This window comes from Haloarcula nitratireducens (assembly GCF_019599505.1).
The window spans coordinates 331,910-440,415 of sequence record NZ_RKLT01000003.1; the positions used below are offsets into that span (position 1 = coordinate 331,910).

124 protein-coding genes, 1 tRNA gene and 1 pseudogene (2 of these 126 running past the window's edge) are annotated in these 108,506 nt (G+C 68.2%); 58 read left to right on the top strand and 68 right to left on the bottom strand.

The window, feature by feature from the left end; translation table 11 throughout:
- The 5 genes from EGH23_RS11665 to EGH23_RS11685 form a co-directional block, all read left to right on the top strand.
- Positions 1-170, top strand: partial view of a DUF5809 family protein gene (locus EGH23_RS11665; RefSeq protein WP_220580165.1) — the 3' end only. The gene continues 244 nt to the left of window position 1, outside the view; the window shows 170 of its 414 coding nt (coding positions 245-414); the start codon falls outside the window, past its left edge; its stop codon occupies positions 168-170.
- On the top strand, positions 170-583 hold the full coding sequence (locus EGH23_RS11670) for a hypothetical protein (protein ID WP_220580166.1): 414 nt from the start codon (positions 170-172) through the stop codon (positions 581-583). The genes EGH23_RS11665 and EGH23_RS11670 overlap by 1 nt, the downstream gene beginning before the upstream one ends.
- Entirely contained in the window at positions 580-1,122 is a 543-nt protein-coding gene (locus tag EGH23_RS11675) for an NUDIX hydrolase (protein ID WP_220580167.1), read from the top strand. The genes EGH23_RS11670 and EGH23_RS11675 overlap by 4 nt, the downstream gene beginning before the upstream one ends.
- A gap of 38 nt (positions 1,123-1,160) precedes the next feature.
- Positions 1,161-1,517, top strand: a complete 357-nt coding sequence (locus tag EGH23_RS11680) for a rhodanese-like domain-containing protein (protein ID WP_220580168.1) — start codon at positions 1,161-1,163, stop codon at positions 1,515-1,517.
- 433 nt (positions 1,518-1,950) lie between these two features.
- Complete coding sequence (locus EGH23_RS11685; protein WP_220580169.1) at positions 1,951-2,838, top strand: DMT family transporter; 888 nt, start codon at positions 1,951-1,953, stop codon at positions 2,836-2,838.
- Positions 2,839-2,996: 158 nt separating this feature from the next.
- On the opposite strand, the pseudogene EGH23_RS11690 reads toward EGH23_RS11685, so the two are convergent.
- Both EGH23_RS11690 and EGH23_RS11695 read right to left on the bottom strand, forming a co-directional pair.
- Positions 2,997-3,125, bottom strand: a pseudogene (locus EGH23_RS11690) (thiol-disulfide oxidoreductase DCC family protein); the annotation flags it as partial.
- Between the two features lie 129 nt (positions 3,126-3,254).
- On the bottom strand, positions 3,255-3,965 hold the full coding sequence (locus EGH23_RS11695) for a YqjF family protein (RefSeq protein ID WP_220580171.1): 711 nt from the start codon (positions 3,963-3,965) through the stop codon (positions 3,255-3,257).
- Positions 3,966-4,163: 198 nt separating this feature from the next.
- Between EGH23_RS11695 and EGH23_RS11700 the strand changes: the two genes are divergently transcribed.
- The 8 genes from EGH23_RS11700 to EGH23_RS11735 all read left to right on the top strand — a co-directional run bounded on the left by EGH23_RS11700 (position 4,164) and on the right by EGH23_RS11735 (position 14,061).
- Positions 4,164-5,309, top strand: a complete 1,146-nt coding sequence (locus tag EGH23_RS11700) for a PstS family phosphate ABC transporter substrate-binding protein (RefSeq protein ID WP_220580172.1) — start codon at positions 4,164-4,166, stop codon at positions 5,307-5,309.
- Positions 5,310-5,458: 149 nt separating this feature from the next.
- Entirely contained in the window at positions 5,459-6,598 is a 1,140-nt protein-coding gene (locus EGH23_RS11705; protein WP_220580173.1) for a PstS family phosphate ABC transporter substrate-binding protein, read from the top strand.
- A 77-nt stretch (positions 6,599-6,675) separates the two neighbouring features.
- Entirely contained in the window at positions 6,676-7,797 is a 1,122-nt protein-coding gene (gene pstC / locus EGH23_RS11710) for a phosphate ABC transporter permease subunit PstC (RefSeq protein ID WP_220580174.1), read from the top strand.
- A complete protein-coding gene (gene pstA, locus EGH23_RS11715; RefSeq protein WP_220580175.1) occupies positions 7,794-10,445 on the top strand; it encodes a phosphate ABC transporter permease PstA in 2,652 nt (883 codons plus the stop codon). Before pstC ends, pstA begins: the two co-directional genes overlap by 4 nt.
- Positions 10,438-11,349, top strand: a complete 912-nt coding sequence (pstB, locus tag EGH23_RS11720; protein WP_220580176.1) for a phosphate ABC transporter ATP-binding protein PstB — start codon at positions 10,438-10,440, stop codon at positions 11,347-11,349. The genes pstA and pstB overlap by 8 nt, the downstream gene beginning before the upstream one ends.
- Positions 11,350-11,476: 127 nt before the next feature.
- On the top strand, positions 11,477-12,523 hold the full coding sequence (locus tag EGH23_RS11725) for a phosphate signaling complex PhoU family protein (protein ID WP_220580177.1): 1,047 nt from the start codon (positions 11,477-11,479) through the stop codon (positions 12,521-12,523).
- Between the two features lie 75 nt (positions 12,524-12,598).
- Positions 12,599-13,345, top strand: a complete 747-nt coding sequence (locus tag EGH23_RS11730; RefSeq protein WP_220580178.1) for an MBL fold metallo-hydrolase — start codon at positions 12,599-12,601, stop codon at positions 13,343-13,345.
- A 74-nt stretch (positions 13,346-13,419) separates the two neighbouring features.
- Entirely contained in the window at positions 13,420-14,061 is a 642-nt protein-coding gene (locus tag EGH23_RS11735) for a cyclase family protein (RefSeq protein WP_220580179.1), read from the top strand.
- Position 14,062: 1 nt separating this feature from the next.
- Here EGH23_RS11735 and EGH23_RS11740 read toward each other — a convergent pair whose 3' ends face one another.
- From EGH23_RS11740 to EGH23_RS11765, 6 genes are all read right to left on the bottom strand, one after another.
- A complete protein-coding gene (locus tag EGH23_RS11740; RefSeq protein WP_220580180.1) occupies positions 14,063-15,361 on the bottom strand; it encodes an eIF2B alpha/beta/delta subunit family protein in 1,299 nt (432 codons plus the stop codon).
- A 37-nt stretch (positions 15,362-15,398) separates the two neighbouring features.
- Entirely contained in the window at positions 15,399-16,505 is a 1,107-nt protein-coding gene (locus tag EGH23_RS11745; protein WP_220580181.1) for an aminotransferase class V-fold PLP-dependent enzyme, read from the bottom strand.
- Positions 16,506-16,566: 61 nt separating this feature from the next.
- Entirely contained in the window at positions 16,567-16,911 is a 345-nt protein-coding gene (locus tag EGH23_RS11750) for a fluoride efflux transporter FluC (protein ID WP_220580182.1), read from the bottom strand.
- The gene (locus tag EGH23_RS11755; RefSeq protein ID WP_220580183.1) at positions 16,908-17,303 is read right to left on the bottom strand and encodes a CrcB family protein; all 396 of its coding nucleotides are present in this window, start codon (positions 17,301-17,303) and stop codon (positions 16,908-16,910) included. The genes EGH23_RS11750 and EGH23_RS11755 overlap by 4 nt, the downstream gene beginning before the upstream one ends.
- A gap of 81 nt (positions 17,304-17,384) precedes the next feature.
- A complete protein-coding gene (locus EGH23_RS11760) occupies positions 17,385-17,798 on the bottom strand; it encodes a DUF302 domain-containing protein (protein ID WP_220580184.1) in 414 nt (137 codons plus the stop codon).
- 48 nt (positions 17,799-17,846) lie between these two features.
- Positions 17,847-18,878, bottom strand: coding sequence for an ATP-binding protein (locus tag EGH23_RS11765; RefSeq protein WP_220580185.1), 1,032 nt, complete (start codon positions 18,876-18,878; stop codon positions 17,847-17,849).
- Positions 18,879-18,953: 75 nt separating this feature from the next.
- Between EGH23_RS11765 and EGH23_RS11770 the strand changes: the two genes are divergently transcribed.
- A complete protein-coding gene (locus EGH23_RS11770) occupies positions 18,954-19,400 on the top strand; it encodes a DUF7382 domain-containing protein (RefSeq protein WP_220580186.1) in 447 nt (148 codons plus the stop codon).
- On the opposite strand, the gene EGH23_RS11775 is transcribed toward EGH23_RS11770, so the two are convergent.
- The 3 genes from EGH23_RS11775 to EGH23_RS11785 all read right to left on the bottom strand — a co-directional run bounded on the left by EGH23_RS11775 (position 19,397) and on the right by EGH23_RS11785 (position 21,474).
- Positions 19,397-20,128 carry a protein-L-isoaspartate O-methyltransferase family protein gene (locus EGH23_RS11775; protein ID WP_220580187.1) on the bottom strand — a complete coding sequence of 244 codons (732 nt, stop codon included), beginning with the start codon at positions 20,126-20,128 and terminating at the stop codon, positions 19,397-19,399. The genes EGH23_RS11770 and EGH23_RS11775 overlap by 4 nt on opposite strands.
- A 61-nt stretch (positions 20,129-20,189) precedes the next feature.
- Positions 20,190-20,819: a protein-L-isoaspartate(D-aspartate) O-methyltransferase gene (locus tag EGH23_RS11780; RefSeq protein WP_220580188.1), complete on the bottom strand. Its 630-nt coding sequence runs from the start codon at positions 20,817-20,819 to the stop codon at positions 20,190-20,192.
- Position 20,820: 1 nt separating this feature from the next.
- Positions 20,821-21,474, bottom strand: a complete 654-nt coding sequence (locus EGH23_RS11785; protein ID WP_220580189.1) for an HVO_0476 family zinc finger protein — start codon at positions 21,472-21,474, stop codon at positions 20,821-20,823.
- A gap of 146 nt (positions 21,475-21,620) precedes the next feature.
- On the opposite strand from EGH23_RS11785, the gene EGH23_RS11790 reads away from it, so the two are divergent.
- Positions 21,621-21,989, top strand: coding sequence for a DUF1648 domain-containing protein (locus tag EGH23_RS11790; RefSeq protein ID WP_268899441.1), 369 nt, complete (start codon positions 21,621-21,623; stop codon positions 21,987-21,989).
- Positions 21,990-21,992: 3 nt separating this feature from the next.
- On the opposite strand, the gene EGH23_RS11795 is transcribed toward EGH23_RS11790, so the two are convergent.
- On the bottom strand, positions 21,993-22,946 hold the full coding sequence (locus tag EGH23_RS11795; RefSeq protein WP_220580190.1) for an aminopeptidase: 954 nt from the start codon (positions 22,944-22,946) through the stop codon (positions 21,993-21,995).
- A gap of 165 nt (positions 22,947-23,111) precedes the next feature.
- Between EGH23_RS11795 and EGH23_RS11800 the strand changes: the two genes are divergently transcribed.
- Positions 23,112-24,176 carry a type II glyceraldehyde-3-phosphate dehydrogenase gene (locus EGH23_RS11800; RefSeq protein ID WP_220580191.1) on the top strand — a complete coding sequence of 355 codons (1,065 nt, stop codon included), beginning with the start codon at positions 23,112-23,114 and terminating at the stop codon, positions 24,174-24,176.
- Between the two features lie 42 nt (positions 24,177-24,218).
- Here the strand turns inward: EGH23_RS11800 and EGH23_RS11805 are convergent, their stop codons facing one another.
- The 5 genes from EGH23_RS11805 to EGH23_RS11825 are packed head-to-tail and all read right to left on the bottom strand — an operon-like array spanning position 24,219 to position 27,310.
- Entirely contained in the window at positions 24,219-24,710 is a 492-nt protein-coding gene (locus EGH23_RS11805) for a metallophosphoesterase (protein WP_220580192.1), read from the bottom strand.
- A 60-nt stretch (positions 24,711-24,770) separates the two neighbouring features.
- Entirely contained in the window at positions 24,771-25,490 is a 720-nt protein-coding gene (locus tag EGH23_RS11810) for a type 1 glutamine amidotransferase (protein ID WP_220580193.1), read from the bottom strand.
- Positions 25,491-25,548: 58 nt separating this feature from the next.
- The gene (locus EGH23_RS11815) at positions 25,549-25,986 is read right to left on the bottom strand and encodes a DUF2085 domain-containing protein (RefSeq protein ID WP_220580194.1); all 438 of its coding nucleotides are present in this window, start codon (positions 25,984-25,986) and stop codon (positions 25,549-25,551) included.
- A 1-nt stretch (position 25,987) separates the two neighbouring features.
- Positions 25,988-26,506, bottom strand: coding sequence for an NINE protein (locus EGH23_RS11820; RefSeq protein WP_220580195.1), 519 nt, complete (start codon positions 26,504-26,506; stop codon positions 25,988-25,990).
- Between the two features lie 27 nt (positions 26,507-26,533).
- A complete protein-coding gene (locus EGH23_RS11825; protein WP_220580196.1) occupies positions 26,534-27,310 on the bottom strand; it encodes an alpha/beta fold hydrolase in 777 nt (258 codons plus the stop codon).
- A gap of 83 nt (positions 27,311-27,393) precedes the next feature.
- On the opposite strand from EGH23_RS11825, the gene EGH23_RS11830 reads away from it, so the two are divergent.
- Positions 27,394-29,253: a cation:proton antiporter domain-containing protein gene (locus tag EGH23_RS11830; RefSeq protein ID WP_220580197.1), complete on the top strand. Its 1,860-nt coding sequence runs from the start codon at positions 27,394-27,396 to the stop codon at positions 29,251-29,253.
- 54 nt (positions 29,254-29,307) lie between these two features.
- On the opposite strand, the gene alaS is transcribed toward EGH23_RS11830, so the two are convergent.
- Both alaS and EGH23_RS11840 read right to left on the bottom strand, forming a co-directional pair.
- Positions 29,308-32,091 (bottom strand): alanine--tRNA ligase, encoded by a 2,784-nt coding sequence (gene alaS, locus EGH23_RS11835; RefSeq protein WP_220580198.1) that lies wholly within the window; start codon positions 32,089-32,091, stop codon positions 29,308-29,310.
- A 66-nt stretch (positions 32,092-32,157) separates the two neighbouring features.
- A complete protein-coding gene (locus EGH23_RS11840; protein WP_220580199.1) occupies positions 32,158-32,778 on the bottom strand; it encodes an archaellin/type IV pilin N-terminal domain-containing protein in 621 nt (206 codons plus the stop codon).
- Positions 32,779-33,080: 302 nt separating this feature from the next.
- On the opposite strand from EGH23_RS11840, the gene EGH23_RS11845 reads away from it, so the two are divergent.
- A complete protein-coding gene (locus tag EGH23_RS11845; protein WP_220580200.1) occupies positions 33,081-33,947 on the top strand; it encodes a hypothetical protein in 867 nt (288 codons plus the stop codon).
- A gap of 25 nt (positions 33,948-33,972) precedes the next feature.
- Here the strand turns inward: EGH23_RS11845 and EGH23_RS11850 are convergent, their stop codons facing one another.
- Entirely contained in the window at positions 33,973-34,950 is a 978-nt protein-coding gene (locus EGH23_RS11850) for a replication factor C small subunit (RefSeq protein WP_220580201.1), read from the bottom strand.
- Positions 34,951-35,039: 89 nt separating this feature from the next.
- Between EGH23_RS11850 and samp2 the strand changes: the two genes are divergently transcribed.
- Both samp2 and EGH23_RS11860 read left to right on the top strand, forming a co-directional pair.
- The gene (gene samp2 / locus EGH23_RS11855; protein WP_220580202.1) at positions 35,040-35,240 is read left to right on the top strand and encodes a ubiquitin-like small modifier protein SAMP2; all 201 of its coding nucleotides are present in this window, start codon (positions 35,040-35,042) and stop codon (positions 35,238-35,240) included.
- 2 nt (positions 35,241-35,242) lie between these two features.
- Complete coding sequence (locus EGH23_RS11860; protein ID WP_220580203.1) at positions 35,243-35,611, top strand: GNAT family N-acetyltransferase; 369 nt, start codon at positions 35,243-35,245, stop codon at positions 35,609-35,611.
- 83 nt (positions 35,612-35,694) lie between these two features.
- Here the strand turns inward: EGH23_RS11860 and EGH23_RS11865 are convergent, their stop codons facing one another.
- From EGH23_RS11865 to larB, 5 genes are all read right to left on the bottom strand, one after another.
- Positions 35,695-36,147 (bottom strand): pyridoxamine 5'-phosphate oxidase family protein, encoded by a 453-nt coding sequence (locus EGH23_RS11865; RefSeq protein ID WP_220580204.1) that lies wholly within the window; start codon positions 36,145-36,147, stop codon positions 35,695-35,697.
- A 24-nt stretch (positions 36,148-36,171) separates the two neighbouring features.
- On the bottom strand, positions 36,172-37,560 hold the full coding sequence (locus EGH23_RS11870; RefSeq protein WP_220580205.1) for a phosphoglucomutase/phosphomannomutase family protein: 1,389 nt from the start codon (positions 37,558-37,560) through the stop codon (positions 36,172-36,174).
- Between the two features lie 31 nt (positions 37,561-37,591).
- Entirely contained in the window at positions 37,592-37,891 is a 300-nt protein-coding gene (locus tag EGH23_RS11875) for a GIY-YIG nuclease family protein (protein ID WP_220580206.1), read from the bottom strand.
- Positions 37,892-37,918: 27 nt separating this feature from the next.
- Positions 37,919-38,071, bottom strand: a complete 153-nt coding sequence (locus tag EGH23_RS11880; protein WP_220580207.1) for a DUF7563 family protein — start codon at positions 38,069-38,071, stop codon at positions 37,919-37,921.
- Positions 38,072-38,173: 102 nt separating this feature from the next.
- Positions 38,174-38,947 (bottom strand): nickel pincer cofactor biosynthesis protein LarB, encoded by a 774-nt coding sequence (gene larB, locus EGH23_RS11885; protein ID WP_220580208.1) that lies wholly within the window; start codon positions 38,945-38,947, stop codon positions 38,174-38,176.
- A gap of 255 nt (positions 38,948-39,202) precedes the next feature.
- Between larB and EGH23_RS11890 the strand changes: the two genes are divergently transcribed.
- Positions 39,203-39,370 (top strand): DUF1931 domain-containing protein, encoded by a 168-nt coding sequence (locus EGH23_RS11890; RefSeq protein ID WP_162317410.1) that lies wholly within the window; start codon positions 39,203-39,205, stop codon positions 39,368-39,370.
- 123 nt (positions 39,371-39,493) lie between these two features.
- Here EGH23_RS11890 and rpiA read toward each other — a convergent pair whose 3' ends face one another.
- Positions 39,494-40,174: a ribose-5-phosphate isomerase RpiA gene (gene rpiA / locus EGH23_RS11895; protein ID WP_220580209.1), complete on the bottom strand. Its 681-nt coding sequence runs from the start codon at positions 40,172-40,174 to the stop codon at positions 39,494-39,496.
- Positions 40,175-40,313: 139 nt separating this feature from the next.
- Between rpiA and glmM the strand changes: the two genes are divergently transcribed.
- Positions 40,314-41,630, top strand: a complete 1,317-nt coding sequence (gene glmM / locus EGH23_RS11900; RefSeq protein ID WP_220580210.1) for a phosphoglucosamine mutase — start codon at positions 40,314-40,316, stop codon at positions 41,628-41,630.
- Positions 41,631-41,736: 106 nt separating this feature from the next.
- Here glmM and EGH23_RS27190 read toward each other — a convergent pair whose 3' ends face one another.
- The 6 genes from EGH23_RS27190 to EGH23_RS11925 form a co-directional block, all read right to left on the bottom strand.
- Positions 41,737-41,895 carry a DUF7563 family protein gene (locus EGH23_RS27190; RefSeq protein ID WP_044952319.1) on the bottom strand — a complete coding sequence of 53 codons (159 nt, stop codon included), beginning with the start codon at positions 41,893-41,895 and terminating at the stop codon, positions 41,737-41,739.
- Between the two features lie 236 nt (positions 41,896-42,131).
- Entirely contained in the window at positions 42,132-43,148 is a 1,017-nt protein-coding gene (locus tag EGH23_RS11905) for a DUF7972 family membrane protein (protein ID WP_483867111.1), read from the bottom strand.
- 35 nt (positions 43,149-43,183) lie between these two features.
- Entirely contained in the window at positions 43,184-43,405 is a 222-nt protein-coding gene (locus EGH23_RS11910) for a DUF4177 domain-containing protein (protein ID WP_220580212.1), read from the bottom strand.
- 170 nt (positions 43,406-43,575) lie between these two features.
- Positions 43,576-44,154: a DUF7090 family protein gene (locus EGH23_RS11915; RefSeq protein WP_220580213.1), complete on the bottom strand. Its 579-nt coding sequence runs from the start codon at positions 44,152-44,154 to the stop codon at positions 43,576-43,578.
- A 264-nt stretch (positions 44,155-44,418) separates the two neighbouring features.
- On the bottom strand, positions 44,419-44,796 hold the full coding sequence (locus tag EGH23_RS11920) for a CBS domain-containing protein (protein ID WP_220580214.1): 378 nt from the start codon (positions 44,794-44,796) through the stop codon (positions 44,419-44,421).
- A 369-nt stretch (positions 44,797-45,165) separates the two neighbouring features.
- The gene (locus EGH23_RS11925) at positions 45,166-45,609 is read right to left on the bottom strand and encodes a DUF2391 family protein (protein ID WP_220580215.1); all 444 of its coding nucleotides are present in this window, start codon (positions 45,607-45,609) and stop codon (positions 45,166-45,168) included.
- Positions 45,610-45,705: 96 nt separating this feature from the next.
- On the opposite strand from EGH23_RS11925, the gene EGH23_RS11930 reads away from it, so the two are divergent.
- Both EGH23_RS11930 and EGH23_RS11935 read left to right on the top strand, forming a co-directional pair.
- Entirely contained in the window at positions 45,706-46,389 is a 684-nt protein-coding gene (locus tag EGH23_RS11930; protein WP_220580216.1) for a class I SAM-dependent methyltransferase, read from the top strand.
- 79 nt (positions 46,390-46,468) lie between these two features.
- Positions 46,469-47,473 (top strand): AI-2E family transporter, encoded by a 1,005-nt coding sequence (locus EGH23_RS11935; RefSeq protein ID WP_220580217.1) that lies wholly within the window; start codon positions 46,469-46,471, stop codon positions 47,471-47,473.
- Positions 47,474-47,486: 13 nt separating this feature from the next.
- Here the strand turns inward: EGH23_RS11935 and EGH23_RS11940 are convergent, their stop codons facing one another.
- Entirely contained in the window at positions 47,487-48,272 is a 786-nt protein-coding gene (locus EGH23_RS11940; RefSeq protein WP_220580218.1) for a sulfurtransferase, read from the bottom strand.
- A gap of 266 nt (positions 48,273-48,538) precedes the next feature.
- On the opposite strand from EGH23_RS11940, the gene EGH23_RS11945 reads away from it, so the two are divergent.
- Entirely contained in the window at positions 48,539-49,393 is an 855-nt protein-coding gene (locus EGH23_RS11945) for a sulfurtransferase (protein ID WP_220580219.1), read from the top strand.
- 269 nt (positions 49,394-49,662) lie between these two features.
- Here the strand turns inward: EGH23_RS11945 and EGH23_RS11950 are convergent, their stop codons facing one another.
- Positions 49,663-49,932, bottom strand: coding sequence for a DUF7571 family protein (locus EGH23_RS11950; RefSeq protein ID WP_220580220.1), 270 nt, complete (start codon positions 49,930-49,932; stop codon positions 49,663-49,665).
- Positions 49,933-50,144: 212 nt separating this feature from the next.
- On the opposite strand from EGH23_RS11950, the gene EGH23_RS11955 reads away from it, so the two are divergent.
- The 3 genes from EGH23_RS11955 (at position 50,145) to EGH23_RS11965 (ending at position 53,536) form a co-directional block, all read left to right on the top strand.
- On the top strand, positions 50,145-50,429 hold the full coding sequence (locus EGH23_RS11955; protein WP_220580221.1) for a WNWW family protein: 285 nt from the start codon (positions 50,145-50,147) through the stop codon (positions 50,427-50,429).
- A 361-nt stretch (positions 50,430-50,790) separates the two neighbouring features.
- The gene (locus EGH23_RS11960; protein WP_220580222.1) at positions 50,791-51,477 is read left to right on the top strand and encodes an SOUL family heme-binding protein; all 687 of its coding nucleotides are present in this window, start codon (positions 50,791-50,793) and stop codon (positions 51,475-51,477) included.
- Positions 51,478-51,580: 103 nt separating this feature from the next.
- Positions 51,581-53,536, top strand: a complete 1,956-nt coding sequence (locus tag EGH23_RS11965; RefSeq protein ID WP_220580223.1) for a PAS domain S-box protein — start codon at positions 51,581-51,583, stop codon at positions 53,534-53,536.
- A 52-nt stretch (positions 53,537-53,588) separates the two neighbouring features.
- Here EGH23_RS11965 and EGH23_RS11970 read toward each other — a convergent pair whose 3' ends face one another.
- From EGH23_RS11970 to EGH23_RS11985, 4 genes are all read right to left on the bottom strand, one after another.
- Positions 53,589-54,833 (bottom strand): hypothetical protein, encoded by a 1,245-nt coding sequence (locus EGH23_RS11970; RefSeq protein WP_220580224.1) that lies wholly within the window; start codon positions 54,831-54,833, stop codon positions 53,589-53,591.
- Between the two features lie 52 nt (positions 54,834-54,885).
- Positions 54,886-56,118: an MBL fold metallo-hydrolase gene (locus EGH23_RS11975; RefSeq protein ID WP_220580225.1), complete on the bottom strand. Its 1,233-nt coding sequence runs from the start codon at positions 56,116-56,118 to the stop codon at positions 54,886-54,888.
- 135 nt (positions 56,119-56,253) lie between these two features.
- A complete protein-coding gene (locus EGH23_RS11980) occupies positions 56,254-56,421 on the bottom strand; it encodes a ribbon-helix-helix protein, CopG family (RefSeq protein ID WP_220580226.1) in 168 nt (55 codons plus the stop codon).
- A 96-nt stretch (positions 56,422-56,517) separates the two neighbouring features.
- Entirely contained in the window at positions 56,518-57,906 is a 1,389-nt protein-coding gene (locus EGH23_RS11985; RefSeq protein WP_220580227.1) for a sugar porter family MFS transporter, read from the bottom strand.
- Positions 57,907-58,145: 239 nt separating this feature from the next.
- Between EGH23_RS11985 and EGH23_RS11990 the strand changes: the two genes are divergently transcribed.
- Complete coding sequence (locus EGH23_RS11990; protein WP_220580228.1) at positions 58,146-58,448, top strand: cupin domain-containing protein; 303 nt, start codon at positions 58,146-58,148, stop codon at positions 58,446-58,448.
- A 30-nt stretch (positions 58,449-58,478) separates the two neighbouring features.
- Here the strand turns inward: EGH23_RS11990 and EGH23_RS11995 are convergent, their stop codons facing one another.
- A complete protein-coding gene (locus tag EGH23_RS11995; RefSeq protein ID WP_220580229.1) occupies positions 58,479-59,567 on the bottom strand; it encodes a CNNM domain-containing protein in 1,089 nt (362 codons plus the stop codon).
- A gap of 47 nt (positions 59,568-59,614) precedes the next feature.
- On the bottom strand, positions 59,615-60,556 hold the full coding sequence (locus EGH23_RS12000) for an oxidoreductase (protein ID WP_220580230.1): 942 nt from the start codon (positions 60,554-60,556) through the stop codon (positions 59,615-59,617).
- An 83-nt stretch (positions 60,557-60,639) separates the two neighbouring features.
- Here EGH23_RS12000 and EGH23_RS12005 point away from each other — a divergent pair, with 83 nt between their 5' ends.
- Positions 60,640-60,888 (top strand): glutaredoxin family protein, encoded by a 249-nt coding sequence (locus tag EGH23_RS12005; protein ID WP_220580231.1) that lies wholly within the window; start codon positions 60,640-60,642, stop codon positions 60,886-60,888.
- A 16-nt stretch (positions 60,889-60,904) separates the two neighbouring features.
- Here EGH23_RS12005 and thiE read toward each other — a convergent pair whose 3' ends face one another.
- Positions 60,905-61,573 (bottom strand): thiamine phosphate synthase, encoded by a 669-nt coding sequence (thiE, locus tag EGH23_RS12010; protein ID WP_220580232.1) that lies wholly within the window; start codon positions 61,571-61,573, stop codon positions 60,905-60,907.
- Positions 61,574-61,717: 144 nt separating this feature from the next.
- Here thiE and EGH23_RS12015 point away from each other — a divergent pair, with 144 nt between their 5' ends.
- Together EGH23_RS12015 and EGH23_RS12020 are read left to right on the top strand one after the other, a co-directional pair.
- On the top strand, positions 61,718-64,045 hold the full coding sequence (locus EGH23_RS12015) for an Hvo_1808 family surface protein (RefSeq protein WP_220580233.1): 2,328 nt from the start codon (positions 61,718-61,720) through the stop codon (positions 64,043-64,045).
- An 89-nt stretch (positions 64,046-64,134) separates the two neighbouring features.
- Entirely contained in the window at positions 64,135-65,271 is a 1,137-nt protein-coding gene (locus EGH23_RS12020; protein WP_220580234.1) for a site-2 protease family protein, read from the top strand.
- 4 nt (positions 65,272-65,275) lie between these two features.
- Here EGH23_RS12020 and EGH23_RS12025 read toward each other — a convergent pair whose 3' ends face one another.
- Complete coding sequence (locus EGH23_RS12025; protein WP_220580235.1) at positions 65,276-65,881, bottom strand: methyltransferase family protein; 606 nt, start codon at positions 65,879-65,881, stop codon at positions 65,276-65,278.
- Positions 65,882-65,964: 83 nt separating this feature from the next.
- Between EGH23_RS12025 and EGH23_RS12030 the strand changes: the two genes are divergently transcribed.
- Entirely contained in the window at positions 65,965-66,648 is a 684-nt protein-coding gene (locus EGH23_RS12030; RefSeq protein WP_328765956.1) for a helix-turn-helix domain-containing protein, read from the top strand.
- On the opposite strand, the gene EGH23_RS12035 is transcribed toward EGH23_RS12030, so the two are convergent.
- Entirely contained in the window at positions 66,649-68,019 is a 1,371-nt protein-coding gene (locus EGH23_RS12035; protein WP_220580236.1) for a hypothetical protein, read from the bottom strand.
- A gap of 217 nt (positions 68,020-68,236) precedes the next feature.
- Between EGH23_RS12035 and EGH23_RS12040 the strand changes: the two genes are divergently transcribed.
- Both EGH23_RS12040 and EGH23_RS12045 read left to right on the top strand, forming a co-directional pair.
- Positions 68,237-69,091 (top strand): ZIP family metal transporter, encoded by an 855-nt coding sequence (locus EGH23_RS12040; protein ID WP_220580237.1) that lies wholly within the window; start codon positions 68,237-68,239, stop codon positions 69,089-69,091.
- 76 nt (positions 69,092-69,167) lie between these two features.
- Positions 69,168-69,746: an NADPH-dependent FMN reductase gene (locus tag EGH23_RS12045; protein ID WP_220580238.1), complete on the top strand. Its 579-nt coding sequence runs from the start codon at positions 69,168-69,170 to the stop codon at positions 69,744-69,746.
- On the opposite strand, the gene EGH23_RS12050 is transcribed toward EGH23_RS12045, so the two are convergent.
- The 7 genes from EGH23_RS12050 to EGH23_RS12080 all read right to left on the bottom strand — a co-directional run bounded on the left by EGH23_RS12050 (position 69,743) and on the right by EGH23_RS12080 (position 76,083).
- Positions 69,743-70,618, bottom strand: a complete 876-nt coding sequence (locus EGH23_RS12050; RefSeq protein ID WP_220580239.1) for a DUF7351 domain-containing protein — start codon at positions 70,616-70,618, stop codon at positions 69,743-69,745. The genes EGH23_RS12045 and EGH23_RS12050 overlap by 4 nt on opposite strands.
- Positions 70,619-70,658: 40 nt before the next feature.
- The gene (locus EGH23_RS12055) at positions 70,659-70,958 is read right to left on the bottom strand and encodes a CPCC family cysteine-rich protein (protein ID WP_220580240.1); all 300 of its coding nucleotides are present in this window, start codon (positions 70,956-70,958) and stop codon (positions 70,659-70,661) included.
- Between the two features lie 75 nt (positions 70,959-71,033).
- Positions 71,034-71,318, bottom strand: a complete 285-nt coding sequence (locus EGH23_RS12060; RefSeq protein WP_220580241.1) for a DUF6360 family protein — start codon at positions 71,316-71,318, stop codon at positions 71,034-71,036.
- A gap of 334 nt (positions 71,319-71,652) precedes the next feature.
- Complete coding sequence (locus EGH23_RS12065; protein WP_220580242.1) at positions 71,653-72,819, bottom strand: nicotinate phosphoribosyltransferase; 1,167 nt, start codon at positions 72,817-72,819, stop codon at positions 71,653-71,655.
- A gap of 89 nt (positions 72,820-72,908) precedes the next feature.
- Positions 72,909-73,103 carry a hypothetical protein gene (locus tag EGH23_RS12070; protein ID WP_220580243.1) on the bottom strand — a complete coding sequence of 65 codons (195 nt, stop codon included), beginning with the start codon at positions 73,101-73,103 and terminating at the stop codon, positions 72,909-72,911.
- Positions 73,104-73,244: 141 nt separating this feature from the next.
- On the bottom strand, positions 73,245-74,579 hold the full coding sequence (locus tag EGH23_RS12075) for an Hvo_1808 family surface protein (RefSeq protein ID WP_220580244.1): 1,335 nt from the start codon (positions 74,577-74,579) through the stop codon (positions 73,245-73,247).
- Positions 74,572-76,083: an Hvo_1808 family surface protein gene (locus EGH23_RS12080; protein WP_220580245.1), complete on the bottom strand. Its 1,512-nt coding sequence runs from the start codon at positions 76,081-76,083 to the stop codon at positions 74,572-74,574. The genes EGH23_RS12075 and EGH23_RS12080 overlap by 8 nt, the downstream gene beginning before the upstream one ends.
- An 80-nt stretch (positions 76,084-76,163) precedes the next feature.
- On the opposite strand from EGH23_RS12080, the gene EGH23_RS12085 reads away from it, so the two are divergent.
- Positions 76,164-76,739 (top strand): cysteine hydrolase family protein, encoded by a 576-nt coding sequence (locus EGH23_RS12085; protein ID WP_220580246.1) that lies wholly within the window; start codon positions 76,164-76,166, stop codon positions 76,737-76,739.
- On the top strand, positions 76,736-77,215 hold the full coding sequence (locus EGH23_RS12090; RefSeq protein ID WP_220580247.1) for a DUF4385 family protein: 480 nt from the start codon (positions 76,736-76,738) through the stop codon (positions 77,213-77,215). The genes EGH23_RS12085 and EGH23_RS12090 overlap by 4 nt, the downstream gene beginning before the upstream one ends.
- On the opposite strand, the gene EGH23_RS12095 is transcribed toward EGH23_RS12090, so the two are convergent.
- Positions 77,200-78,057, bottom strand: coding sequence for a DUF8155 domain-containing protein (locus EGH23_RS12095; RefSeq protein WP_220580248.1), 858 nt, complete (start codon positions 78,055-78,057; stop codon positions 77,200-77,202). The genes EGH23_RS12090 and EGH23_RS12095 overlap by 16 nt on opposite strands.
- Before the next feature lie 215 nt (positions 78,058-78,272).
- Here EGH23_RS12095 and EGH23_RS12100 point away from each other — a divergent pair, with 215 nt between their 5' ends.
- The 3 genes from EGH23_RS12100 (at position 78,273) to EGH23_RS12110 (ending at position 80,579) form a co-directional block, all read left to right on the top strand.
- On the top strand, positions 78,273-78,953 hold the full coding sequence (locus EGH23_RS12100) for a lipoyl protein ligase domain-containing protein (RefSeq protein ID WP_220580249.1): 681 nt from the start codon (positions 78,273-78,275) through the stop codon (positions 78,951-78,953).
- Between the two features lie 69 nt (positions 78,954-79,022).
- Positions 79,023-80,327 carry a dihydroorotase gene (locus EGH23_RS12105; protein WP_220580250.1) on the top strand — a complete coding sequence of 435 codons (1,305 nt, stop codon included), beginning with the start codon at positions 79,023-79,025 and terminating at the stop codon, positions 80,325-80,327.
- Positions 80,328-80,399: 72 nt separating this feature from the next.
- Positions 80,400-80,579 carry a hypothetical protein gene (locus tag EGH23_RS12110; RefSeq protein ID WP_220580251.1) on the top strand — a complete coding sequence of 60 codons (180 nt, stop codon included), beginning with the start codon at positions 80,400-80,402 and terminating at the stop codon, positions 80,577-80,579.
- On the opposite strand, the gene EGH23_RS12115 is transcribed toward EGH23_RS12110, so the two are convergent.
- Positions 80,580-81,323, bottom strand: a complete 744-nt coding sequence (locus EGH23_RS12115; protein WP_220580252.1) for a DUF5806 family protein — start codon at positions 81,321-81,323, stop codon at positions 80,580-80,582.
- Between the two features lie 116 nt (positions 81,324-81,439).
- Between EGH23_RS12115 and EGH23_RS12120 the strand changes: the two genes are divergently transcribed.
- A complete protein-coding gene (locus EGH23_RS12120) occupies positions 81,440-81,811 on the top strand; it encodes a universal stress protein (RefSeq protein WP_220580253.1) in 372 nt (123 codons plus the stop codon).
- Positions 81,808-82,329, top strand: a complete 522-nt coding sequence (locus EGH23_RS12125; protein WP_220580254.1) for a GNAT family N-acetyltransferase — start codon at positions 81,808-81,810, stop codon at positions 82,327-82,329. Before EGH23_RS12120 ends, EGH23_RS12125 begins: the two co-directional genes overlap by 4 nt.
- On the opposite strand, the gene EGH23_RS12130 is transcribed toward EGH23_RS12125, so the two are convergent.
- Entirely contained in the window at positions 82,326-82,763 is a 438-nt protein-coding gene (locus EGH23_RS12130) for a universal stress protein (protein WP_220580313.1), read from the bottom strand. The two genes, EGH23_RS12125 and EGH23_RS12130, sit on opposite strands and share 4 nt — an antisense overlap.
- A 108-nt stretch (positions 82,764-82,871) precedes the next feature.
- Between EGH23_RS12130 and EGH23_RS12135 the strand changes: the two genes are divergently transcribed.
- From EGH23_RS12135 to EGH23_RS26335, 4 genes are all read left to right on the top strand, one after another.
- Positions 82,872-83,336: a universal stress protein gene (locus EGH23_RS12135; protein ID WP_220580255.1), complete on the top strand. Its 465-nt coding sequence runs from the start codon at positions 82,872-82,874 to the stop codon at positions 83,334-83,336.
- Between the two features lie 59 nt (positions 83,337-83,395).
- Positions 83,396-84,424: a hypothetical protein gene (locus EGH23_RS12140; protein ID WP_220580256.1), complete on the top strand. Its 1,029-nt coding sequence runs from the start codon at positions 83,396-83,398 to the stop codon at positions 84,422-84,424.
- A 39-nt stretch (positions 84,425-84,463) separates the two neighbouring features.
- Positions 84,464-85,555, top strand: coding sequence for a DHH family phosphoesterase (locus EGH23_RS12145; RefSeq protein WP_220580257.1), 1,092 nt, complete (start codon positions 84,464-84,466; stop codon positions 85,553-85,555).
- A gap of 88 nt (positions 85,556-85,643) precedes the next feature.
- Positions 85,644-85,871, top strand: a complete 228-nt coding sequence (locus EGH23_RS26335; protein WP_236044773.1) for a hypothetical protein — start codon at positions 85,644-85,646, stop codon at positions 85,869-85,871.
- Here the strand turns inward: EGH23_RS26335 and EGH23_RS26835 are convergent.
- From EGH23_RS26835 to eif1A, 8 genes are all read right to left on the bottom strand, one after another.
- Positions 85,856-85,990 carry a hypothetical protein gene (locus tag EGH23_RS26835; protein WP_268899436.1) on the bottom strand — a complete coding sequence of 45 codons (135 nt, stop codon included), beginning with the start codon at positions 85,988-85,990 and terminating at the stop codon, positions 85,856-85,858. The two genes, EGH23_RS26335 and EGH23_RS26835, sit on opposite strands and share 16 nt — an antisense overlap.
- Positions 85,991-86,068: 78 nt before the next feature.
- A complete protein-coding gene (locus EGH23_RS12155; protein ID WP_220580258.1) occupies positions 86,069-86,500 on the bottom strand; it encodes a DUF5807 family protein in 432 nt (143 codons plus the stop codon).
- An 88-nt stretch (positions 86,501-86,588) separates the two neighbouring features.
- A complete protein-coding gene (locus EGH23_RS12160; protein WP_220580259.1) occupies positions 86,589-86,894 on the bottom strand; it encodes a hypothetical protein in 306 nt (101 codons plus the stop codon).
- Positions 86,895-87,544: 650 nt separating this feature from the next.
- A complete protein-coding gene (gene thsA / locus EGH23_RS12165; RefSeq protein WP_220580314.1) occupies positions 87,545-89,227 on the bottom strand; it encodes a thermosome subunit alpha in 1,683 nt (560 codons plus the stop codon).
- Positions 89,228-89,381: 154 nt separating this feature from the next.
- Positions 89,382-90,377 carry an ATP-binding protein gene (locus EGH23_RS12170; protein WP_220580315.1) on the bottom strand — a complete coding sequence of 332 codons (996 nt, stop codon included), beginning with the start codon at positions 90,375-90,377 and terminating at the stop codon, positions 89,382-89,384.
- A 171-nt stretch (positions 90,378-90,548) separates the two neighbouring features.
- The gene (locus tag EGH23_RS12175) at positions 90,549-91,097 is read right to left on the bottom strand and encodes a KH domain-containing protein (protein WP_135305803.1); all 549 of its coding nucleotides are present in this window, start codon (positions 91,095-91,097) and stop codon (positions 90,549-90,551) included.
- 70 nt (positions 91,098-91,167) lie between these two features.
- On the bottom strand, positions 91,168-92,106 hold the full coding sequence (rio1, locus tag EGH23_RS12180) for a serine/threonine-protein kinase Rio1 (protein WP_220580260.1): 939 nt from the start codon (positions 92,104-92,106) through the stop codon (positions 91,168-91,170).
- A 42-nt stretch (positions 92,107-92,148) separates the two neighbouring features.
- Positions 92,149-92,436, bottom strand: coding sequence for a translation initiation factor eIF-1A (gene eif1A / locus EGH23_RS12185; RefSeq protein WP_135305805.1), 288 nt, complete (start codon positions 92,434-92,436; stop codon positions 92,149-92,151).
- Positions 92,437-92,542: 106 nt separating this feature from the next.
- Between eif1A and EGH23_RS12190 the strand changes: the two genes are divergently transcribed.
- On the top strand, positions 92,543-92,956 hold the full coding sequence (locus tag EGH23_RS12190) for an SCP2 sterol-binding domain-containing protein (protein WP_220580261.1): 414 nt from the start codon (positions 92,543-92,545) through the stop codon (positions 92,954-92,956).
- A 38-nt stretch (positions 92,957-92,994) separates the two neighbouring features.
- Positions 92,995-93,198 carry a DUF7470 family protein gene (locus tag EGH23_RS12195; RefSeq protein WP_220580262.1) on the top strand — a complete coding sequence of 68 codons (204 nt, stop codon included), beginning with the start codon at positions 92,995-92,997 and terminating at the stop codon, positions 93,196-93,198.
- Here EGH23_RS12195 and EGH23_RS12200 read toward each other — a convergent pair.
- The 4 genes from EGH23_RS12200 to EGH23_RS12215 form a co-directional block, all read right to left on the bottom strand.
- A complete protein-coding gene (locus EGH23_RS12200; RefSeq protein ID WP_220580263.1) occupies positions 93,195-94,199 on the bottom strand; it encodes a sensor histidine kinase in 1,005 nt (334 codons plus the stop codon). The genes EGH23_RS12195 and EGH23_RS12200 overlap by 4 nt on opposite strands.
- Positions 94,200-94,523: 324 nt before the next feature.
- Positions 94,524-96,491 carry a DUF460 domain-containing protein gene (locus EGH23_RS12205; RefSeq protein ID WP_220580264.1) on the bottom strand — a complete coding sequence of 656 codons (1,968 nt, stop codon included), beginning with the start codon at positions 96,489-96,491 and terminating at the stop codon, positions 94,524-94,526.
- A 42-nt stretch (positions 96,492-96,533) separates the two neighbouring features.
- Complete coding sequence (locus tag EGH23_RS12210) at positions 96,534-98,465, bottom strand: PAS domain S-box protein (RefSeq protein WP_220580265.1); 1,932 nt, start codon at positions 98,463-98,465, stop codon at positions 96,534-96,536.
- Positions 98,466-98,560: 95 nt separating this feature from the next.
- Complete coding sequence (locus tag EGH23_RS12215) at positions 98,561-99,238, bottom strand: enoyl-CoA hydratase/isomerase family protein (RefSeq protein WP_220580266.1); 678 nt, start codon at positions 99,236-99,238, stop codon at positions 98,561-98,563.
- Between the two features lie 60 nt (positions 99,239-99,298).
- Here EGH23_RS12215 and EGH23_RS12220 point away from each other — a divergent pair, with 60 nt between their 5' ends.
- From EGH23_RS12220 to EGH23_RS12230, 3 genes are all read left to right on the top strand, one after another.
- On the top strand, positions 99,299-99,949 hold the full coding sequence (locus tag EGH23_RS12220; protein ID WP_220580267.1) for a DUF7114 family protein: 651 nt from the start codon (positions 99,299-99,301) through the stop codon (positions 99,947-99,949).
- A 67-nt stretch (positions 99,950-100,016) separates the two neighbouring features.
- A tRNA-Thr gene (locus EGH23_RS12225) sits at positions 100,017-100,088 on the top strand.
- 202 nt (positions 100,089-100,290) lie between these two features.
- Positions 100,291-101,028: a winged helix-turn-helix domain-containing protein gene (locus EGH23_RS12230; RefSeq protein WP_220580268.1), complete on the top strand. Its 738-nt coding sequence runs from the start codon at positions 100,291-100,293 to the stop codon at positions 101,026-101,028.
- Between the two features lie 19 nt (positions 101,029-101,047).
- On the opposite strand, the gene EGH23_RS12235 is transcribed toward EGH23_RS12230, so the two are convergent.
- Positions 101,048-101,491, bottom strand: a complete 444-nt coding sequence (locus tag EGH23_RS12235) for an acyl-CoA thioesterase (protein ID WP_220580269.1) — start codon at positions 101,489-101,491, stop codon at positions 101,048-101,050.
- Between the two features lie 252 nt (positions 101,492-101,743).
- On the opposite strand from EGH23_RS12235, the gene EGH23_RS12240 reads away from it, so the two are divergent.
- Together EGH23_RS12240 and EGH23_RS12245 are read left to right on the top strand one after the other, a co-directional pair.
- The gene (locus EGH23_RS12240) at positions 101,744-103,042 is read left to right on the top strand and encodes a ferritin-like domain-containing protein (RefSeq protein WP_220580270.1); all 1,299 of its coding nucleotides are present in this window, start codon (positions 101,744-101,746) and stop codon (positions 103,040-103,042) included.
- A gap of 164 nt (positions 103,043-103,206) precedes the next feature.
- Positions 103,207-103,512 (top strand): DUF8036 family membrane protein, encoded by a 306-nt coding sequence (locus EGH23_RS12245; RefSeq protein WP_220580271.1) that lies wholly within the window; start codon positions 103,207-103,209, stop codon positions 103,510-103,512.
- A gap of 126 nt (positions 103,513-103,638) precedes the next feature.
- Here EGH23_RS12245 and EGH23_RS12250 read toward each other — a convergent pair whose 3' ends face one another.
- Positions 103,639-105,375, bottom strand: a complete 1,737-nt coding sequence (locus tag EGH23_RS12250) for a helicase C-terminal domain-containing protein (RefSeq protein ID WP_220580272.1) — start codon at positions 105,373-105,375, stop codon at positions 103,639-103,641.
- A gap of 155 nt (positions 105,376-105,530) precedes the next feature.
- Here EGH23_RS12250 and EGH23_RS12255 point away from each other — a divergent pair, with 155 nt between their 5' ends.
- From EGH23_RS12255 to EGH23_RS12265, 3 genes are all read left to right on the top strand, one after another.
- Positions 105,531-105,725: a cold-shock protein gene (locus EGH23_RS12255; RefSeq protein ID WP_135305817.1), complete on the top strand. Its 195-nt coding sequence runs from the start codon at positions 105,531-105,533 to the stop codon at positions 105,723-105,725.
- 216 nt (positions 105,726-105,941) lie between these two features.
- Positions 105,942-106,289, top strand: a complete 348-nt coding sequence (locus EGH23_RS12260; RefSeq protein WP_220580273.1) for an amphi-Trp domain-containing protein — start codon at positions 105,942-105,944, stop codon at positions 106,287-106,289.
- Positions 106,286-106,717, top strand: coding sequence for a hypothetical protein (locus EGH23_RS12265; RefSeq protein WP_236044775.1), 432 nt, complete (start codon positions 106,286-106,288; stop codon positions 106,715-106,717). Before EGH23_RS12260 ends, EGH23_RS12265 begins: the two co-directional genes overlap by 4 nt.
- Before the next feature lie 13 nt (positions 106,718-106,730).
- Here the strand turns inward: EGH23_RS12265 and EGH23_RS12270 are convergent, their stop codons facing one another.
- On the bottom strand, positions 106,731-106,949 hold the full coding sequence (locus tag EGH23_RS12270) for a DUF7561 family protein (RefSeq protein WP_220580274.1): 219 nt from the start codon (positions 106,947-106,949) through the stop codon (positions 106,731-106,733).
- Positions 106,950-107,012: 63 nt separating this feature from the next.
- On the opposite strand from EGH23_RS12270, the gene EGH23_RS12275 reads away from it, so the two are divergent.
- Both EGH23_RS12275 and EGH23_RS12280 read left to right on the top strand, forming a co-directional pair.
- Positions 107,013-107,873 carry a YkgJ family cysteine cluster protein gene (locus EGH23_RS12275; protein WP_220580275.1) on the top strand — a complete coding sequence of 287 codons (861 nt, stop codon included), beginning with the start codon at positions 107,013-107,015 and terminating at the stop codon, positions 107,871-107,873.
- A gap of 66 nt (positions 107,874-107,939) precedes the next feature.
- Positions 107,940-108,506, top strand: partial view of an NAD(P)H-binding protein gene (locus tag EGH23_RS12280; protein WP_220580276.1) — the 5' portion only. Its footprint extends 372 nt past the window's final position; the window shows 567 of its 939 coding nt (coding positions 1-567); the start codon lies at positions 107,940-107,942; the stop codon falls past the right edge of the window.

Here is a 108,506-nt window from a genome sequence, read left to right on the forward strand (position 1 = left end):
CCGATCACGAGGTGACCGTCGTCGGGGCCGACAACGTCGACAACGTCGTCTGGCACGCGCCCGCGTTCGCCGACGAGGCGGTCGCGGCCACGTTCCAGTCGGAGCGCCGGGCCGCCGTCGGCACGCTCCGCCGGCAGGCGTTCGGGCGCATCTACAGCGAGGTCGTTTGATGCGGACGGTCACCCGCAACTTCATCCTCGGCGTGGGCGTCGTCGTCCTCCTCCTCTTGGCGCTGGGTGCGCTCCCCAGCTATCTCAAGAGCGGCGACCCGTACTACCTCACCGCGACGCCCGAGAACGGGAGCGTCAGCGTCGAGAACGGGACGGCGGTCAACGGGAGCGATCTCTCGGCACAGCGGTATCCCTACACGACCGCCGCGCTCGACGACGCCGCGAGGAACGATACCGGTCGGTCGGAGCCCTACTGGCGCGGTCCCGTCGGACTGAAAGGGGCGTTCACCCACTCGCCGTTCGACGAACTCGATGCGCTCCGTCAGCGGGCTCCCGAGGCGACCGACGGTGAGACGGTGGTCGTCCGCCACGACGGGACGTTTTACCGCCTCGCCGTGACACAACGACCGTGACCCGCGACCAGACCCACGAGTGGCCAGTCGTCGAATCGGCGACGGAGTACGAGACCGGCTGGTACGCCGGCGGCTACGACCGCGTCCGGCAACCGGACGGCTCGGAGAAGAACTACTACTGGGCGGAACTGCCCGACGCCGTCGTCGTGGTGGCCCGGACCGGCGACGAACTCGTCTTCGTCGACCAGTTCCGCCCGGTCATCCGCGAGCAGTGTCTGGAACTACCCGCCGGCATCGTCGAGGACGGCGAGTCCTACACGACGGCCGGCGCGCGCGAGCTCCGCGAGGAGACCGGGTTCGACCCCGCCGGCGTCTCCCTACTGGAGGAGTTCTGGTGTTCGACCGGCGTCCTCAGACATCGGCGGGGCATCGTCTTCGCCGAGGGACTCGACCCCGTCGACCGAGAACTGGACGACAACGAGTTCCTCTCTGTGACGACGGTCCCCGTCGAAGACGCCCTCGACGTCGCCCGGCGCGAACCGGCCAACGACGCCACCATCGAGGGGATTCTGCTCGCGCGGGCCGAGGGCGTGCTGTAGTCGGAGCACGTTTAGGGCTCGACCGTTTTCGAAGGGACATGGACGGCGAAATCAACGGCGAGGAGCTGCGAGCGCTGCTCGACGAGGACGAGGCGCGGGTCGTGGACATCCGCTCGCCGAACGCCTTCGAGCGAGGCCACATCCCCGGCAGCGAGAACGTCCCCTTCCCGTCGCTCGTCGACGAGGTCGAACGGTTCGAGGACGAGGAGCGAGTCGTGACGGTGTGTCCGAAGGGGAAGTCGAGCGTCCAGGCCGCCCGGCTCATCGCCTCCTACGAGGGGTTCGACGGCCGCGTCGACAGTTTCGCGCCCGGCCTCACCGGCTGGGAGGGGGCGCTCGAATCGAGCGACGGAGACGAGCGGGCCGCTGACGAAGGACCGGAAGCGCCGTTCTGAAGTCGGTATCTCCGCCAGTTCGAGGCCGGGGGTTGGCGCGGTTTCTCGAAACGGCTCCCGAGCGAACGGGCCACTCGGTAGCGCGCAATAGGCTATTGGGGGTGGTTTCGACCGCGCTCACAGCGTCGGCGATCGGCGTCACGTCGGCGAGTTCTCCAGCCGAAGCGAGCGGGTTCAGGGACGAAAGCGGATCGGACCGCTCGTCGTACGGAAACGGTGGCTCGGTCGAAAGCTCTCATCACAAGGGGCTGAGCGGGGGTAACTGCTCGTCATCGCCACCGACGGCGGCTACGCTACCGGCGGTGAAAAACTCGTTCATCGGCCGCCGAAGGAGGCGGCCCGGCCACGGGGAGGCTCAGAACACCTCCGCCGGTCTGCGCCGCGCGTGGTTTCAAGTGCGGGTGACGCTTGGTTCCGACTGGATACCGGCTCGATGGCAAGACCCGTCGTCGGACTCGCGCTCGCGTCGTTCGCCGCGTTTTCTCTCGCCGTCCAGAGCCTCGCAGTCCGCCGCGCCACGCGGACGCAGTCGGTCGCTGCGCTGACCGGGACGGTGTTCGCGGTGAACGTCTTCCTCCTCGTCCCGGTAACAGCCGTCCGACACGCTCCGGACTACGGTCTCACCGCGCGTTCGGTCCTCGCGTTCGCCGCCGGCGGCGCGTTGGGGTCGCTGCTGGCACGGGTCGCGCTGTTCGTCGGTATCAGTCGGCTCGGAGCGAGCCGGGCGGAGCCGCTGAAATCGACGTTTCCGCTCGTCTCCGTCGCCGCGGCCGTGCTCGTGCTGGGCGACCGGCTCACCGTTCCGCTGCTCGCGGGCGTGACGCTCCTCGTCGCCGGCGCGGTGGCCGTCTCCTGGGACGCCCGAAAGAGCGGGGTCGCGGCCTCGGGCCGTCAGGCGTGGGTCGACCTCGCGTTTCCGCTCGCGGCGGCGGTACTGCTGGGGATCGATCCGGTGTTCACTAAGACCGGGCTGGAGGAAGGGACGCCGGCGCTCGTCGGCGTCACAGTCCGGGTCCTGGCCGCCGCGAGCGGATTCGCCGGATACCTCCTGTGGCGGCGGGCCCGCCGACGGGGAACGGGACTGACCCGACCTACTCGGTGGGCGGTCGCGGCGGGTCTCGCCAATACGGCGTATCTCGGCTCGTATCTGGCGGCGTTGTCCCGCGCGCCGGTTTCGGTCGTCGCGCCGATACTCGGGGCGAGTCCGCTGCTGGTCGTCCTCGGATCGGCGCTGTTCGCGCGGGAGGAGGAGGTGACCGCTCGACTGGGGGTCGCCGTCGCGGTGCTGGTCGCCGGCGTCGTCCTCATCGTACGGGGATAGAAACCCGGGCTCGGGAGCGCGGTACGCCACGGACTGTTTCTCGTCGCCGCCACCGGCCGTCCGAACTCGCCGGTTCGGTCTCCGCGACGGACCTCGCGCTCGCCGCTGGCGAACGGCCGAGCGGCCCGGTCCGACCGCGGCGCGAGTGCGGGCCCGTCTCACTCCAGAAAGCGGTCGCCGACGTCCTCGTCGGGGATCATGCACTGGTCTCTCCGCCCGAACCGGTCGTAGCGGTTGTCGGCGACGAGGTCGTAGAGCGCGTCACGCAGCCGTCGGGGGACGACCCGACCCTCGGGGTCCCGCTGGATGAGGGGCTGCACGACGCCGTCATAGGTTACAGACGCCGTCGAACGGCAACACGGGATGGCCCGTGGGCGACGATTGCGTGATCTCGCTGCCGGCCGGTTCTTCGACGGTCACGCGTCTCCCGGGTACTCCGACCACGGTCGGCTCACCGCCGCCTCGACGTCCAGTCCCGGACTGTAGTAGTACACCGGGTCGGCGTCCGGGCGGGCGAAGCCCTCGGCGGTCAGGAGCGTGTCCGTCTCGACGTCGGCGGTCGCGGGATAGAGCGTCCACGGGTCGTGCTCGACGCCGGTGTAGCGGAGGGTCCCGTCGGGGGACTCCGTGAAGAAGCGGTAACGCTCGACGAGGAACTCGGCGAGCGGGTCCTCGGGGGCCGCGAACGGTTCGCCGGTCGGCCAGTAGGTCGCCTCGTACCGCGCGGGCCGCTCGCCCGGATGCCGGCGGCGACTGGCGAACCGCACGCGGCCGTCGTCCAGTCCCAGGGAGATGCGAGCGTACCGATAAGGGAGGTGCTGAAAGAGGCGCGCGCCCGCCACGCTCAGCAGACCCTGCGCGTCGAGCGTGAAGAAGTAGACGCCGGGTTCACCGTCGCAGGTGACGTACGTCCGCAGGTTGAGTTCCGGCAGGCGGATGCCGGCGCGGGCGGGGAGTCTCCGCGGCCGCACCGCGACGTTGGTGAACGGAACGGCCGAGAGCCACGCGTGTCCGTCGTGGACGTCGACGGTCAGCGCGTCCGGCAGGTGGGCGTCGACGACCGACGGCTCGACGGGCCAGTTCTCGAACAGGAGGTGTCGCCACCCCATCTCCAGCGGAACGACCATACGAGCGGCTACGCCACCCACACCGAAAACGACACCTGTTCGCATCTCGCGCGGGGGTCCGCTCGGGAGGTCGGACTCTCAATAGCGCTCAGTATCGGGATAGAGCGGTATGGTGCCTACGGAGGAAACTGAATCTATCATACTCGAAAGTACCCCTATTATAAACGGGTTTAACACTCCATCGGCCTGTTTCAGGTGATGACGCAGGACTCAGAGCGGTTCTCGGACCGTGTTTCGCGTCGCAAGTTCATCGCGGCGACAGGGGTAACGGGCGCAGCGACTATCGCCGGCTGCTCGGGCGGCGACGGCGGTGACGGCGGAGGTACGAGCGCACCCGATACCGACGGCTCGACCGGTTCCGACGGCGGGAGCGCCACGGAGAACACCGACAGCGGGAGCGAATCCGGCGCGTCCGGGCCGCTGGAGTCCGGCGGCTCCTCGACGGTCTACCCGATCATGAACTCGGCGGCGTCGTACTGGAGCGCCAACCGGCCGGCCAGCGACTCCGAGTATTGGCCCCACGGCGAGTACGGTATCGAGACGGACAAAGCGCTCGCTAACTACTGGGGCGGTCTCTACGGCTTCAGCAGCGACGGCGACGGCCCGCCATTCCAGTTCACCGTCGGCCTCTCCCACTCCGGGACCGGCGTCGAGAAGGTGATGAACGGCCAGATCGACATCGGCAACTCCAGCGGGAACGTCGAGGACGAACTCCCCGAGCGGGACTCCTACGAGAAGTTCGTCGACCACGTCGTCGGCGTCGACGGCCAGCCGCTGGTCGTCTCCCAGGAGATCGCCGACGCCGGCGTGACGAAGATCACCGGCGATCAGCTCAAGGGACTCTACAAGGGCGAGATCACCAACTGGAGCGAACTCGGCGGTCCGGACCGCGAGGTGCAGGTGCTCGGCCGCGTCAAGGACTCCGGGACTCGGACCTCGTTCGTCTCGAACGTCTTCGGTAACCCCAAGGAGAACACCAGCGTCGCCAACCGCTACGGGCAGAACCAGCGCCTGGCACAGGCCGTCGCGCAGGCCGACAACGCCATCAGCTACCTCGCGCTGGCGTTCATCGACACGGAGGGGGTCGCCCCCATCGCCCTCGAGTGGGAGGGGACGACCTACTCCTACCAGGACGACCAGAACGGGCTGGACTCCAAGGAGTACCCGCTCTCGCGCGACCTGCACTGTTACACGTGGGACGGCACCTCGAAGAAGGAGGCCGCGGTCCTCAACATGATACTGCACGACTTCGGGCAGGACACCTTCGTCGCGCCGAACAACTACTTCAAGCTGAGCAAGCGCCGCCAGGAGGAACAGAAGAAGAAGCTCCCCGAACAGGTCTAACCGACCGTCAGTCGGTCACGCGACTCGGCTACGTTCGGCTATATAGCCCTACCTAACGCTATGTCGTCTACTGTGTGGGCCAGACCCATCATATTGGAAAATACCCCTATTATAAACGCGTTTAATACGTCCTCGGCCTATCTCGGATGATGACGGAGGACTCCCAGCGGGTATCTGACCGCATTTCACGCCGTAAGTTCATCGCGGCGACCGGAGTAACGGGCGCAGCAGCTATCGCCGGTTGTTCGAGTGGGAGACGCAACGGGGGCGTACCGAGCAACGGCGGGTCCGGCTCGGCCGGTTCCGACGGCGAAGCCTCCACGAACGCGACCGACAGCGCGGGCAGTTCCGGCTCGGTCGGGCCGCTGGAGTCCGGCGGCTCCTCGACGGTCTACCCCATCGTGAAGTCGGCGTCGTCGTACTGGAACGCCAACCGACCGGCCAGCGACTCCGAGTATTGGCCCCACGGCGAGTACGGCATCGAGACGGACAAAGCGCTCGCCGACTACTGGAGCAGCCTCTACGGCTTCGACGGGAGCGAGGACGGCCCGCCGTTCAAACTCACCGTCGCGCTCTCTCACTCCGGGACCGGCGTCGAGAAGGTCATGAACGGCCAGATCGACATCGGCAACTCCAGCGGGAACGTCAGGGACGAACTCCCCGAGCGGGACTCCTACGAGAAGTTCGTCGACCACGTCGTCGGCGTCGACGGCCAGCCGCTGGTCGTCTCCCAGGAGATCGCCGACGCCGGCGTCGAGAAGATCACCGGTCAGGAGCTCAAAGACCTCTACAAGGGCCGCATCACCAACTGGAAGGAACTGGGCGGGCCGGACCGCGAGATCCAGGTGCTCGGCCGCGTCAAGGACTCCGGGACCCGGACCTCGTTCGTCTCGAACGTCTTCGGTAACCCCAAGGAGAACACCAGCGTCGCCAACCGCTACGGGCAGAACCAGCGCCTGGCACAGGCCGTCGCGCAGGCCGACAACGCCATCAGCTACCTCGCGCTGACGTTCCTCGGCACGGCGGGGGTCGCCACCATCGCCCTCGAGTGGGAGGGGACGACCTACTCCTACAAAGACGAGAAGCACGGACTGGACTCCAAGGAGTACCCGCTCTCGCGCGACCTGCACTGTTACACGTGGGACGGCACCTCGAAGAAGGAGGCGGCGGTCCTCAACATGATACTGCATGACTTCGGGCAGGACACCTTCGTCGCGCCGAACAACTACTTCAAGCTGAGCAAGCGCCGCCAGGAGAAACAACTGCAGAAGCTACCCGAGCAGGTATAAATGCCCGCCGGTGATTGCGACACTCGAAGGGAACACGAAATGGCACAGACGACAGCACCGACGCTCGATACGACGCCATGATAGACGACGCACAGAACAGCGCACGAGAACTGCTACTGGGCGGGGACGCCACTGAGGGGTCCGCGTGGGCCGTCGGCGCGTCGGGAGCGGCGCTGCTGGCGACGCTCGCCGTCTTCCTCGTTCGACCCGCCATCGCGCCGCTGGTCTTCGGGGCGTTCCTCGTCGTGACCGCGATCGGCTGGGTGACGTATCAGGCCGAGATCGCGCGAATGCTGACGCTGATAGCGACGGTTCTGACGGTACTGACGGTGACGTTCATCACCATCTTCCTCTTCGCCAGATCGGTCCCCGCGTTTCTCGAACACGGGCTGGGGCTGCTCCTCATCCCCGAACAGAACGGGCAAGCGCGCTGGTTCTTCTGGCTCGACGCCGTCTTACCGAGCGGTTACCCCTACTGGAACCCATCTAGCGACGCGTTCTCGCTGATTCCGATGATCTGGGCGACCGTCGTCGTCACCATCATCGCGGGCTCGATCGCCGGCCCGCTCGGCCTGTTCGGCGCGCTCTTCATCGCCGAGGTCGCCAGCGACGGTCTCCGCGAGGTCATCAAACCCGGCGTCGAGGTGCTCGCGGGAATCCCCTCGATCGTCTACGGGTTCATCGGCTTCCAGGTGCTGAACGGCTTCATCCAGAAGTCCTTCTTAGACGACGGGGCGAGCTTCCTCATCGCGGGCGTCGTCGTCGGCGTGATGGCGCTGCCGACGGTCGTCTCCGTCGGCGAGGACGCCCTCTCGAGCGTCCCCGAGGCGATGGGCGACGGCTCCATCGCGATGGGCGCGACCAAGTGGCAGACGATGAAGAGCATCTCGATCCCGGCCGCGTTCTCGGGCATCTCGGCCGGCGTCATCCTCGGTCTCGGTCGCGCCATCGGCGAGACGATGGCCGTCGCGGCCATCATGGCCTCGGGGACGCAGTTCGCCGACCCGCTGTTCGACATCTTCGACGCGAACGCGACGCTGACGAGCCTCATCGCCACCCAGTACGGGAGCGCCTCCGAGAGCACCATCGAGGTGCTGTTCGTCGCCGGCGTGATGCTGTTCGTCATCGTCGCCGGGATGAGCGTCGTCTCGCAGTACATCGAACAGCAGATGCAGGAGAAACTCAAGGGGCAACAATGAGCGACGCCTACGCGAACGAGAGCGCACTGGTCTCGGCCGAATCGAACCTCTACGACCGCGGGTTAGACACCGCGATCGCGCTGAGCATCGTCAGCTTCACGCTCGGCATGATAACGCTGGTCGACGCGGTCGGGCTCGACGCCAGCGGCGGCGCGCTCGGGGAGTTCTTCCTGCTGTTGCTCGCCGTCGTCGTCGGCGGCGTCGGCGTGGTCGGGGCGTTCTCGTGGGCCAACGTCACGCCGATCACCTCGAAGCGGGTCCGGGGCATCGCACTCGGCCTCGTCGTCAGTACGCTCGCGCTGACGGTGTTCGCCTACGCGGTCCCGGTCACGTTGGCGACGCTTCTGGGCGTCGTCCTGCTCGTCGAGGCGGCCGCCGTCGCCGCGGCCGGTCTCGCTTCGAAGGCGGGAGTCGTGGACACGGAACCGAGCCCGAGCGCGGGGCTGCTCGCCGGCGGCGCGTTCGGCGTCATCGGACTGATAATCGGGGCCACGCTCGGGGCCTCCGTCGCCGGGTTCGGATCGCTTCCGTGGCTCGCCATCGCACTGGCCGGCGGCGCCGTGCTGGCGACGTTGACGGTCGTCCCGAGCGAGGATATCGGCTCGACGCTGCCGCCGGCCCTCGTCGTCGGGACGTTCGGCGCCGTCATCGCCACGGCGGTCGTCGGCGTCGGCTGGCAGTGGAACCCCCAGAACATCTCCGGCGGGTTCACCGGCGGGGCGGTCATCCCGATATTCGTCGTCTTCGGCGCGATTCTCTCGGCGTGGGCCGCGGCGAAGTCCCGCGCCGGGTTCGGGGCGCGCGGCCGACAGCTCGGGGCGTTCCTCGTCATCAACCTCAACGCGTTCCTGATGGTCGCGGTCATGGCCACCATCGTCGTCTTCGTGACCGTCAAGGGCGTCGGCTACGCGCTTCACGGTCTCACGATCGGCGCGCTGTCGGCGCTCGCGCTGCTCGCGCCGGCGCTCGTCTTCTCGGTCGCACACGCGCGCCAGCCCGCGGGCACGGACGACTGGAACACCGGGGCGCGCCAACTGTTCCGGTTGCTTCCGCTCGCCGCAACCGGCGCGGTGGCCGCCCTCCTGCTCGTCACGGCGGCGCTGGGTCGCCGACTCGCGCTCCCCTTCACCTACACGGTCTGGGTCGACCGCCAACCGCAGGTGCTCGACACCGCCGTGGCGGTGACGCCCGACCCCAGGGTCGGCGCGTTGCTCCTCGTCGCGCCGGCGCTCGTCCTCTTCGTCTACTTCTATCGGTCGTATGGGAACCTCCGCAACGTCGGGAGCCGGTTCGACCGCCTCGAAACCGTCCAGCGCGCGCTTCCGCTCGTGATCGGCGGCATCGGCGTGCTGATCGGCGTCTTCCTCCTGTTCGGCTACGCGCCGTTGGGCCTCCCGCTGGGACTCACCGTCGCCTATCCGCTCGTCGTGGCCGGTTCCACAGCCGCCCTCGGCCTCGCCGCGTTGCCGACCGCGAGCGTGCTCGTCGGCGACGGGTCGCTCGCCGACCGCGCACAGGACCGCGCGACGTTCTTCGTCGTCGGCCTGCTCGGCAGCCTCGGTCTGCTGACGGCCGTGTTGTTCCTCCAGACGCCCGCGAACATCGTGCCGATCGTCGGCCCGGTCAACGTCGTGCCGGTCGTGGCGCTGTACGCCGCCGTCGCGTCGCTCGCGGCGACGGCGCTGGCCGCCTCGGCGAAACGGCGGAGTACCGAGGCGCTCCAACGGCGACTCCTCGGCGAAGAGATCTCGCTCGGACTGGCCGCGACGGCGGGCCACCTCGCGCTGGTCGGTCTCCACGTCGCAGTCACGGGCGTCCAGTTCAACGTCCTGAGCGTCTCCGTCTCGAACGAGGGCACGCTGTCGTTCCCGATGGCGCTGACGCCGTACATCCCGCTGGGGGCCGACCCCGGCGGCATCCTCCCGGCCATCGTCGGGACGGTGTGGCTCGTCGTCGGCGCGACGCTGTTCGCGGTGCCGCTCGGCATCGGCGCGGCCGTCTTCCTCACCGAGTACGCCGAACAGGGCCGCTTCACCGCGCTGGTCGAGATCGCGACCAACGCGCTCTGGAGCACCCCCAGCATCGTCTTCGGCCTGTTCGGGGCCGCGTTCCTCCTCCCCCGACTGGGCGGCGACGAGTCGCTGCTCGCGGGGATGCTCGTGCTCGGCTTCATGCTCCTGCCGCTGGTGCTCATCACCTCACGGGAAGCCGTCAAGGCCGTCCCGGACGAGTACCGCGACGCCAGCGCGGCGCTCGGCGTCTCGAAGTGGGAGACGATCCGGAGCGTCGTCATCCCGGCGGCGATGCCGAGCGTCATCACGGGCATCATCCTCGGCGTCGGTCGCATCGCCGGCGAGACGGCCCCGCTCATCCTCGTATTGGGGTCGACGCTGAACTCGACGGAGGCCATCGACGTCATCGGCGGATTCCGATTCACCGCACAGCCGCCGTTCGTCGCGAACGACGCGCTGCTGTCCTCGACGGCGTCGCTGCCGACGCAGGTGTGGGCGGTCATCTCCGCGGGCGTCAGCGGCTCGCCCTCCCGCGGCTGGGCAACAGCGTTTATCCTGTTGATGGTCGTACTGACCTTCTATGCCGTGGGGATCACCGCGCGGACCTACTTCCGGAGGAAGCTGAACTATGAGTAACGCAATCAACGACGCGGACACGGAGACGGGTACAGACCAGCAGACGACCACCACGGCAGGCGAGAGCGAGGAGCGCGTCCGCGAGGAGTGGACCGACTACTCCTTCGCGGGCGAGCCGAAGCTCTCCGTCGAGAACCTGAACGTCTGGTACGGCGACGACCACGCCCTGAAAGACGTCTCGATGGACATCCCCGAGAACTCCGTGACGGCGCTCATCGGGCCCTCGGGCTGCGGGAAGTCGACGTACCTGCGCTGTCTCAACCGGATGAACGACCGCATCAAGGCCGCGCGCATCGAGGGGTCGGTCGAGCTCGACGGGACCGAGATCTACGACCCCAACGCCAACCTCGTCGAACTCCGCAAGCGCATCGGGATGGTGTTCCAGTCGCCCAATCCGTTCCCGAAGTCCATCCGCGAGAACATCTCCTACGGGCCGCGAAAGCACGGCGACATCGACAAGGGGCTGCTCGCGCGGCTGTTCGGCCGCGACGACACCGACAAGGAGGCCGAACTCGTCGAGCGCTCGCTCAGGCAGGCGGCGCTGTGGGACGAGGTCAGCGACCGGCTGGACGACAACGCGCTGGGGCTCTCCGGCGGGCAACAGCAGCGACTCTGTATCGCCCGCTGTCTGGCCGTCGACCCGGAGGTCATCCTGATGGACGAACCGGCCTCGGCGCTGGACCCCATCGCCACCTCGAAGATCGAGGACCTGGTCGAGGAGCTCTCGAAGGAGTACACCGTCGTCATCGTCACGCACAACATGCAACAGGCGGCCCGTATCTCCGACCAGACCGCCGTCTTCCTCACCGGCGGGGAGCTCGTCGAGTTCGACGACACCGACAAGATCTTCGAGAACCCCGAGAGCCAGCGCGTCGAGGACTACATCACCGGCAAGTTCGGATGACCGCGCACGCGCGACTATAGCGGCCCGTCACGCCGCGAATTTGGCGCACGGGTCAGACGACTGTACCGACGACACGCCGGGGCTGTATCCCCGACAGTGAGTGCGAGTAACACGTCACGAGCGATCGATGGAAACACGCAAGATACAGCAGGTCGGCGGCGGGACCTACACCGTCTCCCTCCCGAAGGAGTGGGCCGAGACGGTCGACATCGAGCCCGGGTCCGTCGTCGACCTCCACACCCACATCGACGGCGTCCTCGTCGTCCAGGCACAGGAACGCGACGCGGAGACGACCAGTCACGTCGCGCTCTCGGTGCCGCACGCCGACCCGGCGTGCATCGAGCGCGCCCTCCGCGCGGCCTACGCCGCGGGAATCGAAGCGGTCACGTTCGAAGCCCCCGACGGGTTCGACGACGACCAGCACCGCGCGGTCGAACGGATCGCGCGGACCCTCTCCGGCGTCACCGTCACCGAGTCGACGGCGACGACGGTGACGGTCCGAACGCTCCTCGACGCCTCGGAGGTGTCGATACGGCAGTCGGTCCGGCAACTTCGGTTCGTCGCGCTATCGATGCACCGAGACGCGACGGCGGCCCTGACGGGTCCGGCGGTCGCGGAGTGGGACGCCGACCGGGACGAGCAGGCCGACCGCCTCTACGCGATGATAGACCGCTACTTCCAGCGCGCGCTCGCCCGACTCGACGAGGTGGACGCGCTGGGTCTCACTCGCTCGGAGCTCTTCGTCTGCTGGACGACCGCCCGCGAGCTGGAACGCGTCGCCGACCACGCCGAACGCATCGCCGCCACCGTCGGGGCTATCGACGGCGAGGACATCGACGACGAGACGGCCGGCGAGGTGTCGTCCCTCGCCGAGACGGCTCGCGAGATCGTCGAAGACGCCGTCCGCGCCGCCGTCGGTGACGCCGACGTGACCGCGGCCCGAGCGGCGCTCCACGACCGCGACGGCCTCCGGGACGACGTCGAGGCGCTCGACCGCCGCCTGTTCGAATCCGAAGCGGCGGCGTATCGCCTGACGCGCGTCCTCGACGGCGTCGCCCGGACCGCCGAACACGGCGGCAACGTCGCCGAACTCGCCCTCCGGACCGCGATTCAGAAGGGCGAGCTCGGCGCGCCCTCGGCCGAGGAGACCCTCGACGAACCGCTCGCGGAGTAGCCCGCGGCGCTCGACGCTATCGTCGCGCTCGCCCGAAACCGCCGATTTATCTGTCTCGTCGCCCACTCTCCGACGATGACCGTTCGCCACGAGGGACTGACCGTCGATTGGCTGGGGTACGCCACGCTCCGCATCGCCGGCGGCGACAGCGTGGTCTACACCGATCCGGGTCGATACGGTATCCTGACCGGCGAGTGGGAACCCTACGAGGACGACGTCGGCCATCCGCCGGCGACCGACTACCGGGCGGAGGACGCCGATATCGTCTGTGTGACACACGTCCATCACTACGACCCCGACGGCATCGAACGGGTGGCGAACGAGGAGACGACGATCGTAGCCTTCGAGGGTATCGACGGGCGGGACGTGGAGCGGGACCTCCCGCCCATCGTGGACCTCCCCTACGAGGTCCGGCAAGTCGGGTCGAAAGAGCACCTCACCGTCGGCGACGTTCCCATCTGGACGACGCCCGCGCACAACGAACCCGACGGCCCGCACACGCTCCCGGACGGGACGCCGTATCACCCCGAGGGGTTCGGCTGCGGGTTCATGGTCGCGGTCGACGGGACCCGCGTCTACTACCCCGGCGACTCCGACGTGCTGCCGGGTCACCGAACGCTCGATACCTCGCTGTTCTGTCCGCCGATCGGCCCGCGGGCGACGATGGACCGCCGCGAGGCCGCGGCGCTCGCGGCGACCATCGAACCGCGGCTCGTCCTGCCGGTCCACTACAACACGTTCTCGAACCTCGAAGCCGACTCGCGCGAGTTCGCGGCCGACGTCGCCGAGGCGGGCGTTCCGGTCGTACTGGATGAGAAATAGCGAGGTTCTGACCGCGGGGAAGAACCTCGAATAGCGAGCGCCACACGTTTACTTCCGGCCCGTCCATCGCCGCTATGCCTCACGCCGACCTCTCACAGCCGATCCGCTCGGGGATGCCGGTGTTTCCGGACGATCCGCCCGTCTCGGTCGAACCGCACGCGACCCACGCCGAGGACGGCTACCGGGTCGCCGCGCTCTCCTGCGGGACTCACACTGGGACCCACGTCGACGCGCCGAGTCACACGGAAGCCGAGGGCCGCGACGTGGACGAATTCCCCGTCTCGCGGTTCGTCCGCGACGCCGTCCGGGTGGACCTGCGAGGCCGCGACCCCCGCGCTCGCATCCGCCCGGCGGACCTACCGACGGCCGACGCGGAAGCGGTGGTCCTCCACACCGGGTGGGACGCTCACTGGGGCGAAGAGACGTACTTCGACCACCCGTTTCTGACCCCCGCCGCGGCTCGACACTGCGTCGAACGCGACTACGACGTGGCGGTCGACGCGCTCAACGTCGACCCGACGCCGACCGACGGGGCAGCCGCGGACGAACCCGCGGGGTTTCAGGCCCACCACGAACTGCTCGGAGCCGACCAGTTGATCGTCGAGAACCTGACGAACCTCGCGGGCCTCCCCGAGCGGTTCGAACTGTTCGCCGTCCCCCTCAAAATAGCGGGCGGCGACGGCGCGCCGGTGCGAGCGATGGCTCGCTACGAGTGAGTCACTCGTCGGCCCACTCGCTCCGTTTTCGGTGGTCGGCGGCCACGGCCTGTACGTCGTCGGCGTCGAGCACCCCCCGTTCGGTTACGACCCGACTCACCGCGTCGGCGGACGTCACGTCGAAGGTGGGGTTGGCCACCGATAGATCCGCCTCGCCGTCGTACACCTCGGTCGCGTCGCGGGGTTCGAGGTCGTAGTCGACGGTCGGCGCGACCTTGTCGCTCGCCGCGACGACGAGGCAGTCGATACCCGCCGCGTCCGCGCCCAGGACCGCCGCGCGGGTCCCGACCTTGTTCACGACGCGGCCGTCCGGCAGGATACGGTCGGCCCCCACGATTAGGGCCTCGGCGTCCCACTCGGCGAGTTCGAAGGCGAGGGCGGCGTCCGTCGTCAGCGTCACGTCGGCGGCGTCGGCCAGCGACTCGGCGGCGCCGACCCCCTCTCGGCCGGGCCGGGACTCCGCGACCAACACCGCGTCGGGCCCTGATTCTTCGAGCGCCGCGCTGACCGTCCCCGACCGCGAGAGCGTCGCCACGCGTTCGGGAAGCAACTCGGCGGCGCGCTCGGCGGCCTCGCGGTCGGCGGCGACGGCGCGTTCGAGCCCCTCGCGGGCCGCCGTCTCGACCGCTTCCGGCGTCCGTCTCTCGCTCGCCTCGGACATCGCTCGGTCGACGCGGTTTCCGACGACCACCATCGACGGGCGGGCGTCGCGCAGCGTCCGCGCCAGTTCGGCGAGGGCGACCCAGTCGTCGCCGTCCCGTTCGCTCGTCTCCGGTTCGTCGCGTCGGCCGTCTCCGGCGAGCGCCCCCTCGTCGCGCAGCACCTCCAGCGCCCGCAGCGAGAGCCACGCCGACCCGTGGCTGTGGTCGTCCCGAACCGTCGCCACGCGGGGTCGAACCCGGTCGTAGGCCGCCCACAGGCGCGGCACCGTCTCGCGACGCAGGATTTCGGGCGGATGGACCCACGCCGTCTCGGCGACCTCCTCGTTGGGCGTCACCGCGCGCGACTCGCAGTCGAAGAGGTAGGGGTGGACCAGCCACCGGGTTCCGCGCTCCTCGTCTTCGACCGGAAACGGGTCGCCCGCGCGAACGAGCGTGACCGCCTCCCCCAGACCGGCCTCCTCGCGTATCTCGGCGCGGACGGCGGTCTCCGGCGGTCGGTCGTTTCCCTCGTCGTCAGCCACGTATCCCGAGACGCCGCCCCAGCGCCCGGCGTAGGAGCCGACTTCGTCGCTCCGGCGGAACAGCAGCACCTCGCCGTCGTTTCGGAGGAAGGCGGTGACGACGCCGCGTTCGTCCATACCCGAGAAACGGCCGGCGCGTCAATCAATCCACGGGCTACAGCGCGTCCAGCAGCACGTCTACGTCGTCCTCGGTGTTGAACGCGTGAACCGACGCCCGGACGGCCTCGGGATAGGGGAGGTGCCGGACGACGATTCCCTCCCGAGCGAGTCGCTCGGCGGTCGCTTCGGGGTCGTCGGCGGCGAAGGTGACTAATCCCGACTCGTAGCCGCGGGGGCTCAGCAGGCGGTCGCCCAGGCCGTCTTTCAGGCGGCCGGTCAGGCGTTCGACGCGGTTCTCGACGGTGTCGAGGCCGATCCCCTTGATGGTCTCGATGGCCTCCGCGAGGGCGACGTAGGGAGCCGGCGAGGTGGTCCCGACCTCGAATCGACGCGCGCCCTCGTGGTAGGCGTACGTCTCGGCGCTCGGGTCCTCGACGCTCCGATAGCCGATGCGGGTCTGTCGGAGGGTGTCGTGGGCGTCCGAGTCGACGTACAGCATGCCCGCGCCCCAGACGCCGAGCAGCCACTTGTGGCCCGCCGTCGCCACGAAGTCCGCGCCCCAGTCGGTCACGTTGACGGGGTGCTGTCCGACCGACTGGACGGCGTCGACGAACACCTGCGCCCCCGCGTCGTGGGCGACGTCGACCACCTCGGAGACCGGGAGCCGAGTGCCGTGAGACCACGTTAACGAACTCAGGAAGACCAGGCGAACGTCCTCGTCGACGGCGGCTTTCACGTCCGCCATGTCGAGTCGCCCGCCGTCGGTCTCGACGACGCGGACCTCGATATCGTGCGTGTCGGCGAGGCGGTCCCACGGGAGGGTCCCGGCGGGGTGTTCGAGGTCGGTGCGGACGACCACGTCGCCGGGCTGCCAGTCGATGGCTCCCGCGACGAGGTTGACGCCGTCGGCCGTGCTTCGCGTGAACGCCACGTCCTCGGATCGGGCACCGAGGTGGCCGCCGACCACCTCGCGGGCGGCGGTGAGCGCGTCGAACGCGACCTCGTAGGGGCCGTCGCCGGCCGGGGCCTCGAAGGCGTGCCGCTCCAGAAAGTCGGTCGCCGCGCCGACCACGTTGCGGGGACTCGGGCCGCTCGCGCCCGTGTTGAAGTACGTACACCGGTCCAGCGCGGGAATCGACGCGCGGAGCTCCGTCGGATCCATACGCACGCTACCGGGTCCCGGCCTCTTGAGGGCTGTGCGCGTTCTGGTCGTCGCCGTGGCGCTACAGCGCCGCACCGACGAACCCGCCGACGGCGACGCCCGCGAGCGCGGCGGCCAGCGTCCCGCCCGCGTACAGCGCCGCCTCCCGTTCGTGGCCGAGTTCGGCCAGCCGAACGGTCTCGAAGGCGAACGAGGAGAACGTCGTGAACGCCCCGCAGAAGCCGGTTCCGATGGCGAGGAGGACAGACTCGGAGACCGGTGCGGCGACGAGCGCCCCGAGCAGGACGCTCCCGCAGACGTTGACGAGTAGCGTGTCCGCCCGGTTCCGTTCGAGGCGCGCCCCGACGAGGTGGCGACCCAACGCGCCGGCCGTCCCGCCGAACCCGACGAGCAACAGCGGGTTCACGACAGCCACCTCGCGACGAGACGACCCAGCACGACGCCGGCGAAGGCGAGCGCGTAGTTGGCGGCGACGTTGGTCACGGCCAGCGCCGGAGCGAGTTCGCTCGTCTGGACGGCGAAGGTGCTGTAGGTCGTAAACGAGGAGAGAAAGCCGGTCCCGAGTACCAGTCGGGTCTCCGCCGAGAGGGCGTTCGCCAGGTGCGCCTCGTACAACAGGACGCCGAGCGCGAAGCTCCCGACGACGTTGACGACGAGCGTCCCGACGACGGCCCCGTCGAGAGCCGCTACCCCGGGGGTCGCGAGCGCGACCGAGCGGCGGAGCACCGCGCCGGCGAACCCGCCGACCGCGACGAGCAGCAGGGGTTCGACCCGCGAGAGGTCGTGTGAACCGGCCATTGTAGACCGCTCGCGGCGGCCGTACTCGGCAGTTCCGATGTGCGAGCGGTCCGCGGCGCGACGGCGCTGGGCGTCGGCCGCTCAGTCCTCGGCCGGCTCCGCGTTCGGCAGCGCCTCCAGCACTCGGGTGAGTCGCTCGCCGACGTCCTCGGCGATCGAGTCGATCGCGTCGTTGTCGGCGACCGATAACATCACCTGCGGGTCGACCGCGCTCACGCCGACGTCGCCGTCGTCGCGTTCGTAGACGATGACGTTACAGGGCAACAGCGCGCCGAGTTCCATCTCTTCCTGTAGGGCATCGTGAGCCAGCGACGGGTTACACGCACCGAGGATGCGATACTTTCGGAACTCCTCGTCGAGTTTCTTCTTCAGCGTCGCCTGTACGTCGATATCACAGAGGACGCCGAACCCCTCCTCGGCGAGCTCGTCTTCGACCGCGGCGACGGTGTCGTCGAACTCGCCGTCCACGCGGTAGCGAACCGTGTAGTTTGCCATACCGAGGCCGACGCGCCCCGGAGAGTAAAAACCTCGCCCGTCCCCGACTCACGGCTCGCCGGCGGCCGAGGCTCGCGGACTGTCGCCCCCGTGGGGCGTCCGTCGCTCGCGCACCTGCACGTGGTGCGTCGATTCGGTCACGTCGTCCACGACCAGCGCTTCGCCGGTCGCCGCCGGCAGCCGCTCGCCGAGACTCCCTGCCAGATACGTCGGTCTGGCGTCCGTTAGCGCGCTCACGTCCGCTTCGCCCGTCAGGCGATGGGCGAGCAACAGATCGGCCTGCGAGAGGGCGACGGCGGGGAGCGCGCTGGGCCGCTGGGTCGCCAGCCAGCAACTGACGCCCGGGTGACGGCCCCGAGTCAGCAGTCGGCGAAGCGCTCGCTCGGCGACGCCGTTCGTGAAGGCGTGGGCCTCGTCGACCAGCAGCCACGGGAGTCGTCGCGTCTCGTTCTCGATGCGGGCATCGTAGAGCGCGCTGGCGACGGCGGCGACCACCGCGTTCGCGGGCGCGGGGTCGATACCCGCGAGGTTCAGCACGGTGACGCCGCCGTCACAGAGCCCGTCGGCAGCCAACCCGTCGGCGACGAACACGTCCCAGGAGCGCGCCATCGCGAGGTGGTTGGCTGCCGCTCGACGCGTCTCCTCGGGAGCGTCTGCGTCCTCGATCCACTCACACATCCCCGGTAACGTCGTCTCCTCCGTCGCCGCCCGCCAGACGAGCGTGCCGGGGCCGCGCTCGGGGTCGAGACCGAGCAGCGCACACCACGCTCGCGGGTCGAGCGCGTCCGCTCGCACGCACGGGCGCACGACCCTCGCATCGATGGCGGCAGCGTCGGCGAGCGGCGCGAACGCCCCCATCGGGTCGGCGACGACCGGCGCGACGCCGGGCGCGGCGGCGAGACCCTCCGCGAGGACGCCCAGCGTGTACGTCTTGCCCGACCCGCGCTTGCCGACGACGACGCCGGCGTGTGGCGCGTCGAGGTCCAGCTCGACGCGCGCGCCGCGGCTCCCGTCCCGCGCCCGGTAGTGTCCGAGGTGTGCGGTCGGCCCCGCCGTTCGTTCGCGTCCGATGACGACCATAGCGGGGCTGGCCGCGCCTCCGCATTTGAACCCCCGCACGAGGGTTCAAGTACGGGTACGCGTCCACTCCGGGCCATGCGTGACTCACTGCGGTCGGACGAACGGGCCATCGAGGGGCTCCCGATACGACTCGTCATCGCGCTCGTCGTCGGCGTCGCCTGCCTGAGCGTGATGATGAGTACCATCTCGGGTATCGAGACGCTGCAAGTGACCGAAGTCGACGTCCAACCCCATCCGGAGGTGACGACGCCCGGACCGACCGACGTGACCGTCACCGTCGTCGACCCGGAGGGCGCGCCGGTCGCCGGCGCGACCGTCGTCGCGAAGAGCGGGACCGCGACGCTCTCGACCGTCGGGACGGCCGAGACCGGGTCGGGGGGCAACGCCACCCTCTCGCTGTCGCCGTCACTGGGCGCGAATCAGCAACAGGGGACCGTCGTCTTCGACGTGAAACCGCCCGCCAGCAGTAGCTATCAGGACAGTCGGTCGAACACGGACTTACTGGTGGTGAAAGGAAGCTAGCCGTCCCAGTCGATCCAGTTCTGTTCCCAGCCGGTTCGGGACTGGGCGTTTCGCCGGGCGTGCTCGCGGTCCTCGCGGTGGGTCCGGTTGCGCTCGATGGTGTCGGCTTGCTCGCCCTCGACCAACATTGGCTGGAAGGCGACGCTGCCGAGGCGCTGGGTCTCACCGTCGGAGTCGACGGTCGCCAGCGTCTGCTCGTTGGTGCCCAGCGGCATCACGAGGCGACCGTCCTCGGCCAGTTGCGAGCGTAACGCTCGCGGCGGTCTGACGGCGGCGGCCTCCAGCAGGATTCGGTCGTAGGGCGCGTACTCCGGCAGGCCCTCGGCCCCGTCCCGACGGTCGACGAGGACGCCCTCGTATCCCGCTTCCGCGAGGTTCGTCCGGGCGTCGATGACGAGGCGACGCGTGATGTCGATGGCCTGCACGTTGGCCTCGCCGACGTGTTCGGCGAGCACGGCGGCGGTGTAGCCGACGCCGGCCCCGACGACCAGCACGTCGTCGTCGGCGTCGGGGTCGAGCGCCTCCAGCAGGCGGGCGGCGGTGCTGGGCGAGAGGACGCGGGTACCGAGTCGCTCGAAGGGACGATCGGAGTAGGCCTGTTGCTCGCCGACGAACGCCTCTCTCGGGACCGACCGCATCGCCGCTGACAGCCACGTACTCCGGACGACACCCTTGCTCTCGTGTTGCAGGCTGTCGACCATGTCGCCGCGCAGTACCGCCGGATCCATATCCGAGGTTCCCGCCGGAGCTATATGAATGACGCGGCCGCCGTCGCTCGGTCGGGTCCCGTCATTGCAGGGGTACGAACCGCACCGCGCCGTGTTTCTCCCGTTCGAGCGACCCGTCGGCCCGGCGGCGAGCGCTGACGAGTACTTGCCTGCGACCGGTCCCGATGGGGGCCAGCAGCACGCCGCCGGGTCGGACCTGTTCGACCACGGCGTCGGGGAACTCCGGCGCGGCACACGTCAGGTACGCGCGGTCGTACGGCGCGTGGTCGGCCCACCCCTGTTTGCCGTCGCCGGCGCGGACCGAGACGCCGCCGTAGCCGGTCTCGGCGAGCGTCTCGCGGGCCTCCTCGGCGAGGTCAGCGTGGTACTCGACGCTGTAGACGTTCTCGGGGCCGACCAGTTCGGCGGTGACGGCGGCGTGATAGCCACAGCCGGTCCCGACTTCGAGGACGCGGTCGCCCGCTTCGAGCGAGAGCCGGTCGGCCATCATCGCGACCATGTGCGGGGCCGAGATGGTCTGGTCTCGCCCGATGGGGAGCGGCCGGTCGTCGTACGCGCCGTCTCTGACACGCTCGGGGACGAATCGGTGTCGCGGGACTGCGGCGACCGCCGAGCAGACTCGTTCGCCGAGGTCGTACTCCTCGCGGAGGCGCTCGACCAGCGCCGTCCGCTCGCGGTCCCGGTCGGTCATCTCACCAGGCAGACCACGCCGTCGAGGACTCGTCGCGGACGTACAACCGGTTGATGTCCTTCGCCACGGCGCTGTCCCCCTCGAAGTCCATCTTCCCGTGGTCGTAGCCGTGGGCGTCGTCGCGGACGTGGATGCCCTCGACCGTGAACTCCTCGTCGCCGAACTCCTCGGTCTCGCCGACGACGAAGTCGTAGTCGCCCGGCACCTGCAGTTTGAAGCTCTCGGTCTCGTCGTGGCGGCCGTCCTTCGGGTGCATCGTGACGTTGACCGCGACGTTCCCGACGGCCCGGGACCAGATGGTGTCGACGTCGCCGACGAGGGCCTCCTCGGCGCGGCCCTCGTCGGTCTCCAGACTGGTGATGCGCACCGTCATGACGGCTTCCTCGGTCTCTAAGAGGAACTCCTCGCCGACGGCGAGGTCCTCGTCGTCGGGGACGTCGACCTGCGCGGTGAACGATTCGCCGTCCTGCGAGACGACGACGTCGCGCGGGACGGTGTCGTCGTCTGGTAACTGTTCCTTGTGAACGTGGCCGCAGTCGGTACAGCGGACGGTGACCTGTCCACCGGGTTTGAGCACCTCGTGGACGGTCTCTAGGTCCGGCGAACAGGCCGGACAGGGGAGCGCGACGCGCTCTCCGGACGTAGCGTCGGTCATACGGGAGCGTTGACGGGCCGGGCGTAAATGGTCGTCGGCACGCGCTCGCCCCGCCCGAGACGACGGTTGAGGCCTTCGCTGGCGTCGACGGGATATGCGCCTCGACAGACAGACAGACCGTCCTCGTCTCAGTCCTCCTCGTCGCGCTGACGGCCCTCGCCGGCGTCGCCCTCTATCCGCGACTGCCCGCCGAGATGGCGATCCATTTCTCGGCGTCGGGGACGCCCGATAACTTCGTCTCGAAGGCGGTCGCGGTCGCGTTGCTGCCCACCATCATGCTCGCGACGCTGTGTATCATCGAGGTCGCGATGCGCACAGACCCGCCCGACGACCCGCGTACGGCTGCCGTCGTCACCGTCGCCACGACGGCGCTCATGGCGGCCGTCCACGGACTGATCCTCGCGTGGAACCTCGGCTATCCGGTCCCGTTCGACCTCGTTCTCCTCGGCGTGGCCGTCTGGACGGTCGGCGTCTGCGGCTACGCGATTCGCCGCGAGGGGTTGAGTCTCGGTTGACGCTCACTCGCCGCGAGGAAGCTCCACTTCCGCACCGTCTGCGTAGACCGTGGGTTCCCGCAGGATGCCGTCCAGATGGATGGGAGCGTGGGTGTCGCCGCCGATGGCGTGGTCGTCGCCGATGGCGATGTGGACGGTGCCGCCCGCCTTCTCGTCTAAGAGGACCGATCCGACCAGTTCGGTGACGGCAACGTTGGTGCCGATGCCCAGCTCCGCGAGGTTGTAGGCGTCCCGCCCGACTTCCTCGGCGGCCGTCTCGATCTGTCCGCGGATCTCGTCGTCGCCGACGTCGGTGACGTAGCCGTCCTCGACCTCGAAGGTGAGTTCGAGACCGTCGAGTTTCCCGTGGGGGCGCATCGTCCCGTCGACGACGAAGGTGCCGTCGGCCGTCTCCGGGGCGAGGAACACCTCGCCCGCGGGGAGGTTCGACATCGCGCCCGGCTCGTGGACGATGCCCGTATCGAGGTTCCACTCCCGCGAGCCGACGCCGAAGGTGATGTCGGTGCCCTGCGGCGAGGTGACGCGGATCTCCTCGGCTCCCTCGACCTGTGCGAGGACGTCCTCGCAGTGCTGTCTGATAGCTTCGTAGTCGGCGTCTAACCCCATCAAGAAGACCGCCTCGGTGATGCCCGGGAGCGTGGCGACGCGAGCGCCGGCGGCGGTGGCCTCGCTTCTGGCCTCCGTGTGGGTCAGGCTCTTCGTCGTCGGTGCGAGCACCACGTCGGCGGCCTTCATCGCGCCGGCGACCGGAGCCGGCGGTTCCTCGCCGTGCTGGTTCCCCGGCGGGTAGCGCAGAAAGACGGTGTCGTCGGTTATCTCGCCGGCGACGCGGTAGAGCGCCTCTCCGATGGCCTTTCGTTTGTCGTCGGTGACGATCGCGCAGGACTCGTCGGCCCGTAAGTTCATGCACTGTTCGATCGCCGTCTCGGCCGGCGCGCGAAGCGAGGAGTCGTCCATATCACCGCGTCGGTCCCCCGTCGGATTAACTCTTCGTGGCCCGCCGTCTGTCCGCCGTGTGCGGGTTGATAGCACGGTTTTCGGTGAGAAGAGTACAACTATCCGAGTTAATTTCTATCTCTATCTACCGCAAAGAATATACTCCGGCCGCGAGAACAGAGGTGTATGCTCCACGTGGGCATCAACGGCTTCGGCACCATCGGCAAGCGAGTCGCCGACGCGGTGCGCACACAGCCGGATATGACTGTCGCTGGCGTCGCCAAACGGTCCCCGAACTTCGAAGCGACCATCGCACATGACCGCGGATACAACCTCTACGCTGCAGACGGGCAGGCCCCGTTCGACGGTGCCGGACTGACGACCGCCGGGACGGTCCACGACATGGTCGAAGCCAGCGACGTCGTCGTCGATACGACGCCGGGCGGCGTCGGTGCGACCAACGCCTCGCTGTACGAGGAACACGACACGCCCGCCATCTTCCAGGGCGGCGAGGACCCCGACGTGGCCGACGTGAGTTTCAACGCCCGCGCGAACTACGACGCCGCGGTCGGTGCCGACACCGCTCGCGTGGTCTCCTGTAACACGACCGGGCTCTCGCGTCTGCTCGCGCCGCTCCGGGAGAACTACGGCGTCGAGAAGGCCCGCATCACGCTCGTCCGCCGGGGCGGCGACCCCGGCCAGACGTCGCGCGGTCCGATTAACGACACGCTGCCGGACCCCGTCGAGATTCCGTCGCACCACGGTCCCGATGTCCAGACCGTCTTCCCCGACCTCGACATCGACACGATGGGGATGAAGGTGCCGACGACGCAGATGCACACCCACAGCGTCAACGTCACGCTCGACTCCGAACCGTCCGCCGACGAGGTTCTGGACCTGCTCGGCCGGGAGACGCGGCTGTTCCTCGTCCCGGAGACGCTCGGTATCGACGGCGCGGGCAAAATCAAGGAGTACACTCGCGACGCCGGCCGCCCGCGCGGCGACGTCTGGGAGAACTGCATCTGGGCCGAGTCGGTCACCGTCGAGGGCCGAGACCTCTATCTGTTCCAGGCCATCCACCAGGAGGCCGACGTGGTGCCGGAGAACATCGACGCCGTGCGCGCGCTCTCGGAGCGGACCGCGAGCGCCGAGCAGAGCATCGAGCGCACCAACGACGCCCTCGGCGTCGGCCGCGGCCTCGTCCAACACGAGGGGGAGATCCGCCGCGCAGACAGCATCGCCGACGACTGAGCCGCGTCGGTCTCGACTTCGGTTCTCGCGCCGCCGTTCGGTCTACTCCAGTTCGCGAAAGGTCACGTCACCGCTATCGGTGTCCAGCGTCGCCACCGAGAAGTCGTCGGGAGCCGGCGGAATACCGATGCCGCCGGGGTTGATCCGCGTCGTCCCCTCGTACTCCTCGGTCCCCCGGTCGTGGGTGTGGCCGGTGAACACGTAGTCGTAGGTCCCACACTCGACGAGGGCGTCCACGATGGCACCGCTCGTCCCGTGGTAGACGGCCACCTCGGCACCGTCGAGGGTAAGCTCGCCCATCTCGCCCATGTACGTCCCGAACTCCTCGACCGCCGACTGGAGATCCCACTCGCCGTCGTTGTTGCCCCGGACGGCGTAGAACTCCCAGTCGCCGTCCCACGGCGTCGCGGAGAACGGGGCGACGAAGTCCCCGCAGTGGACGACCGTCTCGACGCCGGCGTCGGCGAAGGTGTCGACGGCGGCGTCGACTAACCCGGTGTTGTCGTGCGTATCTGAGACGATTCCGACCTGCATGGACGGGCGTTCAGTCGGCGGTCACAAGAACGTACTCCCTGCACCGGGGACCGGCCCGTATCAGTCGTCGGCGGCCGCCGGCGACCGCTGCCCGTCGGCGGTGGCCGACCGCCGCGCTCGGACGTAGTCGGTGAAGTTCTCGAAGAGGCGCTTGGTGTCACAGGCCGCCCGGTAGTTCTCCTCGGTGATGCCGTCTAAGACGCCCCGGATCCGCTCGTCGGGGAGGTCCTTCCCCCTCGTCACCGACTCGGCGGTCTCGGGGTCGTACTCGGGGTGGAACTGCACGGCGAAGACGTCCCCCTTCCGGAAGCCGTGGACGCCGTAGTCGTTCTCGGCGAACCGCTCGGCCCCCGGCGGGAGTTCGGCGACGTGGTCGGAGTGGGTCGTAAACGCGGTGAAGGACTCCGAGACGCCGTCGAGGAGCGGATTCTCCCCGTCGTGCTCGATAGTTCGATAGCCGATCTCGTACTCGTCCATCGGTTCGACGCGGCCGTCGAGCGCCTGCGCGAGAAGTTGGTGACCGAAACAGACCCCCAACGCCGGCAGTCCGCGGTCGACGGCGTCGCGGACCCACGTTTCGAGGTCGGTGATCCACTCTTCGTCCCAGTAGGCCGACGCGCGCGAACCCGTGACGATACAGGCGTCGAACGCGAAGGAGTCGGGCAGTTCGCGTTCGGTGACGTCGTACTCCACGAGGTCGGCGTCGAGTTCCCGCCGGAAGTTCCGCCGGTTGTCCTCGCCGTCGTGGGCCGCGTTCAGTAGCGCTATGCGCAGACTCATCGGTCCAAGCAAATCTATCGAGGGTGATAAGTCTTCTATCTCCGCGAAGTTCTGCCGCTCACTCGGTCGCCGACCGGAGGCCGACCAGCGCGAGCGTCCCGTACCCGACCGCGACGGCCGCGAGCCCCGGCCGCCACGTCGTCAGGAACCACGGGACCGCGAGGCCATAGGCCAGACCCAGTAGACCGCCGGTCGCCGTTCGGACCGCGTTTTTCCCGCGGCGGTCGGTAAGCGTCGTGAGCGCCCAGTCGACGAGCGCCGGGAGCGGTCCGAGCGCGACGACGGGGAACCACGCGCCGGGAGCGACGCCAAGGAGGAAAGCGACGACGCCGAGAGCGATGCCGGGATAGACGCCCGAGCAGCGCGCACAGAGGTGAACCGTCCGTCCGGCGACGGGCAGGCGGTGACACCGGTAGTGCTCGTCGGGGGTGTGATGCGAGAGGAGGTACGGGGCCGTCGCGGCGAGCCCGCGTCGCAGTTCGCGGCGGCGCGACATCTCAGTCCCGGTCGACGTACTGGCGCTGGAACTCCTCGTCGGTCTTGGTCAGATAGATGATGCCCTCGACGATTCCGGCGATGCCGGGCAGCCCGGTCCAGAAGAGACAGAGGTAGAGGACGCCGAACGTCGTGTTACCCAGATAGAAGTGGTGGACGCCGAAACTCCCCAACAGGAGCGCGAAGATGCCCGCGGTGACGCGGTCCTTCTCGCTGGTCGCGGCGGTCGTCGCACTCGCGCCGACGCCGCCCTGTGACGCGCCACAGTCGGGGCAGAAGTTGGCGCTCGCGTCGATTACCGTGCCACAGGACCGGCAGTACTTCTCTCCCGGTTCCGCCGTCTCGCCGACCGCCGACGCGTCGGCGTCGGCATCGCTGTCCGTATCGGCGTCAGTGTCGCTGTCGGTATCGGCGTCGTACTCGGCCATCTCGTCTCCGGGCGAGTCGAACGGGTCGTCCTCGTCCGAACCCCGGCCGTCCGACGGCCGGTCGTCGTCCGTCTCGTCGTCTCGCGGGGGCATACACCGGTCAATCGACGTGCCCGGCGGTTAAAACTCGGGGTCGGCGTGTTCGTCCAGAAACGCCGTCAAACGGTCCGTGACGGCCGCCGCGTGTTCGACGTAACAACAGTGACGACCCTCGACGGCCGTGGCGGTCCCCCGCGGGAGGTCCGCGGCCAGCGACTCGGCGGCGTCGGTCGGGACCACCGAGTCCTCGACGCCGTAGTAGAGTTCCGTCGGTTGCGTGATCTCGTACAGCGGCGGCGCGTCGAAGTCGGTCATCGCCGCGGCCTGCGCCGCGAAGGCGTCGCCCGTGGCGTCCTCTCCGCGTCGCCACTCGGTGATCCGCTCGACGAGGGCCGGGTCGGCCTCGCGGAAGGCCGGCGAGAACGCGCCGTCGAGCGAGGCCGTCTCGCCCGCGTCCAGCGAGAGCGAGCGCAGTGCGTCCGCGTCTACGTCGCCGCCCGACGCGGCGGTGCAGTAGAGCGTCAGCGTCCGCGCGCGGCCGTACTCGTGGGCGTACCGGAGCGCGACCATCCCGCCGAGTCCCGCGCCGACGAGGTGGACGCGTCCGACGCCGCGGTCCGCGAGGACGGCGTCGAGGTCGGCGGCGAGAGTCTCCACGTCGTACGGGCCGGTCGGCGCGTCCGAGTCGCCGGTCCCCCGCAGGTCCCAGACCAGCGTCTCGAAGGGGCCGGAGAGCGCCTCGTAGTGCCATCCCCAGAGCCACGCGCCGTAGCCCGCGTCGCCGACGAACGCCACCGTGGGGCCGTCGCCGTCGGTCTCGTAGCGGAGCGACACGCCCTGATTCGTTACGGTCGGCATCGCTCGACGATTACCCCGGCGGCGGCGTGGCTCTTTCGGTCGGAACCGCTTAACAGGGTCCAGTGTGAAGCGGTACCAGACTCGTGTCAGCCGCAACGTCACTCGTCGGTGCCGTGGTCCTCGTCGCCGGCCTCGGCGTCACGGCGCAGCTCGTCGCCGACCGGCTGCAGGTCCCGAGCGTCGCGTTCCTGCTCGTCGCGGGCGTCGTGGTCGGTCCGCAGGGGTTCGGCGTCGTCCGCCCGGAGCTGTTCGGCGAGGCCGGCCTGCAGGCCATCGTCGGTCTCAGCGTCGGCATCATCGTCTTCGAGGGGGCCTTCCACCTCACGGCCGACCGAGTGCGGGAGGCCTCCCGGGAGGCGCTCGGCCTCGTCACGGTCGGCGCGCTGGTCGCGCTCGTCGGCACTACGCTCGCCGTCCGCCTCGTCTTCGGGTCGGCGTGGCCGGTGGCGCTCTTGGTCGGGTCGCTGCTGGTGGCGACCGGCCCGACGGTCGTCACGCCCATCATGCAGGTGGTGCCGGTCAGAGACCGGGTCGCCGCGGCCTTAGAGACGGAGGGGATCATCAACGACGTCATCGCGGCCATCCTCGCGGTCGCCACCTTCGAGTTCGTCACCACCGCGGCGTCGCCGCTGGTGGTCGTCGAGGCGTTCGTCGCGCGGCTCGCGGTCGGTATCGGCGTCGGCGTCGCGGTCGGCGGGCTCGCCGCGCTCTTGCTCCGTCGGCTGTCGCTCTCGCGGGACAACGCGCCCCAGAACGCCCGGCTGGTCGTCCTGACGGCCGCGCTCGTGGCCTTCGCCGTCGCCAACGCGTGGCTCACCGAGGCGGGCATCGCGGCGGCGGCCGCGGCCGGCCTCGTCCTCGGGAACGCCGACATCCCCCACGAGGACGTGGTCGCGGAGTTCAAGGGCGGCGTCACGGCGTTCGTCCTCTCGTTCGTCTTCGTCGTCCTCGCGGCGCTGCTCTCGATAGACGACCTGCGCGCGCTCGGCGTCGGCGGGTTGCTCGTCGTCGTGGCCGTCGTCGCGCTCGTGCGCCTACCCGGCGCGTTCCTCTCGACGGTCGGCGGGTCGATGACCAGAAACGAGCGGCTGTTCGTCGGTCTCGTCGGACCGCGCGGCATCGTCCCGGCCAGCGTCGCCACGCTGTTCGCCATCGAGCTGCGGCCGACGAACCCCGAGGCTGCGACGGTGCTGGTCGGGACAGTCTTCTCGGTCATCTTCGCGACCGTCATGTTTCAAGCCGGTCTGGCCCGTCACCTCGCACAGGCGCTCGATATCGTGCCAACCACCACACTCATCGTCGGCGCCGGCCGCGTCGGCACAGAGCTCGCGGACCGCTTCGAGGCCCGCGGCGAGGAGGCCGTCCTCGTCGACCGCGACTCGGCCGCCGTCGAACGAGCGCGCGCTGAAGGCCACCGCGTGGTCCACGGCGACGCGACGGACACCGCGACGCTCGACGCCGCCGACGCCGACCGCGCGGGCGTCGTCGTCGCCGCGACGGCCGACGACGACGTGAACCTGCTGGTCGCCCAGCTCGCGGCGACCCGCTTCGACGTGGACAACGTCGTCGCGCGGGCGAACCAGCCGGACAACCTCGCGGCGTTCGAAGACTTGGACGTCGAACCGATCTCGGCCGGGTTCGCGGTCGCCGACGCCATCGACGACGCCATCGAGCGGCCCGCGCTGAGCCACTGGCTCGCCGACGCCACCCGGACCGGCGACGTCCTCGAAGTCGAACTGCGGAACGACGCGCTCGTCGGCCGGTCCGTCGAAGCGGTCACGGCCGACCTCCCCGACGGCTCGCTGGTGGCGATGGTGAGCCGAGACGGACAGGACCGGGTCCCCGACGGCGAGTTCACGCTCGACGAGGGCGACCACCTCACGCTCGTCTGTGAGACCAACGACGCGATGCGGACCGCGCGGAAGCTGTGTCAGGGGGAGTGAGAACTCGCAGCGGAAATCGGGTCGGCGTCACGGCGAGCGGGAGGTCGCCGCCGCTCAGGCGTTGGCGACGGAGCGCAGAATCTCGGCGGCGTCGTCCAGCGCCTCGTCCAGCGCGTCGGCGTCGGGACCGCCACCCTGCGCGAAGTCCGCGGGGCCGCCGCCGCCGCCGCCGACGCGTCCGGCGAGTTCGCCGACGACCGCGCCGGCGTCCACGTCCACGCCCTCGGGGACGGCGACGACGAACTGCGCGCCGTCGCGTCCGGAGCCCAACACGGCGATGTCGCCCTGCTCGACGACGGCGTTGGCCTGCGCGCGCAGTTCGTCCATGTCGGCGTCGATGCGCTGGACGACCGCGGTGGTGCCGCCGACGTCTACCTCCTCGGTGTCCGTGCCGCCGGCCGCGCGGGCCTCGGCGAGTTGCTCCTTGAGGTCCTCGATCTCCTTGCCGCGGGCCTTCCACTCGTCGAAGAAGCGCTCGGCGGTCTCGGGGACCGCGTCCGGGGCCACGTCGAGAACCTCGGCGGCCTCGTAGAGGGCGTCTTCGGTGCGCTGGGTGGCCTCGATGGCCGCGTCGCCAGCGGCGAACGTCAGGCGGATGACGCCGTCCTGAATCCGCTCGGTGCCCAGCAGTTTGATGGTCCCGATGTCGCCGGTGCGGGCGACGTGCGTACCCCCGCAGGCCTGGATGTCCTCTGCGACCTGAATCAGGCGGATCTGCTCGCCGGCCGGGATGCCGCCCTGATAGAGGTCGAAGCCGTGTTTCTTCTCGGCCTCGTTGCGGTCGGGCCACTCCTGGGTGACCGGGACGTTGTCCTGGACGAGGTCGTTGGCCACCGATTCTATCTCCTTGACCTGCTCCCGGGTCACCGACTCGTAGTGACGGACGTCGATGCGCGAGGAGTCGACGCCCTTCTGTGCGCCGGCCTGCCGGATGTGGTCGCCGAGCACCCGCCGGGCGCTGTGGACGACGATGTGGGTCGCCGTGTGGTGTTGCATCAGGCGCTTGCGCCGCGTGGCGTCGACCTGTCCGCGGACGAACTCGCCCTTGCCGGGGTCGGCGTCGACGGTGTGGACGATGACGTCGTCGTAGCGCTGGACGTCCTCGACTTCGGCGGTCACGTCGTCCGTCGAGAGCGTCCCGTGGTCCGACGGTTGGCCGCCGCCTTCGGGGTAGAACATCGTCTGGTCCAGGACGACGTCGAACCGCCCGTCGTCGCGGTCGAACACCTCCAGCACGACGGCCTCGAACTCGGTGCGCTGCTGGTCCTCGTAGTAGAGCTGGTCGGTGTCCGGTAGCTCCGCGAGGCGGTCGGCGTAGGGGACGCCCTCGCCCTCGTCGGCGGCGGTCTCCCCGCCGTGGCGCTCGGCGACGACGGAGTAGAAGTCGTCGGGCACGTCCACGTCGACGCCCTTCTCGCCGGCTATCTCCCCGACCATGTCCGGCTGGATGCCGTGGGAGTCGTACAGCTCGACGAGCTCGCCGACCGGAATCGCCTCGCCTTTCTCGGCGTACTCCTCGGCGAGTTGGCGCACGCGGCGGCCGCCCCTATCGAGGGTCTCGCGGTACTTCTCGACCTCCGTCCGGACGATGTCGCGGATGGTGTCGCGGTTCTCGTAGCCCAGGCGGTCGGCCTGCATGTCGACCAGTTCGTCCAGCGGCGCGTCCACGCCGACGTTGTCGACCAGCCGCTTGGTGCGCCGGAGGACCATCCGAGCGAGGTAGCCCGTCCCGACGTTCGAGGGGACGATGCCGTCGCCGAGCATGTACGCCAGCGTGCGACAGTGGTCGGCGATGGCGTAGATGTCCTCCAGCGGAGCCATCAGCTCGCGCAGTTCGTCGACGCTGACGCCGACGTGCTCTGCGATGGTGTCGCGTTCGGCCTCGATGTCCTCGGCCTCGTCGATGTCCATCCGGCCGGCCAGCTTCGCGGCGTTGTGGACGATCGTCTCTTCCTCGTCGGACAACGCGACGCCCGCGTTGTCCTTCAGGAACGCTATCATGTCGGGGTAGACCGCCTCGTAGACGGTCGGGGTACCCTGTGAGACCCACGTCCAGCGCTCCAGCCCGTAGCCGGTGTCGACGACGTAGGTGTCCATCTCCGAGTAGCGGTTGCCGTCTTTCATCTCGATGTCGCCGTCGGGGTCCTGCTCCAGGGACATGAAGACGAGCGTCGCCAGCTCAGCGCCCTCGTAGATGACCTCGAAGGCGGGGCCGGCGTTGCCGCCGCCGACCCACGGGTCCTCGATGAGCGTGAGTTCGTCGACGTCCGCGCCCAGTTCCTCGAACAGCTCGACGCAGTAGGCGACGGTCTCCTCCTTCCAGTAGACCTCGCCCTCGTAGGCGTACTCCTCGGGGTCCTCGATGTGCTCGCGGGCGTTGAACGCGTGGTGGGCCATCATCTCGAAGGCCATCGTGTGCCGCCCGGTCTTGCCGACGTTGTCGATGTCCTGCATCCGGATGCAGGGCTGACTGATGCACAGCGGGTTCGCCGGCGGCGGCGTCGTCCCGCTGGTCACCAGCGGCTGGAAGTCGTAGATCGACGCCTGGGTCAACAGTACGTCGTCGCGCCAGCGGTTGGCGGCGACCGGGTACGGGTCGATGCGCGTGTGGCCCCGCTCCTCGAAGAAGGAGAGGAACGCCTCGCGCATCTCGCCGAGGGCGAACTCCTCGTCGAAGCCGGGGTTGTCGATGAACCCGTACTCCGCACAGGGGGGCTCGCCGCAGGTGTCGCGGTCGGCCCGCGACCAGAACATGTCGCCGCACTCGCTACACTCCTGTCGGGTGAATCCCGACTCCTCGAAGTAGTCGAGCTGGTAGGCGTCCGAGAGGTCACTCATTGGCGTACTGTTGGCCCAGCAGCGGGTAAAACAGTTCCGAAGGGGTAGCCCGCGTGCCCCGAGCGTTCACACAGTGACCGCAGAGCCGCCCGAGAGCGTCTTCGGGACGACGATGCGCTCGGTCGTCGTCGCGCCCGACGTGGTCGTGATGCGGACCGTCGCCGTCTCGCCTTCCGCGAGTTCCTCGCCGAACTGGTTGCCATCTTCGACGACGTCCCTGCTTCCGATGTCCAGCGCGATCGTGAACCGGTCCTCCGTCGAGTCGAGAACGGGCAGGGAACCGTCGTCGTCCTGCACCGTCGAGACGCCGAACCGACCGTCTGGCGACCCCGACGCACCGCTCTCGGCCAGTTGGTAGTACGACCCGCTGGGGCCGACCCACTGCACCGTCGCCTGCCCGAGGTCGACGTTCCCCGATCCCGGCGCTTTCTTGACCGTGAGGCTCACTACGCCGACCTCGTCGTCCTGAAAGTGGCTGGCCGTCGCGCTGACGACCTGGACGCGGTTGGTCGTCGAGTCGCTCGACTCCTGGCCGGTCGCCTCCGCGGAACTCTGGAGGAAGCCGGCCGTGTTGATGAGGACGCCTGCGGCGATGGCCGCGACCAGCACCATCGCGATGAACACGATGAGAGTGCCGATACCCACCTGCCCCCGCTCGTCCGCCCGCCCCTCTCGCAAACGATACATTTCAATTATCGATACTGTCTGTACTACTCGGGTATAAAGTTGCGCGAGCGATTATCGGTGCTGAAAACGCTCTCGCGGTACGCTGTACCGCGTCGGATCGCCATCAGTACTTCTCCAGCTAGTCCCTCTGTGAGTCCCCGAACCCCCCGATTTTCCGCCGGTAATTGGTGGAAACCGACCGTCGGCGGGACGATAAGACGACGGTACCGAGCGACAGCGGCGAATTAACTAACCCGCTCGGTTCGCTCTCCCCGAGTACGTCCGGGCGAAGCGCCGGGAGCCGGTTCGCCCAGTTCACTACCATGAACCGACGCACACTGACGAAGGGGCTCCTCGCGCTCTCGGGAGTCGCCTTCTCCGAGACGGCCGGCGCACAGCAGCGGTGGCGCACGCTCCGCATCGAGAATACCGTGGACAGGCGAAACGTCGTCGAAGTGTGGGTGACCGGAGACGTCCGACGGGGCGACGGGACCGAAGACGAGGACAGGGTCGGTGACGGCCGCGTCCGCTCCGTCCTCACGGACCGGAGCGCCGCCGACACGTTCGAGTTCACTGGCCGGATTCGACGGATTCGGTGGAGCGAAGCCGAACCGAGGGTCCTCGTCGACGGCGACCGGATCGACCCCGAGGAGTATCGGGCCGACGGTGACGACGACTGGCAGGTGATGCGCGTGTTCAACACCGTCGACAGGCGCAACGTCGTCGACGTTCGCGTCACCGGCGACGTGCGGAAAGGCGACGAGGCCGAGCGCGAAGACATCGCTCGCCGCGGGTTCGCTCGCTCGGTGTTATCGGACCGGAGCGCCGTCGACTCCTTCGAGTTCACCGGTCGCATCACCGACGTCTCCTGGTCCGAGCGGCGGCCCGAGATTACCGTCGACGGGCGGACGGTCGACCTGGACCGGTTCGACGACGACGACCGCGACCTGCCGAGTTACCTCCGTCTCACCGGCCCTCGGAACGATTCGGTCCGCGTGTACGTCCGCGTGACCGGGCGCATCGACGCCCTCGCCGGCGACGAGGGCGACTCGTCCCCGCGGGTAGCCGACGTCCGCGTCGGCGGGCGGTCGTACCCCCGCGTCCGCGAGTTCCGCTACAGCGGGCGCATCTTCCAACTCGCGACGGCGGAGGGCGACGTCGCTATCGACATCCAACAACGGGACGACTGAGAACGCGAAAACACCCGTAGCGCGGTTATTCGGACTTGGCGAGCGAGGCCAGCATCGCCTCTAACTGCACCGTCTCGTTGGCCCCCTGCGTGATGCGGTAGTCCGTCTCGCCGACGCGTTCGAGGATGCGGACCGCCGCCTCGTCGTCCACGTCGAACTCCCAGACCGACCGGTGTAGCTGGTCGATGACGTCGCCGCCGGCGATCCCCTCCTCGGTGAGCAGGCGGTCGAGCGTCGCGCGAGCGGCCGTGAAGTCGCCGTCGAGCGCCGACTGGACCATCTCGTGAATCTCCTCGGGGCGGGCCGTCGAGGTGATGGCGTACACGGCCTGTTCGTCCACCGTATCGCCGCTGACCGACGCCGCCTGCAGGCCGTTGATGGCTTTCCGCATGTCGCCGTCGGCGGCGTAGACCAGCGCGTCCAGTCCGTCGTCGGTGAGTTCGATGCCCTCCTCCTCGGCGATGTGACGGATCTCCGCACCGACGGCGTCGTCCGACAGCGGCGAGAACCGGAAGACGGCACAGCGGGACTGGATGGGGTCGATGATCTGACTGGAGTAGTTACACGAGAGGATGAACCGGACGTTGTTCGAGAACTGCTCCATCGTCCGGCGCAGGGCCGATTGGGCGTCCGAGGTGAGCGCGTCGGCCTCGTCCAGGAAGATGATGCGGTACTCGTAGCCGCCGAAACTGGTCCGCGCGAAGTTCTTGATTCGGTCCCGCACCACGTCGATGCCGCGCTCGTCGGAGGCGTTCAGTTCGAGGAAGTTCTCCTGCCAGTCGTCGCCGTACAGCTCGCGGGCGATGGCCGTCGCGCAGGTGGTCTTGCCCGTCCCCGCCGGCCCCGAAAACAGCATGTGGCTCAGGTCGTTGCGGTCGACGTAGCTCTGGAGTCGGCCCACGATGTCCTCGTGACCCATCACGTCCCCGAGTCGCTCCGGTCGGTACTTCTCTATCCACACCTCTTCGCGTCCCGCCCGCGACTCGGAGTCGGCCTCGCTCATGGTCTGGGGGAAGCGTGGACCGCCCTTAAACGAACCGCTCGCAGTTTCTAGCCGATACACTCAAGCCGCCCATCGCGATACACACGGCCATGAACGTCACCGTGGAGGTGGCCGGCGAGGACACCCACGAGATCACCGTGGCCGACGACGCCACCTACGCCGACCTGCTCGGGCCGCTGGACCTCTCGCCCCACGAGGTGTCGGTGCTGGTCGAGGATCAGACGGTGCCGACCGACCAGCCGGTCGAGGCCGACCGCGTGCGCGTGGTCCGACTCATCAAGGGCGGGTGAGCGTGCGCGTCCGCGACGCGGCCGCCGCGGACCTACCCGACGTGATGAACGTCCTCGACGGCGCGGCGCTCGCCATCGACGTCGAGACGGTTCGAACGAGCATAGGTTCGGGCGGAGCGCTCGTCGCGGTCTCCGAGGACGGCGAGCGCGTGCTGGGGGCGCTCGTCCTCGACGGGAACCGCGTCGAGGCCGTCGCGGTCCGCCGGCGGCGGCGGGGACAGGGCATCGGGACGGCGCTGGTCGAGGCGGCCGGCGAACGCCGGGAACGGCTGACGGCGGCGTTCGACGCCGACGTCGCGCCGTTCTACCGAGAACTGGGATTCGAGATCGAAGACGCCGACGAACCCGGGCGACGGCGCGGCCAGCGATAGGGTCGGGTTTCGGCGACCAGACAGGCGGGACTCGTCGCCGAGTCAGTCGCCCGACTTCCCGCGTCGGCCCGCGCCGTCGCCGCTCAGTTCGTCCGGCCCGCCAGCTCCTCGATCGACAGTTCGTAGAGCGTCAGCTCTACGTCGTCTAAGGCCTCGTCGAAGATCCGTATCGGCGAAAATCGCTCGTTGATGCTGACGGCGTCGTAGGCCGGGTCGTCGGACGGAACTTCCCGCACCGGCCCGCGGGCGAGGACGCTCCACCCCTGCTGTTCCTCCGGGTCGTCCGTGGCCGCGGCCTCGTAGACGACGTAGGTCGCCGTCTCGGTCGTCTCGATGTAGGCGGCCTTCCGGCTGTCGGGCGTCTCGCCGAGTCTGAAGTACAGCGCGCCGTCCTCGTAGTGGTGGAACACCGGAATGGCGTAGGCGTCGCCGCCGTCGGCCAGCGAGAGGACGCCGTGCGGCGTCTCTCGCAGGTGCGCCGCCACTTCGTCTTCGGACATGCCCTCGGTGTAGGCGAATTCGACATCGGGATCCATGCCAACTGTACGCACGCCGCGCGTTTAAATCAGCGGTGCGACGAGTTCCCGGCCGGCCGACAATAGTTCGTCCAGTCGTTCCCCGCTGCCGGCCTCGGCGTAGACGCGGAGCTTCGGCTCCGTGCCCGACGGGCGAACGAGCACCCACGTCCCGTCGGCCAGTCCGATCTTGAACCCGTCGACGGTGTTTACCCCCTCGACCGACTCGCCGGCCACCGACTCGGGCAGTGCCGCCTCCAGTTCGTCGAGGACCGGCGCTTTGCGCTCCTCGGGGCAGTCGACGCTGATTCGGCCCTGATGTATCTCGCCGTGGTCGGCGAGCAGGCGGTCGACGCGGTCGTCAAGCGACTCCTCGCTATCGGCGGCGGCGGTCACCAGCGCCAGCAACACGCCGTCCTTGTTCCGGAGGTGGTCGGCGAGGCCGAACCCGCCCGATTCCTCGCCGCCCATCAGGGCGTCGTGGTCGGCCATCGCCTGTGCGACCCACTTGAACCCGACGGCGGTCTCGTGGACCGACTGACCGTGGGCCTCGGCGACCCGGTCGACGATGCTCGACGTGGAGACCGTGCGGACCACGTCGCCCGACCGAGTCTCGAGCAGGTAGTCGTACATCGCCGCGAAGTAGAGGTTGGGGTCGAGGTAGCCCCGGTCGGGCGTGACGACACCGAGGCGGTCGGCGTCGCCGTCGTTGACGACCCCGAGGTCCGCGTCGCCCTCGCGGACGCGCCGGATCAGTTCCTCGACGTTCTCGGCGGTCGGTTCCGGCGAGCCGCCGCCGAAATCGGGGTCCCGCGCGTCCCGCATCGCCGTCACGTCCGCGCCGGCGCGTTCGAGGAGGGCGTTCGTGACGCCGCGACCGCTCCCGTGCATCGCGTCGTAGGCGACCGAGAGGCCCTCCAGGTCGGCGTCGGCGTACTCGATCGCGTGGTCGGCGTAGTCGGCGACGAGGTCTTCTTCGGTGACCGACCCCCACTCGTCTTCGGGCAGGGACTCGGGGTCGGCGAGGTTCGAGACGATCTCCTCGGTCGTCTCGGGGAGCCCCGGTGCGCCCGAGCTCGGGATGAACTTCACGCCGTTGTACTCCGGCGGGTTGTGGCTCGCGGTGATCTGGAGGGCACCGGCCAGCCCGCGCTCTGTGACCGTCCACGCGACGACGGGCGTCGGCGTGTCGCGGTCGGGAACGAGCACGTCGAACCCGTTGGCACACAGCACGCGGGACAGCTCCTCGGCGAACCCGCGCGAGGTCTCCCGGGCGTCGTAGCCGACGGCGACCGTCCCCATCTCGCCCCGTTCTCGAAGCGTCGCGGCGACGGCCTGACCGACCATCCGAACCCGGGGGGCGGTGAACTCGTCTAAGGTCGCCCGCCACCCGTCGGTGCCGAAGGTTATCGCCGCGGCGTCGTCTTCGTCCATGGGCGACAACTCGCGGCGGACCGGGAAAAAATCACCCGTCGTCGCCGGGGTCGGACGCCCCGGGCGACTCCGATTCCTCGACCAACCGTTCTTTCCGAGCGCGGGAGAACTGCTTTATCTCGTACTCCCGACTCATGGCCGCGGACCTCGACTCGAAGCGCTCGACGTGGACGAGTTCGACCGGCGTCCGGCCGCGGGTGTACTTCGCGCCCTCGCCGTCGTCGTGTTCGCGCACCCGCCGCTCCACGTCGGTCGTGTAGCCGGTGTAAAAGCTCCCGTCACTACACCGCAGGACGTACGCGTAGTGAACAGGGCTCCGCGTGGTGGTCATCGCACGATGCGGACGGCCCAGTGGGCCTTACAGTTGTTGGTGGGCGCGCTCTTTCGACACCTCGGCGATGCCAGCGTTCGCCGAGCAGTTCGGACAGGCTCGGATGTCGCCGCCTTCGTCCGCGAATACGCGGGCGAACCGGTCCGAGACGTGCGCGCCGCAGTGATTACATTCGGGCATCGTGTTCGTCGGCGACACCACCGCCGACGCCTGAACCGAGGGGCCCCGGAGGGATATTCGTTTACCCAATTATGTAGGTATTCTCCCCCGATTTCCCGTTTTTCAGTCGTCTGCGGCCCGCGCGGCGTTGACCTGCCGAGCGATGAGTCCCGCCTGTGCGCCGGCGGTGAAGCCCGCGTCGACGTTGACCGTCGAGAGCGCGGTGCAGGACTGGAGCATCCCCGAGAGGGCCGCCTCCCCCTCCCCGGCGTGGCCGTACCCCGTCGAGACCGGCAGCCCGATGACCGGCGTGTCCACGAGGCCGGCGACGACGGTCGGAAGCGCCCCCTCCCGGCCCGCCGCGACGACGAGGACGTCCTGGTCGCGCAGGCGCTCGACCGCGTCGATGGTCCGGGCGATGCTGGCGACGCCCACGTCGGTGACTCGGGTCACCCGCGCGCCCATCTCGCGGGCCATCATCGCCGCCTCGCCCGCCGGGACGGCGTCGGACGTGCCGGCGGTCACGACGGCGACGGCGGCGTCGAGTTCCGGTCGCTCGAAGGCGGGCGCCGTCGCGACGAGCCAGTTCGACCGCTCGTTCCAGCGCACCGTCGCGTCCGGTTCGAGGGCCGCCAGTTCGTCTCGGACGGCGGCCGCCGCCGGGGGGTCGATCCGCGTGACGATGGCCCTCCCGGTCGTCTCGACGGCCGTCGCCGCGAGGTCGGCGATCTCCCCGGGTGTCTTTCCGTCGCCCAGTACCGCCTCCGGAATGCCGGAGCGCGTTTCGCGGGCCGCGTCGAACCGGCCGGCGCCGCTCGTGGCGTAGCCGGCGAGTCGTGCCTCGGCCTCGGCGGGGGTCAGCTCGCCCGCCGCGACCGCGTCGAGTAGGTCGCGCATGCCTCCCTCTCGGTAGTCGGACTACTCCTATTCGTCGGTCCGCGACGAGCGCGCGCGAGGAAGGCGATCGGGTGCGCTGGCTCTCACAGAAGACGTTTTCCCCGGCGTATGCAAACTCCCCCCGCGATCACCGATTCGAGGGGGTGGTTTATATGGTGGATTCCGGCCAAAAACCTCTCAAACCCCCGTGAATACCGGCGAGAGCGAACGCATTGGGGAAAGTATTTAAGCAGCCCCTTCGGATGAGAGGAGTGTATGGCAGACCTAATCGTCAAAGCCGCTGTGAAGGAAGAGCTCGATGACATGAACGTTGCCTCGGACTTCTACGACGCCCTGGACGACGAAGTCGAGGAGCTGCTCTCGGACGCAGCCCGCCGAGCCGAGGAGAACGACCGCAAGACGGTCCAGCCGCGCGACCTGTAAGGTCGGCTCTTCAACCAGTCTTTCTTTCGACGCGAGCGCCGAGTAGCGACGGCGTCGACCGGACGACCGTCCCGCTCGACAGCGACGACGCCGTTCGACGGCGATAGCGACGGCGCCGCTCGGCTACGGTTCATGGACGGTGACGCCGTCCTCGCTCCCGACGTAGACGGCGTCGGCCAACCCGACGAACAGGCCGTGCTCGACGACGCCCGGCACCGTCGAGAGGGCCGTAGCGAGGCTCCCGGGGTCGGCGATCTCGCCGAACGCACAGTCCAGAACGAGATTACCGTTGTCGGTGACGACCGGACCGTCCTTCCGCTCGGCCCGCCGGAGGTCGGGGTCGCCGCCCAGCGCCTCGATTCGCTCGGCGACGGTCGAACGGGCCGCCGGGAGCACCTCGACGGGGACCGGATACGAGAGCGCCTCGGTCTCCTTCGAGGGGTCGGCGACGACGAGGAAGCGGTCGGCGCTGGCGTCGACCACCTTCTCGCGGGCGTGGGCCGCGCCGCCGCCCTTCACGAGGTCGCCGCCGGCTACCTCGTCGGCCCCGTCGATGGCGACGTCGACGCTGACCTCGTCCAGATCGGCGAGCGGAATCCCGTTCTCGCGGGCGAGTTCGCGCGACTGGAACGAGGTCGGGACGCCGACCGCGTCCAGTCCGGCGTCGACCCGCCGCCCGATGGCGCGGATGGCGTGGGCCGCGGTGCTTCCGGTCCCGAGCCCGACGACCGTCCCGTCTTCGACCGTCTCGGCCGCCGCCTCGCCGGCCGCGCGCTTCGCCGCGTCGGAGCCGCCCTGTTTCATGGGCGAACGTCGCGCCGAGGCGGACAAAACGTTTGTTCTCCGAACCGCTCGGGACGCGAACGGTCCACAGCGTGGGTCTCGGTACCGATATCCGCGGCGTGGCCGGTATCCTTTTGCGCTCGCCGGACGCCCTATCGGTATGACTCTGTTCGGGACCAGTGGCATTCGCGGACCGGTCGGTGAAACGGTGACGGCGGACCTCGCGCTGTCGGTCGGCCGGGCGCTCGGCGTCGACAGCGACCGCGTCGTGGTGGGAAGGGACCCGCGAGAGAGCGGCGAGTTCCTCCGGTCGGCGCTCGTCGCGGGCCTGCGCGAGAGCGGGACCGACGTGGTGGACGTGGGACTGGCGTCGACGCCGACGGTGGGTCGGGCGGTCGGCTGGCACGACGCCGACGCCGGCGTCTCCGTCACGGCGAGCCACAACCCGCCGCAGGACAACGGGCTGAAACTCTGGCAGCCCTCGGGGCAGGCCTTCGACGCCGAGATGCGCGAGACCATCGAGGGGCGCATCCACGAGGGCGCGTTCGACCCCGCAGACTGGGACGAGAGCGGTGACCTCGAATCGGCCGACGCTCGAACGCCCCACGCCGAGGCCATCCGAGCGGCGCTCGTCGTCGACTCGCTCGACAGCGACGTCCTCGTCGACGTGGGCAACGGGGCCGGCGGCGTCACCCCCGACGTGTTGCAGTCCCTGGGCTGTCACGTCGAGACGCTCAACGGCCAGCCGGACAGCGCGTTCCCCGGCCGGCCGAGCGAACCGACGCCCGAGAACTGCGAGTCGTTGGCGACGCTCGTCGAGGCCTCCGACGCCGACGTGGGTATCGCCCACGACGGCGACGCCGACCGGATGCGCGCGGTGGCTGGCGACGGCACTTACCTCTCCGGCGACGTGTTGCTCGCCATCTTCGCGCGGGCCGCCGCCGAGGCCGGCGAGCGCGTCGCCGTGCCGGTCGATACGAGCCTCGCCGTCGCGGACCACCTCGCCGAGATCGACGTGGAGGTCGAGTACACGCCGGTCGGCGACGTCTACGTCGCCGACGCCGCGAGCGAACCGGGCGTCGCCTTCGGCGGCGAGCCGAGCGGCGCGTGGATCTGGCCCGACCGGACGCTGTGTCCCGACGGCCCGCTGGCGGCCTGTACCGCCGTCGCGCTGGACGCCGAGCGCTCGCTCTCCGAGCGGGCCGCCGAGGTGCCCGACTACCCCATCCGTCGGGACAACGTCGAAGTCGAGGACAAGGGCGCGGTGATGTCCCGGGTCCGCGACAGCGTCCTCGCCGAGTACGACGACGCCACGACGCTGGACGGCGTCCGCGTCGACCTCGGCGACGGCTGGTTCCTGCTGCGAGCCAGCGGCACGCAGCCGCTGATTCGCATCACCGCCGAGGCCCGCGAGGGGGAACGGGCGGACGAGGTGCTGGCCGCGGCCCGCGAGATCCTGACCGACGCCCGCGAGTGAGCGTGCGAGTGCTACCGCCGCGACTGTCGGCACTCACGGGCTGGCGAGCGCCCCGCGCGAGCCACGGTCGCGGGACGAGAGAATCGACGCTTCGACCCTGTGTTAGCTATCCGCGTCGTGTCGACCGGGCCTCTCGGACGTCGGCCCCGTCCCGGATCTTGTCCTCGCACTGCGGGCAGACCCGCGGTTTCTCGACCCCGTTCGGCGTAAAGACACGCGCGTAGTCAGCCGTTACAAAATTACCGCAGTTCTGGCATTCCGGCATACACCTGCACAGGACGCACTATATCGTCTTAATTGTTGGTGGTCTGGTAAGTGGTGGCACACCGGACGCGTGCCGATCGCACGCGGGGCCAGAACTCGCTCGTGACGGTGTACGGTGCCGTCTTCCGCGAGCTCGACGACGCCTGAACAGGAGCGGTATCCGAGTGCCAGCGGGGGAACGAGGGCGTTTCCCCTCTCTGCGAGAAGCGACTTTCGTCGGTTACCCCGGACGGGACCTCACCGCTGCGAGTCCCGCAGGATCAACGGTTCGATCGCCAGCGTTCGCTTCGCGACGGTGACGATTCGCAGCACGTAGGAGGTGAACAGGAGGAACGGTACCAGCGTAATCGTGAACGCGGCACCGATGAGCACCGTCACGTGTGCGACCCCGAACGTGTTTCCGGGAAGCGTCGCCCCGGTAACGGTGGTGAGCATGACGCCGGCGACGAGCAGCGCCGGAATCGCCGCGTACAGGATCAACTGCGAGAGGGTGACCAACGCCCACTCGAAGTACAGCGTCTTCACGTGCTCCCTGGCCGGGCCGAAGAGGGAGAGCGCCGTCTTCAGCTCCGTGAGAAGCGTGTTCTCCGGCTCGCCGAGGTCTTCCGCGTGGTCGTTCGCGATGCGTTCGACCTGGTATATCTTCCAGCCGTAGTTGTAGTTGAGCGCCGCGAAGAGCACGTCGAAGGTCCCGAACTTGGCGCCGTCGAGTTGCTCGCGCACCGTCTCGGAGTTCTCGGTGAGGCTCTCGGTGAACTCGTCGACCTCCCACTGGAGCTGGTCGCTGTCGATGTCGCTCAACCCGTCGTGAACCGCGTTCGCGCGCTGCTCGGCCACGTCGACGAGATTGCGGAGGAACGCCGACGGATCGGCCGGACTCGGCGAGCCGATGAGTTCCTCGGTGTAGTCCCGGAAGTCCATCGAGTTCTCCATGCGGCTGCGCTGCTCTCCCAGCGGGCCGTTCTCCTGAGAGAGCACTAATTGGCCGATCGTCACGACGAGGGTCGTCCCCGTGATTATCGCGCCGATCATCGTGGAGAACATCGTCTCGATCGTGTCCCCCGACTCGAGCTGTGGGAGGAGCGGCGGCGGCAGAAGCGTCACGAGCACCACGAAGAGGACGAAGATCGCGAGCGCTAACACGGCGGTGACGTGCCACCGATTCGCGGCGAGCAACAGCCAGATCTTGACGCGGCTCTCCCCGGCGCGGTCGCGCATCGTGTTGGCGGTGCTGACGTCGACATCGGTGCTCACGTCCGGATTCGCCTCGCCGTCGACGGAATCGGGGCTCACGACGACTCGCTCTCGCTATCGGCGGTCGACCGTGCGGGCCGCTCGAACACGACGAACTTGGTACCGCCGCCGGTGTAATCGATCGTCTCGACGAGCCGCCATCCCTCCGCGGCGAGCTCGTTCAGCTCCGACTTCGGGTCCTCGGACTCCTTCTTCGTCTCTCCGCGGGGAACTCTGAGCGTCTCGTACTCCCAGCGCTCGCTCTTCGGCTGACTCATAGGTGAAACGTTGCCGTCGGAGTCGGATAACGGTGGTCGATTCGGACGAGAACGGATCGCTCGATCATCCGAGACGCATCAGTTCGGCACGTCGTGAGCGCGAGGCCGCCGAGCTACGCGATCGCCGCGTAGCCGGCGACGTGCCGAACAGATGGCGGCGGCTCGCTCGGTCAGAACTCGCTCGTGACGGTGCCGTCCTCGGCGAGTTCGATGACGCCGTCGAAGCGCTCGCGGAACGCCTCCACCGTCTCGTCGTCGTGCACCTCGTCGGCGAGGTGGAACAGGCCGACGGCGTCGTACTCCGCCAGCAGTTCGAGGATGTCGGCGACGGCCTCTAGGGCTCGTTCCTCGTCGGCGTAGTAGATGAGTTCGGTCACCGAGTCGAAGCTCACGCGCAGTTTGCCGTCGTGTTCTTTCAGAAACGCCTCCGTCTCCTCGACGATCCCCTCTAGGTCGTCCGGCGCGGAGGCGTAACGGACGTTCTCGGACTGGCGACGGGTGTACCCCCGCTCGACCGAGAGCGTATCGAGGATGCTCGCGCTCTCCTCGTCGACCTCGTAGTACTCCAGTTTCTGTTTGACTTCGCGGGCGGTGGTTCGAGTCGAGATGACCAACATCGCGTCGGTGTCCGTCGCGAGGAACTCCGTGTCGATCCGGTCCGTCTCGCCCGTGCTCGGGTGCAAGAGGAGGATGCCGGTCCCGCCCTCGACGCTGTCTGGCGTGTTGTCGATAGCCAGCGTATACTCCATATGAGCGGGAAAGCGGGGGGACGCGCATTAAGTCTGCGGGTCTCGCTAGCTATCGTTGGTGCTGGGAGTGGTCTCTGAGTCGGAAACCGGTATTAGAACGGATGAGACAGCCAGAAAGCCCCGCTAGCAACGGTTAGACCGTCTGCCATCAAAGCTAGGAATGCAACCGGATTTGTTGAAATCCTCAGAAGAGGACATATTCTGATTCGGTGCGGTCGATATAGGAGGTGTATCCTCCGATTTCGGTGCGCTCGCCTGTGGCCCTTATTTCGAAAGGTAAGCAGTCACGTCGGTCGAGGAAATCATCCCAACGTAATCGTCGTCGACGACAGGGAGGTGTTTGATACCGTACGTGGTCATCATCGCGGCGACCTCCTCCATATAATTGTCCGGGGAAGCGGTTTCGACGTCGGTCGTCATTACGTCCGCTACCTGTAACTCGGCGACGTTTCGTCCGTCAGCCACGGCGGCAAGTACGTCGGTACTACTGATGATGGCCCGCGGTGTGGTTTTGACGACCAGAGCGTTGACTTCCTTCCCTCTCATCTGTTGTACGGCTTCCTCGACCGTCGCATCCGCCGAGATCATCTCGAGGGGGCTGGACATGACTTCTTCGACAGTAACTCTATCGCTGGGACTCATATTCTGAGAAACGGACGCGAGTACTAAGATAGTTTCTTGTAACGGCAACGGCCCTCCCTTCGGAGCCGAGAAAGTGCCAGAAGACTCCCTTTAGCGGATACAGAGGTGGAGATACGCGTATTGTATTCGTCACGAAGCGGCGAACCTCGTTCGAACCTGATAGACAGTTCACTGGTCAATTCGCAACTCTAACTAACGTCTGTTTCACGGGCATTTATATTAGAAGAATAGAATTTCGACGGAGCCATGCGGCCAAGGACAGCCAGAAATTCCCCTTCAGTCCCCTCCGATTGAACGTTCCACGAGGCGGGGCTTTCCGGCTGTTCGTACTATTACTGCGGCCGGTCGTTCCGTTCCCGGATACCCGACCTAGAACACGCTGTCGGCGGTGGCGGCCCCGACGACGCTGAAGATGGCACCGACCGCGACGGCCTTCAGCGTCGTCACGGCGACCGACATCGACGTGGGGTCTTCGAGAATCTCGTTGTCCACGAGGAAGGCGTCGGGAGCGGTGAAGACGAGCGCCAGTACCACCACGGAGCCGAAAGAGACGAGCATCAGCGAGACGAAGCGGACGGGGACGCCGGCGACCTCCGCCTCGCGTTCGAGGTCGCGGTCGGCGTCGGCCTTGTACAGCGCCCCGTAGCCGATGGCGAAGACGATGGCGGCGACGAGCGCGGCGTGGTAGAGCGTCATGTTCGCCGCCAGCACCCACACCTCCTCGGTGACGACGAACGGCCCGGCGAGTAAGAATCCGCCGACCACCTGCTGAGCGGTGTCGGCGAGTCGATAACGGCGGCGGCGGCGGCGCATATCAGTTCGTGGACACCCGCCGGTAAAACGTTCTCGAAGTTTCGGGAGACGGCGCGAGTCGAAGGGGGTTTTGCCCCGGCTATCCCACCCCGAACCATGAGCGTCAGCGACGAGTTCGACGACTGGGCGGCGCGGGGGAAAGACCGCGGGATGGAGGACCGGCACTGGCACACCGCGAAGCACGTCCTCGCGCGGATGCCCGTCGAGTCGGGCGACACCGTCCTCGACCTGGGCTGTGGAAGCGGTTACGCCGGCCGCGCCCTGAAGGAGACGAAAGACGCCGGCCGAGCCTACGGCATCGACGCCTCGCCGTCGATGGCCGAGAACGCCCGCTCGTACACCGACGACCCGGACGTGGGCTACCTCGTCGGCGACTTCGAACGCCTCCCCTTCGAGTCCGACAGCGTGGACCACTGCTTCTCGATGGAGGCGTTCTACTACGCGAGCGACCCGAGCGCCGTCTTAGGGGAGGTGGCGCGCGTCCTCCGCTCCGGCGGCACCTTCCACTGTGCCGTAAACTACTACGAGGGGAACGTCCACTCGCACGGCTGGGACGACCTCGTGGACGTGCCGATGACGCGCTGGAGCGCCGCCGAGTACCGCGAGGCCTTCCGCGAGGCGGGGCTCTCGGTCGCGGTTCAGGACAACGTCCCCGACCGCGAGATCGAGATCCCGCCCGAGAGCGAGTTCCCGACCGACGAGTGGGAGACCCGCGAGGCGATGGTCGAGCGCTACCGGGAGTTCGGGACGCTCGTCACCGTCGGCGTCGCCCCCCAGTAGACAGTCCCGACCGCTCACCGCCCCGGATACGAGAGGCGCGCGCAGGAACGTTTTAGTCACCCGCTCGGAAAGGTAGGGCGTGGTTACGCAGCAGCGACGGTACGTGCTCGCGGGTCTGCTCGTCGGACTGGGACTGCTGACGACGGTTCTCCTGTCGACCGTGCTGGCGACCGTCTTCTTCGCGATAACCGTCGCTTACGTCCTCTTTCCGCTCTCCGAGTGGTTCACTGGTCACGGGCTCTCCGAGCGGCTCGCGGCGGCGGTGACGACCCTCGTCGCCTTCGTGGGCGGGTCGCTCGTCCTCCTGCCGCCGGTCGCCGTGCTGTACTTCCGTCGCCGTGACCTCCTCGGGTTCCTCCGACAGATCCCCGACTCGGTGACGCTCGTCCTCGGCGAGATGCGTTACACGGTCGACCTCGGAGCGACGCTTTCGGACGCCGTCGGTTTCCTCGGGAGTTTCGCGGTCGGTCTGGCCAGCGCGGCCCCCATCCTCGCGCTGAAGGTCGTGCTGTTCACGATCCTCGTCTACGCGATGCTGTGGCAGCCGAGCGCCCCCGGTCGCGTCGTGTACCGGACGGTTCCGCAACCGTATCACGACGTCGTCACGCGCTTTCACGAACGCCTGCGCGGGACGCTGTACGCCCTCTACGTCCTGCAGGTGGCGACGGCCTTCGGCACGTTCGCGATGGCGTGGGTCGTCTTCGCGCTGCTGGGCTATCAGAGCGCGTTCTCGCTGGCGGTCGTCGCCGGCATCCTCCAGTTCGTCCCCGTGGTCGGGCCGAGCGTGGTGGTCGTCGCCATCGCCGTCGCGGACGCGGTCATGGGCGACTTCGTCGGGGCGGTGCTGGTGACCGTGCTGGGCCTCGTCCTCGTCGGCTTCCTCCCCGACGCGGTCATCCGGCCGCGACTCGCCCGCTACACGACGGGGATGCCCGCCAGCCTCTACTTCGTCGGCTTCACCGGCGGCGTGCTGTCGCTCGGGCTGGTCGGCTTCATCGCCGGGCCGGTCGTCGTCGCGCTCCTGGTCGAGGCGGCGAACCTACTGGCCGAGGAGCGCGGGCCGGAACAGCAGCAGTTGTCGTAGTCGACTCCGCGCTTCACTCGGCCTCGCCAGTCTCCAGCGGCCGGTCTTCTTCCTCCCACTCCGTGAGGCTGCCCTCGTAGAAATCGACGTCCTCGAAGCCCAGGTGCCGGAGGACGACGTAGGTGTGGCTGATGCGCCGGGCCGTGTTGCAGTAGAGGACGATCCGCTTCTCGGGGACGACGCCCGCCGATTCGAGGGCGGCCAGCGCGTCCTCGCGCGGGAGGATGCCGCGGGTCTCGTCGTCGACGAGGTCGCGCCAGTCCAGCAGCACCGCGCCGGGGATGTGACCCGCGGCGTACTCCTCGTCCTCGCGGGTATCGACGAGGACGGCGTCGGGGTCGTCCGCGGCGTCGGCCACCGTCTCGGCGTCCACGAGCGGCGTCGTCTCCGGCGGCGAGACGCCGTACTCCGTCGGCTCGACGTCGGGAGCTTCGCTCTCCGTTCCGCGCTTGAGTTGCCAACTGGAGAAGTCGCCGTCGAGTAAGTGGAGCCGCTCGGGGTCGTGGCCGAGCAGCTCGGCGGTGACGAGAAACCGCGCCGCGAAGACGCCGTGGTGGTCGTCGTAGGCCAGGATCTCGCTGTCGGCGTCGATACCCGCCTCCGAGAGCAGGGCGGCCCACTCCTCGTCGCTCGGCAGCATCCCCTCGCCGCCGGAGCCGGTCCGGAACTCGTCGAAGGGGACGTTCACGGCCCCCGGCAGGTGACCGAGGCCGTCGTACTCCCAACCGTCCCGGACGTCGACGATGCGCAGGTCCGCGCCCTGGTCGGCGACCCACGACGCGGAGACGATGTCTGTCATCGCCCGTCGGTTCCCGCTCCGCCCGCTTGAAGACTCTCATCGGGACCGGTCGAAGGTGCTGGCAACTGTTGCCGGCTGTGTCGCGACTCGGTTTCCGAAATCGCCGAAACGGCTACCCCGTCCCTCGTTCCGGGCCGCTCGGCGTCGCGGATCACCAGCGCGGATTCGTTCGATGGAGGCAACATATGCCGACAGGGGGGAGGAGTGGTCGTACATGCCGACACTCGTGGTAATATATGGGTGGTGGACCAACGGTTCAACGCACTATGAGTGAATACGCCAACGACGTGCTCGTCACGGCCGACTGGGTCAGCGAGCGTCTAGACGAGTTCCAGAGCGACGACTCTGATCTCCGTCTCGCGGAGGTCGACGTCGACACGGAACTGTACGACGAGGGTCACATCCCCGGAGCCATCGGCTTCAACTGGGAGACAGACCTCCAGGACCAGACCACGCGGGACATCCTCTCGAAGGAGGACTTCGAGGACCTGCTGGGCTCTCACGGTATCAGCGAGGACTCCACCGTCGTACTGTACGGCGACAACTCCAACTGGTTCGCCGCCTACACCTACTGGCAGTTCAAGTACTACGGCCACGAGGACGTCAAACTGCTCGACGGCGGCCGCGAGTACTGGGTCGAGAACGACTACGAGCTCACCGACGAAGTCCCCGAGTTCTCCGAGGTCGACTACGACGCCTCCGGCCCGCGCGAGTCCATCCGCGCCTACCGCGACGACGTCGAACACGCCATCGAGCGCGACGTTCCCCTCGTCGACGTCCGCTCGCCCGAGGAGTACTCCGGCGAGATCCTCGCGCCCCCCGGACTGCAGGAGACGGCCCAGCGCGGCGGCCACATCCCCGGCGCCGAGAACATCTCGTGGGCGGCCGTGACCAACGACGACGGCACGTTCAAGAGCTACGACGAGCTCGAAGAGCTCTACGCCGAACACGGCATCGACGGCGACTCGACCACCGTCGCCTACTGCCGCATCGGCGAGCGCTCGTCGGTCGCCTGGTTCGCGCTCCACGAACTGCTCGGTTACGAGGACACCATCAACTACGACGGCTCCTGGACCGAGTGGGGCAACCTCGTCGGCGCGCCGATCGAGAAGGGCAACTGAACTGCCGAGCGTTTTAGCGCGAGGTCGTAGTTGCCTTCTCGCAGAGAAGGGCGAGGCCGAGTAACGCGAAGCCTCGAATCGGAACGGCGACTGCAGGGAGCCGCGGAGAGAGGCAGCTAATCGGCGGGGACGACTTCGACCATTTTTCTGCGGGTCGACGATCGATTGGCCGCCGTACAGCCGGTGTCGGGCCGTTCGATAACCCGTTACTCTCGGTATCGGAGAGTGGCACGATCGGCCAAAATATCGGCTGTGAAGGTCCCGACCGTTCAGAACGACACGGAGGTTCGGTTCCAACCGGGGTCGTTCCCGGTACGGTCGAGGAGGTCCGCCCGACACGCCGGGCAGTAGTCCGGGGTGGTCGATTCGCTCCGAGGGACGTACACCGCGCCGCCGCACTCCACGCACGCGTCCGCGACGATGGTCGTGCAGTCCGCACAGACGTTGAAGTCGTCGACTGTGAGGTCGCGCAGGGGCTCGAGTTGTTTGTGCAGGTGGTACTCGTCGATGACCGACTGGCAGTTGTGGCACGGTTTCATGGCGGTGCACGTTGGACCATGTTAGCATACCATAAATAGCTACGTCCCGGAGCTGACAGATAGGGGAGGGCAATCAGGAGACGCCGTCAGTCGAGATCGGCGTCGACGCTCACTGGTCAGCGGTGTAGCAGCCACCCCGCTCGAGACCAACGTGCGACAGCCGTCCGCGCCGGCGGCCATACGTTCAAGTCTCCAGCGGCCCTCTGAGTACTGTGGACCGACAGGAACTCGAAGCGGCGCTCCGCGAGCGGTTCGGCGACGAGGACGACCTCGCCAGCGTCGTCGCGCGACAGGCGCGCGACCTCGCGGACGCTCGGCAGTTCGAGGACGACTTCGACGACGAGTTGACCGTCGAGACCGTCGTCCGGAACTTGCGGGACGCTCCCGAGGACTACTCGCTCGTCGAGCGGTGGAACTGGTGGTTGGGCGCGCTCGACCTCTCTCACGGTGGCTACGCTCGATTCAGCGTCCGACCGGACGTCGATACGCGCTCGTAGCTTTTCGAACCGAGGGACGTTTCGAACCCGCCGACGGTTCGAGCGGGGACCGCGCTGCCAGCGTCAGAATACGTCGAAGCCGTGTGCCTCTCGTGCGTGGTCGAGGAGGTCGTCCGTGGTGTCGAACTCCTCGCCGCAACTGCACGTGTGGTACGTTGTCGGGGGTTGCTGGCTTGTCGCCATGACGTCCTTACGTTATCGACCAATCATAATAATTGTTTGTGTGGTTGTGGTACGCAAACTCACACGAGTGGTCTTCTCACGGTAGAGCGGACCCAGTCTGCCGGATTTTCGATTTCACCGTTGTCCCGTCCTGTTACTGCGTCTATAGGTTTTTGCCGCTCGGGGGCGTAGTTCACCCATGTCATCGCGATTCAGAGCCGCAGTCGGGACGGTCGCCGCCGCACTCGCGCTGTGGGTGGGGTGGGGACTGTACGTCACTCGCTCGACCGAACAGGTCCCCTCCGAGACGGTGGACCGCCTCGACGGCGTCGAGATACGGCACTATCCGCAGACGGTGCTCGTCGAGACGACGGCCCCCAGCGCGAGCGCCGCGTTCCGGCGGCTGTTCGGGTACATCTCGGGCGAAAACGAGGGAAGCGAGGGCGTCGAGATGACCGCGCCCGTCGAGACCGACGGGGCGACCGTCGGGATGACCGCCCCGGTCCGAACCGGCACCGACGTCTCCACGACGCCGGTTCGCACGGACGGGGACGACGGCGAATCGGGGAGCGTGCGCATGGCGTTCTACCTCCCGGCGTCGTACACGCCGGCGACCGCACCGGTGCCGACCGACCCGTCCGTCCGACTGGTCGTCGATCCGCCGCGGACGGCCGCCGTCCGCGAGTTCGGCTGGTACGCCACCGAGGGCCGCGTCGCCCGCGAACGCGAGGCGCTCTTCGAGACGCTCGCCGACCGGGGGATCGAGACGCGCGGCGACCCGACGCTGCTCCAGTACAACGACCCGTGGACGCCGCCCTTTATGCGCCGCAACGAGGTCGAAGTGACCGTCGACGAGCGGTCGTTCCCGAGCGGGGGCGAGACGTAGCCGGAGCCGGCCGACGTCGTCGGAGTTTGATATGCCGCCCATAGAGTCATAGTGGTCGATGCGGTACTCTCGCGCGACGCGTCGCCACCGAGCGCAACTGACCATGACGGATCCCGATTTCGAGTCCCGCGAACGCTATCGAGAGCGGGTCTACGAGGCTTTCGCCGACAGACGTCAGTCCCTCGAGGACGCCATCGAGGCGGCGCTCTCGGCCGGTCGGGAGCGTCTGGGCGTCGAACTGGGATTTCTCACGCGGGTCGTCGACGACGTCCAGCGGATCGAGCAGACGGTCGGCGACCACGACCGGATCCGCCCGGGCGAGCGGTGCCCGCTCGGCGTGGCCTACTGCCGCCGGACGGTCGAACTGGAGGGGAACTTGAGCGTGCAGGACGCGCGGGCGTCCTCGTCCATCGCCGAGGCGGCCTACGAGACGTTCGAGCTCGGGTCGTACATCGGGAGCCGCGTCGTCGCGAACGGCGACGTCTACGGCACCGTCTGCTTCGCCGACGGCGACGAACGGGACGCCCCCTTCTCCGAGGCGGAGGAACTGTTCGTCGAGCTCGTCGCCAGACTGGTCGGCCGCGGCATCGAACGCCGCGAGCACGAGCGCGAACGCGCCGAACGGACGGCCGACCTCCGGGCGGAGAAGCGCCGCTTCGAGGGGATCGCGACGAACAGCTTCGACGTCCTCTTTCGAGTCGATACCGACGGTCGATTCACGTACGTCTCCGAGGCGGTCGAGCGGATACTCGGCTACGAACCCGCTCGGCTCCTCGGTGAATTGTTCACGCGGCACGTGACCTCCCCGGCCACCGCCGACGCCCTCGACGCGTTCTCCCGCCTGCTGGACGGGACCGCCGTCGAACAGTTCGAGCTGACGTTCCATCACAGAGACGGCTCGGAGGTCGTCGTCGAAGTCAACGCGACGCCGGTGGTCGAAGGGGAGGACGTCACGGCGATACAGGGCGTCGGCCGGGACGTCACCGAGCGCAAGGAGCGGGAAGAGGAACTCCGGGTGCGAACGCGAGCGATGGACGAGGCGGAGGTCCCGATCACGCTCGCCGACGCGACCGAGCCGGACGACCCGATAATCTACGTGAACGAGGCCTTCGAGAGCGTCACCGGCTACGACGAGTCGGAGATACTCGGCGAGAACCTCCGACTGTTGCAAGGCCCGGAGACCGACCCCGAGACGGTGGCGACGCTCCGCGAGGGCATCGAAGCCGAACGCCCCGTCACGACGGAGCTACTCAACTACCGGCGGGACGGCTCTCCGTTCTGGAACCGCATGACGATTACGCCCATCGAAGACGAGACCGGGACGGTCACGCACTTCCTCGGCTTCCAGCAGGAGGTGACCGAGCGGAAGCGAAGCGAACAGCTCGTCGGCCTCCTGAACCGAGTGCTCCGACACAACCTCCGCAACGAACTGACGGTCATCCAGGGGTACGCCGAACTCGTCGGTGACCCGCCGTCCGACGTAGACGTCGGGGCGCGAATCCGGCGACCGGTCGATCGGCTGGTGGGATTGAGCGAGCGGGCGCACGAACTGGAGACCTACGCCGCACGGGACGCCCGTCCGACTCGCATCGACGCCGCCGCGCTCCTCGAATCGGTCGCCGCCGCCCACCGAGAGCGGATTCCGGCGGCGACGGTCACCGTCGAGAACGGAACTGCTCCCGACGTCTGTGCCGGCGCGGAACTGGAACGGGCCGTCGACGAACTGGTGGCGAACGCGCTGGCCCACGACTCGGCCCCCGACACCACCGTCCGCCTCACCGCTCGCGCGGCCGACGGGTGGGTCGAGATTACCGTCGCCGACGACGGTCCCGGCATCCCGTCGATGGAAGCCGCAGTCGTCGAGGCCGGCGAGGAGACGGCGCTGCAACACGGCAAGGGACTGGGCCTGTGGCTCGTCAACTGGATCGTGACCCGTTACGGCGGGTCGTTCCAGATCGGGCGGCAGGACGGCACCGTCGCCACCCTCCGCCTGCCCGCGATCGAGGAGGACCAGCCGGTCGCGAACGCCGCGCGCCGCCCGACCGTTCTCTTCCGATGAGGAGCGAGACATATTCCGATGCAGATCATCTCTTGCGACCGTCGAAGCCCGCTCAGCCTAGCGGCTCGCGGAGCGCCCACACGTCCGTTTCGGGGTCCAAGTTCGACGGCTCGGCTCCCCGCGCGGTCAGGATTCCGGCGTGATATAACATCGCCTTCAGTTGGAACACGGTCGGCGAGTGGTACACGTTCCCGTCTGCCAGCTCGGCCCGACGGAGTTCACCGTCGACGTCCAAGAGGCGGCTCCGAACCGCCTCGTCGCCGCGGACGAACAGTTCGACGGTGAAGGACGGGTGGAGTTCGTGGAGGTACTCGACGAGCTGCGGGAGCGTCGGCTCGGCGAACCCGTCCCCGTGTAGCCCCTGGAGTTCCTCGACGAGCAGTTGCGTCGCCGGGTACGCGTAGACCACGCGGCGGGTCAGCATTCCCCACTTCGGTGCGAGGTCAGAAAACCGCTTCCGGGACCGCTTCCACTCCTCGAAGACTCGCAAGGCGGCGTCGACGGACCCGTACTCGCTGAGAGCGAACCTGACGACTTCCCGCCCCAGCGGCGTCAGCCGAACGCGGTCGGGTCGCTCGTCGACGAGATCCAGAAACGCGGCCCCCGTCCGAGCGCCGTCGACGGCTCCGACGACCCGTTCGGCGAGGACGTGCTCCGTCTCGTCGGGATGGTACGCCGCCAGCGGATACGCGAGGTAGTTCTTCGGGTGGTTGAGGCCGAACGACTTGTCCGCGACGCCCTGCGCGCTCGCCTGAAATCGGATCGCGTCGGTCTCGGTCGTCGTGCGGTTGCCGACGAGACGCGGGACCTCGAACGGGTCGACCCCGCCGTCGACGTCGACGCCGAGGACGCCGACGTTGAGCTCTCGCGCCAGCGTCCGGGCGGATTGGGAGATCGCGCGAGCGGGCGCCGCGAGGTACGCGGCGTTCGCCTCGTCGAGCCGGTCGTAGGCCTGAACGACGACGCGCTCGACGTCGACGCCACCACCGTCGGTGTACCCCTTCGCTTCGACGGCGACGAGCGGCGGTTCGTCCCCGAGCCGGTCGACGGCGAGGAGGTCGTCGTCGAGGGCGCGGACCCCGACGAGGTCCGGGTATCCCGACCCGACGCGGACGTGATTGAACGGGGCGAGCGTCTCCTTGACAGCCGGATCGATAGACTCGTTCGCGAGCCACCGCTCGGACGCGAACTGCGTGTCGGCGACGACGTACCCGTCGTTCGCGTCCGCCGGAAAGAGGCGGCGCTTCGTGTGTGCGAGAACTCGCGGCTCGGTCAACGAGCCCGCCGCACTTGCCATGTCGCTCACGTTCAGGCAGGGGGACCATGAAGATTCGGCTTCGAGCGCTACGCTACACCGTGAGCGAGTCGCCGACCGCCGGTGCCGACGCGTCGTAGCCCCGCTCGTCGAGTTCCGCGGCGAACGCTTCACAGCGGTCGCCGTGATTCACCAGAACACGGGCGTCCCGGTACTCGTCGAGCAGTTCGAAGAGCCCGTCGCGGTCGGCGTGCGCGGAGAAGTCGTACCACTCGACGCCGGCGCTCACGGGCATCACGCGGCCGTCGATCTCGGCGCTACCGGTGTCCAACAGGTCTCGACCCGGCGTCCCCTCGACCTGATACCCCGTGAGCGCGATCTTGTTCGTCGGATTCGAGCGAATCGCGGGGACGTACGTCATGGCCGGACCGCCGGAGAGCATCCCGCTCGTCGTGACGATGACCGTGTTCTGCTCCGCGATGCGCCTGCGCTGGCCGTCCCGGCCGGTGACGAAGCGAGCGTTGGACTTCGCGCGTCGGAGCGCCTCCTCGTCGCGGACGAACTCGGGGTGACGGCGGAGCATCTTCGTTACCTCCTTGCCCATCCCGTCGACGTAGCAGTCGACGTCGTTCGCTTCACAGACCAGCAGCAGCTCCTGTGTCCGGCCGATAGCGAACGCGGGGACGACGACGGTCCCGCCCTCCCAGACCGTCGTCCGGACGCTCTCGGCAAATTGTTCCTCTATACGCCGCCGGTCCTCGTGGTGAACGTCCGAGTACGTGCTCTCACAGACGACGACGTCGGCGTCGGGGCGAGCCGTCGAGGCGGCCACCAGTCGCTGGTCTTCGGTGTGGAAATCGGCCGTGTAGAACAGTCGCGTGTCGCCGTCGTCGACGAGGACGTGGGCGCTCCCCGGGATGTGACCCGCGTCGTAGAACGTCACCTCGTGGCCGGCGGCCTCGAACCGCTCTCGATAGCCGTGGGTTTCCGACACCTGCGTGACGCGCCGCACTTCCTCTTCGGTGAACGGGCAGTCGTAGGTACCACCGTGCAGCTTGAGCGTGTCGCGAGCGAGCGTCAGCGCGAGTTCCCGCGTCGGCGGCGTCCAGTGGATCGGCGGGCGGCGGTCGCCGGACAGCAGGGACGGCACCGACCCGACGTGGTCGAGGTGGCCGTGGCTGACCACGACCGCGTCCGGATCGGGCGTCTCGACCGGAAACTGCGGCGGGTTCCCGGTCAGCGTCCCGAAATCGAGGAGGAGGCGGTCGTTGACGAGGACGGCGCTCCGGCCGACCTCGCGAGCGCCGCCGAGAAAGCGAACGTCCATGCGGCTCCCGGTAACGCCGCGCTCCGTTTGTGTTCGTCGCTTTCTGTCGGCGACGGTCCAGCCTCCGCGGCCCCGCCTTCCCCACCGAGAGTAGAACCCGACGAGACAGCCACCGATCGGCGGCCGCGACTCGCCTCACTCCTCGTCGGCGTCGCGGGCCTTCAGCCACTCGTCGAGCAGGTCGCGGATCGCGGCGTCGCGGTTGTCCCGATGCTCTTTGAAGGCCTTCTCGTCGAGCGCCTCCAGCGCCGCCTCCTCCAGTTCGATTTCGACCTCGTCGAGGTCGAGGAACGACTCGTTCATCGGGTTCGAAGCAGGGGACGCCCGGATAAATACTCTCGTCAGACGGCCGTCGGGCGCTCGTGTGACGCGGATAGCCGACGGCCGGTCGGTGTCGGCTCAGTCCGCAGTTTCGGTGGTGCCGATGTTCTCTCGCAGTTCCGACTCGATGGCCTCCAGCGACCGCCCCTTCGTCTCGGGGACGTACCGGTAGGAGAACAGCAGCGCGGCGAGGCTGAAGACGCCGAACAGCCAGAACGTCTGGGGCTTGCCGGCGTTCGCGGTCAGCAGCGGGAACGTCAGCGAGACGAGCAGGTTCGCGCCCCAGTTGGCGACGGTGACCAGACCCATCGCGCCGCCGCGAACCGCGAGCGGGTAGATCTCGGAGATGAGGAGCCAGAACACGGGACCCAGCCCGATGGCGAAGAAGGCGACGAACAGCATCAGGCTGCCCGTGGCGAGGATGCCCTGCATGCCGCCGAACCCGGGGAGGTAAAACACCGCGCCGAGGGCGACCAGCGTCGCGATCATCCCGCCAATACCGGTCAGCAGGAGGCGGCGGCGGCCGACGCGGTCGATGAGCGCGATGGCGACGACGGTGGCGGCGACGTTGATCGCGCCGATGCCGACCGTGGCGAGGATGGAGGTCACGTCGCCGAAGCCGGTCGATTCGAGCACGGTCGGCGCGTAGTACATCACCGCGTTGATGCCCGTGATCTGCTGGAAGACCGCCAGCCCGAGACCGACGACGAGCGCCGGGCGGAGCCACGGTTTCAGCAGTTCGCGGATGCCGGTGCCGGACTGCTTCTCGACGGTCTCTCTGATCTCGGCGAGCTCCTCGTCGATGTCGCCCTGCCGGGTCCGTTCGAGGACCGCCTCGGCCTCCTCTTCGCGGCCGTGTTCGAACAGCCAGCGGGGGCTCTCGGGCATCTTCAGCATCCCGATGGCGAGGACGACGGCGGGGATCATCCCGGTGCCGAGCATCCAGCGCCACGCGCCCGCGTCGGCGAACGCGAAGTTGACGAAGTACGAGACGAGGATGCCGACGGTGACCATCAGTTGGTTGAGCGAGGTGAGCGACCCGCGGATGCGCGGGGGCGCGATCTCGGAGATGTACAGCGGCCCGACGATGGAGGCGAAGCCGATGGCGACGCCGTCGATCAGCCGCCCGGCGACGAGCACCGGAACGGTGGGGGCGACGGCCATCGTCAGCGAGCCGACGAAGAAGACGGCCGCGCCGAGTAAGATGAGCCGTTTCCGCCCCAGCGTGTCGGCCAGTCTCCCGCCGAGAGCCGCGCCCGCCGCCGCGCCGGCCATCGCGCCGCTCATCACGATGCCCTCGACCAGCGGCGACATCGCGAACGTATCGTTGATGTAGAGGAACGCGCCCGAGATGATGCCGGTGTCGAACCCGAACAGCAGGCCGTTCAGCGCGGCCAGCGCGGACGAGAGGTAGATGAACCGATCTCCACCGCCGCGCAGGACGCTCCGGATGTCGGCTGTAGACATGGTGTACGATCTCTACGTTGTTCGATATGGCTTATGAATCGTTCGAAGCTATCAATAATGGATAATATACTAGAACCACCTACGTCTGCCGTTGTTATCCATAATATATAGTTTTTATAATATACTTCGTCTTATCGAACTTCACGGATTTCTGAGATGCCGAGCGACGGTGGCAGGCGACGCGACCGATCCGTTGGCGAATTCGAAACCGACACGTCGCCGCCGCGTGACCGTCCGCTATGGAGCGGGCGCATCTCGACTTCGACCGCTACTTCGAGGTGGTCATGGAGACGGACGAAGCACAGGTCGCGGAGATGACGGTCGATCCCGGAAAGCGCGTCGGCGGTCCCGACAACTACCACGCCGATAGCGACCAGTGGCTGTTCGCCGTTTCGGGGACGGGCGTGGTGACCGTCGACGGCGAGGAACAGCGCATCGAGACGGGCGACTTGCTCCGCATCGAGGCGGGCGAGCGCCACGGCATCGAGAACGACGGCGACGCGCCGCTACGGACGCTCAACGTCTACACGCCGCCGCGCTAGTCGGTCGGGTCGGTTCGCGAACTCGACCGCTTACTCCACGCCGGCTTTCGCGTCCATCGGGTCCTGAATGTCGCCGACCACTTCCTCCAGCAGGTCGGTGACGGTGATCATTCCGACGACCTCGCCGTCCTCGACGACGAAGGCCAGCTCCTGGTTCTCGGCCTGGAACCGGTCGATCGCGTCACTGACCGACGTGTCGGCGGTTATCGTCATCGGCGGCGCGGCGACTTCTTCGAGGTCGACCTCCGAGAGCGGCGTCCCGCCGACCGAGTCCTCGTCTTGCTTCCTGAACAGTTCCGGAACGTAGACGATGCCGAGGAACTCGTCTAATCCGCCGTCGACGAGCGGATACCGCGTGTGCGGCGTCTCGGCGACTCGATGGGCGTTGGACTCGTTGTCGTCGGTGATCGACAGCGAGACGATGTCCGCTGCCGGGACCATCACGTCTCGGACCTCGCGGTCGCCCACCTGGAACGCGGCCAGCACCTCCTCGCGGCGTTCCTCGGGGATGTCGCCCTCGTCGAGGACCGAGCCGAGCTTGTTCCGGAGGTCCGCCCGCGACTCGATGACGTCCTCTTCGGTCTCGAGCCACGCGCCGGTCATCTCGATGCCGAACAGCTTCAGCGTCCACTTCGCGACGGCGTCGCCGAGCGTGATGAGCGGCGAGATGAGCCAGTTGAACCAGTACAGCGGGGCCGCGCCGTACCGACAGACGAGGCGCGACCGCTCGACGCCCAGATACGTCGGCGTCTGCTCGCCGTGAGTCAGGTGGACGAGGTTGATGATGAAGAACGCGATGGCGGCACCGATACCGATACCGGCCAGTCGGGAGCCGGCGAATATCGGCTCGAATATCGCCGCCAGGGCGGGTTCGGCGACGATACCGACGGCGATGGAGGACGCGGTGATGCCGACCTGGCAGGTGGTGAGATAGATTTCCAGATTGTTCGTCATCTCCCACGCCCGCTCCAGTGCGCGGTTGCTGCTGTCGCCGATGAACTCGTCTTCGGTGAACTGTCTGGCCCGGGTCAACGCGAACTCGATAGCGACGAAGAATCCGTTGGCGAGGATGAGCGCCAACCCGGCCAACAGTCTGGCGGCGATTACAGGAGTTTCCATCGCCTCCGGCTTGTCCTTCGCGGGCCGAAAAAGGTGTGGTTGCGTGCTCAGAGCGCCTCGAAGTCGTACGGGACGCCGGTCAGTTCCTCGGAGACGTCCCAGAGGCGTTCGGCGTCGGCCTCGTCTCGGGAGGCCGCACTCGACTGCTGGAACTCCGGCGAACCGCGCATGTCCATGAGGCCGCCGGGACCGACGTACTCGCCGCCGATGGCGGTGTCGGCCGTCGCCGCGTACAGCATCGGCCACGCCCCCTGCTCGGCGGATTGAGCGAGGACGGCGTTGGCCACCTGCATCCCCGCCATCCGCAGCGACGACCCGCTCTCTCTGGGGCCGCGGAACTGGAGTTCGGTGTCGGCGTAGCCCGGATGACAGGCGACGCTGAGCAGGTCGCTGATGCCGCGTTCGTCCAGTCGCCGTTCGAGTTCGTAGGCGAAGAGGAGGTTCGCCAGTTTGCTCTGGCCGTAGGCGTCCCACTTGTCGTAGCCGCGCTCCGATTGCAGGTCGTCGAAGTCCATCTCGCCCTGTTCGTGGAGCCCCGAAGACTGCGTGACGATGCGGGACTCGCCCTCGCTCGCTCGGAGTGCGGGCAGCAGATAACCGGTGAGCGCGAAGTGACCCAGATGGTTGACGCCCAGTTGCATCTCGAAGCCGTCGGCCGTCTCCTGTCGCGGGATGGCCATCACGCCGGCGTTGTTACAGAGGATATCGACGCCGTCGTAGGCCTCCTCGAGACCGTCGGCGAACGCGGCAATGTTCTCCAAGTCCGCGAGGTCGCACTCGCGGACGTCCAGGTCCGCGTCGCCGACGGACTGCCGTATCTCCGCGGCGGCTTCCCGGCCCCGTTCGAGGCTCCGGCACGCCATCACGACGCTCGCGCCCCGCCGGGCGAACGCCTCGGTCCCCTCGAAGCCGAGGCCGCTGTTGGCCCCGGTGACGACGACGGTCTCTCCCTCTAGCGACGGCATCTCGGCGGCGGTCCAGCCGGACATAGGAGACGGTTCGGGTCGGACACACAGAAACCCGTCGGCCCGCCCAGCAGGACATTTAGCTCTCGGGTCCCAACGGGCGAGCGATGAGTGACGCGTCGGTCACGGTGTACACGCGCGAGGACTGTCACCTCTGTGAGGAGGCCATCGAAACCATCGAGCGAGTCGCCGACGAGGAGGGCGTCGCCCTCTCGCTCTCGCTGGTGGACGTCGACAGCGACCCGGAGCTGCGCGAGGAGTACGGCGAGCGAGTACCCTACGTCCTGCTCGACGGGTCGCCCGCGTTCAAGTACCGCGTCGACGAGCGACGGTTGCGGCGGAAGTTGACCGAGTGACGCTCGCTCGCGGCGCTCACTCGCCGTCGCTCGCCCCTGCATCGCGCTCGCGTTTCCCCCGCTCGACCGCTTCCCGGAGCGCCACCGCCGCCGCGCTCGGGTCCTCGGCCCGCGTGATGGCGGTGATGACCGCGACGCCGTCGGCCCCCGCCGCGGCCACCTCGGCGGCGTTCGCGGCCGTGACCCCGCCGATACCGACGAGGGGGATATCGACGGCGGCGGCGATGTCGGCTACCCGCTGCGGGCCGACGCCGTGTTCCTCGTCGGGGATGTCTGTCTTCGATCCGGTTCGGAACACCGTCCCCACGCCGAGGTAGTCGGCTCCGGCGGCTTCGGCCGCCTCGGCGTCGGCGACGAACGACACCGAGCGGCCGATCAGAGCGTCCTCGCCCAGTAGCTCGCGGGCGACAGACACCGGGAGGTCGTCGTCGCCCAGATGGACGCCGTCGGCGTCGACCGCCTGCGCGAGGTCCACCCGGTCGTTGACGACGAAGGCGACGCCGGTCTCACGGGTCAGTTCGCGGAGTTCCACGCCCATCTCGTAGCGCTCGCGGACCGGCAGGTCCTTCTCGCGCAGCTGTACGACGCCGACGCCGCCCTCGATGGCTCGCTCGACGATCTCGCGGGTGGACCGGCCGTCCGACAGCGACTCGCCGGTCACGAGGTACACGTCCCAATCGACCATGCCCGAGGTCCGACGGGGGACGGCCTGATTCTTGCGTTCCGAGGCGCGATAAGCCCGGCTTAGACCCCCGGGTGCGCTCCATAACTAATGGACGAGCCGCCCTGGCAGTCCCCATCCGAGCGACGGAGACGACCGCTTCCAGCCATGACCGAGATTCTCTCGACGCGCGTCCGAACGGTGGCAATCGCCCTCGTCGTCTGTCTCGCCGCGGTGACGGCGACGACGGCCGTCGGCACCGCCGCGGCACAGACCGATGCCGACGAGGCGGCGTTCGAACCGAACGACACCTTCGAGAACGCGACGCGGCTCGAACCCGGCAACTACACGGGACTGAACGTCACCGAGAACGACCTCGACGTCTACGCCGTCGAACTGAGCGAGGGCGAGTCGCTCTCGGCGGGGATCGACTTTTCGCACGCCCGGGGCGACCTCGACCTCTTCTTGCTCGGGCCGAACGGGTCGACGCTGCGGGCGGGCGTCTCCGAGACCGACGGCGAGAACGTCTCCGCGGTCGCCCCGGAAGCGGGAACCTACTACCTCGTCGTCGCCGGGTTTCGGGGCGCGAGCGGTCCCTACGACCTGCGCGTGAGTACGACCGGGACCGGGCCGTCGCCGGCGGCGGGCGAGTTCGAACCCAACGACGACTTCGAGACGGCGACGCCCGTCGAGGCGGGGAACTACACCGGGCTGAACGTCACCGAGAACGACCTCGACGTCTACGCCGTCGAACTGGCCGCCGGCGACGCGCTGTCGGCGGAAATCGACTTCTCGCACGCCCGGGGCGACCTCGAACTCCTGCTGGTCGGACCGGAGCGGACCATCCTCCAGGTGAGCACGTCGGTCACCGACGGCGAGACCATCTCCCATCTGGCGGGGACGAACGGCACCTACTATCTGGTCGTCTACGGCTATCTGGACGGAACCGGCCCGTACGACCTCTCGATCGGCGTGTCGAGCGGCGAAGATGGCGCGCCGCCCGCGGAACCGTCGCCGACGGAGACACCCAACGAGGAGACGCCGACCCCCGATTCCCCGATACAGACGAGCGAGACGGCGGCCGACGAGACGCCATCGCCATCCGACCCCGAGCGCGACCGGCTCGGCTGGGAACGGGGCTACTGGGCGAACGAGTCCCTCGACGTGGAGACGGGAGACGGCCTCTCGGAAGCGGAGCGGCGGGCGCTGGTCGCTCGCTCGATGGCTCGCGTCGAGGCCATTCGCGAGCGGGAGTTCGAGCGCCCGGTCGAGTTCGACGTGGTCTCTCGAGCGGCCTACGCCGCCAACCGGTCGCGGGACTCCTTCCAGCGCATAGTCGGCTCCCGGTACTACAATCAGGTGTACGAGGCGACGTTCATCGTCGACGAGGAGACCGACGCCTACGACGCGGTCACGGGCGGGCAGAGCGCCGCCGTCGGGGGGTTCTACGCCGTCGGGAGCGATCGGTTCGTCCTCGTCGTGGAGGACCCCGACGATCCGAACGTCGACGAGGGCATCCTCGTCCACGAACTCACCCACGCCCTGCAGGACCAGACCGGCCTGCTCGATTCCGCCTTCCGGTTGCCGACGCCGAGCAGCGACGCCCGAACCGGCCTCCTCGGTCTCGTCGAGGGCGACGCGAACTACGTGATGGCCCGCTACGACGCCCGCTGTGCGAACGGGACGTGGGAGTGTCTCCCGCGCGACGCGTCCGCCTCGGTCGGCGGCGATGGCGATGAGAGTGCCGGCGAAGCAGACGGCCCCGACGGCGTCAACCTCGGCGTCTACCTCACCGGCTATCAGCCGTACTCCGACGGCCCGGCGCTGGTCGCCGCCCTCCGGGAGCGCGGCGGGTGGGACGCCGTCGACGCCGCCTACGACTCGCCGCCCGTCTCGACCGAGCAGACGATCCACCCCGAGCGGTACCCGGACGAGCGGCCGGCGTCGCTCGACCGGCGCGAGCCGACCGACGGCGAGTGGCAGCGCTTCACCACCGACACGATCGGCGAGGCGTGGCTCTACTCGATGTTCTGGTATCAGGACCGCGAGTACGACATCCCGGTCGTCGACAGCGAGCAGGTGCTCTCGCCCGACGCCGGGGACTACGACACGTACAACTACACGAGCGCCCCCTCCGAGGGGTGGGCCAACGACCGCATCTCGCTGTACGCGAACGGCGACGCGTCCGGCTACGTCTGGGTGACGGCCTGGGACAGCGAGGACGACGCCCGCCAGTTCGCCGAAGCCTACCGGCGGGTCCTCGAAGGGCACGGCGGCGAGTCCGTCGGCGACGGGACGTGGCGAATCCCCGAGGAAGACCCCTACGGCGACGCCTTCCGGGTCGTCCGCGACGACCAGACCGTGACCGTCGTCAACGGCCCCGACGTCGACGCGCTGTCGGCCATCGCACCGGACGTGGAACAAGAATCGTCCGACGAGGGTGAGGACGGCGATAACGGCGATACCGACGAACCCGAGTCGGCGACGGTTCCGTGAGTGCCGACGGACCGTCGTCCGCCACTGGATCCGCTCTCGTCGCCCGGTTCGGCCGAAGATATTACTGCTAGCCGCCCTTTCTCCCGCCCGTGCGAAACTATCGTATTACGACGGTCTGGGGTATTCCTATCCAGGTCAATATCTCGCTGCTGGTGTTTCTGCCGGTGCTCGCGTGGCTCATCGGCAGCGGTGCGCAGATAGAGCTCTACGCGGGCATCGTGGGGAGCCTCGTCGGGGCGGAACTGGACCTCGCCCGGTTGCAGGCCGGGGCGACGCCGTGGCTCGTCGGCACGCTCGCGGCGGTGGGCCTGTTCGTCAGCGTCACCTTACACGAACTCGGCCACGCGTGGGCGGCGATGCGCTACGACCTCGAAGTGGAGTCCATCACGCTGTGGATTCTGGGCGGGCTGGCGAGCTTCAAGGAGATGCCCAGAGAGTGGAACCGGGAGTTCTGGATCGCCGTCGCCGGCCCGATAACCAGCATCCTTGTCGGCGTCGTCTGCTACGCCGGGCTGTTCGCGCTGCCCTCGGGCGCGACGGTCTCGCTGTTCGTCGTCGGCTGGCTGAGCGTGACGAACCTGATTCTCGCGGGGTTCAACATGCTGCCCGCGTTCCCGATGGACGGCGGGCGCGTCCTGCGGGCGCTCTTGGCCCGGAACCGCCCGTACGCCTCGGCGACGCGCATCGCCGCCCGCATCGGCACGCTCTTCGCCGTCCTCTTCGCCGTCTTCGGCGTCCTCTCCTTCAGCCCCATCCTGCTACTGCTGGCGCTGTTCATCTACGCCGCCGCGACGGGCGAGTCTCGAACCGTCGCCCTATCGGACCTCTTGGAGGGACTCACGGTCGGCGACGTCGCCCGGCCGTCGACGCTGACCATCGACGCGACCGAGAGCGTCGAGGACCTCGTCGATCGAATGTTCGCCGACCGCTCGACGGAGTTCACGGTCACGCAGGGCGGCGAAGTGGTCGGCGTCGTCACCGTCGCTGACTTCCGAGAGCTCTCGCAGGCCGAGCGCGAGCACGACACCGTCGGGGACCTGATGGAGACGGACCTCCCCCGGTTAGACGCCGGTATGTCGGCGTTCGACGCGCTCGTCGAACTCGACACCGCTCGGGCCAGCGCCGCCCTCGTCGAGGGACCGGACGGCGTCCACGTCGTCTCCCGTGAGGACTTCTCCTCGGCGATGGAGATGCGGCGGCTGGTCGGGACCGGCGACCCGTTCTGAAGCGCTACTCGGCGTCCGCGGTCGACCGTCGGTCCGTGAGCGCTCGCACGGACGCGGGGCCGACGAAGCGCGGCACCCGCTCCGCGTACCGCTCGTAGGCCTCGCCGTACTGCTCGCGCAGCCACGGCTCCTCCGCGAACGGGAGCGTCAGCCACGATAGAAGGTAGACGGCACACAGCGCGAACACCGGCGGCGTCGCCGCGAAGACGGCGAACCCCACCGTCGCCGCGATGTAGCAGACGTACTGCGGGTTGCGGGAGTAGCGGTACCAGCCGCCGGTCCGTAACTCGCCTTCGAGACCCATCGTCTCCTCGCTCCCGAGGTCCCGTCCGGCGAGCAGCGCGCCGGCGAACGGGACGGCGAAACAGACGGCACCGCCGACGAGCACCGGCGTCGGGAAGCCGAGGCTGTTCCAGCCGAGGTACGTGACGACCAGTAGGGAGACGTTGAACGTCTGTTCGAGCGTCCAGTGGGCGTAGTACCGCCATCCGCGCTCGCCCGGCGGCCAGTAGTTCGTCCACCCGAGCGCGCTCGACGCGACCCCGACCAGGTTCGCGGATTCGGCGACGAACCCCACCGCGAACGCGACGACCGGTAGCGAGAGGTCCATAGCGTCGCTTGCCGGTGTGAGCGCGTGGACGTTGTCCCGGCTCTACTAGGCTATTTAAGTACCTCTCGCGGCAAGCGACCGTCGTGAAGTACCTCGACGTCTACCTCCGGCAACCGCGATGGATGCTTCACCCGATGCAGGCGTTCATCCGCGACGAGGACGTCGTCGAGTACGAGGAGCTACAGGCCTGGACCGGGATCGGCGGCGACCGGCCGGTCGAGTACGTCCTGTTCTACGTCGAGGCCGAGCGAGAGCCGTACGCGGCGGCGCTCGATTCCGTCGAGCCGATCCGCTGGTACGACCTGACGCCGGTTGACGACGGGGCGTTCTACGCCTACGTCTGCCAGGAGACCCTGCCGGCGGACCGCTCGTGGCGCGAGGCGTTCGCCGACCTGAGCGTCGTCCCCGTCCCGCCCGTCGTCTACGACAGTGACGCCGCCTTCCACATGACGCTCGTGGGTACCGGCGAGGACTTACAGACGACGCTCTCGGCCCTGCCCGAAGACATCGACGTGACCGTCGAAGCCGTCGGCGAGTACGACCGGCGGCACGCTCCGGTGGTCGGCGACCTGACCGACCGCCAACTCGAAGCCGTCGAAGTCGCGTCGGAACTTGGATTCTACGCGGTGCCCCGCGAGGCCGGCGTCGCGACGGTCGCCGACGAGCTCGGCTGCGCGCCGAGCACGGCCTCGGACCTCCTGCAGAAAGCCCAGTCACGGGTGATGCGACGGGTCGCCCGTCGGTACGGCCGACGGACGGGCGAGTAGTCACCGCCGGTGCCGGAACCAGTCGACGCCGCCGACGACGACGCCGACGAGCGACGCCAGCGAGACCGCTAAGTGGGTCTCGACGAACCAGAACGGCGTCTGCGGGACGACCGCTCTGAGACCCAGCAGCGCGAGCGAGAGGCCCGGAATGTCGTTATCTACCGTGTGGACGCCGTCGCCCGAGGCCTCGTAGGCGGTCGCGCCGGCGCGCTCGCCCTCGGGGAGCCGCTCGGCCTCGTAGGGGATCGGGGAGTTACTCGGCGTCCCCGTGCTCCAGACGACGGTGCCGTTTTGCGTCACCTCGAAGACGCGCTTGTTCAGCGTGTCCGTCACGAGCGTGTTGCCGTTGTCGAGCCGGTCGGCGTCCCGCGGCCAGTCGAGGTCCATGCCGCCGGCGCTCTCGAGCGACCAGACCGGGACCCAGCGGTCGCCTCGCTTGTGCAGTTCGACCACGCGGTCGTTGCCCGAGTCGGCGACCAGTATCGCGCCGGGACCGAGCCACTGCGGGTTGTGCTGGTGGTCCATCACGCCCGGGTCGCCACAGCGGACCTCGCCGTCGTCGTCGAAGTCCAATAGCTGTTTGCCGCCGCCTCTGCAGGCCTCGTCGTCGGTACCGCGGTCCTCGTTGACGACCTCGACGACGCCCTCGCCGCGCTCGACGACGAGCAGTTGGTTGGAGTTGCGCACCGAGACGAGATAGCGCGTGTCGCTGATGGCGTCCACGTCGTTGATGTGGAGCCAGTCGTGTCTCGTCGCGTCCGGCGGCGCGTCGTAGAACCGCGAGGCGTTCCACTGCCACGTTATCTCGCCGTCCTCCAGGACGAAGATGCGCTCGTGTTCCATATCGGAGAGGAGGAACACGCCCGGTTCCAGCCGCTCGACGTCGTGGGTCTCGCTGTTCTTGCCCGTTCGGACCGGGAAGGCGTACTCGCTGAGGACCGTCGGCCCGCCGGCGGCGTGGGGGTCGATGATGCGGAAGCCGGTCTTGGTACACGGCGCGTCGTAGGGCGCACAGCCGGTCTCGTAGCCCGAGTGCATGAACCCCGCCATGACCGTCCCGTTGGGCAGGCGCGTCACGTCGAAGTAACTGTCGGCGCTTCCCTCCTGCCACGCGATCGCGCCGTCTCTGATGAGGTAGACGCTGCCCTTGCCGTGCCAGCCGGGACCGCCGCCGTGAGAGCCGACGAGCGTCCCGGTGACGTTCGCGCTACCGATGGCGTTGGCGCTGGCGTTCGCATCGGCGGGACCGGCGTCGATACGCTCGCCGCCGACGCCCAGGTCGGGGGCCGTCACCGCACCGACGACGAGCGTGCTGGAGAACAACAGGAGGCTGACCGCGACGAGGGCGACACCGCGCCTGGCACGTTCCATCGTCGTCATCTGGGTGAGCGCGGAAAAAAGCCTTCCGGGGTCGCGCGGGACCGACGGTCTCGCGTCTCGGTGAGCGGGCTTCGCCGGCGAGCCGAAACTGAGAGAACGGGGACTTTCTGGCCGTCTCGACCACCCCCCAGTCTCGATCTCGTCGGGCGGAATCGCTACTAGTCGCGCGGCGGTAGTTACAAATCACCTCCCCGCACACGTCCCGACGATGCAGTCGGGATTCGTCGAGGGATTCGCGTCGGTGGTGGGAACCGACCCGCTGGTGATGGGGTTGGTCGGTGGGCTCGTCATCGCGGGGCTGAACCTGCTGGGGGCGTCGCTCGTGTTCGTCTGGCGCGACCCCTCCGAGCGGGCGCTCGACGCCGCGCTGGGGTTCGCCGCCGGGGTGATGCTGGCGGCGGCGTTCACGAGCCTCATCATCCCCGGCATCGAGGAGTACTCGGGCGGGAACCCGATACCGACGCTGCTGGGCGTCGCGCTGGGCGCGCTCTTCCTCGATCAGGCGGACCGCTTCACCCCCCACGCGCACTACCTATTGACCGGTCGCAAGCGCCCGGACGCCGCCGACCCCGCCGAGTCCCTGCCCGGTTCGGACGAACGGTTGACCGGCGTCGTCCTGTTCATCCTCGCCATCACGCTCCACAACATGCCCGAGGGGCTCGCGGTCGGCGTCGGGTTCGGCGCGGCCGCGACCGACCCCTCGCAACTCGGCGGCGCGCTCTCGCTGATGCTCGCCATCGGCATTCAGAACGTCCCCGAGGGACTGGCGGTGTCGGTCGCCGCCATCAACGCCGGCCTCGACAAGCGCTTCTACGCCGTCGTCGCGGGCGTCCGCGCAGGCGTCGTCGAGATCCCGCTGGCGGTTCTCGGTGCCGTCGCCGTCACCGTCGTCGAGCCGCTCCTCCCCTACGCGATGGGCTTCGCCGCCGGCGCGATGCTGTTCGTCATCTCCGACGAGATTATCCCCGAAACCCACCGCAGCGGCCACGAGCGCGTGGCGACGCTGGGGCTGATGGCCGGCGCTATCGTCATGCTGTACCTCGACATCTCGCTGGCCGGGTGAACGCAGTTTCGGTAACGCCGCCGACAGAAATGTAGCTCTGCAAACATTAACGTCCAAGTCGACCGTCGATACGCGTATGTCCGAAAACGAGTCCCGGCCGCTGGTCGTCGGCGTCGTCGGGAGCCTGAACGACGATAGCGTCACTCGACTGGCCACCGAACGCGCGCTCGCGGCCGCCGCGGACCGCGGTGCCGAAACCGAGCTACTGGACCTCAGAGCCTACGAGTTACCGGTGTTCGATCCGAACGCCGACTCCCCGGCGGACGTCGCCGAACTGACCGACCGTATCGAGGCCGCCGACTCGGTCCTGCTGGGGACGCCGATGTACCACGGCTCCTACGCCTCTCCGCTGAAGACCGTCCTGGACTACGCCGGCTTCGAAGAGTTCGAGGCGACGACCGTGGGCCTGCTGGTCGTCTCCGGCGGGAACTACCCGCTCCCGGCGCTGGACCACCTCCGATCGGTCTGTCGCGCTCTCGACGCGTGGGTGCTTCCCCATCAGGCCGCCGTCACCGGCTCTCACGGCATCGACGGCGAACTGCCGGAGGGCGACCGCGGCCGAGTCGAGGAACTCGGCGAACGGGCGGTCGCCTACGCCGACATCGCGCCGGCCGACCCCGAGGCGCAGGCTCCGCCCGCCCCGGCCGACGATTAATCGAACGCCGTGACCGCGCCCGTCCCGTCGAGCACGGCGACTCGCTCCGCGTCACCGGGAGCGACCCGGACGGCGACCTCCCACGGGTCGGTCGTGCGGACCGTCACGGCCGCCGGGTCGACCACGAACGGGAGTTCCCAGACGGGGCGCTCGCGCAGGTCGACCCCGTTCTCGTAACAGAAGCCCTGGACGCCGGGGTGGGTCAGCAGCACCGCCCCCGGCGGGACGTAGCTGTGGTAACTACACCGCTGACACTCGTAGCCGACGGCGACGGAGTGGCCCCGGACCGCGACGGCCTTCGCCGGCGGGCCGTCGCTGAACTGCCGCGCGACGTGACCGGAACACACCGGACAGCACTCCGCGTGTGCCCTGGCCCACGCCGACCGCGCGACCCGGTCGAAGGCGCGACCGATCTCGTCGCCGCTCCGGCCGACGAGACCGCCGGGGTCGAAGGGATGGCGGAGGTGGCGGAGCCCGCACTCCCGACAGGCGACGCGTCCGCCTTCGACGGTCCTGTACGTGAAGGCCAGTCCGCCGCCGCAGTCGATGCACGACCCCGATAACGGCTCGCTGTCGCGGCCGTCCCGTCGGTGGAACGCGCCGCCCTGAATCGCGTCGACGACTCGATGACCGGGATAGGTCAGCGCGTACAGGCCGTCGTCGGTCTTCGCGACGAACCGGCCCTCGAGCTTCGAGAGGTGGTAGTTGAACTTCCCGCTGTCCCGCTCTCCGACCCGCTCGCGTAACACCGAAAAGGAGAGCCGCTGTCGCTCGGCCTCGCCCAGCGCTCGGAGGATGGAGATGCGGAGTTCGTGGCCCACCAGTCCGAACGCCTCCTCCGGCGAGAGGGTCGCCTGTCGCTCCTCGGCCATACCGCCGATTTACGTCGGCTCGGTAATAGTAGCTCCGCTGTCACCTGTCGTAGGGCCAGTTGGGGTCCCGGTCGAACTCGTCGGCGGCGACGGAGCCGTCGGCCTCCTCCGGCGCGCAGGCCCCGTGCTCGCGGAAGTTCTCGCGCGCGGTCGAGAGCGAGACGTGGTTCGTGTCGCTGACGTAGTCGGTGTCGCCGAACTGATGCGGGTCGTCCATCCAGTGACAGACGGGACACATCTCGTAGGAGCCCGGTGCCCCCTGCGGGAGTGTGCGATAGCCACAGCACGGGCAGTAGCCCAGTTCCCGCGCCGCGGGGTTCCCGGGTGCGTCGGTGGACATGCACAGTGGTATGGGTTGTCGTGACAAATAGATGGCGGGTCGTTCACGACGCCCCGAAACCCCTGGAAGGCGGCGCTACTCGGACTGCGCGGCCTCGACTTTCTCGGCGTACTCTTCGAGTTCGGCGGCGAGTTCGCGGGCCTGATCCGCCGAGAGCGTCACCGAGTCGGCGTGGGGTTTCACGGAATCGAGTTGCGTGTTGTCCATCTCCAACTGCAGGGAGACGTGGTCGGGGTTCTCCCGCGGCGCGGTGACGTTCAGCACCGCGAGCGCCTCCTCGTCGAAGCCGTGGCCCTCTACCGTGCCGTCGAGCAGGTCGAACGTCGTGTACGCGTTGACCTTCATGATGCGGTCTGCCATGCTCCTTCGTTGGGGTTTGGCCGTCTAAACCTCTGTGCTCTGTCCGGACGCGTGCGGTGGTACTCGAAATCCTTCGGCCAGATCGGCAGCGATACCGCTCCAGCAGCGTCGAAAGCCCCCGGCCGGTCGCGGTCGCTGCTCGACATATCCTCGCTCGCGCCTCGCTCGGATAGCGATCGAGCAGGCGACTCCTCTTCGACGCGATCGGCCGGCCCCTTCATTCCACCCGATCGCCGTGTCACCGGCAGAAGCCGTCGGTTGCGTCGTCAGCAGAAACTGGCGGCCGTGTCGCCGGCAGAGACAGGCGGCTGTCGCACCGGCGACGAGCGCCGTTCTACTCGTGAGCGCCGTTCTCGTACGTGAATCCGACCGCCTCGGCGTCGGCGGCGGCGCGGTCGATGGCCGAATCGAGGTCGAACTCGCGGACGACCTCGCCGTCCCGAATCAGCGGTTCCATCAGCGACTCGGCGTCCTCGGGCGCTTCGCGGTCGGCGAGACCGATGTGGTGGCCGCCGTCGGCGGTGCGGTACACCGCCTTCTTGCCGGTCAACTTCCCGCGCTTGGCGGCGAGTTCGCCCTCGACTTCGACGATGTCCAGCGCGAAGTCCAGCGGGTCGGCGTTCGAGACGTAACTGCCGACGCCGAAGCCGTCGGCCACGTCTCGCAGGTCGCGCAACTGCTCGGGACCCAATCCGCCGGAGGCGAAGACGTCCACGTCTCCGTGGCCGTGGGCATCGAGCGACCACCGGACTTCCCGGAGGATGTGCCGGAAATCACCGCGGCGAGAGCCGGTCGTGTCGATGCGCACGCCGTCCAAGTCCTCGATCGCCTCGGCGGCCCGCACCGCCTCGTCCACCTCGTCGCTGTAGGTGTCGGTCAGCGCGATTCGCGGGGTTTCGGCGGGGACGCCCTCGTCGAAGGCCCGCCACGCCTCTTCCTGATTACCGCGGCCGAAGCAGATGACCAGCGCGTGGGGCATCGTCCCGCCGGCCTGCCGACCGGTCGCGCCCTCGGCGGCGACGTTCGAGAAGCCGTCGAGGCCGCCCAGCAGGGCCGAGCGCTCTATCATCGCACCCAGCGACGGGTGGACGTGCCGGGACCCGAAGGAGAGCACCGTCGAATCGGGCGCGGCGTAGCGGATCTCGAGAGCGCGCGTCGCCACGCCGGTCGGGTGCGAGAGGAAGCCCAGAAGTGCGGTCTCCAGCCGGCAGAACTCCCGGTACGGTCCTTCGATGCGCATTACGGGACCGCCGTCGAACAGTTGCCCCTCGGGGACCGCGTCAGCGTCGATGGCTCGCCCTTCCAGCAGCGCCGCGGCGTCTTTCAATCCGGCCAGGAGGTTCCACTCGCCGGTGGCGAACTGACTGGCTGTCACCTCGGCGACCACGTCGGGGTTCTTCCCCGCGTGCGCTAAGGCCTCCATCGTCCGGTCGAAGTAGGCGTCGGTCGCCCGCCCCTCGCGAATGGTCTCGGGCGAGATAACGTCGAACTCCTCGGTCATACCCCGCCTTCGGACGGCGATTCAAAAAGGACGCGGGTCCGAACGGCGGCAGCGGGGACGAGTCGCCGCCTCTCGCCTGCCGCGCGTGACTATCGTTCCACGACCGGTCGGTCGGGCTCGTCCACGGTCGCCTCTATGAGCGCCTCGCTTATCTCGCTCTTGCGGTGACTGACCTGCAGGTGGACGTACACGTCGTTCGCCGCCGCCAGTTCGTGGCCGCAGAGCGGGCAGGCGTGCGTTTCCTCGGTCCGGTCCGTCGCGGTTGCGGGTGTCAGCGATTGCATATACTCGAATAGTGTTACTGAAACTATATGAATCTGTGTAATTGAGATACTGTCAGGTTCGTCGACATCTATATCGCTACCGAGACGGCGACGATTCGTCCCGTTCCCGCCGCCGGAAGCGGCCGATCCGCCTTACTCACCTCATCGAGGCCGGTGGATAGCGCTCAAATCATCGACCGTCGGTCCGTTGACGATGCGGACGGTGTCGCCCGTCCGGGTGATGCGGAAGGCGTCCTCGAAGGAGCTGGACTCGGGGACGACGTAGACGTTCTCCCGGGGCTGGCTCGCGCCGTGTTCCTCGACCAGCGCGGCCCGGTAAGCCTGTGAGAACTGCCGAGCGTCCTGTTCGCTGTCCCACCTGCTGACCCAGACGTAGCCGCCGCCACCGGTGCCGTCCTTGTACGGGACGACCTTGTCGCCGGCCCACCCTTCGGAGGGGTCGCTCACGTAGGAGTAGCGATCGGCGTCGGTCTGGTTGTTGTGGTACATCGTGGCGAAGATGGAGGCCTCGCCGACGGTGTCGCCGACCGGATCGTGGTCGAAGCGCGACCACTCGTCGGTCGAGCGGTCGGGGACGGTGAGTTCGACCGGCTCCTCGTCGGGGTAGCGGTCGGGGTGGATGACCTGTTCGGTGCTGTTGGGATACTGGCGGTGGAGGGCGTCGACGGCCTCCCAGCCACCTTCCTCGTAGACGCTATCGACGAATCGGGGCCCCGAAACGTACGGCTGGAGGAGGACGGTCAACAGGCCGGGGTTCATGCTACCGCCGCCGCCCCCGCCGCCGCTCGCCTCGGGGTTCGCGATGCAGGACCACTGCTGGTCACAGCGGTTCCGGTACAGCGCCTGCACGTAGTTGGCCTCGCCCTCGATGGCCCCGTCCGTCGAGAGCTGGGTGTCCTGCGTCTCAGCGGAGGTGTTCAGCCCGAACTGCTGGTCCTGGAGGGCGTGGACGAGTTCGTGCGAGAGCGTCCCTCTATCGACCGTCGGCGTCTCCGTCGGGCTGACGATGACGATTCGGTCCCGGCTCGGCGAGTAGAACCCCTGGACGGACGTCGAGAGCGTGTCGTCTATCGCCTCGCTGCTCCCCTCGTCCTCGCCGATGAGCAGCAGGGCTTCCCACACCTGGTCGTTCCACGGGTCCGCCGGCGGCCCGGCGGCCCCGCTCTGGTTGCCCCGCGAGCGGTTGCGGTACTCCGCCCGCGAGATGACCTCGACGGGGACGTCGCTCGTGAACTCCCGCTGTCGTATCTTCTCGACGCGAGCCATCGTCCGGGCGGTGACGGCCTCGCGCTCGCTCGCGTTGAGTCCGTCGTCGGTCGTCACGTCCACGGGATCGTCGTACCAGTAGCCGTTCTCCCAGCCGAGGGCGTCACCCCCTTCCGGCGTCGCAGGGTGGTCGCTCTCGCTCCCGCCGAAGGAGGGGACGGTACAGCCGGCCAGCACGATAGTCAGTGCGAGTAGTAGCTCTCTACGCATCGTAGACCTCTTGCAGTTGCGCTTCGCTCGGTGCGTTCACGACGGTGACAGTCCCGCCCTCGACGTGTACGGCGACGGCGTCGGTGAAGGGGCTGTCTTCGGCGATGACCCAGTTCCCGTCGGCGGTGCGGGTGCCGCCCCAGTGCCGGATAACGGCGGCCCACGACTCCGCGAACGTCCGGGCCGCGGCCTCGTCTTCCCAGGCGGTCCGCCAGACGTAGGCCGACGCCGATCCGTCGGCGTAGACGTACATGCGGCCCCCGTCCCACTGCTCGGCCGACCGCAACGCGTAGTTGTACGGGTCGCTGCCGTCGATCGAACCGTTCTCCTCGTAGTTGAAGACCGTCCGAGGGTCGACGACGGCCGACTCGTTGTAGTCGTCGGTCAGCGTGTACGCCAGCGACGCGGCGATGGCCGACGGGCCGACGACGGCGTAGTCCGGCCGGTCGCGGTCGGTCGAGGGTCGGACCCGCTCCCACTCGTCGCTCGACCGGTCTTCGAGGGGAACTTCGCGAGGCTCCCACTCGGGGTACTCCCGTGGATTGATGACCTCGCGCGCGCCCTGTGGCTTCTCGTCGTAGGCGTCGTCGACCGCCGCCCAGCCGCCGCGTTCGTACAGATTATCGACCAGTCCCGGTCCGTCGCTGTACGGGAAGTAGAGCAGGTAGGAGAGCCCGAAGTGCCGGTCGCCGCCGCTACCGCTGCCGGACTCGCTCTCCAGGCACTCCCACTGCTGGCCGCAGCGGGCGGTGTAGCGGGCCTCAGTCGCGCCCGCGTCGCCCTCGACGAGGCCGTTGCGGCCCTGTAAGGCGTCTCGGGTCGCGGCGTCGCCGCCGCCGAGGCCGAACTGCTGGTCCTGAACGGCGTGGACGAGCTCGTGGGCAAGCGTCGCCTCGTCTATCGTCGGCGTCGGGGAGTCGCTGACGACGACGATGCGGTTCTCGGCCGGACTGTAGTACCCGAGCACGCTCGACCCGAGCGTGCTCTCCTGGACGGCGATGGAGTCGCGGTCCTCGCCGATGAGGAACAGCGCCTCGAACTTCGCGTTGTCGAACCGAGTGAGCGCCTCGCCCGGGCCGTCGCGCTGGCTCCGGTTCGACCGGAACGCCTCGCGGGAGACGACGTCGACCGGGACCCGCTCTTCGAACTCCAGTCCGCGGACGAACTCGACGCGTGCCATCGACCGGGCGACGACGGCGCGCCGCTCGCTCTCGTTGAGCCCGTCCTCGGTCGTGAGTCCGAGCGTCTCGTTGTGCCAGTAGCCCCGTTCCCAGCCGAGCCGGTCCCGTTCGGGGTCCGATGGCGCACGCTCGCTCCCGGCCGAATCGCCGTTCGTGCCGCCGCTTTCCGCCTCGCTCGTCTCGTTTTCGAGTTCGAGCGTGAACACCGCGTCCGGTGTCTGTGTCTGTTCCGCGTCCGTTCCGGTTTCGGAGGCTCCGAACCCCTGACAGCCGGCCAGCAGGAGGGCCGCGGCACAGACGAGGACGGCGGACTGACGGCGCATCTACCGTCTTCACGGGAGGCGCGGTGAAAAGTGACACGCCCGGGGGAAGGTTCGTAGGGGCGGCGACCGAACCGTCGAGTATGCGACTGGACCCGACTAACACCGCCGTCGTCGTGGTGGACATGCAGAACGGCTTCTGCCATCCCGACGGCAGCCTCTACGCACCGGACAGCGAGGCGGCCATCGATCCCGTTACGGAACTGGTCGCGGACGCCCGCGACGCTGGCGCGAGCGTCGTCTTCACGCGGGACGTCCATCCCCCGGAGCAGTTCGAGGACGCCCACTACTACGACGAGTTCGACCGCTGGGGCGAACACGTCCCCGAAGGCTCGTGGGAGGCGGAACTGGTCGAGGACCTCGAACCCCGCGAGGACGAACTCGTCGTCGTCAAACACACCTACGACGCCTTCTATCAGACCCAGCTCGAGGGGTGGCTCGACGCCCACGCTATCGACGACCTCGTGATCTGCGGGACGCTGGCGAACGTCTGTGTCCTGCATACGGCCTCCAGCGCGGGCCTGCGGGACTACCGACCGGTTCTCGCCGAGGACGCCATTGGGTTCATCGAGGAGGACCACCGCGAGTACGCCCTGGAGCACGCCGACTGGCTCTTCGGCGAAGTGACCGACCGCGAGGGTATCGAGTTCGGCGAATGAGCGATCCGGTCCGCGGAGACGTCTCGGAGGTCGACGACGGTCCCGAGTACGACCTGAACTTCCGCGAGCATCCCGAGCGCTACCGCCACACGAGCGACGAACGGGGCGCGTTCAAGATATCACCGTACAAGAGCGAACTGCTCCCCGACTGGACGATATCGGACCTCCGCCCGGCCGCCGAAGCCGCACGGACCATCCACGACCGCTACCGGGAGTACCGCGAAGCCGGCGACTTCGTCGGCATGGACGTGGCTCAGAAGTACCTCCAGATGGGGTGGACGCGGTCGATGCGCTACGCGAAGTATCCGGGTGGACAGAAGTACGTCGACGGACGGGAACGAGAGCCGGAAGTGTGGTACGATCCGGAGAAACGCCGTATCGCCCGGGTCTATCGGTTCCACCTCGATCGAGTCAGGGGCGACGACGCCTACGAACGGGCGAAGGCGCGTCACCGCGAGCGCTATGGCGAGGACTGACGCTCGAACGTCACGGTGACGTCCTCACCGACCGCCAGTTCGACCCCCTCCCCGACGAGCTTCGCGCCCGCGTCGTCGCGCGAGCAGAACAGCGCGAGACCGGTGACCGGGTCGCCGTTCGCGTAGACGGTCACGTCGTCCCACGTCACCGTTCGACCGTCGGCGCTTCCGACTCGGCGTCCCGCGAGCGCGACCCGTTCGCTCCCCGAGTCACCCAGCAATCCGCCGCCGTCGTAGTGCGGGAGACCGCCGTCGATAACCCCCTCATCGCCGCCAGTGCCGCCCTCGTCGTCGCTCTCGTTCGCTATCCCCGCGAACCGCTCGCCGGGTGCCGGATGCTCGGGACCGTCGAGGCGCGCCCACGTCTCGCCCGCCTCGACGACGGTTCCGGTGCCGTCCCAGGCGAGCGGTTCGACGTCGGCGTCGACCGAGACCGGAAGCGACCCCGACGCTCGATACGGATTCGCCTCGGGCGAGCGGAAGCCCAGATGGACGTGGTTCGGGACCCACGGCGCGAAGAAACCAGCGCGGACGAGTTCACCCACGTCGTCGCCGACGGCCACCGTCTCGCCCGGTTCGACGCCCGGTTTCACGTGGAGCAACCGGGCGACGTGCTCGCCGGTGTCGATCAGAATCAGGTAGTCGTCGGCGGCGGCGTAGGGCTTCGGCGGCGCGCGCACCCGTTTCGTCTCCAGCACCTCGCCGGCGACGGGCGAGGGCGCTCGCCGGCCTTCCGGATAGAGGTCTATCGCACGCCCCTCGTCGTGGGCGTCGAACGGCGAGTTGTACAGCGAGAAGCGGTAGTACCGGCGGAGTACGTCCCGCGGGACGGTGACGGCCATCGGCGGAGATTAGCGAGCACGGCGTATGGGCCTGTCGTCCGAGCGTTCAAGTCTGGTGAGGAGACCACGCCAGCCCGTGAGCTAACCATCGCCGCGACGGGTCAGCGGGAGTGCGACACGCCCCGTCGCGTCGCCGCGTGTCGCCTGTTCGCCACTCGCTCTCCGACCACGGCGTTCGACGGGAGCGTTTAGTTCTCGCCGTCCCTACGGCGGTTATGCGCCTCCTCCGCGGGCGAGCGAGCGACCGCGAGCGCGACTACGCGCGCACTCGGGAGCTGGCCGACCGAGCGGCCGACGACGGGACGCCCGCGCTTCGCGTCTGGACCCCGCACCGACAGATCGCCTTCGGCCGCCGGGATCGCCGCGCCGAGGGCTACGACCGCGCCCGAGCGGCCGCGACAGAGCGGGGCTACGCCACCCTCGAACGAAGCGTCGGCGGCCGAGCCGTCGCCTATACCGGCAATACGGTGGCGTTCGCGCTGGCCGAACCCACCGCCGACGGTCGCAGCAGCATCGGCGCTCGCTACGACCGCGTAACGGCGGCGGTTCGGCGGGCGCTCGCCGACGTCGGCGTCGAGGCGCGCGAAGGCGAACCGCCCGATTCCTTCTGTCCCGGGACCCACTCGCTGCAAGCCGACGGCAAACTCGTGGGGGTGGCACAACGAGTCCGGCAGCGCGTGGCGCTCACCGCCGGCATCGTCGTCGTTCGGGACCACGCGGCCATCGCCGCGGTCCTCGACCCGGTGTACGACGCGCTCGACGTACCCTTCGACCCCGACTCGGTAGGGAGCGTCGCGCGGGCGGGCGGCGTCGGCGACTCGGAGGCCGTCGTCGCGGCGCTCGAACGTGAACTCGTCGGCGACCGCGGCGTGACGGCCCGCGAGACTGTCGAGTGAGCCCGCGTTTTCGCGGTCGCCAGCGCCGCCTTCCGAGACACTTAGGGAGGCCCCCGGCGGACAGGGCGTATGCTCATCCGCAACGCGACGCTCGCGGACGGCCGGCAACGGGACGTCCGGGTGCGCGGTGAGACCGTCGCCGAGGTCGGTCGGGACCTCTCTCCCGACGACGAACGCACCGTCGAGGCCACGGGCAAGCGCCTGCTGCCCGGGATGATGGACGTTCACGTCCACTTCCGCCAGCCCGGCTACCCGCACAAGGAGACGTGGAAGTCCGGCTCTCGCGCCGCGGCGGCGGGCGGCGTGACGACGGTGGTCGACCAGCCCAACACAGACCCGCCCACGATCGATGGCGAGGCCTTCGACCGGAAGGCCGGGTTCGCCGCCGACTCCGTCGTCGACTGGGGAATCAACGGCGGCGTCACGGCGGACTGGATCCCGAACGTCCTCCTGCGCCGACGCCTGTTCGCGCTGGGCGAGGTGTTCCTCGCCGATTCGACCGGCGACATGGGCATCGAGACGGATCTCTTCGAAGACGCGCTCGAAGCGGCGACCGAGAACGGCGTCACCGTCACGGTCCACGCCGAGGACGCCGACTCGTTCAACGAGGACGCCCGCGCCCGCGACGACGCCGACGCGTGGAGCGCCTACCGCACCGCCGAGGCGGAGGCGATCGCCGTCGAGCGGGCTTGCGAGGCCGCGAAACGAATGGACGCTCGTATCCACATCGCCCATACGTCCACGCCGGAGGGTATCGACATCGCCGCCGAAGCCGGAATGACGACCGAAGTGACGCCGCATCACCTCCTGCTCTCGCGGCGGGACCTCGGCGATTTGGGGACGTTCGGGCGGATGAACCCGCCCCTGCGTCGGGAGAAGCGCCGCCGCGGCGTCTACGAGCGGGTCGTCGACGGCACCGTCGACATGATCGCGACCGACCACGCGCCCCACACCCGCGAGGAGAAGGACGCCGGCATCTGGGACGCGCCGTCGGGCGTGCCCGGCGTCGAGACGGTGCTGCCGCTCCTACTGGCCGAAGCGCGTGACCCCGATACCGACCTGACCTACGAGCGCGTCCGGGACCTCACCGCCGCCAACCCCGCCGCGGTCTTCGACGTGCCACAGAAGGGGACCATCGAACCCGGCAAGGACGCTGACCTGGTGCTTGTCGACACCAGTGAGACGACCGAGATCAGCGGCGAGGACCTCCACACCGACTGCGGGTGGACGCCGTTCGAGGGCTTCGAGGGGATCTTCCCCGAGTGGACGATGGTCCGCGGGACGACAGTCTACGAGCGCGATTCGAACGAAGACGTCTTCTACGGCCATCGGGGCGAGAACGTCCGCGACGCCGACGGCGAAGTCCTCCAGTAGCGGGGCAGGGGGTGTGCGATTGACGCGCACACCCGCGCCGCGATGATATCGGATGTTGACGAATCGACAATTATGGTTCGCTGTGAGAACTGCGGCGCGGAGGCCGAGACCACCGAGGAACTGGACCACGAGGACGTCGAACAGATAGAGATCGACGAGGGCGGGGACGGCCCGCCCCGCGTCCGCTACGGGGCGAACATCCGCGACCTCTGGCTGTGTAAGCAGTGCGGGAAGGTTCTGGGGGTCAGCTGATCACTTCTCGTCGACGCCGAACTCGTGGCCGCACTCCGGGCAGCAGACCTCGTCGTGGCGGAGCGCCGCCGAGTGCTCGCGGACCTCGCGCATGACCGTCGAGATGCGGTCCTCGGCCTCCATCTCGTCTTCGACGGCGAGGTCGACTCCCTCGACTTCCAGGAGGAACTTCGCCACCTCCGTCGCCTCGTACATCACGTCGTCGAGTTCCTCGGCGGTGAAGAAGTCGGACATCGCGCCGTAGAGGAACGTCGCGCCGGCCTTGCGGACCTTCTCCTCGAAGGACGCGCGGGCCTGATTGACCGCCTGCGGGGTGTACGTATCCGTCATGAACGGGACGAGTTCCGGGAGGTTCTCGCCGATCTTCGTCATCTCGACGCCGGTCTCGGTCCGGAAGTCCGCACAGAGGCGGGCGATGGCCCACTCGCGGGCGGTGACGTACGTCCGCTCGCGCAGGAACTCGTTGGCGCGGTCGTAGGTGCCCCCCTCGATCTTCTTGAACCGCTCGTACTTCCGGACGTCGTCGGGGACGTCACTGGCCGGCGCGACCCCCTCGCCGAGCGCTTCGTCCGCCACCGCGTCGGTGTTCTCGGCGTCGGCAGTCTCGACGTCGTCGGCTCCGTCGTCGCTGCCCGCAGCGTCGCCGCCCTCGCTGTCGGCGTCCGCGTTCTCGTCCGGTTCGTGGGGCGTGACGACCCGCGTCGGCGTCTCGTCGCTCTCCTCCGGCGGCGCACCCTCTGTCATTGGCGTCTCTGTGTCCCCGCGGGGAAAAAGCGTATCGCCAGCAGCGTGCGCGTCCCCGTCTCACACGCCGCAGTCGTGGGGGTGGCTTTTTGAGCGACGCCACCGAGTGACCGCGTATGAACGTCCTGCTCGGGATCGGAGGGAGCCAACTCTCCTACCACGCACTCGACGAGACGATCGCACGGGCCAAGGAGACGGGTGACGAGGTGACCGTCGCCATCTTCGACAACGAAGAGGCGGATACGGACGCCGACGAGATCCGGGAACGGGTCGAGTCGACGCTGTCCGAGGCCGACTTCGAGGCGTCGATACGCCGCATCGAGGGTGAGTCGCCGGGGAGCCGACTCATCGACATCGCCGAGAGCGAGGAGTTCGACCGCATCGTGCTGGGCGGCGGCGAGCGCTCGACGCTGGGGAAGATCCAACTCGGCTCCATCGTCGAGTTCGTCCTGTTGAACGCACAGACGCCCGTCACGCTCATCCGATGACCAGAGAGTACCCCGACGACCCCGCCGGCGAGTTCCCCGCGCCGCCGCGGACCGTCACCGACGCCGAGGGCCGCGAGATCGAACTCGTTCCCGCCGACGATGCCGAACGCGGACGCCTCGTCGAGATGTATCTCGACTTCGACCCGGCCGACCGCGCGCAGGGCATCCCGCCGGTCAAGGAAGAGGCGATCGAGAAGTGGCTCGATACGATCCTCGAAGGCGACTGCGTCAACGTCGTCGCCCGTCACGACGGTCACGCCGTCGGACACGCGACGCTCGTCCCGGACCGCCACGACGAGCACGAACTCGCCATCTTCGTCCTACAGTCGTTTCAGGGGGCCGGAATCGGGACCATGCTGTTGGAGACGCTGCTCGGACAGGGACAGGTCGAGGGCATCGGGCGGGTCTGGCTCACCGTCGAGCGGTGGAACGACCCCGCGATCGCGCTCTACCGGAAGATGGGCTTCGAGACGAGCAACGCCGAGAGCTTCGAGATCGAGATGGCGATCCAGCTCTAGACCGAGAGCACCGGCTGGCTCGCGTACTCGAGGACGTACAGCGCGGCGCGGCCGATGGCCTCCTCGCCGCCGCCCTCGCGCGGGACGACGATGAACTCCGCGCCGACGTCTTCCGCCGCGTCTAAGATGACGCCTCCCGGCGTCTGCATCAGTCGCTGTTCCGAGAACGCCGTCGCGGTCGAGGTATCGAGACCGCCGTCGTGACCGGCCGCCTGGACCTGCTCGCGTATCTTCTGGGTGAACGCGCGGTGCTCCTCGGCGACCGACTCGGCGTCGACGAAGCCGTCGTCGATGTCCCGTTTGAGCCGCTCGTCGACGACGAACAGCAGGTGGAGGTCGGCGTCGTATCGCTCGGCGATGGCGATAGCGTACTCGGCCGCTCGCTCGGCCCGGTCGCTCCCGTCGACCGGCACGAGCACGAGGTCGATGTCCATCATCTGTCACTGTGACCGGCCCCGGCAAAAAGCCATCCCATCAGCGCGCCGCGCTCGTCCGGCGGCCGAGGGAGCGGCTTTTTGGTCGTGCCCGCGGTACTCCGGCATATGTTCGAAACGGTGGTCATCGCGACCGACGGTTCGGGGAGCGCCCAGCGAGCCGTCGAGGCCGCGCTCGACCTGGCCGCACACTTCGATGCGACCGTCCACGCGCTGTACGTCGTCGACTCCGGCGAAGTCGAATCCACGCCCGAGGAGGTCCGCGAGGAACTGGAACGGGCGCTCGCGACCACCGGGGGCCGCGCGCTCTCGTTCGTCCGGGAAGCCGCTGCCGCCGAGGCCGACGACGACGTCGTCACGGCCGTTCGGGAGGGCGACCCCGCCGACGAGATCTGTCGGTACGCCGACGAGCACGACGCCGACGTGGTCGCGACGGGGACGCGGGGCCGGCACGGCGACCACGGCTTCCTGCTCGGTAGCGTCGCCGAGGAGATCGTCCGACACGCCGAGATGCCCGTGTTGACGGTTCGCCAGCTAGAGGGCGAGGCGAACCCGGAACGGAAGCAGGTGTAGCTCTAACCGGGTTTTCAGTCATCGAAACGAACAGGGGTTGTGCCGTCGAACGCCGAGACGTGCCCTCCAGCTCCCGCCGCGCCTTCCTCGCGGCTACCGGTGTCGGTCTCGGCTCGCTCGCGGGTTGTAACGCCCTCTCGACCGATCCGCCGACTACTTCGCCGCCGACTGTGAACCTCGCCGGCCGAACCGTCTTCGTCGACTCGCAGGTGCCCGTCCCCGACCGCGCCGAGTTCGACCGGACCAACGACACCACGGCGGCGGACGTCGCCGTCTTCGCGCCCACCGAGGCCAACGTCGAGCAGGTCGCGGTGACGCTGGCCGACGGTACGCCCGTCGCCGTCGCCGGGGCAGACGCGCAGTGGACGCTCATGCAGGCCTGTCGCGAACTCGATGCGAGCTACGGGCTCGCCAGCAGCGGGTGGGGAGCTCAGACCCGATTCGTCGCGGCGGTACCCCGCGGCGATCGACTGGACACCCACGTCTTCGTCGGCGCGGAGCTCCCGCGGGACCTACCGTGGGCGCTGAGCGAGACGCTGTCGCCCCGGGCGCAGTCCTGTACGGTCCCGTTCGAGCGCGTCGAACTCCCCGACGACGTAACCCGTCTCGGGACTGCCCGCATCCGCGGGCGAAACGACGTCGCCGGGTTCGACCGGCTCGACAGCGTCCGCGTCCGAACGGACGACGAGGACGTGTCGCCGGTGTTCGTCGACACGTCGGCGACCATCTGGAGCGGAGAAGCGGCGGACGGCGACGACCGCTACCGCGCGGACAGCGTCGCTCTCGCGGCGGAGTTCGACGCCCGACTGGACCGCATCGGTCCCGGAAGCCAAACGACGGAGTCGCTGACGGTCGCAGACGAGAGCGATACGACGGAAGACGAGGCCCGGCAGGTTTTCACGCCGGAAACTGACGCCACGCGAGACCGGTTCACCGCCTGCTCGCGCTGCCGCGTGATCCCCGACGAACTCGGGGACCGATTCTCCTACCTCGCCAACGCGCGCTTCCGGTGGCGGGACCCGCGACTGCTGCGCTCGGACGACGTCTGGAGTCACCACACGCCCGGCGAGGCGGTCTGGTATCCCTGAGACCGCGGGGTTCATTGCCGGCGACTGGCATGAACGGGCATGGACGACTGGCTCATCGACGACGACCGCCTCTCTGTCGGCCGCAAATCCGTACTCCCCGGAGAGGGGTTTTTCTTCCCCGACTCCTTCGAGGAGGAACAGGCCGAGGCCGAGGCCGCCGAGACGCTCGCCGGGGCGGGCGTCGTGGTCATCGCGGACCCGGACGCCGACGGACTGGCCTGTACGGCCCTGATTCGAGAGGCCCACGGCGAGGGGGCGCTCCTCCCCGCCGGCCCGCACGAACTGCAAGAAGCGCTCGCCTGGACCGCCGAGTACGCCGAACCCGACGCCACCGTCTTCGTCTGTGACCTCTGTCCCGACAGCGAATCCGACCTCGGTGCCCTGCCGGACCTCACCGCTCGCGTCGAGCGCGTGGTCTGGTTCGACCACCACCAGTGGGACGACGAACTCGGCGCGACGGTAGACGAGGCCGGCGTCGAGCGAACCGTCGGCGACAGCGACGAGGTCTGCACCGCCGACGTGGCGCTCGTCGAACTGGACCACGAGTTCGAGGAGCGCTGGGCGGACCTCGCCGCCGTCACCCGCGACCACGACCTCTGGATACGCGACGACGAGCGCAGCGACGACCTCGCGGACTTCTCGTACTGGTCCGAGCCGGAGGAGTACATCGACGCTGTCGCCGAACACGGGGCGGACCTCTCGCCGGAGGTGCGGGAGTTCCTCGCCGAGCAGCGCGTCGAGAAGGAGGCGCTCATCGAGAAGGCCGTCGAACGCGCCGAGATGCGCGAGATCGGCGAGTGGACCGTCGGCGTCACCTACGGCCGCTGCTCGCAGAACGAGGTCGCCGAGGCGCTGCGAGAGCGCGGCTCCGACGCCGCCGTCATCGTCAAGCCCGCCGGCTCCGCCTCGATCCGGGGCACCGAGAACTTCGAGCGCGCCCACGAGGTCGCCCAGCAGGTCAACGGCGGCGGCCACCCGAAAGCCGCCGGCTGCAAGCCCGACATCTACGACGACATGATGGACTACGCCCATCATTGGACGACGCGCGGCGCGGTGGCGAAGCAGGCCATCATCGACGCGTTCCGGCGGCTTCCCGAGGAGGACGACGAGGGCGTCGAAACAGAACGATAGCTAGCCGGAGTCCCCGTTTCTCGTCCGCGTAACGCTGACACGCCCGTCGGTCGAACGCCGACCTGCCGATGTCCACCGCCCTCCCCGCGTGGCCCCCGACCGAGCGGCGTCGCTCGGCGACCTCTCCACGGCCGCCGTCGTCGGAGCCACGCTGTGCGTCTTCGAACGGTCGCTCCCCTACGCCGCCGGTGTGGCCGTCGCGTTCTTCGCGCTTCGACTACTCGCCGACCTCGCCGAGGCCGCGATCGGCGACTACGCTGACCACGCGCTGTCCGGTCTCCTCGTCCTCGCAGCGACGGGTTACGCGCAGTTCTGACGCCGCCGTCGTGGCTGTTCGCCGGCGGCGTCGCCGTCGGTGGCTGGTTCCTCCTCGACGGTGTCCAGCACCTCCGCCGCGGCGTCACCCGCGACGAAGTCGGGATAAAATACCCGCACGAAGGCGGTTTGATCGCCGGGCTCCCGAAGGCGCTGCTCGTCCGTGCGGCCGAACCGTTCCTGTTGTAGCGTCGTCGGCTACTGCGCTGCGACCCACTTGTCGCTGTACCGTTCGCCGCAGGCACAGACCGCGTAGGCGTGGATCACGTCGCCCTCGGCGTAGAGGCCGCCGACGTCCTCGTTCTGTTCCTCGGCGAAGGCGAAGACGAACCGCGTCGTGTGGTTCTCCTCGGGTTCCTCCTCGGCGACCGGGCAGTCGGCACCGGTCAGGTCGTCGTGGACCGTCCCGTCGGTCTCCATCGCCTCGCGGGCCAGCGCCATCGGGTCGATGCCGGTCGCGGACTGGAACGCGCTCCGGCCGTCGTCGCCGGGCAACACGAGGACGTGCCCGTCCTCGACGGCGTCGGCGTAATCGGCCAGCGCGCCGGGGTTCGAGACGGCGTCCTCGTGGAGGAAGAAGAGGACGTCGTCGGGCCGCTCGCCCGCCAGAAACTCCGTGTGCTTGCTCATGCTCGCTCGGAGTCGCCGGCGACGCAAAAGTGACGCGCTCTTCGACGGCCGAAAGTCCGTACGAGCGCGAGTACGGCCGTCGCCGTCGTCAGTCGTCGGCGACCGAGTAGTCGGCGACGGCCGATTCGGTCGTGGCCGCGTCTATTCCGTACAACTGCTCTCGGACGCCGGAGCGGAGGTACGCGAGCAGTCCCCACATGAGACAGCCGAAGCCGGCACCGATCGCCGGAGAGAGCATCCCGAGCGAACCGAACATGACGGCCTTGATGAAGAGGCCGAGCGTCGTGAGCCCGGACGTCTGCAGCGGAATGCGGGCGTTCGGGTCGCGCAGAGCCGGGAGTATGGAGAGCGTCAGGACGAACGTTACTACCGTAATGATATACTCTTGCCACATATTATCGAACTTCCCCCGCGACCGAGAGAGAATATACCCACACCGGTCGCAGTACTACTTCTACCCCGGTCCCCGATATATACTTTTACATGCAAAATCATATGTGATATTCCGCGGCATCTCCGCATCTTTCGAGCGAAAAGTGAACAGTTCGCAACCCACTACTCGAGACGAATCAGGGCCAGACAGCGCGTCCACTCCGAGCCATCAGGGTCGGGAAGCCCGATTGTGGCGGTGTAGGTTCCCGCTTCGAGCGTCGTTCCGGGACTAACGAGATCGACGACCGCAGCGAGCGTCCAGTTCTGCGTCGCTCCGGGTGAGAGCGCGAGCCGTCCGTTTCCGGAAGACTGCTGTTCGATCGTTCGCTCGCCGCCGTCGCATACGAGAGACCGATTCCCGCCGCGAGCAGAAACGCTCCCGAGGCGAAAACCGCGCTTTGAGCGATGGCTAGCGCTCTGAATCGTTCGAACCGCAAAGAGAGAAGTTCGTTCGAAAGCGGTGCAGCGGAGTCGACGGGCGGGACAGGCATCCGCGACCTACGGCCGCGGTTCTCGGAATCGCCGCGACGCGGCGATTCCGCCTTTTTCGCCCATGTTTTTGCGCGGGGGGTTGAGAGCGCGAAGCGCTCAACTCCCGTGCAAAAACGTGGCTTACATCATGCCGCCCATGCCGCCGCCCATGCCGCCCATGCCGCCGCCCATACCGCCGGGCGCGCCGCCGGGGCCGCCGGGTCCGCCTTCGTCCTCGTCGTCGTCGCCCTGGCCACCCTTCAGGTCGCCGGCGGCGATGACGTCGTCGATGCGGAGGATCATGACGGCCGCTTCGGTCGCAGACTCGATGGCCTGCGTCTTCACGCGCAGCGGTTCGACGACGCCGTCTTCCTCCATGTCGACGATCTCGCCGGAGTAGGCGTCGAGACCGGAGGTGACGGCACCGCCGTCGTGCTGGCTGCGGAGGTCGACGAGCGAGTCGATGGGGTCGTGACCCGCGTTCTCCGCGAGGGTGCGCGGGATGACGTCGATGGCGTCGGCGAAGGCCTCGACGGCGAGCTGCTCGCGCCCGCCGACGGAGTCGGCGTAGTCACGCAGGCCCAGCGCCAGCTGGGTCTCGGGGGCACCGCCGCCGGGCAGGACCTTGCCGTCCTCCAGCGTGGCGGCGACGACGCCGAGCGAGTCCTCGATGGCGCGCTCGACCTCGTCGACGACGTGTTCGGTGCCGCCGCGGAGGATCATCGTGACGGCCTTGGCGTCCTCGACGTCCTCGACGAAGATGCGCTCGTCGCCGGCGATGTCCTTCTGAGCGACGGAGCCGGCGAAGCCGAGGTCGTCGGCCTCAATGTCGTCGATGTTGGAGACGATGCGCGCGCCCGTCGAGCGCGAGAGCGCCTCGATGTCGGACTTCTTCGCGCGGCGCACCGCGAGGATGCCCTCCTGGGCGAGGTAGTGCTGGGCCATGTCGTCGATGCCCTTCTGGCAGAAGACGACGTCGGCACCGGCCTCTTTGAGCTTGTCGACGTACTCCTTGAGCTGAGCCTCTTCCTGGTCGAGGAACTGCTGGAGCTGGTCGGGGTCGGTGACGTTGACCTCGGTGTCGAGTTCCGTCTCCGGGACCTCGATGGCCGTGTCCAGCAGGGCGATGTCCGCGTCCTCGACGGCGAAGGGCATGTTGTCGTGGACGCGCTCCTTGTCCACGATGACGCCCTCGACGAGTTCGGACTCGTCGGTGGAGCCGCCGACGACCGTCTCGACCTGGACGTTGTCCGTGTCGACGGTGCCGTCGTCGTCGGCGACGGACTGGGCCGCGCGGACGACGAGTTCGGCGAGAATGTCCTTCGAGGACTCCGCGCCCTTACCCGTCATGGCGGTGCCGGCGACCTTCTCCAGCGTCTCGGTGTCGTCGGCGTCGACCTCGATGGCGTTCTCTTCGAGGATCTCCTTGGCCTTCTCGGCGGCCTGTCGGTACCCCTGTGCTAGGATGGTGGCGTGGATGTCCTGGTCGAGGAGCTCCTCGGCCTTCGAGAGGAGTTCGCCGGCGATGACGACGGCCGTCGTCGTGCCGTCGCCGACCTCGTCCTCCTGGGTCTGGGCGACTTCGACGATCATGTTCGCCGCCGGGTGCTCGATGTCCATCTCGTCTAAGATGGTGACGCCGTCGTTCGTGACGACGACGGACCCGGAGTTGTCGACGAGCATCTTGTCCATGCCCTTCGGGCCGAGTGTGGTCCGAACGGCCTCCGCTACGGCCGTCCCGGCCGTGATGTTCATGGACTGTGCGTCCTTCCCAGAGGTGCGCTGGGACTCCTCGGAGAGTACGATCATGGGCTGGTTGCCCATCTGCTGTTGAGCCATAGTCAGACGATGATTGAATGTGATTCTATATAAAGCTTTCCGTGCCGGTGAGGCCATCGCCGCACTGGAGCGGTGTCACCCGGTGTGTGATAGAGTACCGTGGGGAGTTTAAGTACGGAGTTCGGTCGTCAGTCGCCCGTCAGTAACTCATTCCGAACCGGCGGTGGCGCAGTTCCGGCGTGATCTGGATGCGCGAGACGTCTTGACCGGTGCGGTACCAGACGAACGCCGCGCGCGTGAACAGTTCGCGACATTCGATTCGTACCTCGCGTGGAACCCCCTCGGTCCGTTCGTGAACGTCTTCGATGGCCGATCGCGTGAACAGGTCCGGGGCTTGCCCGTCGTACGGTTCGCCCCGGAAGTACGCGAACGAGCGGGCGACGTACTCGGCGACGTCGTCGGGACCGAACGGCTCGATGTCCTCGTAGTAGCGCAGCCGAGAGTCGAGCGTCCCCCGAATCTCCGCAACTCGGCGTTTCCCCTCGGGCGTGCCGCTGAGAAAGAGCCGGACGCCGGCGTCGCCGGCCACCTGTAACGGCGAGAGCAGGTCCGCCTGCAACACCTCGATCTCGTCGACGACCAACAGGAGCGTCTTCCCCCGTGCGCGGACGCGCTGGACGGCCTCGCGGACGGCGGCTTTCGCCTCGGCCGTCGCCCACGGGATCCCGTTTCTGACCTGCGAGTAGCGAGCGAAATCGACGGAGTAGCCGGCCGCGTAGGCCGCTTCGAGTATCGTCTGATAGAGGGACCGGGGCGTCGTCTCGCGGGGGTTGTCCAGATGCGTGACGACGAAGTCGTCGTGTTTCGAGAGGTCCCGCAGGACGATCTCGCGGAAGGCCGACTTGCCGGTGCCGTACGGACTCACGAGGCCGATGTGCTGGTCCTGTAACAGCCACGAGGTGACCTGATTCAACATCGCCGTGTCGTGGCGGACGTACAGCGGTTCGGGCATGTGGTCCAGCCCCGCCTCCTCGGTGAAGGGGAGGTCCGTAACGTCTTCCGGGTGCCCGCCCAGCGCCTCGCCGAAGGCCAGGAGCCGCTGTTCGACCTCGTTCAACTGGTCCAGCAAGACGCCCTCGGAGGCGCTCGCCGACCGCTCGTCGTCCTCGCTCCTGAGTCGCTCCAGGCGGTCCATCACGTCGCCGACCGACCGGCCGCTCTCGGCCTCGGTATCGGTCCCGCCCCCGCCGTCGAAGTCGTCTGGCACGGTCGTTCCTCCCCCTCTTGACTGTCGGCGGCGTTATATGTTACGCTCAGACCGGTGGAAAAACGGCGGTTCCCGCGGTGCTGTGTCGGCGCTCGGCGGTCAGCCGGAGAACTGGTGGTACTCCAGTCCCTTGTGCTTCATCTCGTTGTGCTTGCGTTCGAGGAAGGAGTAGACGGAGCCGTGCGGTGCGCCGTCTAACAGCATCTCGGCGGCTTCCCGCACCGCGTCGACCTGTTCCGGCCCGCCGATGATGCCGAGCGTCGACCCGTAGATGACGACCGACGCGCCGGACAGCTCCTGCATGAGCTCGCGCGTGCGCCCGCCCTCGCCGATCAGCCGGCCCTTCTGTCGTCGGAAGTCGTTCTTGTTTCGGGAGGCGGCCTCGATGTCGATGAGTTCGAACAGCATCATGTCGTCTTCGAGCAAGGCGAGCGCGTCCTCGGGGGCGAAGCCGCGACCGATGGCCTTCACGATGTCCGGTCCCTTCAGCGCCGTCACGGGGTCGCCGACGGTGTCAACCTTCACCGTGCCGTCCTCGGAGTCGATGTCGAGTCGCACCTCCGCGCGCTCCTCTATCTCGCGCATGGTCTCACCACCCTCGCCGATCAGCACACCGATGCGGTCCTGCGGAATCTTCACGTGCTTCATAATATACTCGGTGTTACGGGGTTCTGCCTGTTTAAGACTTCGGCGGTAACGGCTACCAAAACACAGGGGTTCACTCCCCATTTCGGTCGCTCGGCGTTCCCTGCGGGACGGCGTCGTCGTCGCTCCCCGGCGCGGTGTCCTCGTCGTCTTTCGGCGTCGCGTACTCGCGGACGTACGCCAGCAGTTCCTCGGGCGTGGCGTCGACGCCCTGTCGGGCGAAGAAGTTAGCGACGTTCCGACAGTCCCGTTCTAAGAACTCCTCGGCGTTGGGATGGTGAATCGTGACCGCCTGCCCGAGGTCGATGATGTAGAGTTGTCCCTCGTGGAAGACGACGTTGTACTCGGAGAGGTCGCCGTGGACGAGGCCGGCGTCGTAGAGGCGACGGGCGTACTCCTTGACGACCTCGTAGGCCGTCTCGGGGTTCTCGATGTGGACCTCGTTGAGCCGTTTCGCCCGCCCCTCCTCGGTCCCGAGATACTCCATGACGAGGACGTTTCGCTCGACGGCAATTGGTTCCGGCGTCCGGACGCCGGCCCGGCGAGCGCGTTTCAGGTTCGACGACTCCTTGCGGACCCACGCGGTGACGACTTTCTTCTTATCCGAGCCGATGCCCTCGAAGCGCGGGTCGCCGTCGAGGTAGCCGCGCATGTCGGTGAAGTCGGAGGCGTTGATGCGATACACCTTCACCGCGACTTCCTCGTCGCCGGAGAGCGCCGTGTAGACGTTCGCCTCCTTGCCCGTGGAGATGGGACCGCCGAAGGCGTCGATGTGGCCGTCCTGAACGAGTTTGTACAGCGCGCCGTAGGTGGCGTCGTCGAAGACGCTGGCCTCGACCTTGAACTGGTCCGCGTCCTTGATGCGCTTGCGGAACTCGCTGAACTCGCGGTCCCGCTTCCGGGCGATGCGGTCGGCCTCGGTGTCGGAGACGTCGATCTCCTCCCACTCGTCGCCGACGCCCTCGGCCTCGTCGGTGTCGAGCAGGCCGAACTCAGCCTCGCCGTCGCTCACGTGTCGGCCTCCGTCGATGCTGTGGGGCGGTGCATTACGGCGCTACTCCTGGATGTGTCCCTCCTCGCGCAGTTGGTCCGCGTCCTGCTTCTCGTAGCGCCACGTGATGTCGGCCTTCTCGTCCTGCCAGTCCCACGGCGAGACGAGCACGACGTCGTCTTCCCGGATCCAGATCCGTTTCTGCATTTTGCCCGGAATCCGGGCTGTGCGCTCTGTCCCGTCCATACAGCGCACCTTCACGCGGTTGGCTCCGAGCATGTTCGTGACGACGGCGAACACCTCGTCGTCGTCGGGCATCCGCAGGTCCTTTCGGCCTTCGTTATCGCTCATGTCTGCTCGTTCGGTCCGGGGAGGGTTAAGTTTTGTACGATTTTGCCGTGGCCGCCCTCGGCCGCGAGTGGTAAGGCCCAAGGTTCGGCCGCCGTAACCGCCGCCAATGACCTACACGCTACCCGCCGACGCCGCCGACTGGGCGACGGCCTGGCGCGACCGGATCAACGACCGCGAGGGGTTCGAAACCGCCACGGCCGACTTCGACGCGACGTTCCGCTTCGAGATGCGCGCCGACGACACCTACGACGGCGACCCGGTCAACTTCCGCGTGAACGTCGCCGACGGGGTCTGTACCGAGGCGACCGTCGCCGACGCGGACGCCGACTACGACTTCGCCCTGCGCGGCCCCTACGAGGCGTGGGTGGCGATGCTCGAAGGCGAACTCGACGTCTCGGAGTCCGTGATGAACGGCACCTTCGACGTCGAGGGGAACACGATGACGCTGCTGCGCCGACAGGACGCCATCACCGAGATGGTCGCCGCCGCCCAGAACGTCGAGACGGAGTTCGCGTACTGACCGACGGGCTTTTGTCCGCCCGCCCGGCGAGAACGGGTATGCTCGACAAACTCGGCGTCGCCGGAATCGCCGGCGTCGTCGCCCTGTTCGGCGGTATCGCACTGGTCGCGTCGCAGAACCTGATCTTCGCGGCCGGTCTCGCCCTCGTCGTCGGCGGCATGGGACTCATCGTCTACGGCCTCGTCACCAGTCTACTGGCCTCCTTCGGAATGGGCGGTGGGATGGGCGGCGGGATGCCCTAGGCCGCCCCGCGGAGGTCGAACTCGAAGCGCGCGCCGCCCTCGTCCCCTCCGGTCACGGTCACCGACCAGCCGTGCGCTTCGGCGATAGTACGGACGATGTAGAGGCCGAACCCGGTGCCGCCATCGCCGCGGCTGATGCCGGGATCGAAGACGGCCTCGCGGTCCGCGGGGTCGATACCCGGGCCGTCGTCCTCGACGGCGAATCCGCGGTCGGTGGCGACGACACGCACCGTCACGGGACGGTACTCCGTCGAACCGTGGTCCACGCAGTTCCGAAACAGGTTCTCGAACAGCCGACGGAGCCGTCTCGCGTCGGCGTCGACGATCAGTTCGCTCGGCAGTTCGAGCGCCTCGCCGTCGGTTTCGACCGTCTCCCACGCCTCGCCTGTGACGGCCGCCAGGTCTACCGGTTCGACGTCGGCCGCCAGCGCCCCCTCGCGAGTCGCCGTCCGCACGTCCTCGATGATGTGTTCCATCCGCTCGTGCGCGGCCGCGATATCGGCGAGATGGCCCGTCTCGCCCGTCGTCTGCGTCAGTTCGAGGTAGCCGTTGGCGACCGCCAGCGGGCTGCGCAGGTCGTGTGCGAGGACGTCTGCGAACTCCTCTAAGCGCTCGTTCTGCTTCGCGAGGTGCCACGCCTGTTCGCGCCGGTCGGTCACGTCGCGGCCGACGCCGGCGAAACCCAGCATCGACCCGTCGCCGTCCGTGAGGAGTCGCCCGGTCAGCTCGAAGCGGACTCGTCCCTGCGTCGTCTCCGCCCACGCTTCGACGACCGTCTCGCCGGTCTCGAAGATATCGGCCATCGCCGCTTCGACGGCCGGTTGATCGGCTTCCTCGAAGAACTCCATCGGAAGCATCCCGTCGAGTTCCGCGTCGCTCAGGCCGAACAGTTCGTTCAATCGCCGGTTCCAGTGTATCAGTCGCCCGCTCGCGTCGTAGACGTAGAACACGTCGTCTAACGTATCCAGGGCTCGTTCGAGTACGCGGCCGTCCCCCGCCATAGGTGAAGTACGCGATTACATGTATTCAATTATTCGCCGAATATCGCCGCTGAGAACGCCTGAGAAGGTTTTTTAGCCGTACAGTGAGTAGGGGCGAACACCGCTCGCTGTCACCCTGCTCCTCACGGGTCGCACCATTTGCGGCCTCGCCGCCAGACTGCCCGAGGGAACGGGGGTCGCTCTCCGCTCGCTTTCCGAGGGCCGCTCACCTCGTTCGCCGTTTCGCGTCGAGGAACCGAACGCAGTGAGGTTCCTCGCTACTGCTCGCGGGTCGTTCCTCCCCGCTCGCTTTCCGAGGGCCGCTCACTTCGCTCGCGCCCCTCGCTACTCCTCGGACCCCGCCCGATGCTCGCTGATTATCTGATCGACCATCGCCGTATTCTGCGCTTTCTCGCGGTCCTCGGCCCGGTCTTCCCAGTCTTCGATGGCCGCCTCGACCTCCCGTTCGCGGGCGATGGCGAGTTCGTCCACCTCCTGTACCGTGACCATCTCGGCGGGAGCGACCGGGACGTCGTGTTCGAACAGCACTTCGTCGGCGGCGTCCGAGAGGTTGCCGTTTCGGAGGACGACTCGGGGGCCGATGTCGGCGAGTCGCTGTGCCGTCGACCGGCCCGCGCCCGAGGCGTCGCGGAACAGCAGCACGTCGCCTTCGACGAGGCCGAACCGCTCGTCGGCGTCGTCGATGGCGTCCCGCGTGAACTGGTCGACGACTTTCACCGGGACCAATCCCTCCTGTTTCTCCGAGACGTCGGCGAAGTTCGAGTGGTCGAGTTTCCAGAGGGACTTCAGGCGCTCGAGTTTGGCCGCCAGTTCCTCGCGCCGTTCCTGTTCCTCCTCGACTTTGCGTTCGAGCGCGTCGTTGCGCCGCTCTAATCTGGTGACTTCGCGGTCCTTTCGGACCTCGCGGCGTCCCTCCTGTCTGGCCTTCTCCAGTTGCTTGTCCTTCTCCTCGAGCCGGTCGTCTTTCTGCTGGATGGTCCCCTTGAGGTCCTCGACGTGATCTTCGAGGCGGTCGATGCGGGCCTCCAGTCGCCGTATCTCCTTTTCCTCCTCGGTGAGTTCCCGCGGCTGGTGGCCGGTGGCCGCCTCCTCGCTCTCGTCCTCGCCTTCGAGGTCGCGCAGAACGGCTTCGACGGACTCCTCGCCGGCGACGACGCGGTCGACGACGTGACCGACCTCGTGCTGTGGCGGCACCTTCTCGGCGACGCGGTCGAACTGGCTCTCGTGGTGGTCGAAGGCGTACAGCGCCGCGGCCATCGCGTCCCGCTCGTGGTCGTTCTCGTAGCGCTCCTCGCGGGTTCGGTGTTTCTTCTCGTCGACCGGCAGGTCGCGCTCGGGCTCCCAGCCGGCGGCGTCGAACGAGCGGCGGAACTTCTCGACGGTCTCGGGCATCGGCGTCACGTCGGCGGCGAGGACGACCGGCCGGCCGCGCTCGATGATCCACTCGATGACGTCCGCGCGGTCGCTCGTCCGCGAGGAGTAGACGTCGAGCACCTCGCCGTCCAAGCCGACGATGGCGACCGCCGTCGTCGTTCCGGGGTCGACGCCGACGACGACGTGGTCCCGCCGCTTCGCCAGCGGCCGGAACTCGATGCCGTCCCGGCGGACCCGCTCCATCTCGACGCGCGTGTCGCCCGACCGATGCGTGGAGACCGGGATGTCCCCCGGCCGTCCCTCGACGCGGAAGACGGCGTTCGAGAAGCCGCCGTACTTCTCGGTGACCTCGCGTTCGTACTCTAAGCCCGCCGCGTCGAGTTCGGACTCGACCTCTCTGGCCTGCTTCTTCACCGCTCCGTGGATGCGTCGCGTGTAGCGGTCCTCTGACCACCCGCCCTTCCCCGTCGAGCGGCCGCGTGCGACCTTGATCTCGGTGGTGTCGGTGAACGCCGACACCTCCTGCCCGACGTTGGCCGCGGCGAGTCGGGCGGCGGCCTCCGCTTCCTTCATGGGCTTCTTCCCGTAGGGGACGCCGTGTCGCTTCGCGACGCGCGAGAGCGGCTCCGGTCGCTCGTCGCCGGTCACCTGCACCAGCATCGTCTCGTCGGGGAGCGTCCCGAGGAAGTGGACCAACTGGTCCTTGTCGGCGGCCAGTTCGTACATGTTGTCCGTGGCGACGATGGCCGGTTCCTCCTCGTCGATTCGCCGGCGAAGCTTTCGCCGCGACACCACGTCCCGCTGGATGCTTTCACCGTCGTAGACCACCAGCGCGTAGGAGGGCGCGTCCCCGCGGACGTCCCCGCTCTGGATGTCGACCCCGAAGACGACGGCGTCGAGCGCTGCCGTGCGGTTCACGGCACGTTGTAGCGGCCGGGAGATGATAAATCCGTCCCGGGCCTACTCCCCGAGGAACTCGACACCGCGGAACTCGATCCGCGCCCCGCCGGCGTCGCTCTCGGCCAGCTGACACTCCCAGCCGTAGACGTCGGCGACCTCGCGGACGAAGGCGAGTCCGAGCCCCGTCCCCTGTCCGTCGCCCGTCGTCGTGTACCCCTCCTCGAAGACCCGTTCCCGGTCGGCTTCGGGGACGCCGACGCCGTCGTCCGCGACCGAGAACCCGTTCGACAACCGCTCGACGCGAACGTCGACGTCGTCCCCGCCGTGCGTGATGGCGTTCTCGAAGAGGTTCCTGAACAGGTGTCGAACGTACGTCTCGTCTGCCGCCACCTCGTCGTCGACGTCGACCGACAGCGTCGCGCCGCACGCCTCGACGTCCGCCCACGCGTCCCGCGCCACGTCGGCGAGCGAAACCGGCCCTCGGTCACCCGTCGCTCCGTCCCCGCGGGTCAACAGGAGCATGATGTCGACCATCTCCTCGATGCGGTCGAAGGCCTCTTCGACGTACTCGACCGCCTGCGGGTTCTCGTCGGTCGACAGCTGCTGGCTGTATATCTGGCCGATGGTGACCGGGTTGCGGATCTCGTGGGCGAGCATGCTCGCGAAGCTCTCCAGCTGCTCGTTGGACTGTTCCAGTTCCTCGATGGTCTCCTCGAGTTTGCGCTCGCGTTTGACCCGGTCGGAGATGTCCCGGAAGTACACCGAGATCCCGGATTCGGACGGATAGAGGTTCGCCTCGACCCAGAAGTCGAGCGTGTCGTAGTAGAGCTCGTAGCTCGTCGGTTTCTGTTCGTCCCGCGCGGTGTGGAAGGCGTCCCAGACCTCGTCGATCTCGGCGGCCGACGGGAAGACGTCCCAGAGGGTCTCGCCGACGAGCTCCTCCTCGGAGTGCTGGAGTAGCTCCTCGGCGCGCGCGTTGACGTGGGTGAACCGGAACTCCTCGTCGAGCGCGTAGAACGCGTCGGTGATGCGGGTCAGGATCTCCTCGAACTCGCCCTCGAGACGGAGCCGGTCGGTGATGTCGGTGAAGGTGAAGACGGCGCGACCGCCGTCGTCGTCATCGTCGTCGGTCTCCAGCGGCGACCCGTTGACCGACACCCAGATCCGCTGACCGTCGGGTTTTCGCAGGCCGACCTCCATGTCGAATATCGGTTCGCCGGACTCCAGAACCTTGTTGAACGGCAGCTCCTCGGCCGGGAGCGGCGTCCCGTCGGTATCGACGAGGTCCCACCGCAAGTCGTCGTGGGAGAACGATTCGAGTTCGTCTCGACTCCGATCGTAGATCTCTACCGCGCGGTCGTTCGCGAACTCGATGGTCCCGCCGGCACCGACGATGACGATGCCGACCGGGCTGGTCTCGATTATTTGGGACTTGAGTAGCTTCTCGGCCTCGAGACGCCGCCTCGTTCGTCGGTTCTCGACCGTCGAGGTGAGGACGTTGCTGACGTTCTGCACGAAACTGATGTCCGGGTCCGTGAAGTGCCCCGCCGTCGTCGAGTAAACGCCCAGTACCCCCCACGGCTCTTCGACCGAGCCGATTATCGCCGTGATTCCGCTCCTGACGCCGCGTTCGTCGAGCAACTCGGCGGTAGCGAACCGGTCGTCGCTCCGATAGTCCTCGACGAGGACCGGGCCGCCGTCTCGAAGCGTGTAGCCCGTCTGTAATCCCGATTCGACCGGGGCCGTCGCGGTTCCGATGCAGTCCGCCGGCCAGCCGGCACCGTCCCAGAGGCGGAGCGCGTCCTCGGTCGACTGTAGCTCGAAGACGCCGCTGTACTCGGCGTGCAACGTCTCTGCGATGGCGTCCGATGCGTCCCGCAGTAGCCGGTCGAGGTCGTCAGTCTCGAGCGCCAACTGGCCGATGTCGGCGACGACCTCCTGTCGACGGACGTGGTCAGCCACCCCCGCGTCCGTCTCGGACGGCGAATCCATACCACGTATTCGTTACTGCACCGGTGGTAAACCTTTCTCTGCGGCAGAGGACACGATTCGGCTCGTACTGCGCCGAACGGGAGCGACCTCGTCCGCTACCACTCGGCCCGTTCGACCAATCGCTCGAACGCGGTCCGCTCGCGGCTCTCCTTGGTCCGCCGGTCGGCGTCGTCGCGCATCCGGTCTTTCAGCGTCCGCAGGGCGCGGGTATCGACGGCGGCCAGTTCGCCGGCGACCGAACGGGGGTCCTCGAGGACGCGAGAGACGAGCCCCATTCGCAGCGCGGTCTCGGCGTCGATAGTTCGCCCCGACAGCGCGAGGTCCAGCGCCTCACCCTCGCCGACGACGCGAGGGAGGCGAGCGGTGCCGCCCCACGCGCCGAACAGCCCCAGTTTCACGCCGGTCTCGGCGAACGTCGCCGCGGGCGTCGCCACGCGGACGTCGCAGGCCAGCGCCAGTTCGACGCCGCCGCCGCGGGCCGCCCCGTCGACGCCGGCGACGACCGCGCCGTCGTAGCGTTCGAGAGCGGTCGCCACGCGCTGTCCCAGCGCGGCGAACTCGGCGGCGTCGTCGCCGTCGAGTCCGCGAACCACGTCGAGGTCGGCGCCGGCACAGAACGCCTCGCCGGCACCGCGGAGGTAGACGACCGGTTCCGTCGCGTCCGCCACGGCAGTCTCCAACTCTTCGAGCGACTCGCGGTCGAGGGCGTTGCGCCGCTCCGGCCGGTCAAAGGTCAGCACGCGAACGTCCCCGTCGGCCGTCGTCCGGACCATGAACTGTCTGTTGCCGGTGTTTCCAAAGGTCTTTGCCCTTCCCACCGCTACGTCACACCAATGGAGGAAGTGGCGGCGGTCCGCCGAGCGTCGTTGGCGGCGGTCGAAGACGTCGAACCTGAACGTCTCCGCGAACGCATCGCGACGCGCCTCGACGACGCCTCGCTCTCCCCCGGGGTGTTGACGCTCGTCAGCGCCGGCGCCGCCCGCGAGCGCGCCTTCGATCCCGCCGACGGCCACGCCGACCACGCCGCCGGCGTCCAGTTGATCTACGAGGGGCTCCGACTCACCCGCCAGCTCGCCCGCGACGACCCGTGGACGACCGGCGACCGCGACGCCGCCGACCTCGACATCCTCATCGCCGACATCCTCGTCTCCCGCGGCTTCTACCTCCTCGCTCGGACCGAGGCCGCCGAGGCCGCCGTCGAGGTCGTTCGCGCGTTCGGCCACGACCAGACCGTCCAGCAGACCACCGGCGAGTCGCTCGACGCCAATCTGGAGGCCGACATCTGCGAACTCGCCGCCGTCACCGGCGTCGCCGCCGGCGGCTCCGCGCCGACGGCCTCGCTCCGGGAGTACGCCGCCGCGCTGCCCGACGACGGCCTGCCGACGAGCGCCCGTCTCGTCGGCGACGACGTGGTCGAGGCGCTGAGGACCCGGATCCACCCCGACCAGCCGCCGGGCGACGCCGAGGCCGCCGCCGACCACTGACAACCGTCGCCACGCCGCCCCCGAATCGAAACGAATAAAGACAACTGCCGGCAACAACTGAGTGCGTGCCTGGGTAGCTTAGCGGTAAAGCGCGTCCTTGGTAAGGACGAGACCCCGGATTCAAATTCCGGCCTAGGCTTCTACCAACCACACTTCTGCGAGGCGCTCCGTCGCCGAGCGACCGCTGTGGTCGGAGAAGACGAATGCGGAATTTGAATCCCTGGAAGACGAGCGAATGCGAGTCTTCCTCCGGTTCAAATTCCGGCCGAGGAGTTCACCGCGCAGCGGGCGCTGAGTCGATGACTGGCTTTATGATCCGAGACTGCCGAGTGCGTGTCGGGATGTACCAGTACGAAGCGGTCGAACAGGTGTTGCGGGAGAACGGGGGGTACGCGACACTGAAAACGCTGTACCAGCGGGCTCCGCACGTCGAGGGGAGCGAGTGGGGAACGAAGACGCCGAACGCCAGCATCCGCCGGATCGTCCAGACTCGCGAGGAGTTCTTCAAGATTCGCCCCGGGCTCTGGGCACTGGTCGACTGCCGCGACGAGTTACCGGAAAGCGTCTATCGGGCAGCGGGTACAGCGGAGCAACGGGCGCAGTACGACCACTGGTACTTTCAGGGACTACTCACCGAAATCGGCAACGCTCGGCGAGCGGAGACGTGGGTTCCGGTACAGGACAAGAACCGCCCCTTTCTGGACCGAACGCTGGGCGACGTCAGCAGTTTGGAGTCGCTACCGGCCTTCGGTTACGAAGAACTGGTCCAGCGGGCCAGTACCGTCGATACGGTCTGGTTCAACGAACGGCGGATGCCCGCGACGCTCGTCGAGGTCGAGTTCTCGACGGACTTCCAGAACTCGCTGCACAAGTTCGTCGACCTCCGGGACTATCACGCGTCGTTCGTCGTCGCCGCGGACGAAACGCGGAAGGCGCAGTTCGAAAAGCGTCTCTCCCAGTCCGGTTTCGCACCGATTCGCGACCGCGTCGAATTCCTCAGCTTCGACGAGGTCTCGCAGTTACACGCCGCGGCGGAGGCGACTACGGGACTGGACGAGCGTCTGCGGGCCGGCGTCTGATCGAGGGTCTCGGCGGCTCTCACTCCCGGTCGGGTTCCTCGGCGAGCGCTCGCTCGCGCAGCTCCTTGCACTTCTCGCCTCTCACCGTCAGTTCGGGGACCGGCACGGGTGACCCGTCCTCGACGGCGACGAAGGTGGCGTAGGCGCTCGTCGTCTCTTCCGTCTCGCCGGTCCGGGGGTCCTCGGCGGCGACTTCGATTCGGACGCGGACGCTCGTGCGGCCGGTGGCGTAGGCGAACGACTCGACGCGGGCGGTGTCGCCGATGGGGATGGGTCGCTCGAAGTCCACGCGGGACATCTGAGCGGTGACGCAGGACTCCTCGGCGGCGCGCATCGCCGACATCGCGCCGATCTCGTCCATCCACTTCATCACGATGCCCCCGTGGGCGCTCTCGTAGTTGTTCGCGTGGGTCGGCTGGACGCGCTCGCGATTGACGATGTGCGTGTCGGCGACGGCTGGCATGAGCAGTGGTACATCGCCGCCGCGGATAACGGTTGACACTGCGTCCGAGCGCCGCGGCGTTTCGTCCGGAATTGGCGCGAGCAAGCAGAGTCGTAAACGCGCTATCGGAAATATTTATTTCATATTCGCTCTTAACTTCGGACTAATAAGACTGTATCAAACCGGGTGGAATTTGGGTGAGAGTTCCGCCGGAATCCCGTCGGAACTCGGAAAATCCCCTTTAGTAGGGGTCGGGTTTGTTCGCCCGTCGATATGAGTCCGAACGACGACACCACCGACCGCACGCGACGCGCATTCATCGGAACCACTGCCACGCTCGGCTCGATCGCCATCGCCGGGTGTGCGAGCGAAGGCGGCGCTCCCGCGGCCGCCACACAGACCGAGTCGATGGAGAGCGAGACGCAGACGGAGATGGAGACGGAGAGCGACACCGAGGAGAACGCCGCGCCGGACGTCCCGATTCTCAACTACGCGCTCACGCTCGAGCACTTGGAGAACGCCTTCTACCGCGAAGGCCTGGAGACGTTCAGCGACGACGAGCTGAGCGGCGCGGACGTGCTCTCGGACCTCAACGGGCAGGTCTGCCAAGAAGTGCCTGAGTACCTCCAGACCGTCGGCGACCACGAGGCCGCCCACGTGAAGGCGCTCAGCGCGACCGTCGAGAAACTCGGCGGAACGCCGGTCGAAGAGGGCGAGTACGACTTCGGCTACGAGACGCCCAGCGAGTTCCTCGCCGTCGCGAAGGCTCTCGAAAATACCGGCGTCGCCGCCTACGCCGGTGCGGCACCGATGGTCGTGAACAACGAGGTCCTCGGCGCGGCCGCGGGTATCCACAGCGTCGAGGCCCGCCACGCGTCCTTCCTGAACCTCGTCAACGGCTCCTCGCCGTTCCCGAAGGCCGTCGACGAGGCGAAGTCGATGAGCGAAGTCCTCGAGATCGCCGGGCAGTTCGTCACGAGCGAGGTGGACGCGAGCGTCTACGAACTCGAAGACGACCGGCCCGCACCGCAGCGGAAAGAGGAGGACGACACGAGCGACGTGAACGTCCTGAACTACGCGCTCACCCTCGAGCACTTGGAAAACGCCTTCTACCGCGAGGGCTTAGAGACGTTCAGCGACGACGAGCTGATGCACGCGGACGCGCTCTCGGAGTTCAGCGACGAGCTCAAGATGCTGGTGCCCGACCACATCGAAACGGTCGGTGCCCACGAGGCCGCACACGTCTCCGCGATCAGCGACACCGTGCAGAAACTCGGCGGGACGCCCGTCCAGGAGGCGAACTACGACTTCGGCTACGAGACGCCCAGCGAGTTCCTCGGCGTCGCCAAGGCCCTCGAGAACACCGGCGTCGCCGCCTACAAGGGCGCCGTCGATACGGTGTCGAACGACGACGTGTTCGCCGCGGCGCTCGGCATCCACAGCGTCGAGGCGCGCCACGCCGCGTTCCTCAACGAGGTGAACGCGACGTCGCCGTTCCCGAAGGCCGTCGACGAACCGAAGTCCATGTCGGAAGTCAAAGAGATCGCTGGCCAGTTCATCGTCGAAGAGTGAACAGCCGGCCACGATAGGGTCGTTCGGACGCTCGGCTTCGACCGGTGTCGGCCGGCCGATCAACCGCTCGTTTTCGCCGCCGACGAGCTACTCCACCCCATAGCAATGACCGATTTCCCTCCCCGTTTGACGCCGAGTACCGCGCCCGTTCGGCGGGTGATGCCGTGAGCGTCTGGCTCGCTCTGGCCCGCCTCGCCACCGTCGTCAACGTCGCGTTGCTCCTCGTCCTCGGCGGCATCTGGGTCCGGAATTACTGGCGGCTTCGCTCGAAACACACGCTCGGACTGCTGGTGTTCGCAGCGCTGCTGTGTGCCGAAAACGCGTTCGCGCTGTACGTCTACACGCTGGACCCGGTGCTAACCGTCTGGTTCGGGACGGCGGTCCCCGACCCGGCGTGGCGGGCGATGGTCGCGTTCCACGCGCTCGAAACCGTCGGCCTCGGTGCGCTGACGCGGGTGACACTCGATTGACCGTCGTAACGCCTAATTGGTCGACCGAGAAAGAAGGGGCATGGACAGACAGCAGATACTGGCGGTCATCCTCACCGTCCTGATGGTGGGGTCGTCGGTCGCCTACGCGCTCGCGTTCACCATCTTCTAGTCCCAGACGTCCGAGAGCGGGTGGTCGCTCTGCGACCCGCCGCCCGACCGCGAGCGCGAGCGGTCGTGACGGCGCTTCGCCCCGGCGGAGACGCCCGCGAGCGCGCGGTCGGGCGCGAACGGCGGGAGGTCGGGGTCGCTCGTCCGGTCGACCTGTTCGCGGAACCAGTCGGGCATGTCGTGGCGGGCGCGTTCGAAGAGGTCCAGCAGGGACGAATCGGCCAGATACGTCGCGCCGTAGTCGTCGGGCGCGCGCACGACGCGACCGCAACCCTGAATCACGGTTCTGAGCGCCGTCCGGTAGTACCAGCCCCACTGGTCGTCTTCGAGGCGGCGGGCGACGCGCGAGTCCCGAGTGTTCGGATAGGGGGCCTTACAGAGCACCTGCCAGCGACAGAGGTCGCCCTCCAGGTCGAGCGCCTCCTCCATCTTCACCGAGAGGAACACGTCGGGGTTCTTACTGCGCTTCCAGGCGGCGAGCGCGCCGTCCCGGCCCTCCTTGTCGTGGGTGCGCACGCGGACGCCGACGCCGAAGTCGTCCAGTAGTTCCTCCAACCGCTCTTGAATCGCGTAGGAGTGACAGTGAACCAGGCCCTTCTCGTCGGGGTGGCGGGCCATGATGCGGACGATGGAGCGGGCCACGTCGGGGAGCGTGTCGTCGCGGTGCTCGTAGGTCATCTTCCCCTGGGTCACGTCGTACAGCGGGCGGTTCTCGACCGGGAAGGTGTGTCCCACCTCGACGAGGGCGACGTTGTCTGAGTCGAGCCCGACATTGGCGCAGAAGGCGTCCTTGTTGAGGATGGTCGCCGACAGCAGGGCGAACTTCTCGCCCCGCTCCCAGACGGTGTGCTTGAGGTAGCGCTCGGGGTTCATCGGCTTGATGGTCACCGGCGCGCCCTCGCCGTCGGCCTGGTCGACCACCCACGTCGTCGCGCTGTCGGGGTCGCGGTAGTCCTCCTGGAACCAGGAGAGGTCGCTGCGCAGTTTGTTCAGCGAGTCGCGTTCGGCGACCTCCTCGGGGCCGAGTTCGGCGTTGCCCCGCAGTTCCTTCACGCGGCGTTCGGCCAGCGATTCGACGCGCTCGGCGAGCGAGAGGGCGTCGTCGAGGCCGCCGACGTTCGGGACGTCGAGGTCGTTCCACATCGGGATGGTCTCCGGCGAGAGGTCGATGGTCGCGTACATCTCCGCCCACTCGCCCAGGCCGTGGGCCTCGTCGACGACCACGACGTCGCGCTTGCCGAACACGTCGCTGCCGGCGGTCTGCATGAAGTACGCGAGCGTCATCGCGGCGATGCGGCGGTTCGAGGCGATGGCGCGGTCCGAGAAGTACGGACACCGGTGTTTCACCTGACAGTCGAACTCGCGTTCGCGCACGCACGGGGCCTGATTCACGGGAGTATCCGTCTCGCCGGGGAGGATGCAGTCGTAGTTGTTCTTCCCCCGGATGACACAGAGGTCCTCTAGGAGGGCGTCCTCGGCCACGTCGTCGAGCTGGGAAACCTGCGGCGTCGTGTAGTAGGCGTCGACGACCTGTTCGGGCGCGGCCTCGCCCGCGGTGCGGGCACACCCCGCGATGGCGCGAGCGAGCAGGGACTTGCCGCTCCCGGTCGGGGCGCGCACCAGGACGACGTCGTTGCCGCCCTCGAAGGCCGCCTGCACGTCCGAGAGCGCCGCCTTCTGGTTCCCCCGATAGCTCGGGGCGGGAAACTCGTCGTGGATCCGCGCCGGGTACACGCGAGAAGGCAACGCGCCGGCGGGCGTAAACCTTTCCCGTCGGCCGGAAGTGCGGCCGCCTCCGAAACTCCCGTGAGTCGTGTGCACACATACGCGTTCGTGGTACCGCGACTCTCAGAACCCTTATGCCTCCCCCGCCTGTACGATTGATTGCAATGGCAAACGGTAAGGTTGACTTCTTCAACGACACTGGCGGCTACGGTTTCATCTCGACTGACGACGCGGACGAGGACGTTTTCTTCCACATGGAAGACGTCGGCGGCCCGGACTTAGAAGAGGGCGAGGAGATCGAATTCGACATCGAACAGGCCGACAAGGGCCCCCGCGCGACGAACGTCGTTCGGCAGTAAGGCGGATTTCCGGTCGCCACGCGGCGACCACATCTACCCTTTCTTGTCACACTACGCGACCGAGAGCGGCCGCACTGGTCGACGCCGCGTGACCACCCGTCCGAAGGGAGTCCGACGTACCGTCGGGTTTCGACGGAGACGCGCTGAAATCGAAGGCGAGAGTTGTGTATTCAGCCCGTCTCCTCTTCCGTCCGGAATCCCTAGCGCTGATAGTCTATGGCCGAAACGACCGCACACAGCGAGGAGCGGACCCGGGCGGAAACCGCCGAGTTCCTTCGGGCGCTCGCCGACGAGTTGGACGGCGGCAGCGGGCGAATCCGCGTTCCGATCGGGAACAAGGAGGTCCAACTGTCGCCGCCGGAGACCATCGACACGGAGGCGATGGTGACCGAGCGGTCGCGGCGGCTGCGGAAAGACGTCGAGCAGTTGGCGCTCACCTTCCAGTGGAACCCCGCGAAGGACACCGCCGAATCCGATTCGGCGGCGACGGAGCGCGATTCGGACGCCGACCGAGAGCCCGGTTCCGAGCCGACGATCGAGGGTGAGTCGGAGACGGACCGATGAGCGCGACGCTGCCTGCACTTGCAAGCTCCCTTCAGGGGACGGTCTTACAATCGACGGGCGGGGCGGAAGACATCGCGAGCGCCGTCCTCGTCTTCCTCGTGAGCCTGCTCGTCGGCGTCGCGGCGATAAACCTCGGCGCGCAGGTGCTCATCGACCGCGATACGGGGTATCGACGGGCCACCGTGACGGCGCTCATCGGCGCGCTGGTATACACGCTCGTCGGGTTCTTCCTCGGGTGGATCCCGCTGCTCGGTCCGATACTGATGTTGCTCGCGTGGGTCGCCGTCATCAACTGGCAGTACCCCGGCGGCTGGGCGACGGCGGCGGGCATCGGCATCATCGCGTGGCTGGGAGCCGTCCTCATCCTCTTCGGCCTCGCACAGGTGGGCTTCGTCACGCCCGAAGCGCTGGGCGTCCCCGCGGCGTAGGGCGCGACGGCGGCTACGGCGACTTCTCTTCGAGTGCCGCCACGTCCGCCGCGGTGATCTCGCGGTCGTCGGGCAGGCGGTCGATGCAGGTGTAACAGAGAAAGTGCTCGGTGCCGTCGCCGAGTTCCAGGACGATCCCCTCGGTCGGCCGGGCCTCCTGGGTCCAGATGTTGGCGATGCCGCCGGCTATCGAGACGCTCCGTCCACAGCCGTCGCAGGGCTGGGATGCCATGCCGTGGTTACCACCGGCAGGCGTAAGGGCGTTTCTTTTTGCGCAGTGGTACCAACTAGCAGTATGGAGGTCGACTGCGAGGGCTGTGCGGGTTGCTGTATCGACTGGCGGCCCCTCACCGACGCGGCCATCGACCACGAGCGACGCGGCCCCTTCGAGCCGCTGGACGACACTTACAACCTCGTTCCGCTGGCTCGCGAGGAGGTTCGGGGATTCGTCGAGGCGGGCTACGGCGACGCGCTCAGACCGCGGCTGTGGCGGGCCGAGGGCGACGAGCGCAGCGTCACGCTCGACGGCGTCGACGTGGCGGCCATCGACGGCCGCCCGGTCTTCTTCGTCGGGTTGCGAAAGCCGCCTAAGGCCGTCGGGCCGTTCGAGACGCCGCCGACGTGGCTGCGGACCTGCGTCTTCCTGGACCCGACGACGCTGCAGTGTCGCGTCCACGGCGACGATCTGTATCCCGAAGCGTGCGCCACCTACCCCGGCGAAAATCTCGCGATGGACGCCGAGACGGAGTGCGAACGCGTCGAGTCGGTCTACGGTGGCCGGCGACTGCTCGACGACACGCCGCCGGACGTGACGCCGCTGTTCGGTCCCGCCGCCGTGGGCGAGCGGGTGTTCGCCCACCCCGAACCCGACCGCGTCGCGGGCGCTGTCGGCCGGTTCCGCGACGGCGACCTGACGGCCGACGACCTCGCGGAGTTCGTCGCCGTCGCCGCGGCGTCCAGCCCCGGGACGCTCGCCATCAACGACGAGCGATACGAACAGACGCTCGAGACGGTCCTGGCCGCCGACTCGTGGGCGGGACGGGCCATCGACCGGTGGGCCGACGCCGCCGAGGGACTCGGGGAAACGGCTCCCGACCCGGCCGTCGCCGAGGGGCTGGAAGACGACGACGGCGCGCCGCCCACGCCGGGATGGTAGGCTCGGACGGAGATTGTCGCCCGTTCGGGAGTGCATTTTAACCCGCTGCCGCCCCGTGAGTGGGACATGCACGTGTTGGTGACCGGCGCGACGGGGTTCGTGGGGAGCCACCTCGTCCCCGCGCTCCGCGCCGCCGGCCACGACGTCCGCGCCCTCGTCAGAGAGCCGTCGGCGTACGACGCGCCCGAGGGCGTCGAGGTGGTACGCGGCGACCTCTTGGAGCCGGCGAGTCTCGACGCCGCCCTCGACGGGATAGACGCCGCGTACTACCTCGTTCACTCGATGCGGACCGGCCCCGACTACGCCGAGCGCGACCGCCGGGCCGCGACGAACTTTCGGGAGGCCGCCGAGGCCGCCGGTCTCGACCGCGTCGTCTATCTGGGCGGTCTCGGCGAGGACGACGAGATTCGGTCGGCGCACCTGCGCTCGCGCCGCGAGGTTGAGTACCTGCTCGGCGAGGGGCGCTACGACCTGACGACGCTTCGGGCGGCCATCATCATCGGGACCGGCAGCGCCAGTTTCCGCCTCGTCCGCGAACTGGCCGAGCGCCTCCCGGTGATGTTCACCCCGCGCTGGGTCCGGACCGACTGTCACCCGATCGCCATCGCGGACGTGATCGAGTACCTCCTCGGC

Coding starts and splice junctions, on each gene's coding strand:
- alaS (WP_220580198.1), bottom strand. CDS start 32,091: ATGAGTGACCTCTCGGACGCCTACCAGCTCGACTACTTCGAGGAGTCG.
- EGH23_RS11765 (WP_220580185.1), bottom strand. CDS start 18,878: ATGGTCGTCATCGGACGCGAACGAACGGCGGGGCCGACCGCACACCTC.
- EGH23_RS12125 (WP_220580254.1), top strand. CDS start 81,808: ATGACCAGAGAGTACCCCGACGACCCCGCCGGCGAGTTCCCCGCGCCG.
- EGH23_RS12090 (WP_220580247.1), top strand. CDS start 76,736: ATGAGCGATCCGGTCCGCGGAGACGTCTCGGAGGTCGACGACGGTCCC.
- EGH23_RS11730 (WP_220580178.1), top strand. CDS start 12,599: ATGACCGTTCGCCACGAGGGACTGACCGTCGATTGGCTGGGGTACGCC.
- EGH23_RS11705 (WP_220580173.1), top strand. CDS start 5,459: ATGACGGAGGACTCCCAGCGGGTATCTGACCGCATTTCACGCCGTAAG.
- EGH23_RS27190 (WP_044952319.1), bottom strand. CDS start 41,895: ATGCCGGAATGCCAGAACTGCGGTAATTTTGTAACGGCTGACTACGCG.
- EGH23_RS12060 (WP_220580241.1), bottom strand. CDS start 71,318: ATGGCAGACCGCATCATGAAGGTCAACGCGTACACGACGTTCGACCTG.
- EGH23_RS12085 (WP_220580246.1), top strand. CDS start 76,164: ATGCGACTGGACCCGACTAACACCGCCGTCGTCGTGGTGGACATGCAG.
- EGH23_RS11725 (WP_220580177.1), top strand. CDS start 11,477: ATGGAAACACGCAAGATACAGCAGGTCGGCGGCGGGACCTACACCGTC.
- EGH23_RS11870 (WP_220580205.1), bottom strand. CDS start 37,560: ATGGACGAAGACGACGCCGCGGCGATAACCTTCGGCACCGACGGGTGG.
- EGH23_RS12235 (WP_220580269.1), bottom strand. CDS start 101,491: ATGCCAGCCGTCGCCGACACGCACATCGTCAATCGCGAGCGCGTCCAG.
- EGH23_RS11815 (WP_220580194.1), bottom strand. CDS start 25,986: ATGTCGCGCCGCCGCGAACTGCGACGCGGGCTCGCCGCGACGGCCCCG.
- EGH23_RS11930 (WP_220580216.1), top strand. CDS start 45,706: ATGAGCGTCAGCGACGAGTTCGACGACTGGGCGGCGCGGGGGAAAGAC.
- EGH23_RS12115 (WP_220580252.1), bottom strand. CDS start 81,323: ATGACAGAGGGTGCGCCGCCGGAGGAGAGCGACGAGACGCCGACGCGG.
- EGH23_RS12130 (WP_220580313.1), bottom strand. CDS start 82,763: ATGGACATCGACCTCGTGCTCGTGCCGGTCGACGGGAGCGACCGGGCC.
- thsA (WP_220580314.1), bottom strand. CDS start 89,227: ATGGGCAACCAGCCCATGATCGTACTCTCCGAGGAGTCCCAGCGCACC.
- EGH23_RS12210 (WP_220580265.1), bottom strand. CDS start 98,465: ATGGATTCGCCGTCCGAGACGGACGCGGGGGTGGCTGACCACGTCCGT.
- glmM (WP_220580210.1), top strand. CDS start 40,314: ATGACTCTGTTCGGGACCAGTGGCATTCGCGGACCGGTCGGTGAAACG.
- EGH23_RS12075 (WP_220580244.1), bottom strand. CDS start 74,579: ATGCGTAGAGAGCTACTACTCGCACTGACTATCGTGCTGGCCGGCTGT.
- EGH23_RS11875 (WP_220580206.1), bottom strand. CDS start 37,891: ATGACCACCACGCGGAGCCCTGTTCACTACGCGTACGTCCTGCGGTGT.
- EGH23_RS11990 (WP_220580228.1), top strand. CDS start 58,146: ATGGAGCGGGCGCATCTCGACTTCGACCGCTACTTCGAGGTGGTCATG.
- eif1A (WP_135305805.1), bottom strand. CDS start 92,436: ATGAGCGATAACGAAGGCCGAAAGGACCTGCGGATGCCCGACGACGAC.
- pstC (WP_220580174.1), top strand. CDS start 6,676: ATGATAGACGACGCACAGAACAGCGCACGAGAACTGCTACTGGGCGGG.
- EGH23_RS11670 (WP_220580166.1), top strand. CDS start 170: ATGCGGACGGTCACCCGCAACTTCATCCTCGGCGTGGGCGTCGTCGTC.
- EGH23_RS11845 (WP_220580200.1), top strand. CDS start 33,081: ATGAACCGACGCACACTGACGAAGGGGCTCCTCGCGCTCTCGGGAGTC.
- EGH23_RS12005 (WP_220580231.1), top strand. CDS start 60,640: ATGAGTGACGCGTCGGTCACGGTGTACACGCGCGAGGACTGTCACCTC.
- EGH23_RS12175 (WP_135305803.1), bottom strand. CDS start 91,097: ATGAAGCACGTGAAGATTCCGCAGGACCGCATCGGTGTGCTGATCGGC.
- EGH23_RS12160 (WP_220580259.1), bottom strand. CDS start 86,894: ATGTGGCAAGAGTATATCATTACGGTAGTAACGTTCGTCCTGACGCTC.
- rpiA (WP_220580209.1), bottom strand. CDS start 40,174: ATGAAACAGGGCGGCTCCGACGCGGCGAAGCGCGCGGCCGGCGAGGCG.
- EGH23_RS12000 (WP_220580230.1), bottom strand. CDS start 60,556: ATGTCCGGCTGGACCGCCGCCGAGATGCCGTCGCTAGAGGGAGAGACC.
- EGH23_RS12015 (WP_220580233.1), top strand. CDS start 61,718: ATGACCGAGATTCTCTCGACGCGCGTCCGAACGGTGGCAATCGCCCTC.
- EGH23_RS11920 (WP_220580214.1), bottom strand. CDS start 44,796: ATGAGTCCCAGCGATAGAGTTACTGTCGAAGAAGTCATGTCCAGCCCC.
- EGH23_RS11770 (WP_220580186.1), top strand. CDS start 18,954: ATGCGTGACTCACTGCGGTCGGACGAACGGGCCATCGAGGGGCTCCCG.
- EGH23_RS12255 (WP_135305817.1), top strand. CDS start 105,531: ATGGCAAACGGTAAGGTTGACTTCTTCAACGACACTGGCGGCTACGGT.
- EGH23_RS12035 (WP_220580236.1), bottom strand. CDS start 68,019: ATGGAACGTGCCAGGCGCGGTGTCGCCCTCGTCGCGGTCAGCCTCCTG.
- EGH23_RS11840 (WP_220580199.1), bottom strand. CDS start 32,778: ATGTATCGTTTGCGAGAGGGGCGGGCGGACGAGCGGGGGCAGGTGGGT.
- EGH23_RS12080 (WP_220580245.1), bottom strand. CDS start 76,083: ATGCGCCGTCAGTCCGCCGTCCTCGTCTGTGCCGCGGCCCTCCTGCTG.
- pstA (WP_220580175.1), top strand. CDS start 7,794: ATGAGCGACGCCTACGCGAACGAGAGCGCACTGGTCTCGGCCGAATCG.
- EGH23_RS11865 (WP_220580204.1), bottom strand. CDS start 36,147: ATGGATCCCGATGTCGAATTCGCCTACACCGAGGGCATGTCCGAAGAC.
- EGH23_RS12275 (WP_220580275.1), top strand. CDS start 107,013: ATGGAGGTCGACTGCGAGGGCTGTGCGGGTTGCTGTATCGACTGGCGG.
- thiE (WP_220580232.1), bottom strand. CDS start 61,573: ATGGTCGATTGGGACGTGTACCTCGTGACCGGCGAGTCGCTGTCGGAC.
- EGH23_RS11700 (WP_220580172.1), top strand. CDS start 4,164: ATGACGCAGGACTCAGAGCGGTTCTCGGACCGTGTTTCGCGTCGCAAG.
- EGH23_RS12105 (WP_220580250.1), top strand. CDS start 79,023: ATGCTCATCCGCAACGCGACGCTCGCGGACGGCCGGCAACGGGACGTC.
- EGH23_RS11680 (WP_220580168.1), top strand. CDS start 1,161: ATGGACGGCGAAATCAACGGCGAGGAGCTGCGAGCGCTGCTCGACGAG.
- EGH23_RS12155 (WP_220580258.1), bottom strand. CDS start 86,500: ATGAGCAAGCACACGGAGTTTCTGGCGGGCGAGCGGCCCGACGACGTC.
- pstB (WP_220580176.1), top strand. CDS start 10,438: ATGAGTAACGCAATCAACGACGCGGACACGGAGACGGGTACAGACCAG.
- EGH23_RS11975 (WP_220580225.1), bottom strand. CDS start 56,118: ATGGACGTTCGCTTTCTCGGCGGCGCTCGCGAGGTCGGCCGGAGCGCC.
- EGH23_RS12135 (WP_220580255.1), top strand. CDS start 82,872: ATGTTCGAAACGGTGGTCATCGCGACCGACGGTTCGGGGAGCGCCCAG.
- EGH23_RS11795 (WP_220580190.1), bottom strand. CDS start 22,946: ATGGACGACTCCTCGCTTCGCGCGCCGGCCGAGACGGCGATCGAACAG.
- EGH23_RS11735 (WP_220580179.1), top strand. CDS start 13,420: ATGCCTCACGCCGACCTCTCACAGCCGATCCGCTCGGGGATGCCGGTG.
- EGH23_RS12050 (WP_220580239.1), bottom strand. CDS start 70,618: ATGGCCGAGGAGCGACAGGCGACCCTCTCGCCGGAGGAGGCGTTCGGA.
- EGH23_RS11745 (WP_220580181.1), bottom strand. CDS start 16,505: ATGGATCCGACGGAGCTCCGCGCGTCGATTCCCGCGCTGGACCGGTGT.
- EGH23_RS12070 (WP_220580243.1), bottom strand. CDS start 73,103: ATGCAATCGCTGACACCCGCAACCGCGACGGACCGGACCGAGGAAACG.
- EGH23_RS12065 (WP_220580242.1), bottom strand. CDS start 72,819: ATGACCGAGGAGTTCGACGTTATCTCGCCCGAGACCATTCGCGAGGGG.
- EGH23_RS12195 (WP_220580262.1), top strand. CDS start 92,995: ATGCTCGACAAACTCGGCGTCGCCGGAATCGCCGGCGTCGTCGCCCTG.
- EGH23_RS11775 (WP_220580187.1), bottom strand. CDS start 20,128: ATGGATCCGGCGGTACTGCGCGGCGACATGGTCGACAGCCTGCAACAC.
- EGH23_RS12045 (WP_220580238.1), top strand. CDS start 69,168: ATGTCCGAAAACGAGTCCCGGCCGCTGGTCGTCGGCGTCGTCGGGAGC.
- EGH23_RS11825 (WP_220580196.1), bottom strand. CDS start 27,310: ATGCCGACCGTAACGAATCAGGGCGTGTCGCTCCGCTACGAGACCGAC.
- EGH23_RS11760 (WP_220580184.1), bottom strand. CDS start 17,798: ATGGCAAACTACACGGTTCGCTACCGCGTGGACGGCGAGTTCGACGAC.
- EGH23_RS11695 (WP_220580171.1), bottom strand. CDS start 3,965: ATGGTCGTTCCGCTGGAGATGGGGTGGCGACACCTCCTGTTCGAGAAC.
- EGH23_RS11910 (WP_220580212.1), bottom strand. CDS start 43,405: ATGAGTCAGCCGAAGAGCGAGCGCTGGGAGTACGAGACGCTCAGAGTT.
- EGH23_RS11740 (WP_220580180.1), bottom strand. CDS start 15,361: ATGGACGAACGCGGCGTCGTCACCGCCTTCCTCCGAAACGACGGCGAG.
- EGH23_RS12110 (WP_220580251.1), top strand. CDS start 80,400: ATGGTTCGCTGTGAGAACTGCGGCGCGGAGGCCGAGACCACCGAGGAA.
- EGH23_RS12240 (WP_220580270.1), top strand. CDS start 101,744: ATGAGTCCGAACGACGACACCACCGACCGCACGCGACGCGCATTCATC.
- EGH23_RS11960 (WP_220580222.1), top strand. CDS start 50,791: ATGTCATCGCGATTCAGAGCCGCAGTCGGGACGGTCGCCGCCGCACTC.
- EGH23_RS11915 (WP_220580213.1), bottom strand. CDS start 44,154: ATGGAGTATACGCTGGCTATCGACAACACGCCAGACAGCGTCGAGGGC.
- EGH23_RS12215 (WP_220580266.1), bottom strand. CDS start 99,238: ATGGTCCGGACGACGGCCGACGGGGACGTTCGCGTGCTGACCTTTGAC.
- EGH23_RS11785 (WP_220580189.1), bottom strand. CDS start 21,474: ATGACCGACGCTACGTCCGGAGAGCGCGTCGCGCTCCCCTGTCCGGCC.
- EGH23_RS12120 (WP_220580253.1), top strand. CDS start 81,440: ATGAACGTCCTGCTCGGGATCGGAGGGAGCCAACTCTCCTACCACGCA.
- EGH23_RS12190 (WP_220580261.1), top strand. CDS start 92,543: ATGACCTACACGCTACCCGCCGACGCCGCCGACTGGGCGACGGCCTGG.
- EGH23_RS11985 (WP_220580227.1), bottom strand. CDS start 57,906: ATGTCTACAGCCGACATCCGGAGCGTCCTGCGCGGCGGTGGAGATCGG.
- EGH23_RS11950 (WP_220580220.1), bottom strand. CDS start 49,932: ATGAAACCGTGCCACAACTGCCAGTCGGTCATCGACGAGTACCACCTG.
- samp2 (WP_220580202.1), top strand. CDS start 35,040: ATGAACGTCACCGTGGAGGTGGCCGGCGAGGACACCCACGAGATCACC.
- EGH23_RS12265 (WP_236044775.1), top strand. CDS start 106,286: ATGAGCGCGACGCTGCCTGCACTTGCAAGCTCCCTTCAGGGGACGGTC.
- EGH23_RS11880 (WP_220580207.1), bottom strand. CDS start 38,071: ATGCCCGAATGTAATCACTGCGGCGCGCACGTCTCGGACCGGTTCGCC.
- EGH23_RS11780 (WP_220580188.1), bottom strand. CDS start 20,819: ATGACCGACCGGGACCGCGAGCGGACGGCGCTGGTCGAGCGCCTCCGC.
- EGH23_RS12040 (WP_220580237.1), top strand. CDS start 68,237: ATGCAGTCGGGATTCGTCGAGGGATTCGCGTCGGTGGTGGGAACCGAC.
- EGH23_RS11995 (WP_220580229.1), bottom strand. CDS start 59,567: ATGGAAACTCCTGTAATCGCCGCCAGACTGTTGGCCGGGTTGGCGCTC.
- EGH23_RS12220 (WP_220580267.1), top strand. CDS start 99,299: ATGGAGGAAGTGGCGGCGGTCCGCCGAGCGTCGTTGGCGGCGGTCGAA.
- EGH23_RS12145 (WP_220580257.1), top strand. CDS start 84,464: ATGGACGACTGGCTCATCGACGACGACCGCCTCTCTGTCGGCCGCAAA.
- EGH23_RS11850 (WP_220580201.1), bottom strand. CDS start 34,950: ATGAGCGAGGCCGACTCCGAGTCGCGGGCGGGACGCGAAGAGGTGTGG.
- EGH23_RS11925 (WP_220580215.1), bottom strand. CDS start 45,609: ATGCGCCGCCGCCGCCGCCGTTATCGACTCGCCGACACCGCTCAGCAG.
- EGH23_RS11980 (WP_220580226.1), bottom strand. CDS start 56,421: ATGAACGAGTCGTTCCTCGACCTCGACGAGGTCGAAATCGAACTGGAG.
- EGH23_RS12200 (WP_220580263.1), bottom strand. CDS start 94,199: ATGGCGGGGGACGGCCGCGTACTCGAACGAGCCCTGGATACGTTAGAC.
- EGH23_RS11685 (WP_220580169.1), top strand. CDS start 1,951: ATGGCAAGACCCGTCGTCGGACTCGCGCTCGCGTCGTTCGCCGCGTTT.
- EGH23_RS11755 (WP_220580183.1), bottom strand. CDS start 17,303: ATGGCCGGTTCACACGACCTCTCGCGGGTCGAACCCCTGCTGCTCGTC.
- EGH23_RS12100 (WP_220580249.1), top strand. CDS start 78,273: ATGCGCCTCCTCCGCGGGCGAGCGAGCGACCGCGAGCGCGACTACGCG.
- EGH23_RS12055 (WP_220580240.1), bottom strand. CDS start 70,958: ATGTCCACCGACGCACCCGGGAACCCCGCGGCGCGGGAACTGGGCTAC.
- EGH23_RS12095 (WP_220580248.1), bottom strand. CDS start 78,057: ATGGCCGTCACCGTCCCGCGGGACGTACTCCGCCGGTACTACCGCTTC.
- EGH23_RS11805 (WP_220580192.1), bottom strand. CDS start 24,710: ATGCAGGTCGGAATCGTCTCAGATACGCACGACAACACCGGGTTAGTC.
- EGH23_RS11940 (WP_220580218.1), bottom strand. CDS start 48,272: ATGACAGACATCGTCTCCGCGTCGTGGGTCGCCGACCAGGGCGCGGAC.
- EGH23_RS11820 (WP_220580195.1), bottom strand. CDS start 26,506: ATGCCCCCGCGAGACGACGAGACGGACGACGACCGGCCGTCGGACGGC.
- EGH23_RS12170 (WP_220580315.1), bottom strand. CDS start 90,377: ATGGACCGCCTGGAGCGACTCAGGAGCGAGGACGACGAGCGGTCGGCG.
- EGH23_RS12230 (WP_220580268.1), top strand. CDS start 100,291: ATGTACCAGTACGAAGCGGTCGAACAGGTGTTGCGGGAGAACGGGGGG.
- EGH23_RS12270 (WP_220580274.1), bottom strand. CDS start 106,949: ATGGCATCCCAGCCCTGCGACGGCTGTGGACGGAGCGTCTCGATAGCC.
- EGH23_RS12025 (WP_220580235.1), bottom strand. CDS start 65,881: ATGGACCTCTCGCTACCGGTCGTCGCGTTCGCGGTGGGGTTCGTCGCC.
- EGH23_RS11810 (WP_220580193.1), bottom strand. CDS start 25,490: ATGAGTCTGCGCATAGCGCTACTGAACGCGGCCCACGACGGCGAGGAC.
- EGH23_RS11890 (WP_162317410.1), top strand. CDS start 39,203: ATGGCAGACCTAATCGTCAAAGCCGCTGTGAAGGAAGAGCTCGATGAC.
- EGH23_RS11945 (WP_220580219.1), top strand. CDS start 48,539: ATGAGTGAATACGCCAACGACGTGCTCGTCACGGCCGACTGGGTCAGC.
- larB (WP_220580208.1), bottom strand. CDS start 38,947: ATGCGCGACCTACTCGACGCGGTCGCGGCGGGCGAGCTGACCCCCGCC.
- EGH23_RS12260 (WP_220580273.1), top strand. CDS start 105,942: ATGGCCGAAACGACCGCACACAGCGAGGAGCGGACCCGGGCGGAAACC.
- EGH23_RS11800 (WP_220580191.1), top strand. CDS start 23,112: ATGCTCCACGTGGGCATCAACGGCTTCGGCACCATCGGCAAGCGAGTC.
- EGH23_RS11965 (WP_220580223.1), top strand. CDS start 51,581: ATGACGGATCCCGATTTCGAGTCCCGCGAACGCTATCGAGAGCGGGTC.
- EGH23_RS11970 (WP_220580224.1), bottom strand. CDS start 54,833: ATGGCAAGTGCGGCGGGCTCGTTGACCGAGCCGCGAGTTCTCGCACAC.